97 protein-coding genes, 1 tRNA gene, 20 pseudogenes and 1 other annotated feature are annotated in these 109,699 nt (G+C 48.6%); of the genes and pseudogenes, 12 read left to right on the top strand and 106 right to left on the bottom strand.

The genetic code is table 11. The annotated features are described in order from the left end of the window. From DXA97_RS11290 to DXA97_RS11275, 4 genes and pseudogenes are all read right to left on the bottom strand, one after another. Positions 1-144: transposase (locus DXA97_RS11290; protein ID WP_182436867.1), on the bottom strand; the 144-nt coding region annotated here is incomplete at its 3' end. A gap of 122 nt (positions 145-266) precedes the next feature. Then, a pseudogene (locus tag DXA97_RS11285) lies at positions 267-521 on the bottom strand (GTP pyrophosphokinase family protein); the annotation flags it as partial. Between the two features lie 9 nt (positions 522-530). Next, positions 531-845: a hypothetical protein gene (locus DXA97_RS11280; RefSeq protein ID WP_347561565.1), complete on the bottom strand. Its 315-nt coding sequence runs from the start codon at positions 843-845 to the stop codon at positions 531-533. Between the two features lie 98 nt (positions 846-943). Continuing rightward, positions 944-2,197 carry an ATP-binding protein gene (locus DXA97_RS11275; RefSeq protein ID WP_008400146.1) on the bottom strand — a complete coding sequence of 418 codons (1,254 nt, stop codon included), beginning with the start codon at positions 2,195-2,197 and terminating at the stop codon, positions 944-946. Between the two features lie 331 nt (positions 2,198-2,528). On the opposite strand from DXA97_RS11275, the gene DXA97_RS11270 reads away from it, so the two are divergent. Continuing rightward, a complete protein-coding gene (locus DXA97_RS11270) occupies positions 2,529-2,753 on the top strand; it encodes a LysR family transcriptional regulator (RefSeq protein ID WP_118720126.1) in 225 nt (74 codons plus the stop codon). Positions 2,754-2,788: 35 nt separating this feature from the next. Here the strand turns inward: DXA97_RS11270 and DXA97_RS11265 are convergent. From DXA97_RS11265 to DXA97_RS11155, 23 genes and pseudogenes are all read right to left on the bottom strand, one after another. Continuing rightward, positions 2,789-2,905: pseudogene (locus tag DXA97_RS11265) on the bottom strand (DUF2992 family protein); the annotation flags it as partial. 11 nt (positions 2,906-2,916) lie between these two features. Next, complete coding sequence (locus DXA97_RS11260; RefSeq protein ID WP_347561564.1) at positions 2,917-4,080, bottom strand: DUF3048 domain-containing protein; 1,164 nt, start codon at positions 4,078-4,080, stop codon at positions 2,917-2,919. Further along, the gene (gene ybeY, locus DXA97_RS11255) at positions 4,077-4,574 is read right to left on the bottom strand and encodes an rRNA maturation RNase YbeY (RefSeq protein WP_118532552.1); all 498 of its coding nucleotides are present in this window, start codon (positions 4,572-4,574) and stop codon (positions 4,077-4,079) included. The genes DXA97_RS11260 and ybeY overlap by 4 nt, the downstream gene beginning before the upstream one ends. Before the next feature lie 101 nt (positions 4,575-4,675). Then, positions 4,676-5,694: pseudogene (locus DXA97_RS11250) on the bottom strand (PhoH family protein). A 65-nt stretch (positions 5,695-5,759) separates the two neighbouring features. Continuing rightward, positions 5,760-6,904 (bottom strand): annotated as a pseudogene (locus DXA97_RS11245) (sporulation protein YqfD). A gap of 161 nt (positions 6,905-7,065) precedes the next feature. After that, a complete protein-coding gene (locus tag DXA97_RS11235) occupies positions 7,066-7,335 on the bottom strand; it encodes a YabP/YqfC family sporulation protein (RefSeq protein WP_118720120.1) in 270 nt (89 codons plus the stop codon). An 87-nt stretch (positions 7,336-7,422) separates the two neighbouring features. Then, positions 7,423-7,599, bottom strand: a complete 177-nt coding sequence (gene rpsU / locus DXA97_RS11230) for a 30S ribosomal protein S21 (protein WP_005539624.1) — start codon at positions 7,597-7,599, stop codon at positions 7,423-7,425. A 225-nt stretch (positions 7,600-7,824) separates the two neighbouring features. Then, positions 7,825-10,433 (bottom strand): annotated as a pseudogene (alaS, locus tag DXA97_RS11225) (alanine--tRNA ligase). 106 nt (positions 10,434-10,539) lie between these two features. Next, on the bottom strand, positions 10,540-10,665 hold the full coding sequence (locus tag DXA97_RS21580; RefSeq protein ID WP_279221163.1) for a hypothetical protein: 126 nt from the start codon (positions 10,663-10,665) through the stop codon (positions 10,540-10,542). Positions 10,666-10,829: 164 nt separating this feature from the next. Then, positions 10,830-11,747 (bottom strand): lysozyme inhibitor LprI family protein, encoded by a 918-nt coding sequence (locus DXA97_RS11220; protein ID WP_118720118.1) that lies wholly within the window; start codon positions 11,745-11,747, stop codon positions 10,830-10,832. Positions 11,748-11,960: 213 nt separating this feature from the next. Further along, a complete protein-coding gene (gene rnhA, locus DXA97_RS11215) occupies positions 11,961-12,443 on the bottom strand; it encodes a ribonuclease HI (protein ID WP_118720116.1) in 483 nt (160 codons plus the stop codon). A 13-nt stretch (positions 12,444-12,456) separates the two neighbouring features. Continuing rightward, positions 12,457-14,057: pseudogene (locus DXA97_RS11210) on the bottom strand (MBL fold metallo-hydrolase). A 51-nt stretch (positions 14,058-14,108) separates the two neighbouring features. Further along, positions 14,109-15,584, bottom strand: coding sequence for a stage IV sporulation protein A (gene spoIVA / locus DXA97_RS11205; protein ID WP_118720114.1), 1,476 nt, complete (start codon positions 15,582-15,584; stop codon positions 14,109-14,111). A gap of 169 nt (positions 15,585-15,753) precedes the next feature. Next, positions 15,754-16,988 (bottom strand): annotated as a pseudogene (locus DXA97_RS11200) (6-phosphofructokinase). Between the two features lie 196 nt (positions 16,989-17,184). After that, positions 17,185-17,895, bottom strand: coding sequence for an ABC transporter ATP-binding protein (locus DXA97_RS11195; protein ID WP_118720112.1), 711 nt, complete (start codon positions 17,893-17,895; stop codon positions 17,185-17,187). Between the two features lie 12 nt (positions 17,896-17,907). Beyond that, positions 17,908-18,666 (bottom strand): ABC transporter ATP-binding protein, encoded by a 759-nt coding sequence (locus tag DXA97_RS11190; protein ID WP_118720110.1) that lies wholly within the window; start codon positions 18,664-18,666, stop codon positions 17,908-17,910. A 1-nt stretch (position 18,667) separates the two neighbouring features. After that, entirely contained in the window at positions 18,668-19,729 is a 1,062-nt protein-coding gene (locus tag DXA97_RS11185) for a branched-chain amino acid ABC transporter permease (protein WP_118705847.1), read from the bottom strand. Positions 19,730-19,738: 9 nt separating this feature from the next. Further along, a complete protein-coding gene (locus DXA97_RS11180) occupies positions 19,739-20,620 on the bottom strand; it encodes a branched-chain amino acid ABC transporter permease (RefSeq protein ID WP_118720108.1) in 882 nt (293 codons plus the stop codon). 339 nt (positions 20,621-20,959) lie between these two features. Next, positions 20,960-22,174, bottom strand: coding sequence for an ABC transporter substrate-binding protein (locus DXA97_RS11175; protein ID WP_118720106.1), 1,215 nt, complete (start codon positions 22,172-22,174; stop codon positions 20,960-20,962). 162 nt (positions 22,175-22,336) lie between these two features. Continuing rightward, on the bottom strand, positions 22,337-23,341 hold the full coding sequence (locus DXA97_RS11170; RefSeq protein WP_118540746.1) for an NAD(P)H-dependent glycerol-3-phosphate dehydrogenase: 1,005 nt from the start codon (positions 23,339-23,341) through the stop codon (positions 22,337-22,339). A 2-nt stretch (positions 23,342-23,343) separates the two neighbouring features. Next, positions 23,344-23,982 (bottom strand): glycerol-3-phosphate 1-O-acyltransferase PlsY, encoded by a 639-nt coding sequence (plsY, locus tag DXA97_RS11165; protein WP_118720104.1) that lies wholly within the window; start codon positions 23,980-23,982, stop codon positions 23,344-23,346. Then, positions 23,983-25,310 (bottom strand): annotated as a pseudogene (gene der / locus DXA97_RS11160) (ribosome biogenesis GTPase Der). Further along, positions 25,303-26,679 (bottom strand): DUF512 domain-containing protein, encoded by a 1,377-nt coding sequence (locus DXA97_RS11155; protein WP_118720102.1) that lies wholly within the window; start codon positions 26,677-26,679, stop codon positions 25,303-25,305. The pseudogene der and the gene DXA97_RS11155 overlap by 8 nt, the downstream one beginning before the upstream one ends. Before the next feature lie 271 nt (positions 26,680-26,950). Between DXA97_RS11155 and DXA97_RS11150 the strand changes: the two are divergent. Then, positions 26,951-28,158 (top strand): annotated as a pseudogene (locus DXA97_RS11150) (ribose-phosphate pyrophosphokinase). A 153-nt stretch (positions 28,159-28,311) separates the two neighbouring features. Here the strand turns inward: DXA97_RS11150 and pgeF are convergent. The 6 genes and pseudogenes from pgeF to rplS form a co-directional block, all read right to left on the bottom strand. Beyond that, positions 28,312-29,175 carry a peptidoglycan editing factor PgeF gene (pgeF, locus tag DXA97_RS11145; protein ID WP_118720138.1) on the bottom strand — a complete coding sequence of 288 codons (864 nt, stop codon included), beginning with the start codon at positions 29,173-29,175 and terminating at the stop codon, positions 28,312-28,314. Positions 29,176-29,201: 26 nt separating this feature from the next. Next, positions 29,202-29,558: a YraN family protein gene (locus DXA97_RS11140; RefSeq protein ID WP_118705676.1), complete on the bottom strand. Its 357-nt coding sequence runs from the start codon at positions 29,556-29,558 to the stop codon at positions 29,202-29,204. A 26-nt stretch (positions 29,559-29,584) separates the two neighbouring features. Beyond that, a pseudogene (locus DXA97_RS11135) lies at positions 29,585-30,228 on the bottom strand (ribonuclease HII). A 2-nt stretch (positions 30,229-30,230) separates the two neighbouring features. Next, positions 30,231-31,091 (bottom strand): ribosome biogenesis GTPase YlqF, encoded by an 861-nt coding sequence (ylqF, locus tag DXA97_RS11130; protein WP_118705672.1) that lies wholly within the window; start codon positions 31,089-31,091, stop codon positions 30,231-30,233. 147 nt (positions 31,092-31,238) lie between these two features. Next, complete coding sequence (gene lepB / locus DXA97_RS11125) at positions 31,239-31,784, bottom strand: signal peptidase I (protein WP_118720100.1); 546 nt, start codon at positions 31,782-31,784, stop codon at positions 31,239-31,241. A 157-nt stretch (positions 31,785-31,941) separates the two neighbouring features. After that, the gene (gene rplS / locus DXA97_RS11120; protein WP_118532592.1) at positions 31,942-32,289 is read right to left on the bottom strand and encodes a 50S ribosomal protein L19; all 348 of its coding nucleotides are present in this window, start codon (positions 32,287-32,289) and stop codon (positions 31,942-31,944) included. Positions 32,290-32,577: 288 nt separating this feature from the next. Between rplS and DXA97_RS11115 the strand changes: the two genes are divergently transcribed. After that, positions 32,578-34,167 (top strand): potassium/proton antiporter, encoded by a 1,590-nt coding sequence (locus tag DXA97_RS11115; RefSeq protein WP_118720098.1) that lies wholly within the window; start codon positions 32,578-32,580, stop codon positions 34,165-34,167. A 1-nt stretch (position 34,168) separates the two neighbouring features. Here the strand turns inward: DXA97_RS11115 and trmD are convergent, their stop codons facing one another. The 18 genes and pseudogenes from trmD to pta all read right to left on the bottom strand — a co-directional run bounded on the left by trmD (position 34,169) and on the right by pta (position 51,371). Then, positions 34,169-34,921 carry a tRNA (guanosine(37)-N1)-methyltransferase TrmD gene (trmD, locus tag DXA97_RS11110; RefSeq protein WP_118705666.1) on the bottom strand — a complete coding sequence of 251 codons (753 nt, stop codon included), beginning with the start codon at positions 34,919-34,921 and terminating at the stop codon, positions 34,169-34,171. Positions 34,922-34,947: 26 nt separating this feature from the next. Further along, entirely contained in the window at positions 34,948-35,460 is a 513-nt protein-coding gene (gene rimM / locus DXA97_RS11105; protein WP_118541211.1) for a ribosome maturation factor RimM, read from the bottom strand. 65 nt (positions 35,461-35,525) lie between these two features. Continuing rightward, positions 35,526-35,753 carry a KH domain-containing protein gene (locus DXA97_RS11100; RefSeq protein ID WP_118532606.1) on the bottom strand — a complete coding sequence of 76 codons (228 nt, stop codon included), beginning with the start codon at positions 35,751-35,753 and terminating at the stop codon, positions 35,526-35,528. Between the two features lie 17 nt (positions 35,754-35,770). Beyond that, the gene (gene rpsP / locus DXA97_RS11095) at positions 35,771-36,013 is read right to left on the bottom strand and encodes a 30S ribosomal protein S16 (protein WP_118532608.1); all 243 of its coding nucleotides are present in this window, start codon (positions 36,011-36,013) and stop codon (positions 35,771-35,773) included. A gap of 87 nt (positions 36,014-36,100) precedes the next feature. Beyond that, positions 36,101-37,460, bottom strand: a pseudogene (gene ffh / locus DXA97_RS11090) (signal recognition particle protein). A gap of 42 nt (positions 37,461-37,502) precedes the next feature. Next, entirely contained in the window at positions 37,503-37,844 is a 342-nt protein-coding gene (gene ylxM, locus DXA97_RS11085) for a YlxM family DNA-binding protein (protein WP_118540770.1), read from the bottom strand. Between the two features lie 86 nt (positions 37,845-37,930). After that, positions 37,931-38,566 carry an endonuclease III gene (nth, locus tag DXA97_RS11080; protein ID WP_118541213.1) on the bottom strand — a complete coding sequence of 212 codons (636 nt, stop codon included), beginning with the start codon at positions 38,564-38,566 and terminating at the stop codon, positions 37,931-37,933. A gap of 68 nt (positions 38,567-38,634) precedes the next feature. Then, a pseudogene (locus tag DXA97_RS11075) lies at positions 38,635-39,647 on the bottom strand (chloride channel protein). A gap of 265 nt (positions 39,648-39,912) precedes the next feature. Continuing rightward, positions 39,913-41,175, bottom strand: a complete 1,263-nt coding sequence (gene ilvA / locus DXA97_RS11070; protein ID WP_118720096.1) for a threonine ammonia-lyase — start codon at positions 41,173-41,175, stop codon at positions 39,913-39,915. Between the two features lie 90 nt (positions 41,176-41,265). Continuing rightward, the gene (gene ftsY, locus DXA97_RS11065) at positions 41,266-42,204 is read right to left on the bottom strand and encodes a signal recognition particle-docking protein FtsY (RefSeq protein ID WP_118540776.1); all 939 of its coding nucleotides are present in this window, start codon (positions 42,202-42,204) and stop codon (positions 41,266-41,268) included. 109 nt (positions 42,205-42,313) lie between these two features. Continuing rightward, the gene (gene smc / locus DXA97_RS11060; RefSeq protein ID WP_118720094.1) at positions 42,314-45,874 is read right to left on the bottom strand and encodes a chromosome segregation protein SMC; all 3,561 of its coding nucleotides are present in this window, start codon (positions 45,872-45,874) and stop codon (positions 42,314-42,316) included. Next, positions 45,865-46,560, bottom strand: a complete 696-nt coding sequence (gene rnc / locus DXA97_RS11055; protein ID WP_118540780.1) for a ribonuclease III — start codon at positions 46,558-46,560, stop codon at positions 45,865-45,867. Before rnc ends, smc begins: the two co-directional genes overlap by 10 nt. A gap of 132 nt (positions 46,561-46,692) precedes the next feature. Next, a complete protein-coding gene (acpP, locus tag DXA97_RS11050; RefSeq protein ID WP_118540782.1) occupies positions 46,693-46,923 on the bottom strand; it encodes an acyl carrier protein in 231 nt (76 codons plus the stop codon). A gap of 100 nt (positions 46,924-47,023) precedes the next feature. Next, complete coding sequence (gene plsX / locus DXA97_RS11045; protein ID WP_118540784.1) at positions 47,024-48,049, bottom strand: phosphate acyltransferase PlsX; 1,026 nt, start codon at positions 48,047-48,049, stop codon at positions 47,024-47,026. Between the two features lie 294 nt (positions 48,050-48,343). Beyond that, positions 48,344-48,526, bottom strand: a complete 183-nt coding sequence (rpmF, locus tag DXA97_RS11035) for a 50S ribosomal protein L32 (RefSeq protein WP_118540788.1) — start codon at positions 48,524-48,526, stop codon at positions 48,344-48,346. Positions 48,527-48,529: 3 nt separating this feature from the next. After that, the gene (locus DXA97_RS11030; protein ID WP_118720092.1) at positions 48,530-49,057 is read right to left on the bottom strand and encodes a DUF177 domain-containing protein; all 528 of its coding nucleotides are present in this window, start codon (positions 49,055-49,057) and stop codon (positions 48,530-48,532) included. Positions 49,058-49,142: 85 nt separating this feature from the next. Then, on the bottom strand, positions 49,143-50,342 hold the full coding sequence (locus DXA97_RS11025) for an acetate kinase (protein WP_118720090.1): 1,200 nt from the start codon (positions 50,340-50,342) through the stop codon (positions 49,143-49,145). A gap of 33 nt (positions 50,343-50,375) precedes the next feature. Beyond that, complete coding sequence (pta, locus tag DXA97_RS11020) at positions 50,376-51,371, bottom strand: phosphate acetyltransferase (RefSeq protein ID WP_118540793.1); 996 nt, start codon at positions 51,369-51,371, stop codon at positions 50,376-50,378. 240 nt (positions 51,372-51,611) lie between these two features. On the opposite strand from pta, the gene DXA97_RS11010 reads away from it, so the two are divergent. Further along, positions 51,612-52,901, top strand: coding sequence for a nucleotidyltransferase (locus DXA97_RS11010; protein WP_182436866.1), 1,290 nt, complete (start codon positions 51,612-51,614; stop codon positions 52,899-52,901). A 65-nt stretch (positions 52,902-52,966) separates the two neighbouring features. Here DXA97_RS11010 and DXA97_RS11005 read toward each other — a convergent pair whose 3' ends face one another. The 9 genes and pseudogenes from DXA97_RS11005 to DXA97_RS10965 all read right to left on the bottom strand — a co-directional run bounded on the left by DXA97_RS11005 (position 52,967) and on the right by DXA97_RS10965 (position 61,763). Beyond that, the gene (locus DXA97_RS11005) at positions 52,967-54,301 is read right to left on the bottom strand and encodes an SAM-dependent methyltransferase (RefSeq protein ID WP_118720086.1); all 1,335 of its coding nucleotides are present in this window, start codon (positions 54,299-54,301) and stop codon (positions 52,967-52,969) included. Between the two features lie 83 nt (positions 54,302-54,384). Further along, positions 54,385-55,749: a PFL family protein gene (locus DXA97_RS11000; protein WP_118540799.1), complete on the bottom strand. Its 1,365-nt coding sequence runs from the start codon at positions 55,747-55,749 to the stop codon at positions 54,385-54,387. A gap of 76 nt (positions 55,750-55,825) precedes the next feature. After that, positions 55,826-56,097 (bottom strand): annotated as a pseudogene (locus DXA97_RS10995) (ACT domain-containing protein). A 36-nt stretch (positions 56,098-56,133) separates the two neighbouring features. Next, positions 56,134-56,931 carry an MBL fold metallo-hydrolase gene (locus tag DXA97_RS10990; RefSeq protein ID WP_118720084.1) on the bottom strand — a complete coding sequence of 266 codons (798 nt, stop codon included), beginning with the start codon at positions 56,929-56,931 and terminating at the stop codon, positions 56,134-56,136. A gap of 12 nt (positions 56,932-56,943) precedes the next feature. Next, positions 56,944-57,567 (bottom strand): dephospho-CoA kinase, encoded by a 624-nt coding sequence (gene coaE, locus DXA97_RS10985; protein ID WP_118720082.1) that lies wholly within the window; start codon positions 57,565-57,567, stop codon positions 56,944-56,946. 1 nt (position 57,568) lies between these two features. Beyond that, positions 57,569-58,033, bottom strand: a complete 465-nt coding sequence (locus DXA97_RS10980) for an SseB family protein (RefSeq protein WP_118720080.1) — start codon at positions 58,031-58,033, stop codon at positions 57,569-57,571. Between the two features lie 238 nt (positions 58,034-58,271). Next, positions 58,272-58,697 carry a chromate transporter gene (locus DXA97_RS10975; protein WP_118720078.1) on the bottom strand — a complete coding sequence of 142 codons (426 nt, stop codon included), beginning with the start codon at positions 58,695-58,697 and terminating at the stop codon, positions 58,272-58,274. Next, positions 58,666-61,314, bottom strand: a complete 2,649-nt coding sequence (gene polA, locus DXA97_RS10970) for a DNA polymerase I (RefSeq protein WP_118720076.1) — start codon at positions 61,312-61,314, stop codon at positions 58,666-58,668. Before polA ends, DXA97_RS10975 begins: the two co-directional genes overlap by 32 nt. Positions 61,315-61,421: 107 nt before the next feature. Then, positions 61,422-61,763, bottom strand: coding sequence for a zf-HC2 domain-containing protein (locus tag DXA97_RS10965; protein WP_118720074.1), 342 nt, complete (start codon positions 61,761-61,763; stop codon positions 61,422-61,424). A gap of 320 nt (positions 61,764-62,083) precedes the next feature. On the opposite strand from DXA97_RS10965, the pseudogene DXA97_RS10960 reads away from it, so the two are divergent. The 4 genes and pseudogenes from DXA97_RS10960 (at position 62,084) to upp (ending at position 65,178) form a co-directional block, all read left to right on the top strand. Continuing rightward, positions 62,084-63,278, top strand: a pseudogene (locus DXA97_RS10960) (LL-diaminopimelate aminotransferase). Positions 63,279-63,397: 119 nt separating this feature from the next. Continuing rightward, a tRNA-Leu gene (locus DXA97_RS10955) sits at positions 63,398-63,480 on the top strand. Between the two features lie 176 nt (positions 63,481-63,656). Continuing rightward, positions 63,657-64,631, top strand: a complete 975-nt coding sequence (locus DXA97_RS10950) for a hypothetical protein (RefSeq protein ID WP_118720072.1) — start codon at positions 63,657-63,659, stop codon at positions 64,629-64,631. Next, positions 64,549-65,178 carry a uracil phosphoribosyltransferase gene (gene upp / locus DXA97_RS10945; RefSeq protein ID WP_118720070.1) on the top strand — a complete coding sequence of 210 codons (630 nt, stop codon included), beginning with the start codon at positions 64,549-64,551 and terminating at the stop codon, positions 65,176-65,178. The genes DXA97_RS10950 and upp overlap by 83 nt, the downstream gene beginning before the upstream one ends. A gap of 82 nt (positions 65,179-65,260) precedes the next feature. On the opposite strand, the pseudogene DXA97_RS10940 reads toward upp, so the two are convergent. The 16 genes and pseudogenes from DXA97_RS10940 to DXA97_RS10860 form a co-directional block, all read right to left on the bottom strand. Further along, positions 65,261-65,931 (bottom strand): annotated as a pseudogene (locus DXA97_RS10940) (UDP-N-acetylglucosamine pyrophosphorylase). A gap of 36 nt (positions 65,932-65,967) precedes the next feature. Beyond that, positions 65,968-68,019 (bottom strand): DNA topoisomerase, encoded by a 2,052-nt coding sequence (locus DXA97_RS10935; protein ID WP_118720068.1) that lies wholly within the window; start codon positions 68,017-68,019, stop codon positions 65,968-65,970. 139 nt (positions 68,020-68,158) lie between these two features. Then, on the bottom strand, positions 68,159-69,010 hold the full coding sequence (locus tag DXA97_RS10930) for a tyrosine recombinase (RefSeq protein ID WP_118720066.1): 852 nt from the start codon (positions 69,008-69,010) through the stop codon (positions 68,159-68,161). 235 nt (positions 69,011-69,245) lie between these two features. Continuing rightward, on the bottom strand, positions 69,246-69,824 hold the full coding sequence (locus DXA97_RS10925; protein ID WP_118720064.1) for a hypothetical protein: 579 nt from the start codon (positions 69,822-69,824) through the stop codon (positions 69,246-69,248). A gap of 74 nt (positions 69,825-69,898) precedes the next feature. After that, positions 69,899-70,483 (bottom strand): NUDIX hydrolase, encoded by a 585-nt coding sequence (locus DXA97_RS10920; protein WP_118720134.1) that lies wholly within the window; start codon positions 70,481-70,483, stop codon positions 69,899-69,901. Positions 70,484-70,646: 163 nt separating this feature from the next. Continuing rightward, positions 70,647-71,444 carry a pyrroline-5-carboxylate reductase gene (gene proC, locus DXA97_RS10910; RefSeq protein WP_118720060.1) on the bottom strand — a complete coding sequence of 266 codons (798 nt, stop codon included), beginning with the start codon at positions 71,442-71,444 and terminating at the stop codon, positions 70,647-70,649. A gap of 108 nt (positions 71,445-71,552) precedes the next feature. Further along, positions 71,553-73,244 carry a DEAD/DEAH box helicase gene (locus tag DXA97_RS10905; RefSeq protein ID WP_118720058.1) on the bottom strand — a complete coding sequence of 564 codons (1,692 nt, stop codon included), beginning with the start codon at positions 73,242-73,244 and terminating at the stop codon, positions 71,553-71,555. 237 nt (positions 73,245-73,481) lie between these two features. Beyond that, entirely contained in the window at positions 73,482-74,414 is a 933-nt protein-coding gene (locus tag DXA97_RS10900; RefSeq protein ID WP_118720056.1) for a L,D-transpeptidase family protein, read from the bottom strand. Between the two features lie 30 nt (positions 74,415-74,444). Beyond that, on the bottom strand, positions 74,445-75,137 hold the full coding sequence (locus DXA97_RS10895; RefSeq protein WP_118540845.1) for a response regulator transcription factor: 693 nt from the start codon (positions 75,135-75,137) through the stop codon (positions 74,445-74,447). Next, a pseudogene (locus tag DXA97_RS10890) lies at positions 75,112-76,134 on the bottom strand (HAMP domain-containing sensor histidine kinase); the annotation flags it as partial. The gene DXA97_RS10895 and the pseudogene DXA97_RS10890, both read right to left, overlap by 26 nt. Positions 76,135-76,372: 238 nt before the next feature. Then, the gene (locus DXA97_RS10885) at positions 76,373-77,146 is read right to left on the bottom strand and encodes an ATP-binding cassette domain-containing protein (RefSeq protein ID WP_118720052.1); all 774 of its coding nucleotides are present in this window, start codon (positions 77,144-77,146) and stop codon (positions 76,373-76,375) included. After that, positions 77,139-78,023: an ABC transporter permease gene (locus DXA97_RS10880; protein WP_118720050.1), complete on the bottom strand. Its 885-nt coding sequence runs from the start codon at positions 78,021-78,023 to the stop codon at positions 77,139-77,141. The genes DXA97_RS10885 and DXA97_RS10880 overlap by 8 nt, the downstream gene beginning before the upstream one ends. A gap of 84 nt (positions 78,024-78,107) precedes the next feature. After that, entirely contained in the window at positions 78,108-79,199 is a 1,092-nt protein-coding gene (locus DXA97_RS10875; protein WP_118720048.1) for an ABC transporter substrate-binding protein, read from the bottom strand. 168 nt (positions 79,200-79,367) lie between these two features. Further along, positions 79,368-79,630, bottom strand: a binding site (T-box leader). A 144-nt stretch (positions 79,631-79,774) separates the two neighbouring features. Further along, positions 79,775-81,847: an ATP-dependent DNA helicase RecG gene (recG, locus tag DXA97_RS10870; RefSeq protein WP_118720132.1), complete on the bottom strand. Its 2,073-nt coding sequence runs from the start codon at positions 81,845-81,847 to the stop codon at positions 79,775-79,777. A gap of 31 nt (positions 81,848-81,878) precedes the next feature. Further along, positions 81,879-83,576, bottom strand: a complete 1,698-nt coding sequence (locus tag DXA97_RS10865; protein WP_118720046.1) for a DAK2 domain-containing protein — start codon at positions 83,574-83,576, stop codon at positions 81,879-81,881. 13 nt (positions 83,577-83,589) lie between these two features. Then, positions 83,590-83,946 (bottom strand): Asp23/Gls24 family envelope stress response protein, encoded by a 357-nt coding sequence (locus tag DXA97_RS10860; protein WP_118540859.1) that lies wholly within the window; start codon positions 83,944-83,946, stop codon positions 83,590-83,592. Positions 83,947-84,224: 278 nt separating this feature from the next. On the opposite strand from DXA97_RS10860, the gene rpmB reads away from it, so the two are divergent. After that, complete coding sequence (gene rpmB, locus DXA97_RS10855; RefSeq protein WP_118533668.1) at positions 84,225-84,410, top strand: 50S ribosomal protein L28; 186 nt, start codon at positions 84,225-84,227, stop codon at positions 84,408-84,410. A gap of 147 nt (positions 84,411-84,557) precedes the next feature. On the opposite strand, the gene DXA97_RS20170 is transcribed toward rpmB, so the two are convergent. The 13 genes and pseudogenes from DXA97_RS20170 to DXA97_RS10795 all read right to left on the bottom strand — a co-directional run bounded on the left by DXA97_RS20170 (position 84,558) and on the right by DXA97_RS10795 (position 94,234). Further along, positions 84,558-84,695, bottom strand: coding sequence for a hypothetical protein (locus DXA97_RS20170; protein ID WP_182436865.1), 138 nt, complete (start codon positions 84,693-84,695; stop codon positions 84,558-84,560). Between the two features lie 164 nt (positions 84,696-84,859). Continuing rightward, a pseudogene (locus tag DXA97_RS10850) lies at positions 84,860-85,305 on the bottom strand (GerW family sporulation protein). Positions 85,306-85,341: 36 nt separating this feature from the next. Beyond that, the gene (locus DXA97_RS10845) at positions 85,342-86,355 is read right to left on the bottom strand and encodes a DUF2953 domain-containing protein (RefSeq protein WP_118720044.1); all 1,014 of its coding nucleotides are present in this window, start codon (positions 86,353-86,355) and stop codon (positions 85,342-85,344) included. 67 nt (positions 86,356-86,422) lie between these two features. After that, on the bottom strand, positions 86,423-86,674 hold the full coding sequence (locus tag DXA97_RS10840; protein ID WP_347561562.1) for a hypothetical protein: 252 nt from the start codon (positions 86,672-86,674) through the stop codon (positions 86,423-86,425). A gap of 20 nt (positions 86,675-86,694) precedes the next feature. Further along, positions 86,695-87,941, bottom strand: a pseudogene (locus tag DXA97_RS10835) (competence/damage-inducible protein A). Next, positions 87,942-88,484: a CDP-diacylglycerol--glycerol-3-phosphate 3-phosphatidyltransferase gene (pgsA, locus tag DXA97_RS10830; RefSeq protein ID WP_118540867.1), complete on the bottom strand. Its 543-nt coding sequence runs from the start codon at positions 88,482-88,484 to the stop codon at positions 87,942-87,944. Further along, positions 88,468-89,808 carry a 30S ribosomal protein S12 methylthiotransferase RimO gene (rimO, locus tag DXA97_RS10825; protein WP_118708637.1) on the bottom strand — a complete coding sequence of 447 codons (1,341 nt, stop codon included), beginning with the start codon at positions 89,806-89,808 and terminating at the stop codon, positions 88,468-88,470. Before rimO ends, pgsA begins: the two co-directional genes overlap by 17 nt. A 153-nt stretch (positions 89,809-89,961) precedes the next feature. Then, the gene (gene rpoZ / locus DXA97_RS10820) at positions 89,962-90,363 is read right to left on the bottom strand and encodes a DNA-directed RNA polymerase subunit omega (RefSeq protein ID WP_347561561.1); all 402 of its coding nucleotides are present in this window, start codon (positions 90,361-90,363) and stop codon (positions 89,962-89,964) included. A gap of 3 nt (positions 90,364-90,366) precedes the next feature. Continuing rightward, positions 90,367-90,990, bottom strand: coding sequence for a guanylate kinase (gene gmk / locus DXA97_RS10815; protein WP_118540873.1), 624 nt, complete (start codon positions 90,988-90,990; stop codon positions 90,367-90,369). An 89-nt stretch (positions 90,991-91,079) separates the two neighbouring features. Then, positions 91,080-91,958 carry a YicC/YloC family endoribonuclease gene (locus tag DXA97_RS10810; RefSeq protein WP_118720042.1) on the bottom strand — a complete coding sequence of 293 codons (879 nt, stop codon included), beginning with the start codon at positions 91,956-91,958 and terminating at the stop codon, positions 91,080-91,082. A 241-nt stretch (positions 91,959-92,199) separates the two neighbouring features. Then, positions 92,200-92,505, bottom strand: coding sequence for a DUF4491 family protein (locus tag DXA97_RS10805; RefSeq protein WP_118540877.1), 306 nt, complete (start codon positions 92,503-92,505; stop codon positions 92,200-92,202). 72 nt (positions 92,506-92,577) lie between these two features. Then, complete coding sequence (locus DXA97_RS10800; protein WP_118720040.1) at positions 92,578-93,471, bottom strand: cation:dicarboxylase symporter family transporter; 894 nt, start codon at positions 93,469-93,471, stop codon at positions 92,578-92,580. A gap of 100 nt (positions 93,472-93,571) precedes the next feature. Beyond that, on the bottom strand, positions 93,572-94,234 hold the full coding sequence (locus tag DXA97_RS10795; RefSeq protein WP_118720038.1) for a cupin domain-containing protein: 663 nt from the start codon (positions 94,232-94,234) through the stop codon (positions 93,572-93,574). A 319-nt stretch (positions 94,235-94,553) separates the two neighbouring features. Here DXA97_RS10795 and DXA97_RS10790 point away from each other — a divergent pair, with 319 nt between their 5' ends. Both DXA97_RS10790 and DXA97_RS10785 read left to right on the top strand, forming a co-directional pair. After that, the gene (locus DXA97_RS10790) at positions 94,554-96,299 is read left to right on the top strand and encodes an NFACT RNA binding domain-containing protein (protein WP_118720036.1); all 1,746 of its coding nucleotides are present in this window, start codon (positions 94,554-94,556) and stop codon (positions 96,297-96,299) included. A gap of 41 nt (positions 96,300-96,340) precedes the next feature. Beyond that, entirely contained in the window at positions 96,341-96,826 is a 486-nt protein-coding gene (locus DXA97_RS10785; protein WP_118720034.1) for an HD domain-containing protein, read from the top strand. A gap of 150 nt (positions 96,827-96,976) precedes the next feature. Here the strand turns inward: DXA97_RS10785 and DXA97_RS10780 are convergent. From DXA97_RS10780 to DXA97_RS10750, 7 genes and pseudogenes are all read right to left on the bottom strand, one after another. Then, positions 96,977-97,554 (bottom strand): annotated as a pseudogene (locus DXA97_RS10780) (NUDIX hydrolase). A 16-nt stretch (positions 97,555-97,570) separates the two neighbouring features. Continuing rightward, positions 97,571-98,506 (bottom strand): DUF1848 domain-containing protein, encoded by a 936-nt coding sequence (locus tag DXA97_RS10775; protein WP_118720032.1) that lies wholly within the window; start codon positions 98,504-98,506, stop codon positions 97,571-97,573. 159 nt (positions 98,507-98,665) lie between these two features. Then, positions 98,666-99,073, bottom strand: a complete 408-nt coding sequence (locus tag DXA97_RS10770; RefSeq protein ID WP_118720030.1) for a hypothetical protein — start codon at positions 99,071-99,073, stop codon at positions 98,666-98,668. A 99-nt stretch (positions 99,074-99,172) separates the two neighbouring features. Beyond that, the gene (locus DXA97_RS10765) at positions 99,173-99,802 is read right to left on the bottom strand and encodes a hypothetical protein (RefSeq protein WP_118720028.1); all 630 of its coding nucleotides are present in this window, start codon (positions 99,800-99,802) and stop codon (positions 99,173-99,175) included. 5 nt (positions 99,803-99,807) lie between these two features. Further along, on the bottom strand, positions 99,808-100,419 hold the full coding sequence (locus DXA97_RS10760) for a sugar O-acetyltransferase (protein WP_118720026.1): 612 nt from the start codon (positions 100,417-100,419) through the stop codon (positions 99,808-99,810). After that, positions 100,379-101,119, bottom strand: coding sequence for a chloramphenicol acetyltransferase (locus tag DXA97_RS10755; RefSeq protein ID WP_118720024.1), 741 nt, complete (start codon positions 101,117-101,119; stop codon positions 100,379-100,381). The genes DXA97_RS10760 and DXA97_RS10755 overlap by 41 nt, the downstream gene beginning before the upstream one ends. Positions 101,120-101,147: 28 nt before the next feature. Continuing rightward, a complete protein-coding gene (locus tag DXA97_RS10750) occupies positions 101,148-101,477 on the bottom strand; it encodes a helix-turn-helix domain-containing protein (RefSeq protein WP_118720130.1) in 330 nt (109 codons plus the stop codon). Positions 101,478-101,650: 173 nt separating this feature from the next. Between DXA97_RS10750 and DXA97_RS10745 the strand changes: the two genes are divergently transcribed. Continuing rightward, a complete protein-coding gene (locus DXA97_RS10745) occupies positions 101,651-102,184 on the top strand; it encodes a flavin reductase family protein (protein WP_118720022.1) in 534 nt (177 codons plus the stop codon). Between the two features lie 57 nt (positions 102,185-102,241). Here the strand turns inward: DXA97_RS10745 and DXA97_RS10740 are convergent, their stop codons facing one another. The 10 genes and pseudogenes from DXA97_RS10740 to DXA97_RS10700 form a co-directional block, all read right to left on the bottom strand. Then, positions 102,242-103,639 (bottom strand): AAA family ATPase, encoded by a 1,398-nt coding sequence (locus tag DXA97_RS10740; RefSeq protein ID WP_118720020.1) that lies wholly within the window; start codon positions 103,637-103,639, stop codon positions 102,242-102,244. A 104-nt stretch (positions 103,640-103,743) separates the two neighbouring features. Beyond that, the gene (locus tag DXA97_RS10735) at positions 103,744-104,655 is read right to left on the bottom strand and encodes a hypothetical protein (protein ID WP_118707916.1); all 912 of its coding nucleotides are present in this window, start codon (positions 104,653-104,655) and stop codon (positions 103,744-103,746) included. Between the two features lie 41 nt (positions 104,656-104,696). Further along, the gene (locus tag DXA97_RS10730; protein WP_118720018.1) at positions 104,697-105,134 is read right to left on the bottom strand and encodes a phenylalanine--tRNA ligase beta subunit-related protein; all 438 of its coding nucleotides are present in this window, start codon (positions 105,132-105,134) and stop codon (positions 104,697-104,699) included. Between the two features lie 29 nt (positions 105,135-105,163). Next, the gene (locus tag DXA97_RS10725) at positions 105,164-105,655 is read right to left on the bottom strand and encodes an NUDIX domain-containing protein (RefSeq protein WP_118720016.1); all 492 of its coding nucleotides are present in this window, start codon (positions 105,653-105,655) and stop codon (positions 105,164-105,166) included. Positions 105,656-105,721: 66 nt separating this feature from the next. Then, on the bottom strand, positions 105,722-105,817 hold the full coding sequence (locus DXA97_RS20930) for a hypothetical protein (protein ID WP_243032182.1): 96 nt from the start codon (positions 105,815-105,817) through the stop codon (positions 105,722-105,724). Further along, complete coding sequence (locus tag DXA97_RS20925) at positions 105,814-106,005, bottom strand: hypothetical protein (protein ID WP_243107632.1); 192 nt, start codon at positions 106,003-106,005, stop codon at positions 105,814-105,816. Before DXA97_RS20925 ends, DXA97_RS20930 begins: the two co-directional genes overlap by 4 nt. A gap of 13 nt (positions 106,006-106,018) precedes the next feature. Continuing rightward, entirely contained in the window at positions 106,019-106,519 is a 501-nt protein-coding gene (locus DXA97_RS10715; RefSeq protein WP_347561560.1) for a YbaK/EbsC family protein, read from the bottom strand. Positions 106,520-106,582: 63 nt separating this feature from the next. Next, positions 106,583-106,996, bottom strand: a complete 414-nt coding sequence (locus DXA97_RS10710) for an EamA family transporter (protein ID WP_118540916.1) — start codon at positions 106,994-106,996, stop codon at positions 106,583-106,585. A 90-nt stretch (positions 106,997-107,086) separates the two neighbouring features. Then, positions 107,087-108,374: pseudogene (gene serS, locus DXA97_RS10705) on the bottom strand (serine--tRNA ligase). A 149-nt stretch (positions 108,375-108,523) separates the two neighbouring features. Beyond that, positions 108,524-109,609: a BMP family ABC transporter substrate-binding protein gene (locus DXA97_RS10700; RefSeq protein ID WP_118720012.1), complete on the bottom strand. Its 1,086-nt coding sequence runs from the start codon at positions 109,607-109,609 to the stop codon at positions 108,524-108,526. Between the last annotated feature and the right edge of the window lie 90 nt (positions 109,610-109,699).

Below are 109,699 nucleotides of genomic sequence, written 5' to 3'. Positions count from 1 at the left end.
ATCGGATGCTATTTTCTGAACCAGTTCTTTTAGATAAGTCTCAATCTCTGCCGATAAAATCTTCCTGCGATATTTCACAGACCACACCACATGGTAGTTGATATTGTATACACAAGTTCTTGAATGTATTAATTTTTCTTTCATACACATAGTATACTATCATACAGAAGGAAACGCAAGCAAAATCGAACAAACTTTCGATTTTACTTGCGTTTCAGACGCTTTCATCTCGGCAATTGAATAACCGAGGATTCCCGCTTGTTATCCTAAATTTCGTGTAACATACCAATTTTGTCTTTTATTCTCTGCATTTCATTATCTGCTTCAATGATAGCTCTTGCAGAATGAAGTAATTCTTCACTTATCTCATCATAGCCAGGCATTTCTTCAATTCCTTTTTTATAGCGAAGTTGATGTTCCAATGTTGCCCAGAAATCCATACCATTGGTTCGAATCTGTAATTCTACACGCATAGGTGTTTTACCCTTAGCAAAAAATACTGGTATTTCAACAATCATATTTTTCCCAGATTATTTCTCCATCAGTTTTTCAAACCAGGTATCCATAGCTAGGATGAATTGACTTACGTCTGGCAATTCTTGCAGCATTTCGTTTAGGGTTTTGTGCTTCACATATTTCTGCACATACACCCAACAGGCAACGCTACTGGCTTCTGATACAATGTCAGCTATGGTTTTGCGCATAAGCTCTTCAAATTCAGCAATTTTTTCTTTCGGAACAACATCATACAGTGTTGGTGCCTGATGACTTATTTTTACTCCATTTTCATTTGCATCTTTAAGCAGATTCTTAACTTTTTCTCTTGAATTCTCCGGTACTTTCATGTACTCCCACATAAATGCTACCACATCGGCTGGCCTTATTTATATCATTTCACTCTTTTTTGAAATAGAACAACACCACAGCAACAACTCAAATCGACTTAAAATTCCAGACTATTCGCATTCAGCAAGAAATACTTCATTCCCATGATGACAAAACCTTCATCATTTCTCCAAGGCTTTTTGCTGCCATTTACAATGACGATCTTCTTGAAAGAGTCCGGGATATTACGCAGAGAATTGAACTCCTGCGTCTGTTTTTCTTCCGAAGTCATGTCATATGCAACCTGGATATAGTATCTCTGGTTTCCTTGATTCACCACAAAGTCAACCTCCAACTGCTTGCGAACACGTTTGCCCTCTTTATCCTTATCGAAGATATCCACGACACCCACATCAACATTGTAGCCACGGATCAACAGCTCGTTATAAACAATGTTCTCCATGATATGAGTAGGCTCCTGCTGTCTGAAATTCAGACGTGCATTTCTCAGTCCCAGATCCGTAAAGTAGTATTTCAGATTTGCACCGATATACTTTCTGCCCTTAATATCGTATCGGCTTGCCTTGGAAATCAAAAAGGCATCTGTCAAATAGTCGATATGCTTGGAGATGGTTTTATTAGCATAAGTCATCTGGCGCTCACTGGCAAAGGTATTGGCAATCTTTGAAGGGTTGGTCGGTGCGCCGATTGCAGATGCAAGCACATCAACCAGAATCCCAATCTCATCCACGTTCTGAATCTTATTTCTTTCAATAACATCCTTCAGATAGACATTTGCAAAGATGTTCTTCAGATAGTCCGCTTTCTGTCGTTCGCTCTGGAAACTTACGATCTGCGGCAATCCTCCGTAGATCATGTAGTCATCCCATGCATCATCATAATCGCCGTCATAGACAGAATAAAACTCTGCAAAGGAGAGAGGGTAGATTCTAATCTCATCACCTCTGCCACGGAATTCGGTCACAATGTCGCTGGACAGGAACTTGGAATTACTTCCGGTGACATACACATCAATATTGCTCATGCGGAGCAGGCTGTTCAGCACTTCCTCAAATTGTGACATAAACTGCACTTCATCAAGAAGCAGATAGTATTTGCCATCGTCTTTCATGGCATCTTTGATGTACTTGAAACACACTTTAGGATCTCTTAGTTCCTCATTTTCAATACCGTCCAATGCAATCTCAATAATATGATCAACATCAACGCCGTTCTCCAGTAAGTATCTCTTAAAGATGGTAAACAGCAAAAAGGATTTGCCACATCTACGAATGCCGGTAATCACCTTTATCATTCCATTATCTTTTCGCAGGGTCAGCTGCTGTAGGTAAGCGTCTCTTTTAATCTCCATCGTTACGCTCCCCCTTTCCGTGCATCTGCACACTTTTTAGTAATGAGATTCTATCACAGAACGACGTGATTTTCAATATGTATTCCCATTTTATGTGCATCTACACACTTTTATGTAATGTTGATAAATATATTTTCAGATTTTTTTGATTGCAGTGTCTATAATCGACTACTCCAATCGTTATTATAGGTAAACAACAAAAAGAAGATGGTTTCGATGTTTCATTAAATATGTTCGTTAGTCTTTTACGTTGTATGAATGAAAAGGACGGAAACGGATTCCCTTAACTGATCCTGAAGTAAATGTTACCTATCACCTGATTAGTTCCGCTATGCTATTTAGACAGATTGAATATTTTCAGGCTATCATTGAAACAGGGAACTTTTATCAGGCTGCTGAAAAATGTAATGTTTCCCAATCAGCTATTTCCCAACAGATAAAAAAGCTGGAACAGGAGCTTGGGGTAAAACTTCTTGACAGACATAACCGGACCTTCTCACTGACACCAGCAGGAGAACACTTTTACAGAAAAAGTCTCATTATACCCGACTGTTAAGGTAAGCATCATAGTTGGAAGTCATGAAGAGTTATATATTTCAAACTGGCATAATATTTTTGAATATATTCCTGCACCTCATAATCTTTTGGTTCTGCACCAAAAGTCACCTTTGCTACAGACAACTTACCGTCCTCGATACGCTCAACAAGTGATTATACTTTCATTCAATCTTCGCCGGCTGCATATCGTTCGTAGTGCAGATGCAGATCCAGGTCTTGCCCGGGTTTAAGGTAATCTCGTTGCCGGAAGCATCGTAGTAATGGCTCACACCAAACTCCCCGTCTTTTTCACAGGTGATGTCTTCCACTTTGCCATTGGAAATATAATACCCCCAGGTATCGGCCTGCACGTTGATGTTGCGGTACTCTGTCGATGCGTAATAAGCCGCCGGGCAATACTGGATGATAATGTTTTTCACCGCGATCTGCCCTTCGTCTCCCATATGCGGACCACCGTACTGGAACCGGTAATACAAACCATCATCCTCATGGTATTCAAACCACGGATTGTTTAATTTGTAGCCGGGCGTTACCTTATAGGCATCGCGCACATCGGCTCCATGCATAACTGCTTCCGTTCCTTCTTTTGCAAACCGGAAATGCCCGTCATAGTCTGCGTCGTATTCCTGGCTGTATCCCAGCTTTTCGATCGCACGCTGGATCCCGGCAAAGCTTGCATAGGCATTGTGCGGAGATTTTTTATCTTTGGATCGGAAATATGCGGTACTTCCCTGTCCTTCGATTCCATTGATGTTATCAATGAATTTTAAATATGGCTTTGCAAAGGTACTCTGGCCAAAATGCGCATAGATTGCATCAAATTCTCTTGCAAAATATACATAATAAGTACGGCAGCTGCGCACTGAACCGATCCGGGTCAGGTCATCATAATTTTCCATGATCGCCAGATAACGGTTCATGGTTGCCTCAACCGGAGCCTCATAAACCACCCCGGCCCGGTTGATGCCATACTGCGGCAAAGCCGCCTTGTCATTGCTCATCATGATTGCCAGCGGACGCCGGTTTCCCTGGGATACCGGCACCATTTCCCCAGTCAGATAACTGCGGATCATGCCATCCTTTTCGACTCTTGGCTCCTGCTCATCCGGATCAGCCAGATCGGTCTCCTGCACAGGCGCTTCAGTTTCCGGTGCCTCGGTTTCAATCTCGATTGGCTTTGTCTCCGGTTCCGGCACTGCCGATTCTACGGATATCTTATTCTCTGCTTCTTTTGCCTGACAGCCGGTCAGTGCCACAGCCCCCACCGTGAGACACCACGCTGCCATAACCCCTAACGCATACTTCTTCCCCTTGTTTTTTCTCATCTATGATAGCCCTCTCCTGCCAGTATTTCCCGTTGTCTGGTTTCCATGACTTCCCGCTCTGCATCTTCCATGTGGTCATAACCACACAGATGAAGCATGCTGTGCGCGATCAGAAAAGCAAGTTCGCGCTCCCTGGAATGGCCATATTTTTCTGCCTGCTCGATCACCTTTTCCACCGAAACAATGATGTCACCCAGGATCAGCTCTCCGGTCTCCGGATTAAAATAATCCTCCACTGCTTCCTCCACATGGCTGAAATCGGATTCTTTCTCAAAATCGATCATTGGGAAAGAAAGGACATCCGTCGGACGGTCGATCTGGCGGTAATCGCGGTTGATTTCCTGAATTGCGTCATTGTCCGTCAGGATCAGGTTTACTTCTGCCTCGTAAGGGCATTTCTCATAATCCAGCGCCGCCGGGATGATGTCGTTTGCCACCTTTTCATAGTCCACATCCAGGGGCTTGTCTGTCTCATATTCGATATTAATGGTCATGGTATCTTCCGCCTTTCTGACCGGCACACCAAGTCTTCCGGTCCTGTTTTATCGAAACGATTCTGTGTCGTCACCGCACGTTTTGCATCGCAGCTTTGTTTCTATTTATGATATTTGAAATCCCTCAGCCGGTGCGTTTTCTCCTTTGCAGGCTGTTTTGGCGTGGTTTTCTTTTCGTAATCGTCGTAAGCCTGTACGATCTTCTGAACCAGCGGATGACGTACTACATCATTGCTGGTCAGGTTGCAGAAACCGATATCGTCAATCTTTCCAAGCACCTTCATGGCAACGTCAAGACCGGATACTGCGCCGCTTGGCAGATCCTTCTGGGTCTTATCACCGGTGATGATGACCTTGGAACCAAAGCCGATTCGGGTTAAGAACATCTTCATCTGCGCAGGTGTCGTATTCTGCGCCTCATCCAGGATGATATAGGCATTGTCCAGGGTACGGCCTCTCATGTACGCAAGCGGTGCCACCTCGATCAGTCCCTTCTCCTGGTTATGCAAAAAGCTCTCTGCACCCATGATCTGGTACAGGGCATCGTAGAGCGGGCGCAGGTACGGGTCGATCTTGCTCTGTAAGTCACCCGGCAAAATCCAAGCTTCTCGCCTGCCTCAATGGCCGGACGCGTCAAAATGATACGGTTTACATCGCCATTTTTAAAGGCGGAGATCGCCATGGCCATGGCAAGGTAAGTTTTACCGGTTCCGGCAGGTCCGATGCCGAATACGATCATTTTCTTGCGGATGGTATCCACATACTGCTTCTGTCCTACGGTTTTCGGTTTTACCGGCTTTCCGTTGATGGTCCGGCAGATGATATCTTTATCGATCTCCAGGATCGCATCGTCTGACTCGGTAAAGCAAAGAGATAATGCATAGTCTACATTCTGCTCGGTAATGGCATTGCCGCGCTTTGACAGCTCAACCAGATTGTTGAACACGCTCTTTGCCCGGTGGATCATCAGTTCCGGTCCGATCAGCTTGATGGCACCATCTCTTGCCACGATCGTCACATGCAGCGTCCGCTCAATCTTTTTTAAATAGCCGTCAAACTGGCCGCATACATTTTTCTCATGCTCTGCCGGGATATCAATTATTGTCTCAATTACACTCATTCTGTCTTATTTGCTCCTTACTGTATCATACGAAATTTTCAGTTCAGAAAATTTCTACCTGTGAACTATTCTAGCTTTTGACCGGTCCCGGCAGGCTCCTCCACAGTCATGCTTCCGCAGATGGTCCAGCCGGTACTGTTATCTAATATTTTAACATCATTTTCGATTATTTGTACCCCTTTTTGTATAAAATCTTGTAATTTCCTTTCATGAACTGCTTTTGTTAAGGCATCTAGCTCTGTTTTCGTACGTTTCCGCTCCACAACTTCATATTCCCTGGCCGTGATTATCTCCGTCCAGACTGGCAGATAAAAGTCCTCAAACAAGACCAGCTGCTTTCCGGCACGCGTAACTTCCCACAGCTTCTTCTTTTGTACAGGGAGCATGGCAAGAAGATCTATTCTGCCTATGCGCAGCCGGAATCCGGTCTGTTTTTTTCCTGTAAAGCTTTGGATCTGTTCAAAACGAGGTACGTTTTCGCGGTAGCTTTCCTGTGTCTGCAGCAGGATATCTGCATCTGCACGCACAAACAGATTGCGCACCACCTCGCCGGAATCATCGGTAATCGGAACTATGCCCTCCACCAGAAGCTGTCCCGGTTTCACCTCATCTCCCGGCTGCACCGCTGCTTTTCCGGCCCTTACAATCATAGAAACGACTGTTCCTGCCTTTTCGGCCACCAGATTGCGCGGTGTCTCATCCTTTAATGGGATTTTTCCGGCTGTTTCATTTTCCCGGATCCGGATCTGCAGCCTGGTACCGGCTACATGGGCAGATACCCAGACAATCTGGGGACAACGGCTCCGAAGTTCCTCCTCGATCTGGTCACAGTCCACCTGGGACTTTCGCATTCCATAAATTACACCGATTTCCTGAAGCTCCCTGCTCAGAGTATCATTGGAAAAACGAAGGTTTCCGTCAAAGCTGATATTCCAGATAAACCGAGACATCACAAACAAAAGGAGAAAAAAGCCCGCGATGCCGGCTGCAAACAATTTTCGTTTCCGGTTCCGGTATAAAAAAAGGGCAGTCCCAGTTTTTCCTGAACACGGACCCGAACACCAGCCTTGCGCACAAACGGCCGGATCCGGAAAAAATCGGAAAGCAGCAGAAAAAACTGGTACTGTTCCTTTTCAAAGGTTAAATTCCACAACGAAATCCCATTTCCCCGGCACAGATTCAAAAAACGTTCCGGTGAGCCTCCTGTCATGCGTACCTTTACATATCCGGTGTAGCATTGTTTCAGCCACCGCACGCCGCATACCGCCTCCCGACTGTTCCAGACTCATCCCGTTCCCTTTTTTGTATCGCTTCCGCTTCGTCGCAGTTTTCTTTTTTCCAAAACAGGTGAGTCTCCCTGTCCTGCTCTTTTCAGTCACAAAATTCCATACTCTGGATCTGCCCGGATATTTTCATGGCATCCCGGTCGTAATATTCAATCCTCAATCGCTTCCCACAGATCTGAAGCCTGCAGTCTTTGCCTTTCAGGCGGATGCAGGAATCATCAAACCACAGGATCCCCCGGTAATTTTCCACGGTAACGCTGTATCTCCCGGAAAAAGACAACAAAATTTCCCCAAGGACCACATCTCCCGGAAGCTTCAAATGCTCTGTTGCAGCCTGTTTTGCCTGATCAAACACGGTATCGCTCCCAGTCTCTGTCTGCAAAGCCTTTGCAAATAAGATATGAAAAAATCCCTGGTCATAGACCAGGGATCAGAGAAATACTTAATTAAATTTGCGTTTTCTTGCAGCTTCAGACTTTTTCTTGCGTCTTACGCTTGGCTTCTCGTAATGCTCTCTCTTACGAATTTCCTGCTGAATACCAGCCTTTGCGCAGTTTCTTTTGAATCTGCGTAATGCGCTGTCCAGACTCTCGTTCTCTTTAACGATAACGTTTGACATAGCTCACACCTAACCTCCCTCCAGTTGTGTACTTGTGCATAATACAACTGTTTGGGTATTTTATAGCACTGGTATGATTATAGCACAAAATCTCTATTCGTCAACTGTTTTTTTAAGTTTTTTTGCAGATTTTCGTATTTTTTTGCAGGACAGCCGGAACACGCTGCTATTTACGCATCGCGCAAACAGTAACGTATCCCGGCTGTCTGTGTATTACAACATATTTTACTGGATCTGCTCTGCTGCAGTCTCGTAAGCCTTCTCAAGTGCAGCGTCCACACCGGCCGGGTTCTTACCGCCTGCCTGTGCCATGTTCGGACGTCCGCCGCCGCCACCGCCTACAAGTCCGGCAATGGCCTTGACTAAGTTGCCTGCATGAGCGCCCTTCTTCTGAGCCTCATCGGTTGCGGTTACCATCAGGTTAACCTTATCGCCCTGAACGGATGCCAGAACGATCACGCCCTCACCGAGCTTCTCTTTCAGCTGGTCACCCAGACCGCGCAGGCCGTTCATGTCAACATCTGCAACCTTTGCAGCCAGAACCTTCACGCCTTTGACATCGCGAACCTGGTTCATGACATCGCCTAACGCTTCATTTGCCAGTTTGCTCTTTAATTTCTCGTTCTCAGCGTGCAGTGCTTTCATCTCCTCCAGCATGGATTCGATCTTGCTCTTTAAATCAGCCGGGGTGGTCTTTGCTGCCTTCGCCGCCTCTGCTAACTCCTGCTCCATGTTCTCATAGTAGCGCATCAGACCGTCACCGGTCAGTGCTTCGATTCTGCGGACACCTGCTGCGATGCCTGCCTCAGAGAAGATCTTGAACGCATGAATCGTGCCAGTAGAAGCCACATGAGTACCGCCGCAAAGCTCCGTGGAGAAGTCGCCCATCTTAACCACACGGACCTTCTCACCATATTTTTCACCAAACAGTGCCATAGCACCGGTCTTCTTCGCTTCATCCAGACTCATCTCCTGAGTTACAACAGCCAGATTCTCCTGAATCTTTTCATTTACCAGATCTTCAACCTTTTTGATCTCCTCCGGAGTCATAGCGGAGAAATGGGTAAAGTCGAAACGGAGTCTGTCCGGGGTTACTAAGGAACCAGCCTGCTCTACATGATCGCCTAATACCGTACGCAGTGCCTTCTGTAACAGATGGGTTGCACTGTGGTTCTTCTCGGTAGAACGGCGGGAAGCCTCATTTACCTTTAAGGTAACGGTCTCGCCCACAGCCAGCATACCGCTGGTCATATGTCCCACATGGCCGATCTTTCCGCCCTGTAAGTGAATGGTATCTTCTACAACAAAGGTGCCATTGTTTGCTCCGGTGATCACGCCGGTATCGCCGCACTGACCGCCCATGGTTCCGTAGAACGGCGTCTCATCCACGATGATGGTTCCGCGCTGACCGTCGGTTAAAGCTTCCACGATCTCGGTATCGGTCGTCAGAACCGTGATCTTGGACTCATGCTGCAGTCTGTCGTAGCCAACGAACTTGGAAGTGATCTCAGCCGGGATAGACTGGTATACGGTAACATCTGCACCCATGTAGTTGGTTGTCTTACGTGCTTTTCTTGCTTTCTCACGCTGCTTTTTCATCGCTGCCTGGAAGCCGTCCTCGTCTACCGTCAGGTTCTTCTCTTCCAGGATCTCGATGGTTAAGTCTAACGGGAATCCGTAGGTATCGTACAGCTTGAATGCATTCTCGCCGGAAAGTACGGTCTCGTTCTTTGCGGACATCTCGCTCTCCATATCTGCAAGGATTGCAAGACCCTGGTCGATAGTCTTGTTGAACTTTTCTTCCTCTTCTGCAAGAACCTTTAAGATCATAGCCTTCTTCTCTTCCAGCTCCGGATAACCATCCTTGGAAAGCTCGATGACCGTCTTGGAAAGCTCCGGCATGAATCTGCCTCAATGCCAAGCAGACGTCCATGACGTGCCGCACGGCGGATCAGACGGCGCAGAACATAGCCACGGCCCTCGTTGGACGGCATGATGCCGTCGGAGATCATGAAAGTACAGGACTTCACATGGTCAGCGATGATACGCAGGGAAACATCTTTCTTATAGTCTACCTGATACTCGGTGTGTGCCAGGGCACAAACCTCATCCAGAAGTGCCTTGTTGGTATCTACGGTGAACAGGGAATCTACATCCTGAACAACCACGGCCAGACGCTCCAGACCCATACCGGTATCAATATTCTTCTGCTTTAACTCGGTATAGTTGCCATGTCCGTCGTTCTCGAACTGGGTGAATACGTTGTTCCATACCTCGATGTAACGGTCGCACTCACAGCCTACGGTACAGCCCGGCTTACCACAGCCGTACTTCTCACCACGGTCATAGTAGATTTCGGAACACGGACCGCACGGACCAGCGCCATGCTCCCAGAAGTTGTCCTCTTTGCCGAAGCGGAAGATTTTCTCTGCCGGAACGCCGATCTCCTTATTCCAGATGTTGAATGCCTCGTCATCGTCCAGGTATACAGACGGATACAGACGGTCTTTTTCCAGTCCTACAACCTCAGTTAAGAACTCCCAGGACCAGTGGATTGCCTCGTCCTTAAAATAATCGCCGAATGAGAAGTTGCCCAGCATCTCAAAGAAGGTGCCGTGGCGTGCAGTCTTACCGATGTTCTCGATATCACCGGTACGGATACACTTCTGGCAGGTGGTCACACGTCTTCTTGGCGGGATCTCCTGTCCGGTGAAATAAGGCTTTAACGGTGCCATACCGGAGTTGATGAGGAGCAGACTGTTGTCGTTGTGCGGCACCAGGGAAAAGCTCTTCATTGCCAGATGTCCCTTGCTCTCAAAGAATTCCAGGAACATTCTTCTCAGTTCATTTACTCCATACTTCTTCACTTTACTACTTCCTCCGTATTATCACTGTTTGCTGTATAGAACAGGAAACAGCTGGATTTTGCCAGACCGCCCTTTATGCGCGGTCTGCATCTTTCTTGTCTCTGAACTTCTTGCCGCAGATAATGCCCGCGTACGCGAGTGCTGCAAAGATAACGGCTTTTACGGTATATCCAATCAGACTTGTTGCGATTGCTGCCATAGTAAATTCCTCCTTATGTTCAGAAAAATATCAATTCATCTTTGTATCTTACCATAGGAAAAGACAATTATCAAGACCTAAACAGGCAGGAACACATGGTTCCTGCCTGCTTTCATGGATTGCGGATTGCAAATCGGCAGCATGCCAATCCTGCATTCTCACATCTATTCCTTTTTCCCGTCCAAAATGGTTTCGTAGCGCTCTGCAAGTTCATAGACCCGCTCCCTTGTGATGTCCCGCAGGGAACGGATATATTCCAGTTCTTCCAATGCACTGCCATTCTGTCTTTTTGAGTTTGATACCGCGGTACTCTCCCGGTCTCGCACCCAGCTGCGCTGTTCTGCGAAAAACGAGTTTTTTTCCTCGCCGGAGAGCTGCTGTTCCAGCACTTCCAGAATCCCCTGAAGCTTATTTTCCCAGATTTTCCGTTCCGAGTCAGCTGCTGCCTTCATGGCATTGGCACTTCCTTCCGCAGCTGCCTCACGCCGGCTCTGTGCCTGCTCGTCCAGTTTGGCGAGTTGGGACATAATCCCGCTTTTTTCTGCCTGTGCAGTCTCTGATGGATACATGGACTCATCCATTGCCTGTGCCTGTACTGCAGCCCCGGCTTCCGGTGATCTCTGCACTTCGGATGATGGTGCCGCTTTAAGAAGCGGCTGCGACTCTGATGCCCCGGCATTGCCTGCTGCTATCTGTGCTTCTTCTGTTTGCCCTACACCAGTCCATGCCTGACCGCTTTTTGTCTGCCCAGCACCAGCCGGCATCTGTCCGGATTCTATCCGCCCAGCACCAGCCAACGCCTGCCCGGATTCTGTTTGTCCAGCATTTGCCTGTCCTGCGGCAGTCACAGGTTGCCCGGATTCTGTCTGCCCTGTGCCAGTGAGTGTCTGTCCCGCATCAGCCAGTGCCTGTGCCACAGCTTCTTCTGCTATGGTCGTTGTTTCTGATTCATTGCTTCCTTCTGAGAGTTCCGAAACATATTCGTTCCCACCAGCTGCCAAATGTCGGACGGAATAATTCGTTACGCCAATCCCAGCCACGCAGATCACTGCAATGGCTACCCAGATTCCTTTTAATTTCATAAATTTCTTCAATCCTGTCTGTGGTATGATTCTGTCTGTTCCATATAAATACACTGCCTGCACCGGTCAGAGATCCGGTACCGGCTGTTTATTGCTGAACTTAACATACCACAAACAGGACGAAATGAAAATATAAGTTCAAAAGAAGTAAAAAATCGTAAGAAAGCCTTAACAGTTACCGCTTCCACAACAAATCAGCGGCTTCCCGCGCTTCTATGCGTCCAGTCCTTCATCCACCAGAAGATCCGTTCCGTCTGCTGCCGTTGTAGCCAGCTGGTCGCACCGCTCATTCTGCGGGTGCCCGGCATGTCCCTTCACCCAGATAAAGTTCACACGGTGCGGTGCCTTCGCCTTTAATAAGCGTTCCCAGAGGTCAATATTCTTCACGGGACCGCTCTTTCCGCGCTTCCAGTTGTTCTTCACCCAGTTGTCGATCCAGCGCTGGTTGAAGGCATCCGTCAGATATTTGGAATCTGAATACAGATCTACCTCACAGGGACGGTTTAATGCCTCCAGAGCCACGATCGCCGCCATCAGCTCCATCCGGTTGTTGGTGGTCTTTTTGTAGCCGGCAGACAATTCCCGCTCGTGGAGCACGCCCTTGCTGTCCGTAAAATGCAGCACGGCTCCGTAGCCGCCCGGTCCGTCTGGGTTGCCTCTCGCAGAACCATCTGTGTAAATCTGTACTTTTGACATAATCTAATTTCTCCTATCTGTCCCATTTATCGCATAATGCATTGATCTGGTCTGCGAATTTTCCCAGATCCTTGTTGGCTCCGCCCTCGTTGCGGCGGATGACGCCCATCAGGCGCTCGCCTGCAGCCAGAAGTCTCGCAAAGACTCCGCTCGCTTTCTTCGCCGGTGCGCTCTTGGCCGGGATCGGGATTCCGGCAGTCTCGCGTACCCAGACGCCTTTGATCAGATCAATTCCGCACCAGAATACGGTGCCTTGGCCGGCACGCCGGTCTTTTCGGTTAAAAGCTCTGCAAAGCGGTCGCAGACCTCGTCGTTGCCATGAACCACGAAAAACTGCTGCGGCTTCTTCTCAAATGCCAGGGCCCAGGCCAAAAGCCCGTTCTGGTCCGCATGACCGCTGATATCGTGAAGCACCTCAATGTGTGCCTCCACATCGATACTCTCACCAAAAAGCTTTACTTCCTTGCTTCCATCCACCAGTGCCCTTCCGATAGTACCCACTGCCTGGTAACCGGCAAAGATCACCGTACATTCCTTGCGCCACAAATTGTGTTTTAAATGGTGGCGGATACGGCCTGCATCGCACATACCGGAAGCAGAGATGATAACCTTTGGTTTGGCATCGAAGTTGATGTTAATGGATTCGTCGCTGGTTACGGAAAGCTTTAAGCCCGGGAACGAGATCGGGTTGATGCCCTCCTCAACCAGTTCCTTTGTTTCCTCATCGTAGCACTCCACCTGGTTTTCCTTGAATACGTGGGTGGCCTCCACGGCCAGCGGGCTATCGACATAAACTTCAAAATTATCGTGTCCATGGATCAGATGCTGGGATTTGATCTGACGGAAATAGTAAAGCAGCTCCTGGGTACGACCTACCGCAAAAGCAGGAATCACCACATTTCCGCCGCGGTCCAGTGTTTCCTGGACGATCCGCACCAGCTCCGAAATATGGTCTTTTCCTTTCTGGTGGAACCGGTCCCCGTAGGTGGACTCCATCACCGCATAATCTGCTTCCGCTGTGTAGATCGGATCACGGACCAGCGGTTTGTTGAAGTTGCCGATATCACCGGAAAAGACAATCTTCTTCTCCACACCGTCTTCCTTCATCCAGATCTCGATCGAAGCAGATCCAAGAAGGTGGCCGATATCCGTAAACCGGATGGAAACCTCATCGTTGACTTCCACGATTTCCCCATAATGATAGCCTTCAAAATGCTCCAAAACGCCCAGCGCATCGTTCATCTCATATAACGGCGGGACCTCCGGGCGTCCGGCACGTCTTGCCTTCCGGTTCTTCCACTCCGCATCCATCTCCTGAATGTGCGCACTGTCCTTTAACATGATGTTGCACAGGTCACAGGTCGCATTGGTTGCAATGACCCTGCCTTTAAATCCTCTCGCATAAATGTAAGGCAGCATACCTACATGGTCAATATGCGAATGGGTCAGAAGCACAAACTGGATATCCGACCACGGCACCGGCGGTTCTACATTTTCATAAATGTTGACACCCTGCTCCATACCACAGTCAACCAGGAATTTTGTTGTTCCCACTTCCAGATAATGACAGCTGCCTGTTACCTCATGTGCTGCTCCGCTGAAAACTAGTCTCATATAGCACCCTCCTTTTGTATCTATGTGCTCTCGGAGTCCGAGGGTACATGTTTAAATGATGATACAGATCAGGCCTCCGTTGCTGTCGTTGATGATCTTCTGGAGCGCATCCTGAAGCTTTGCCTGACACTCCTCTGTCATCTGGTTCACTTTAGCCTGAATCCCATCTTCTACAATCTGTTCTATGGATTTTCCAAATATATTTGTCTCCCAGATCCCGTTTTCTTCCCGGTTTGCATTTTCCTTCATATATGCGATCAGATCCTGCGCCTGCTGCTCGCTCCCCACAATGGGCGCGATCTCCGTCTGGATCTGGGCGCGAATCAGGTTGATGGACGGCGCTTCGGCTTTCATCTTGACACCGTAACGGTTTCCGTGACGGATCACCGCCGGTTCATCCAAAACAATCTCTGACCGCTCCGGTGTCACCACGCCATAGCCCCTTGCCCGCACCTGTTCCAGCGCGTTCTGGATCTTATCGTACTCCGTGCGCTTCGCTGCCAGCTCTTTTAGCTGCTGCATCAGCTGGTATTCATCTGCGATCTGGAGTCCGGAAAAATCACTGAGGATCCGATAATAATAGCCTTCATCAAACAGCATCCTCACCTGGACTCTGCCGTCAGACAGTTCCATGCGCCCGGTCTCCATACCGCTTACCGCCTCTGCTTCTTCATCCTTCCAGGACGCTTTTAAATCCTTCATCCGGCGGATGTGGCTCATGGCGTTTTTCGCCGCTTTTACCGCCTGCTGCTTTAACCAGTGGGAAGATGGCAGGATTTCCAGCCACTTCGGGATCTGGAAATCCACCTCCGTCACCGGAAATTCAAACAGGATCTGCTTTAAGATCTGGTAAATATCCGTGGTTTTTAACTGCTCGCAGTTGACTGGCATGACACAGACCTCATACTGTGCTTCCATATCCTTTGCAAGCGTTCTTGTTTCCTCTGAATACGGGCGGCTGGAGTTTAAAAGTACCAGAAACGGCTTTCCGATCTCTTTTAATTCCCGGATTGCCGTTTCTTCTGGTTTTATGTAGGCTTCCCGTTCCAGTTCGCCAAACGAGCCATCGGTCGTGATCACGAGACCGATCGTGGAATGATCGCGGATGACCTTCCGCGTTCCGATCTCTGCTGCCATGGTAAACGGAATGCTCTCCTCAAACCACGGGGTCTTCACCAGGCGCTCTTTCTCGTTTTCCATGTGTCCGCTGGCGCCCTCAGTCATAAAGCCTACACAGTCCACCAGACGGACACGGACCTGGGTGTCTTCCCCAAGATCGATCTTAGCTGCTTCCTTGGGCACAAATTTCGGTTCTGTCGTCATGATCGTTTTTCCCGCCGCACTCTGCGGCAGTTCATCCCGCGTGCGGTTTTTCTGGTGTTCATCGGTGATTCCCGGTAAAACCATCTGCTCCATAAACCGCTTGATAAACGTTGATTTTCCGGTCCGCACCGGTCCGACCACGCCAAGATAGATTTCGCCGCCGGTCCTGGCCTGGATATCCCGGTATACACTGTACTGATCCATATAGACACTCCCCCGCCAAAAACAGATTTATTTGTTGCTGCAAACAGTAACATTTTTGCTGTTATTAACACTATATGCAGGAGTGTCTGGGAATCATGCGCTTTTATCGCGGAAACTTGCATCCGGAAACTATGTACTTTGCCGCAGAAACTTACGTTCCAGACATAAACTACCGCTTTCCCATGTAAAGATGGCGCGGAATTCCGTCTACCATAACCGACGGGGAATCGCCCTGGATCAGCGGTCTGACATAATCGATAAATTCTTCGGTCACATAAGTACCATCCTTGGTGATCCATTCTCTCGGGACCATCTTTTCACCATTGGCGATCTTATGGACATCGTAAATACCGGTTGCACACTGGTACGGGTCGTCCGAAACGCGGTCGATGACTACCATCTTTCCGGAATCGCCCTCATCTGCCGCCTTCACTGCGGCACCGCCTACCATAAAGGCTTCGTTTACATCAACGCGGGATGCCAGGTGGGCTGCGCTTCGCTGCAGGGTTGAAAATTCGACCGCACGGGTCTTGCAGCCAAGCTCTGCATGGATCACATTCGACAGATAGGTGGCCGTTCCCGCCAGCTGCTTGTGTCCGAAAGCATCCACATAATCGGATGCGCTTCCAAGCTCACTGACATAGCGTCCGTCTTTGATGCGGATTCCCTCGGAAACCGCCACAACCACGACGTCTTTCTTCTCCAGAAGCTTTTTTACCCTTCCGGTAAACTTTTCAATATCGAACGTCAGCTCCGGCAGATAGATCAGGTCCGGTCCGTCGCAGTCCTCGCCGCGCGAGAGCGCTGCAGCTCCGGTCAGCCAGCCTGCATTGCGGCCCATGATTTCGATAATGATCACCTGTTTCTTTTTATAGGAAAAGCCAAGTCCATCCCGAATGACTTCCTTGGTGGAGGTTGCAATGTACTTCGCCGCACTTCCGTAACCCGGAGTGTGATCTGTCAGCGCCAGATCGTTGTCGATGGTTTTCGGAACACCGACAAACTTCTGGGACTGCCCGGTTAAGATTGCGTAATCCGAAAGCTTCTTGATGGTATCCATGGAATCATTTCCGCCGATATAGATAAAACATTCGATATTCAGTTTGTTTAAGATTTCAAAAATCTTCACGTAGATTTCCTGATTCTCATGGATATCCGGCAGCTTGTAACGGCACGTTCCCAAAAATGCAGATGGTGTGCGCTTTAAGATTTCCACGTCCAGATCACTGCGGATATATTTGGACAGATCCACATACTGCTCATCCATCAGCCCTGAATGCCGAAAAGCATTCCATATACCTTTTTTGCACCGCGGTCGATCGCCGTGCGGTAAACACCTGCAAGACTGGAATTGATGACGGCAGTCGGCCCTCCGGACTGTCCAACGATTACATTGCCCTTCATAGTAAACCCTCCTTATCAAATTTTCCCCAATGCTATGTAATGCAATAATACCACAAAAAGGAGCGAAAAGTCTAGGACTTTCCACTCCTTTTTCTATTATTTTCAGACAGTTTATAATTTTGAAACAAATTCTCTTTTTTTGTCAAATTACCTCGTCTGTTTCACTTTTTGTTGCGTTTCGCACAATCTTTTACTTTTACTCGCTTAAGTATGCCTTCTTGACGGAATCGTCGTTCATCAGGTCTTTGGCATCTCCGCTGAGCGCAATCTTACCGGTTTCCAGAACATATGCGCGGCTCGCAATGGAAAGCGCTTTCTTCGCGTTCTGCTCAACCAGAAGTACCGTCACACCGTCTGCGTTGATCTTCTGGATGATATCGAAGATTTCATTTACATAGAGCGGGGACAGACCCATGGACGGCTCGTCCATAACGATCAGCTTCGGATGGGACATCAGCGCACGGCCCATAGCCAGCATCTGCTGCTCACCACCGGACAGGGTTCCTGCCATCTGGTTTTTACGCTCTTCCAGACGCGGGAAACGCTCGTAAATCATCTTCAGGGTTTCTTCCATCTCGTTTTTGTCGTTTCTGGTATAAGCCCCCAGCTTTAAGTTCTGAAGTACGGAAAGCTCTGCAAATACACGGCGTCCCTCCGGCACATGGGCGATTCCCATGCCAACCAGTTTATAACCCGGAATCTTTGTAATATCCTGTCCCTCATAGGTAATGGTACCCGCCTTCGACGGGATCAGGCCGGTAATGGTCTGCAGGGTCGTTGTCTTTCCTGCACCATTTGCTCCGATCAGGGCGATGATTTCTCCCTGGTTTACCTCAAATGAGATTCCCTTGATTGCCTGGATCACACCGTAGTAGACTTCCAGGTCTTTTACCTCAAGTATTGCCATCGCTCCAACCTCCTACTCTCCAAGATAAGCCGTGATAACGCGCTTATCGTTCAGTACTTCTGATGTCTGGCCCTGGGTCAGAACCTGACCAAAGTTTAATACAGTCAGTTTCTCGCAGATGCCGGAAACCAGCTTCATGTCGTGCTCGATCAGAAGCACCGTCATATCGAAATGGTCGCGCACAAAGCGGATGGTATCCATCAGCTCTGCAGTCTCGTTCGGGTTCATGCCGGCAGCTGGCTCGTCCAGAAGAAGAAGCTTCGGATCCGTTGCGAGGGCACGCGCGATCTCCAGCTTTCTCTGCTTACCATAAGGAAGGTTGGATGCTTTATAATTACACTCCTTGTCCAGGTCAAACACCTTTAACAATTCCATGGCACGGACATTCATCTCTTTCTCTACCTTATAGTAACGTGGGAGACGAAAGATTCCTTCGATCGTGGAATACGGATGATGGTTGTGCAGTCCGACCTTTACGTTGTCCAGAACACTTAATTCCTTGAACAGACGGATGTTCTGGAAGGTTCTCGCGATTCCTGCCTGGTTGATCTCAATAGTATTCTTGCCGGTCAGCTCTTTTCCGTCCAGAAAAATAGAACCGTGATCTGCCTTATAGACACCGGTCAGCAGGTTGAAGACTGTGGTCTTACCTGCTCCGTTTGGTCCAATGAGGCCGTAAAGCTGTCCCTTTTCGATGGTCAGGCTGAAATTGTCGACTGCCTTTAAGCCACCGAATGAAATGCCGATATTTTTTACTTCCAGCATAGCCATATTATGCAGCCTCCTTTGCAGATTTCTTATGTTTAAACCGGTCCATAAATACGGAACGCATCTCGATTACTTTCGGGCTGGAGGTGAAGATCATCATAACGATCAGCACGATCGCATAGATCAGCATACGGTAATCGTTCAGTCCGCGTAAAAGCTCTGGAAGCATAGTCAAAATGAGCGCTGCGATCATGGAGCCGCGGATGTTGCCCAGTCCGCCCAGAACCACGAATACCAGGATCATGATGGACATGTTGTAGCCGAAGTTTTTCGGGGTTGCTGCCAGGGAGGATAAGTTATGTGCATATAACACACCTGCCACGCCAGCCAGTGCTGCTGAGATTGCAAATGCCATCAGCTTATATTTGGTGATATTGATTCCCACAGACTCTGCCGCAATGCGGTTGTCACGGATGGACATGATCGCACGGCCGGTACGGGAATTGATCAGGTTCAGTACGATAAACAGAGTCAAAAGTACCAGAATGATACCTACCGTGAAAGTTGCTGCCTTCGGGGTACCGGTAATACCCTGTGCACCCTTGATGATGACAACGCCATCTGCTCCCATGCCAAGGGAAGTGGTATCCTTGATGGAGAAATGGAATCCGTTGGAATCCAGTCCTACATACATTACGTTGATCAGGTTTTTAATGATCTCGCCAAACGCAAGCGTTACGATCGCAAGATAGTCACCCTTCAGACGCAGTACCGGAATACCGATGATAATTCCGAATACGCCAGCAACTGCTGCACCGATGATGAGTGCCAGGAAGAAACGCATGCCCACAGACGGGATCACATTTTCCATGCATTTTGTGAAAAATGCGCCGGTAAACGCACCGACACACATGAAGCCTGCATGTCCAAGGCTTAACTCACCCAGAATACCAACCGTTAAGTTTAACGATACAGCCAGGATCACATAAATACAAAGCGGAACCAGAAGTCCCTTTAACAAACTTGTCATATTTCCGGTCGCAGTTAAGATCTGCACCAGGATCCAGCAGGCGATCACAATTGCATAGGTGATGCCGTTCTGGACAAATATACTGTTCTTCTTCATTCCATTCACCTACACTTTCTCCGTAATCTTTTTGCCCAGGATTCCGGTAGGACGCACCAGAAGCACCACGATCAGCACAGCAAACACGATCGCATCGGAAAGCTGGGAAGAAATATATGCTTTGGAAAGGTTCTCGATCACGCCTAGCAGAACACCACCAATAAATGCGCCCGGAATCGAGCCGATTCCACCGAATACAGCTGCCACGAATGCCTTGATACCAGGCATGGAGCCAGTATAAGGAGTCAGGGACGGATATGCGGAGCAAAGCAGGGCACCTGCGACTGCTGCCAGCGCGGAGCCGATCGCAAAGGTGATCGCAATGGTGCTGTTGACGTTGATACCCATCAGCGTTGCAGCGCCGGTATCCTCAGATACCGCCAGCATAGCCTGACCAACCTTGGTCTTGTTGATAAAGGTTGTCAGCACCACCATAATGACAATACAGCTGATGATCGTAACCATGGTAACACCAGAAATAGACAACGCACCACCAGCCAGCTTTAAGCTTGGCACGTTCACAACGGATGTGAACTGACGCGCGTTGGAGCCAAAGATCAGCAGCGCCACGTTCTGCAGCAGATAGCTGACACCGATGGCTGTAATTAAGACCGCAAGGGAAGATGCGCCGCGCAGCGGTTTATAAGCCACACGTTCGATTACAACGCCAAGCACCGTGCAGGCGATGACTGCAACCAGCACGCCTGCAAGCGGCGGAAGTCCCAGGGTGCTGACCATGGTAAAGATCACAAAGCCACCAACCATAATAATATCACCATGAGCGAAATTCAGCATTCTCGCAATACCATAAACCATGGTATAACCCAGCGCAATGATCGCGTAGACACTGCCCAGGCTGATTCCATTGATCAAATAAGACAGAAAACTCATGTACCTACCACCTCTTTACTTTTTTCTATAAAATAAAACATAACTGGAATTATAACATAGTCATATTTGAAGTTCAAGCAGAAGTTCGCGAAGCTGCACCATTTGTCCGCAAGGCAAAGACAAACCTGCAAAGCGTCGCAGACGTGGACATACAAAAGAGGAATCCGAACTTCAACCAGTGAATATGTCATTTGTGGCTTTGCACTGCGCAAAAGCAAAAGAAAAGAGGACCGTCTGCTCAAGACGATCCCCTTTTGGATAGTACATTGTCATTCACACATATGTGCCAGGCAACGTGATTCCATTTTTTTGCACATTAACATTGCGGAAACCGCAAAATTACTGCATCTCGTACTCGCCGTTTACGATCTTAACAGCCTTCGGTGCCTTGTTCGGCTCGCCGTTTGCGTTCCAAACCATGCCTGTACCAGTCAGACCATCGATAGAGATCTCGGTCATAGCCGGCTTTAATGCATCACAGATATCGGAAGCGCTCATATCGGCGGTAACGCCAGCCTGCTCAACTGCTGCCTTGATTGCGTAAATTGCATCGTAGGAATCTGCAGCGAACTGGTTCGGCTCGATGCCGTAAGCTGCTACATAAGCCTCAGTGAATGCCTTACTGCTCTCCTCAGTGGTGGAGAACGGGGTTAAGAGCATCAGACCCTCTGCCAGGGAAGTATCGAAGTTCGTTACAGAAAGGATACCATCCATACCGTCACAGCCAAAGAAGATCGGAGCGAACTCTTTGTCGTGTGCCTGCTTTAAGATGATGGAAGCCTCCTGATAATAGATCGGAAGGAATACCAGCTCTGCGCCAGCGTCTTTTGCCTTGTCAAGCTGTACGGAGAAGTCGGTGTTGCTGTCTGCGGTAAATGCCTCGTCAGCTACGATCTCCAGACCCTGGTTTGCTGCCTCTGCAACAAATGCCTCACGGATACCAGAAGAATACTCGGTAGAGCTGTCGTAGATGATCGCGATCTTGGTAGCCAGCTTGTTCTCGCCAATGTACTTAGCGGAAGCAGTACCCTGATCCGGGTCAGCGAAGCATACGCGGAATGCGTTATCGGTTGCTACGCACTCAACTGCGGAACCGGACGGAGTGATCAGGAACATGTTGTCAGCCTCTGCCTCTGCACCTACAGCGATACACGGTTTGGAAGTGGTCGGACCGTCTAATACCTGCATACCCCAGTCTTTTAAGGTGTTATATGCGTTGATGGATTTCTCCGGATCGTTCTCGTCATCCTCAGCCTTGGTCTCGATCATCATACCGTTGATACCGCCAGCCTCGTTGATCTCCTTTGCTGCCAGCTCTGCGCCGTTTGCTACTGCATTACCGTAAGCTGCGCCTGCACCGGTTAACGGTCCGATGACACCAACTTTTAAGGTGCCGCCTTCTGCTGCTGCCTCAGTCTCTGCACCCTCTGCTGCTGCAGTGGTCTCAGCATCGCCTGCTGCCGCGGTAGTCTCTGCCGGCTTGCTGCCGCCACATGCTGCTAAAGATGCTGCCATCATAGCTGCCATACCAAAACTAAGCAGTTTTTTCTTCATAATATTTCCTCCTCTTAATGAAAACAGGCTTCCTGAACCTTCAGGAAGCCGTGCCCTTAAAGCTGAATTAATTATAGTAGTCCGAAAAACACTTGTCAAGAACTTTCTTGCGTTAAAGTGAAAACAAAGTGAAATATTGCGGGATTTCCGTTCAGAAAATTCCTACCACGGAATATTTTTACTTTCCACTGTTTTATCCCGCAGCATCAGGTCTGCCACTGCTTCTTTTGCGGATTTTCCATCAAAAAGCACTTCATTGACCGACTCGATGATCGGCATGGAAACCTGGTATTTACGTGCAAGGGCCAATCCCGCCTTTGCGGAATAGACGCCTTCAACCACCATCTGGACCTCATCCATGGCTTCCTTCATGGTATAGCCTTTTCCGATGAGGATACCGGCGCGGCGGTTGCGGCTGTGCATGCTGGCACAGGTTACAATCAGGTCGCCGATCCCGGTCAGACCGCCAAAGGTCTCTGCCTTTCCGCCCATCGCGATGCCGAGACGGCTGATCTCAGCCACACCGCGCGTAATGAGCGCTGCCTTGGTGTTGTCACCATAGCCAAGGCCGTCTGCGATTCCGGCTGCCAGGGCAATGACATTCTTTAATGCACCGCCAATCTCGATTCCCAGGATGTCCGGGCTGATATAGACACGGAATACCGGACTCATAAAGATATTCTGGATTTTTTCTGCCGTTTCACGGGTCTTTGCACCTGCCACACAGGTGGTCGGAAGGCCGCGGCTTACTTCCTCCGCATGGCTTGGTCCGGAAAGGACGGCCACATCCGCTCCCGGAAGTTCTTCTTCGAGAATGTCCGTCAGCGTCATCAGGGTTGCTTCCTCGATTCCCTTCGCCACATTGACCACAAGCTGTCCCTCTGCTAAAAACGGTTTCATCTTTTTTGCAGTCTCCCGCACATAGATGGAAGGAACCGCAGTCACCAGAAGATCTTTATCTTTCATAGCTGACGCTAAATCTGCCGTAAATTCCATGTCATCCGGAAGCACCAGGTCCGGAAGTGTTTTTAAGCCTCTGGTTTCTTTCAGGCTTTCCACCTCTTTTTCAAAAGCGGACCATACGGTTACCTGATGTCCGTTCGCAGAAAGCAGGGACGATAACGCGATACCCCAGCTTCCGGCTCCGATCACACCGATTCTTGCCATAGTCACGATTCCTTTCTGGCACCCAGCTTATTCTCTGTGCCGTTTAACAGTCGTTTGATGTTTGCGTGATGACGCCAGATTCCCATAACAGAAATCAGGCCTGCCAGCACATAAAATTCGGTCAAATGCGCCGCCACAATGCCAAAGTCACCGCGTGCGCCGCAGATTACCATACCGATAAAGAAACAGATCATCACCAGGATCGATCCTAAGGAAACATAGCGGGTGATGGCTACTGCCGCCGCAAATACCACCAGACAGACCAGCATAACCCGCCAGTCTGTAGAAGCCAGAAGCCCTGCGGATGCCGCAATGCCCTTTCCTCCTTTAAAGCCCATGTAAAACGGGAAATTGTGTCCCAGGATCACACCAAATCCGGTGTAAAGTAAGTATACATACAGCATTTCCGGCTGGCTGCGGAATAAAAGCCGGGTCAGCAGGCAGGCAACGATCATCTTGCCTGCATCGCCTAAAAATACGATCAGTCCCGCTTTTTTGCCCATCACACGGAGGACATTCGTGCTGCCGGAGTTTCCGCTTCCATAGTTGCGGATATCCATATGTTTGGATCGGCTGTAAAGATAACCGGTCTGAAACAGACCGAACACATAACCCATGATCAGACAGACTGCCCGTTCCATTTAGTTCTCCTTTCCATTTCTTTCACGGATCAGGAATTTTAGAGCGGTACCCTTAAATCCAAAGGATTCGCGGATCCGGTTTTCTAAGTATCTCACGTAGGAGAAATGCATCAGTTCTTTGTCGTTTACAAAGATTACGAAGGTCGGAGGCTTTACCGCTACCTGGGTCATGTAATAAAGCTTTAAGCGCTTGCCCTTGTCAGACGGCGGCTGCTGCATGGCAACGGCCTCGGTCATGATCTCGTTGAGCACACCGGTCGCAATACGCAGGGTCTGGTTCTCGCGGACCATATCGATCAGCTCGAACATCTTATTCATACGCTGTCCGGTCACTGCGGAAATGAATACCATCTCTGCATACTGCATGAAGGACAGGGTGTCCTTGATCTTTCTGGTAAATTCGTAGATGGTCTTGTCGTTCTTCTCGACTGCATCCCACTTGTTCACAGCCACGATGATGCCCTTGCCGCGGTCATGGGCAATACCGGCGATTTTCGCATCCTGCTCGGTCACACCCTCGGTCGCATCGATGACCAGAATGACCACATCGGCACGCTCTACGGCAGATACGGTACGGATGATGCTGTAGCGCTCCAAATCTTCCTTGATTTTGCTCTTGCGGCGGAGTCCTGCCGTATCGATGAAGATATACTCGGTTCCGTTGTAGACAACCTCGGTATCGACTGCGTCACGGGTTGTTCCTGCGATGTTGGAAACGATCACGCGGTTTTCGCCAAGCAGCTTATTAATAATAGAAGATTTTCCTACGTTCGGCTTTCCGATGATAGCTACACGCGGGCGCTCATCCTCTTCTTCCTCTAACTGGTCTAAGGTGAAGTGCTTGGATACTTCATCCAGCAGGTCACCGATTCCCAGACGGGAAGCTGCGGATACCGGGATCGGGTCACCGATTCCCAGGTTGTAGAACTCGTAGACATCGTTTCCAAATTTCTGGATGCTGTCTACTTTATTGACTGCTAAAACAACCGGCTTTCCGGATTTGCGGAGCATGTCTGCTACTTTGGAGTCGGAATCCTGCAGGCCCTGACGTACATCCACAATGAAGATGATGACGTCAGCAGTGTCGATCGCGATCTGTGCCTGCTCACGCATCTGCGCAAGAATGATGTCACGGCTGTCCGGCTCAATACCGCCGGTATCGACCAGGGTAAAGTTCATGTTCAGCCAGGTGCAGTCCGCATAGATTCTGTCTCTGGTTACTCCAGGGGTATCCTTTACGATGGAGATGGTCTCACCTGCCAGTACATTGAACAGGGTGGACTTTCCCACGTTCGGGCGCCTACAATGGCAACGATTGGTTTACTCATATGTGATCTCCTTTAATTCATAACCGTCATAAACGGTATCTTGTTCTTCTTCCAGGCCAAGAACGGCATCCACCAGATCCTGACCGCTTGATTTTACAATATTCACCGGGACTTGTAAAGCATTTTGCACATCCGTGCGGGTAAGGTCGTCGAGAAGTGTTTCCTCTCCACTTCGGAACATACAGATTGGAAGCAGCAGTCTCTCGCCCAGAGGCACCACAGAAAGCTGTTTTTCCAGATCCTGGCCGGTGATCAGTCCGGCTACCGTAATGCTCTCTCCAAAAAAGTCATTGCGGATTGCATACAGATTCACCTTTTTCTGCGGAAACTTCGCCTCGATCTTATCCAGCTGTTTACGCAGATACGGATAAGCCAGACGTCCGGTTGCAATGGACAATGTCTCTGGCTTTACCTGCAGTTTTTCCGGAAGTGCCTCCAGGGCTTCCGTTACTTCGCTGTCCAGAAGCCGCAGCATACCCACACCGTTTTCCAGCTGCGGGAAACCATCATACCGTTCTGTCTCCGGGAGTTCCCGCTCTGCCAGGATATAAAACTCATCGCTGGCATGGATAAAATGGATGCCATACTGCTCATACACGATCTTCTGCCACTTTTCAATAATGTCAATGGCACTCTCCGCATCTTCTTTTTCAAATGGCTTTAACGGATACAGTCCGTCCCGGTATTTGGAAAGTCCGACCGGCACGACCGAGGCACTCTGCATATATGGAAGATACTTTGTCATATCCCGGATGGTATGGTCGAGTTCTTCCCGGTCATTGACCCCCTTGCACAAAACGATCTGCCCGTTCATGGGAATCCCGGCTTCGCAGAGGCGGTCGATCTTCTTTAACGCGTCTCCCGCAAACCGGTTATGAAGCATCTCACAGCGCAGCTTTGGATTGGTCGTATGGACCGAAATGTTGATCGGTGCCAGTTTAAAATCAATGATACGCTGGATGTCGTGTTCCTTCATATTGGTCAGGGTCACATAGTTTCCCTGCAGGAACGAGAGGCGGGAGTCATCGTCCTTGAAATAAAGTGTTTCCCGCATGCCCGGCGGCATCTGGTCGATGAAACAGAAAATGCACTTGTTGCTGCAGGATTTGTAATCACTCATAAGGCCATTCTCAAAGGTAATGCCCAGATCCTGGTACTCATTTTCGATCTCCAGCTCCCACTGCTCTCCGTCTGCCTTTTCCACCAGCATGACCATGCTTTCACTGTCTACATAATATTCATAATCAAAGATATCTTCTACTTCATTTCCGTTGATCGTGAGCAGGCGGTCGCCCGGCTCTAACTCCAGCTCCTCTGCGATGGAACCCGGATCAACGGATTTTATCAGATGACCTTTTTGTTTCTTCATATAATATCCTTTCTGTATTGCACTCTTTTCATCATAACAAGATTCCTGTTCTTTGTCAAAGCTATCCGCACATGCTTTCTGATGATTTCTAATTGATTTCTAATAATTTCTCATGAAAACACCCGATTTCCATGTATTTTTTTATAAAATACCCGTGAACTCTTGACGCACTCCTTTTTTAAGGATATAAATAGGATGAATTCTGTTGCTGTCTGCATTCTGTATGCAGCAGCCAAAAACCACAATATTCTACCTGAAGGAGTATGTACCAATGGCTAACAACTATGTGTTTAATGACATTCTGCCGGTAGCGCCGTTAAAGCTCGCTGCCCTGGAAAGCTGTAAGAATCTGGCAACCAAGGTAAACGACCACATTGTTACCTTCCGCCGCAACGACACCGAGGAACTGCTTCGCCGCAAGCAGGACTTAAACTACCGCGGCTACGATGTCGATTCCTATCTTCTGGACTGCAAATGCCCGCGTTTTGGTTCCGGCGAGGCGAAAGCTGTCATCAATGAATCTGTCCGCGGCGTTGACCTTTTCGCCATGGTGGATGTCACCAACTACAGCATCCCGTACAGTGTCTGCGGTTACACCAACCATATGTCCCCGGATGATCATTTCCAGGATCTGAAACGACTGATCGGTGCTTCCGTTGCTACCGCACACCGCGTCAATGTTGTTATGCCATTTTTATATGAAGGCCGTCAGCACAAGCGCACCAAGCGTGAATCCTTAGACTGCGCTATGGCGCTCGAGGAGCTGATCTCCATGGGTGTCTCCAACATCATCACCTTTGACGCCCACGACCCGCGTGTCCAGAACGCGATCCCGCTTAGCGGCTTTGATAACTTCATGCCGACTTACCAGTTTGTAAAAGCCCTGTTCACCCACGACAAATCCTTAAAGATCGACAAAGACCATCTGATGATCATCAGCCGGATGAGGGTGCCATGAACCGTGCTGTTTACCTGGCTAACAATCTGGGCGTTGACATGGGCATGTTCTATAAGCGCCGTGACTATTCCAGAGTCATCGATGGCCGCAACCCGATCGTGGCTCACGAGTTCCTGGGTACTTCCGTAGAAGGCAAGACCGTTCTCATCATCGACGATATGATCGCATCCGGTGAGAGCATGCTGGATACCGCACGGGAATTAAAGGATCGCAAGGCAGAAAAAGTTATCATCTGCTGCACGTTTGGCCTGTTCACCAGCGGACTGGAGAAGTTTGACCAGTATTACCAGAACGGCTACATTGACTACGTCATCACCACCAACTTAAACTACCGCCCGAAAGAGCTGTTAGACCGCGAGTGGTACCTGGAAGCTGACATGAGCAAGTACCTTGCCGCCATCATCAACTCCTTCAACCATGACGTTTCCATCGGCGCTGCACTTTCCCCGACCGAGAAGATCCAGAAGCTGGTAAAGCGGTATCACAACGATGGCTACGATTACTTCCAAACGATCCAGTAAATTTACGTGGAATCGGATCCGCCCTGTCCGGTTTTTCCTCTGGAGCAGACTGGCAGACACCAAAATACTTTAAGCATGAAAAAAGAACTTTACACAGTATACCATCTGCTGTGTGAAGTTCTTTTTTTAGAAAATAGTAATGGTTCCTGGTGCTCACTCTTTGAGTACCAGAAAAGCTGCCAGGTTTCCCCGCTCCGTTCCCATGATCCGGTGGGAAAAGAGATGTTCCGGATTGCAGCGCGTGCAAATGTCCGTCGTGTGAATCTGGTCTTTTGGGATTCCTGCCTCGTTTAATATGATCTGGTTTGCCCGCCACAGATCCACCTGGTATTTTCCATTTTCTTTCCGGTAAAACAATTCTGCATGATATTTCTTTGCGAAGTTTCCTGCAAATTCCTCAGCCACCTCCGGTCCTACCTCAAAGCAGTCCTGGCAGATGCTTGGCCCGATGCATGCGACCACATCCACAGGATCCGTTCCGTACTCACGGTTCATGGCCTCCAGGGTCGCTTTTCCCATGCGGTGCACGGTTCCGCGCCAGCCGGAATGGGACAGGCCGATTGCCTTATGAACCGGGTCCACAAAGTACAGCGGGACACAGTCCGCATAAAACGTCACCAGCGTAATACCCGGAATGTTGGTGATCAGTCCGTCCATATCCTGGTAATCCCGCTCTTTCCCGATGCCTTTTCCTGCGTCTGCTTCTGTCACGGTCCGCACGTTTATCGTATGTGTCTGATAGGAAAGTACCATACGATCCACATCGGTACCCAGAATTGATGCCATGCGGCGGTAATTTTCCATCACATGCGCGGGGTCATCGTTTCTAGTGAAGCTAAAATTCATTGTGGAGAAAACACCCTCGCTGGCACCGCCATGACGGGTAGAAAAAGCATGACTCACCAGACCGGTTTCGTCCAGAGCAGGAAATGCCAGATAGGTGACGCCGTTTTTCTCACGGATTTCGATTTCTGGAGGGTTGCTGTTTTGCTTACGGATCCACGCTTGCTGTTCCATCTTCTCATCTCCTATATCGTATTCTTTCATTCAAATGCATCCCGGATCCAGCTAATCTGGTCTCCCAGAATACTCACAACATCAAAGCGGCATGGCATGTTTTCCCGGTAACGGCGACTGTACAGATAAAACTGCGCTGTATAGCGGATTTTCTGCTGTTTGGCATAACCAACTGCCTCTGCAGGCATTCCATTCCGGGCTGTTTTCCGGTACTTTACCTCAAAAAACACCAGATAACGCCCGTCCCGCCCAATCAGATCAATCTCTCCCTGACGGCAGCGGAAATTGTGTTCCAGAATCTTCACACCCTGACGCGTCAGATACTGTGCCGCCAGATTCTCCTTGATGGTTCCAGTCTCCCGTTTATTTTCTTTATTTTCCATTCAAGTTCCCCGGAATTTTTTCCTCACTACACAAAGTTTTTGATAAAGGTTCTTCTGTGAATCGGCGTCGGTCCGAATTCTTTCAGCGCCGCAATATGTGCTGCAGTTCCGTATCCCTTATGTTTGGCAAATCCATATTCCGGGAATAAGGTGTCGTACTCCAGCATCATATGGTCCCTGGTCACTTTGGCCAGGATGCTGGCTGCCGCAATGGAAACGCTCTTGGCGTCACCCTTGATGATCGGCACCTGATTGATCGCCACGCCTGGGATCGTCACGGCATCATTCAATAGCAGATCCGGCTGTACCGGAAGTGCGGCAATGGCCTGACGCATCGCCTCGTAGGTTGCCTGCAGAATGTTGATCTCATCGATCACATCCGGTCCCACAATGCCGACACTCCACGCAACGGCCTTTTCCTTGATTTCCTCAAACAACGCTTCCCTGCGCTTCTCAGAAAGCTTTTTGGAATCATTCAAAAACAGGATTTCACAATCCACCGGCAGAATTGCCGCACCGGCTACCACCGGACCTGCCAATGGTCCACGTCCTGCCTCATCGATCCCACAGATCGCGCTGCAGGCTGCATAAGTGTCCTCATACTCCCGCATCAGGCTAGGCGGGCACGCTCTGCCTCCAGCTTTTCTCCCTTTAATGTCCGAAGTGCCATGGTTACGCCTCCTCTGCCTTCTTCACCGGCGGGAACTCCAGGGTAATGCGTCCCAGTTTTCCGCTGCGGTAATCGTCAATTACCAGCGCTGCCGCACGGCTGTAATCCGGCTCGCCGCCCTTGGCCAGGCATCCGCGTACCTTGGCCACCTGGATCAGCAGGTTTTCGTCGGAAGATTCATCAATCTTATAACGGTCTTTTAAGACATCCGGATAATGTTTCTGAAGCAGTTTTAAAAGTTCCAGAGCCAGCTCATCTTTATTTAAGATTTCATCGTTGATGGAACCGATGAACGCCAGCAGCAGTCCCACTCTCTGATCCTCAAACTTCGGCCAGAGAATCCCAGGAGTGTCTAAAAGTTCCAGTGTCTTGTTCAAACGGATCCACTGGTTGCCTTTGGTCACACCAGGCTTATTTCCAGTCTTCGCGCAGGCTTTTCCGGCAAAGGAATTGATAAAGGTAGATTTTCCTACATTCGGGATTCCCACTACCATGGCACGGATCGGACGGTTCATGATACCTCTGCGGCGATCGCGTTCAATCTTCTCTTTGCACGCTTCCTGTACGACACCATGAATCTGTTTTAATCCTGCCCCGCTGCGGGAATTGATTTTCACCACATAGTAACCTTTTTCCTTAAACCATGCAGTCCAGGTCTCGTTGTAACGCTCGCTGGCCAGATCGGACTTATTTAAAAGGATCAGTCTTGCCTTGCCCTTTCCAAGTTCATCAATATCCGGATTGCGGCTGGCTAACGGCACACGGGCGTCCACCACTTCAATGATCAGGTCAATGAGTTTGATGTCTTCTTTCATGGCACGTTTTGCTTTGGTCATGTGCCCTGGATACCACTGTATATTCACGGATTTTCCTCCTGTATAATCTGTTTTCTATTCTGTTTCATATTCTGTGTGTCTCTGCTGTGTTCTTTTTTGCAGCTTTCCTGTTCCCGCACAAAGACAATTTCCATTTCCGTTTTTCCACTTTTTCAAACGGCATTCTGTTTTCCGTCAGGACCGGATCAGGCCGATCCGGATCAGCGGAAACAAACGCAGCCACACCTTTCCGATGATCTGGTCCTCCCGCACATTGCCGATGTTTGCGAAGCGGCTGTCTTCACTGCTGTCCGGGTTATCCCCGAGAAGAAAATATTCCTGTTCTTCCAATTTAACCGGTTTTTCTGCCAGTCCGGCAAGGGAAATCTTGCGGTCTTCCGGGAGTGCAACCTTTTCCTGGTTCACATAGAGTTCCCCATCTATGATCTGAATCTCGTCTCCCGGAATTCCGACCACGCGCTTTACATTCGTCTTCAGGTCTTCCCGCTCAAACACCACCACATCCATACGGTCCGGTTTTCCAATCTCGTAGGTCAGGCGGTTCATCAAAACAATGTCGCCGGAGCTTAAAAGCGGATGCATGGACTGGCCATTTACGGTAACCTGCGTTCCAAAAAATACCAGGCAGAACCAGGCAAACGCCAGCACGACTACCACATCCACGATCCAGCCACATATTTTCCGGATCAGATTCTGTTCTTCATTCTGATAAAAATCCACGTAACAGCTCCTTTACGATATGCGTGTAAAAAAATAGGAAGTTGCAAGCAACCTCCCCTTTTCCAATTACGCAAAGAAAAACCGGGTCTTTCTAGTTTTTCCATGCGTAACTACGCAGAAAGGGACAATTTTCATTGTCCCCCTCATCCACGCAAAATTATTTTACTAACTCTTTAACCTTAGCAGCTTTACCTACTCTGTCTCTTAAGTAGTTCAGTTTTGCACGTCTTACTTTACCTCTTCTAACAACCTCGATGTTGTCTACGAATGGGGAATGAACCGGCCAGGTCTTCTCAACGCCGATGCCGTTGGAGTTCTTACGAACGGTGAAAGTCTCTCTTGCGCCGCCGTTCTGTCTCTTGATTACGGTACCCTCAAATACCTGGATTCTCTCACGGTTACCCTCTTTGATCTTGTTGTAGACCTTAACGGTATCGCCTACGGAAAACTCCGGTACGGAAGCCTTTAACTGTGCTGCTTCAATGTTCTTAATAATTTCGTTCATTTGTGTGATCCTCCTTCATATGTTTGATGTTCTTTAATGCTTCTTCCGCAACAGAGGAACATCTCTTTTCTCGTCACAACAGTGTTATGATATCACATGGCCAGATAAATTGCAAGCACTATTTTTGCGAATTTAACGTGAATAAAGATACCGTTAAAAAGCAAGCACACATCCGAAAATGGTTTGACGAACTACTTTTTTCATCGCTATAATACCTTACATCTCTACTTATAAAAATAAACAACACGTAATGCAACTCTTTGCATTGCCGCTGGAAAGGAGCGCTTTATGAATCAGATCCTGCTGCTCACCGGAATTGTGATCGTAATCTGCATTTTATCCGGCCGTCTCATCGATAAACTGGGCGTCCCTTCCCTTCTTGCGTTTATCCTGTTGGGCATGTGCTTTGGAGTGGACGGTATCTTTAAAATATCCTTCGATGATTATCAGTTCAGTGAGCTGATCTGTTCCGTCAGCCTTATTTTCATCATGTTTTACGGCGGCTTCGGCAGCAACATCAAAGAGGCAAAGCCGGTCATTCCCCAGGCTATTCTGCTTTCCACAATAGGAGTTCTGCTCACAGCCGGAATTACAGGCCTGTTTATCCACCTGGCATTCAAACGCCCGCTTCTGGAAAGCTTTCTGGTGGCCTCTGTCATCGGCTCTACCGATGCTGCCTCTGTATTCAATATCCTGCGTTCCAAGAGCCTGAACTTAAAAGACAACACTGCTTCTCTCCTGGAAATTGAGTCGGGATCCAACGATCCTGTCTCCTATATGCTGACGGTGATCTTAACCTCCATCCTTACCGGGCATTCGGTCCACGTGCCATCCATGCTGTTTTTCCAGGTTGCATTCGGCATAGGCTGCGGCGTGTGCATTGGAAAACTCACTGCCCTTCTCTTAAATAAAGCAGAATTCGATATTGCCCAGGGCAAGACGATCCTTGTCTTTGCAGCAGCCATACTCGCCTACACCATTCCTGATCTGATCGGCGGGAACGGATATTTGAGCGTGTACCTGTGCGGGATCATTCTGGGGAATTCCTATCTTCCCCACAAGCGGGATATGGTGCGGTTTTTCGATGTTCTGACCGGCGTTGCGCAGATGATGATCTTTTTCCTGTTGGGACTGCTCGTCACACCAAGCCAGCTGCCGCAGGTGATCCTGCCCTCTTTTGTGATCATGGCATTCTTAACACTGATCGGACGTCCGTTATCTGCAGCGATACTTTTATCTGGTTTCAAATCTTCATTCGGGCAGATCGGATTGGTATCCTGGGCCGGCTTGCGGGGCGTCGCATCCATTGTGTTTGCCATCTATGTCGTTTTGCGCCAGGTGCCGCTCGGCTATAACCTGTTCAACCTGGTCTTTTGCATTGTGCTGTTATCGATTTCCATTCAGGGTACCCTTCTTCCCTGGATGTCAAAAAAGCTCCGCATGATCGATGAACACGCCGACGTGCGCCGTACCTTCAATGATTATCAGGAAGAAGAAAACATCAGCTTCGTGAAATTTCATCTGCTTTCCCAGCATCCCTACGTTGGGAAATGCTTAAAAGAAATCACGCTGCCGCCTAAGCTGCTCGTCGTGGTACTGATCCGCGGGAATGAAATTCTGGTTCCTAACGGAGACACCTGCTTAAAAGCCGGAGACCTCATGGTTGCGGCAGCAGAAGAATTCCGCGACCGGAAAAACATGACACTTCGGGAAATCACCGTAGACAAAAATCACAAATGGAATGGAAAATCCCTAAGTCACATTCCAATGCCGGAAGGGACTCTGGTCGTCATGGTTTCACGGCAAAAAGAAACGATGATACCCACAGGGAATACCATCGTGTATGAGGGAGATGTGCTGGTTTTGGCAAAATTCTAATTTAACAGGAAGGAGTTTCTTCCTTCTCCGCCATCAGCTCCGCCAGATACTGCCGCTCTTTCTTCGACAGATTTGCGTCTTCCAGAAGGTCTGGTCTGCGCTCTAAGGTCCGCTTAATGGACTGCTGCCGTCTCCAGGTCTCGATATTCTTGTGGTGTCCGGAAAGAAGCACCTCCGGCACGCGCATGCCCTCATAAACCTCCGGGCGGGTGTACTGCGGGTACTCTAACAGATTGTCGTGGAAGGACTCGATCTCTGCGGATACATCGTTGTTTAAGACACCCGGCACCAGGCGGGAGATGCAGTCGATCATGACCATGGCCGGAAGCTCACCGCCGGTCAGCACATAATCGCCCACGGACAGATAATCCGTTACGATCAGCTCCAGGGCGCGTTCGTCAATGCCTTCATAATGGCCGCATAAGAACACCAGGTCTTCTTCCTGCGCCAGTTCTTCCGCGATCTTCTGGTTGAAGGTCTGGCCCTGCGGGGTCATGTAAAGCACGCGCGGGCGCTTGCCGATGCGCTCGCACAGCGCCTCATAAGCATCGCAGACCGGTGCTGCCTGCATGACCATGCCAGCACCGCCGCCGTATGGGGTATCGTCCACATGACCGTGTTTTTCTTTCGTGTAATCCCGGATGTTGACCGCCTCAATGGAGAGCAGGCCTTTTCCGGCTGCCCGGCCGATGATGCTGGTGTTCAGACCATTTAGCACCATCTCCGGGAACAGGGTTAAAATATGATAATTCATCGTTCTGGTTTCCTCCTGTCTTTCCCTTACAGATCCAGAAGACCATCTAAAATGTGAACGGTAACAGTCTGGGTCTCCAGATTGACATCCAGAATGCACTGCGGAATGGCCGGGAACAGGTATTCCTTGCCTTCCAGGCTCTTGATCACGTAGACATCGTTCGCACCGGTCTGTAGGACATCGGTCAAGGTACCAAACTCCTCTCCCTCATCGGTCACGACCTTCAGACCGATCAGATCCGTGATAAAGTTCTCGTTCGGAGCCAGCTTGACTGCCTGGTCGCGGCGGATCAGCAGATCCTTGCCTTTGTATTTCTCAATGTCGTTGATATTATGAAACTCCTTGAACTTTAAGATGACCATATTTTTAAAGAACTTTACACTCTCGATGGATAATGTCATCTGCTCTCTTCCGGTATCAAGGATGACTGTTTTCAATTTTTTAAAACGATTCACATCGTCGGTTGTAGGGTACACTTTGACCTCACCGCGTACACCGTGGGTGGATGAGATCACACCAACTCTTAAGGTATCCTCCATCATTTTGTTCCTCCTATACAAAAAGAAAAACTGCCGCAGGAAAACCCGACGACAGTTTCTAATGGTTACTGTATATCTACAACAACCTTTTTTTCTTCTTTGGAAGCGGCTGCCTTGACAACGGAGCGGATTGCTTTCGCGATGCGTCCCTGTTTGCCAATCACCTTTCCCATATCAGATGGGGCAACCTTTAATTCAATAAAAGTGCCGCTTTCCTTTTCGGTCTCGGTAACAACCACCTCGTCCGGATTGTCAACTAATGCTTTTGCAATAACCTCAACCAGTTCTTTCATAGCGATCACCTCTCAGATTACTGAATACCAGCGGTCTTCAGAAGCTTTGCTACACGGTCGGTCGGCTGTGCGCCGTTTGCTAACCACTCCTTGGTAGCCTCCTCGTCAAACTTGATAACGCTCGGCTCCTGGTTCGGATCGTAAGTACCAACCTCAGCGATGAATCTGCCATCTCTTGGGGATCTGGAATCTGCAACGATGACTCTATAGAAAGGTTTCTTCTTAGCACCCATTCTTCTTAATCTCATCTTTACTGCCATGTCAATTTCACCTCCTTAAAATTATACTGTTCATTTATCAACAAATACAGAAATGCTCTGTACTGTCACCATGTAAGCTGCCTTAGATTAGAAAGGCATTTTCAGCTTTCCGAGCATACCGCCCAGTCCGCCGCGTCCACGCTTGCCGCCCATCATGCCAGGAGCTGCTTCATCATCTTTTTCATCTGATCAAACTGCTTGGCAATGCGGTTTACCTCGCTGATATCCACTCCTGCGCCCTTTGCGATACGCTGTTTGCGGGAAGGATTTAAGAGGCCCGGATTCGCGCGCTCTTCTTTTGTCATGGACAGGATGATGGCCTCCACGCGGTCCATGGACTTTTCGTCCACCTCCGGGATTCCGCCTTTCATCTGTGACATGCCCGGCATCATGCTCATGATACTGGTCAGTCCGCCCATTTTTTTGATCTGACGCATCTGGTCCAGGAAATCGTTGTAGTCAAACTCTGCTTTGCGCAGCTTCTGGCTCATTTCCTTTGCCTTTTCCTCGTCAACCTCCATCTCGCTTTCTCGATCAGGGTGAGGATATCTCCCATGCCCAGAATACGGGATGCCATGCGGTCCGGGTAAAACTGTTCCAGATCGGAAAGTTTTTCGCCCATACCTATATATAAAATCGGCTTTCCGGTTACGGCCCGGATGGAAAGGGCTGCACCGCCTCGGGTATCGCCATCCAGTTTGGTGAGGATGACTCCGTCGATACCGACTTTATCCTGGAAATTGGATGCTACATTGACTGCGTCCTGACCGGTCATGGCGTCTACTACCAAAATCGTCTGGTCTACGTTCACAGCCTCTTTGATGTTCTGAAGTTCCTCCATCATGCCTTCATCGACGTGAAGACGTCCGGCGGTATCTAAGATCACCACATTGTAGCCATTCTTTGCCGCGTGCTCCATAGCGGCCTTTGCAATGTTGACCGGGTTCTGATTCTCTCCCATGGAGAAGACCGGAACACCCTGTTTGTCTCCGTTGATCTGGAGCTGCTGGATTGCTGCCGGACGGTATACGTCACAGGCAACCAGAACCGGCTTGCGGCCCTTCGCCTTCAGCTTTCCTGCGATCTTCGCTGTCGTTGTCGTTTTACCTGCACCCTGAAGACCTGCCATCATGATGACGGTAATCTCATTGCCAGGCTTTAATGCGATTTCCGTTGTCTCGGAGCCCATGAGGCGGATCAGTTCTTCGTTAACGATCTTGATCACCATCTGGCCCGGCTGTAAGGAACCAAGCACTTCTTCGCCAACGGCGCGTTCCTGAACGGAGCTTATGAACTGTTTTACAACCTTGAAGCTTACGTCTGCCTCTAAGAGAGCCATTTTTACTTCCTTAAGAGCAGTCTTTACATCCGCTTCGCTTAAACGGCCTTTGCCGCGCAGGTTTTTAAACACGTTCTGCAGTTTATCGGATAAGCTTTCAAACGCCATAGGTAACCTCCTGTTCAGAACCGATCACGGCGTCTGCCGAAATCAAAGTTCCATGATGTCGTTGGAAATCTGTTCAATCTCGTCGATCAGATTTTCATCTTTTGTTTCTTTGAAAATCCGGGTCTTCTTATGGATTTCCTCTACCATGCGGCGTGTAGTCTGGAATTTGCTGATCAGATGCAGCTTTTCTTCATACGCGCTCAAGGTTTTGTCACAGCGCTTGATGAGGTCGTGAACTCCCTGACGGCTGATCCCGTTCTCTTCTGCGATCTCGCTCAAGGACATGTCATTGTATACCACATCCTCGTAGATGCTGCGCTGATGATCTGTGAGCAGTTCTCCATAAAAATCATAAAGTAAACTTTGTTTTACAATGCTTTCCATAACATCACCTTGGCTATCATACACGAAAGTGATGTTGCTGTCAAGTATTTTTTCTTGACACCGCAAAAAAATTTTCTATAACTTTTCTATACCCCGTTTTTCGGGCAGATGTCGTTTAAGCAGCACCGGTCGCAGTACGGCTTTGTGCGGGCCGTGCAGACCTCGCGTCCGTGCCACACCAGACGGTGGCAGAAATCGCTCCCCTCTTCCGGCGGAACCAGCTTCCAAAGTGCCATTTCTACTTTTTTTGGCTCTTTGATGCCGTCCACCAGTCCCATGCGGTTCACCAGGCGGATGCAGTGGGTATCGGTAACGATCGCCGGTTTGTGAAACACATCGCCCATAATGAGGTTGGCGCTCTTTCTTCCCACGCCCGGAAGCTTTAACAGCGCGTCAAAATCCTCCGGGACCTTTCCGCCGTACTCATCGCGCAGCATTTTCATGCAGGCGCTGATGTCGCGGGCTTTGCTCTTTCCCAGTCCGCACGGCTTTACGATCTCTTCGATCTCTTCCACCGGTGCGTCCGCGAGTGCGTTTACATCCGGAAATTTCTCGTAAAGAGCCGGAACGACTTTATTTACCCGCTCATCGGTACACTGTGCTGCCAGACGCACACTCACTAAAAGCTTCCACGCCTCTTCATAATCCAGCGTACAGTCTGCATCCGGGTAGGCTTCCTTCAGTCTTTGGATAATTTCCAGGGTCTTCTGTTTTTTTGTCATAGGATGAACCTCACTATTGCAGGAACAGGTGCCGGTATCGTTCCGATGCATACTGGCACCTGCAATATTTACTCGTTTGATTTTCGGTTAATGAATTCTGTCCGGATCTTGGAATAAACGAACTTCTGGCTGTGGTAGAGCCCATAATATCCAGACAGGGTAAAGCACACTGCCACGGCAATGGCATAATATGGCATTGCGGCAAATCCAAAAAGTTCAAATGCCATGAACATCGTGGACACCGGACAGTTTGTTACGCTTACGAACAGGCATGCCATTCCAACCGATGCGCACAGTCCGACCGGCAGTCCGGTCACCAGGCTCATCAAGTAGCCAAACGCGGCGCCGACCGTCAGCGTCGGCACGATCTCTCCGCCCTTAAAGCCTGCGCCAAGCGCTACTCCGGTAAACAGGATCTTCATCAAAAATGCATAAACCGGAATTCTTTCACCTTCAAATACCATTTCGATGATCTGAGCACCACTTCCGTTGTAAAGCCGCGCCGGAAACAGGAGGGTCAGGACAATAAAGATCGCGGATCCCGCCAGCACGCGGATATAGGGATTCGGAAAAACCTTCCGGTAAGCATGACCACACTGATGCAGGCTGACACAAAGGAAGATTCCGACACAGGCACACAAAATTCCGATGAGCACTGTCAGAAGCGCAGATGAGGCGCCAAACTCCGGCACCAGGCCGATCTCATAATGCTCCGGAGCCAGACCCAGGAATTTTGCCACTGACACACCGACAAACGCCGAAAAAACGCATGGAACCAGAGCCGCATAGTACATAACGCCAATGCTGATGACCTCCATGGCAAACACGGCTGCCGCAAGCGGAGTTCCGAAGATAGCGGAGAACCCGGCACTCATGCCGCACATAATGGCAATCTTTCTGTCCTTCTCATCCAGTCGAAAAGCCTTACCGATCAGGTTCCCAGGCTTCCGCCAAGCTGCAGTGCTGCTCCCTCCCGGCCGACGGAAGCCGTTGCCAGATGGCTCAGCAGAGTTGAAATAAAGATCAGCGGAGCAGTTGCCGGCGTAACCTCCTCTGTAGAGGAAATAGAATCCAGGACCATATCCGTACCGCGGTTTTTTTCTTCATGTGCAAACCGGTACAGCCATACGATCAGGAGTCCGACAAGCGGAAGCAGATACAACGTCCAGCTGTGGCTCTTCCAGAAAGCAGTTGCTTTCTGGATACCAAGGCCAAACAGGGTTCCGGCCAGACCGATCGTCACACCGGAAATTGCAGAAATAAAGGTCCATTTCAAAAAATAACGTATATTCTGACGGAGTGCCTGAATTGTCTCATTTGTATGTTCTGTCATAATCGTTCACCACTCAGTCGCTGTAGGTGCCCTTGGACTTCACCAGCTTCGGACGGTATCCGGCATCGTTTAATGCCTGCACGATACGGTTCTTATGATCGGTTCCCTCAGCCTCCAGGGTAATGCGCAGCTCTACAGCCGCATTGCGGTTGATGCTGATGAACTGGTTATGCTCCAGCTTGATGACATTGCCGCGCTGCTCTGCAAGCAGGGAAGAAACCTTTGCCAGCTCGCCTGGCTTGTCTGGAAGCAGAACGGATACGGTGAAGATACGGTCTCTCTGGATCAGGCCATGCTGTACTACAGAAGACATGGTGATGACATCCATGTTGCCGCCGCTCAAAATAGAAACGATCTTCTTTTTCTGTACGTTTAAGTGCTTCAGGGCTGCTACGGTTAAGAGGCCGGAGTTCTCGACGATCATTTTATGGTTCTCCACCATATCGAGGAAAGCTACGATCAGCTCGGAATCTTCCACGGTGATGATGTCATCCACATTTTTCTGGATGTACGGGAACAGCTTCTCGCCCGGGCGCTTCACAGCGGTACCGTCTGCGATGGTGTTTACGATCGGAAGGGTCAGGACATGGCCTGCCTTTAAGGACTCCTGCATGCAGTTTGCGCCAGCCGGCTCCACGCCGATGACTTTAATCTTCGGATTTAATAATTTTGCAAGGGTGGAAACACCGGTGCACAGACCGCCTCCGCCAATCGGAACCAGAATGTAATCTACGGTCGGCAGCTCCTTGATGATTTCCATGGCGATGGTTCCCTGTCCGGTTGCCACATCCAGGTCATTGAACGGATGCACGAAGGTGTAGCCGTGCTCTGCTGCCAGCTCGTAAGCGTGGTCGCATGCCTCATCGAACACATCTCCGTAAAGGACAACATCTGCGCCGTAGCTTCTGGTGCGGTTTACCTTCATAAGCGGTGTGGTGGTCGGCATCACAATGGTTGCCGGAATGCCAGCCAGCTTTGCTGCGTATGCAACACCCTGTGCATGGTTTCCTGCAGATGCGGTGATCAGGCCGCGCTGCTTCTCCTCCTCCGTAAGGGTGCTGATCTTGTAATATGCGCCGCGCACCTTATAAGCACCGGTATACTGCATGTTCTCCGGTTTGAAGTAAACCTTGTTTCCGGTTGCTGCGGAGAAATACTCACTGTAAACCAGTTTGGTCTCCTGGGTCACTTTCTTGACTTCCTCAGAAGCCTCCTCAAATTTTTCGAGGGTTAAGTCCTCTTCCTTCTGCTCTTCTAATACCTTTTCGTTTTCCACGTCTGTAATCTCCTTTTCGTCTGGTGTGGTATCAAAATCCTGTATTGCTTTTTTGTTTCTTATGGCAACGGTATTGCTTCCTGTTTGCGTTTAATCTTCTTTCTTTACATCAAACAGTGCTGTCACAAAATCCTGGGAATTGAACTTCTGGAGATCGTCGATCTTCTCGCCCACTCCCACGTATTTTACCGGGATGCCCAGTTCGGACTGGATCGCAACTGCAATGCCGCCCTTCGCTGTACCGTCCAATTTGGTCAGGATGATGCCGGTGATGTCCGCAACCTCCATAAACTGCTTTGCCTGGGCCATGGCATTCTGACCGGTAGTTCCGTCCAGCACGACCAGCGTCTCGCGGTATGCATCCGGGTATTCCTTGTCGATGATACGGTTGATCTTTTTTAACTCCTCCATCAGGTTCTTTTTGTTGTGAAGACGGCCTGCAGTGTCGCAGATCAGCACATCTGCCTGGCGGGACTTCGCCGCTGCAACGGCATCGTAAATGACGGCTGCCGGGTCAGAACCCTCCTGCTGGGCAATGATCTCTACGCCGGCGCGGTTTGCCCACTCCGTGAGCTGCTCGATCGCTGCCGCACGGAAGGTATCGGCTGCCGCAAGGATGACCTTCTTGCCCTCATCCTTTAACTGGCCTGCCAGCTTACCAACAGAGGTTGTCTTACCAACTCCATTGACACCAATGACCAGGACAACGGATTTGCGGTTTTCAAACTCGTAGGCATTCTCGCCCAAATCCATCTGCTCCCGGATGGAATCGATCAAAAGCTGCTTGCACTCTGCCGGTTCCTTGATGTGCTGCTCCTTTACCTTTTTTCTTAAATCATCCAGCACGGACATGGTGGTCTGGATTCCCAGATCGCCCATGATCAGGGTTTCCTCCAGCTCCTCATAGAAATCCTCATCAATGGCGGAAAAGCCACTGAAAATGGAATCCATGCCGGAAACGATATTCTCACGTGTTTTGTTTAAGCCTTCAACCAGACGGCTGAAAAAGCCCTTCTTCTTTTCTTCCACGCGCACTCCTCCTTGCTTCTTTTATATTCAGGAAACGAATCTTTCGATGTTTTTCCTTTTGCACATGTTCCTCGCATCCTTTTGCTTCGATACTTAGGAATATAGCCCCTTACGCATCCAGCTGATCTTCGATCAGATTGACCGACACCAGGGTTGACACGCCCTTTTCCTGCATGGTGATACCATACAGGCGGTCCGATGCCACCATGGTACCACGCCGGTGCGTAATGACAATAAACTGCGTGTTTTTCGTCAGTTTATGTAAGTAATTCGCATAGCGGTCTACGTTCGAGTCATCCAGCGCCGCCTCAATCTCATCTAACAGACAGAACGGGGACGGTTTTAAGTTCTGGATCGCAAACAGCAGTGAGATCGCCGTCAGCGCTTTCTCGCCACCGGATAACTGCATCATATTCTGCAGTTTCTTTCCCGGCGGCTGGGCAATGATCTGAATCCCCGCCTCCAGAATGTCCTCATCCTCCTGCAAGGACAAGGTTCCGTGTCCGCCGCCGAACAGTTCCTTGAATACCCGGTCAAATTCCTTGCGGATCTCCTGGAACTTTTCCTCAAACTGACGGCGCATGCCGGTATCCAGCTCTTCGATGATGCCCTGTAGCGTTGCCTCGGCCTCTACCAGGTCATCGTGCTGGGTTTTCATGAACTCATAGCGCTCCGAAATTTCTTTATAATCCTCGATCGCATTGACATTGACACTGCCAAGGGCACGGATCGAACTCTTCAATTCCTCAATGCGCTTTTTCACCTCAGAAAGAGAAACGGGCTCTGTGCTGCGAAGCTCCTTTGCCGCTCCCGGCGTCAGCTCGTATTCATTCCACAAATAGCTGATCTGGCTTTCCCGGCGCTCTTCCAGCTTTTCCCGCTGGCTCTGCAGACGGAACAGATCCTTATCCAGCCGCCCGATGCGTCCGGATAATTCCTCCCGCTGTCCAAAGAACGCTTTCTGTTTTCCGGTTTTTTCCTCTTTCAAGGCTGCCTGGACCTGAACCTGCTCTGCCAGCTTCTGCTTTTCTTCCTCCGTGTGAAGGATCAGTTCCTGCAGCTTTGCAATTTCCCGGTTCTTTTCCTCCACAACAGAACCGGAATCGGTATCGTGGGACAGAAGCTCTGCCTGCTCTTCCTGGAGAACCTTCATTTCCTGCTCCACGCGCGCGATATTTTCTTTTACGAAGTCCACGCGCTGCTTTAAGTTCGCCGTTTCCAGACGGATCGTCTCCAACGCCTTCGCTTTTTCTTCGCGGACCTTCTTTTGTTCTTCCAGCTTTGCAGTGACCGTTTCCATGCGGGCATTTTCCTGCTCGCTGTCTTTTTTCAGAAGCTCAGTTTCTACCGCCAGTTTCTTTCTGCCTGCCTCGATCTCACTGATCTGGCTTTCCAGTTGGCTGTTTTCCAGCGCCAGATCCTGATAGGATTCCCGGATTTCCTCCCGCTTATCCTCAAGCTGGTTCACATTCATCTGCCTGGTGTTTGCCTGGAGGGATACGGTATGGTGCTCTGTCTTTAAGCTTTCCAGTTCTTCCTTCTTCTGCGCAAAGAGTGCCTCATTCATGCCAAGCTCCTGCTGCAGCTTGTCCGAAGCCTTTAACGCCTTCTGGCATGCTGCTTCCAGTTCTTCCAGTTCTCTCTTTCGTCCCAGAAGATTGCTGGAATTCTTGAACGCACCACCTGTCATGGAACCGCCGGCGCTAAGAAGTTCACCTTCCAGCGTCACAATACGCAGGGTATATTTGAATTTCCTTGCCAGGGCAATGGCATGGTCGATGGTATCTGCCACAACCACGCGCCCCAGCAGATATTTCGCAAGGACCTGATACTCTTTTTCCACATGGACCAGTTCACTCGCCAGACCGATGACGCCCGGCTCTTTTAATGCCTCCGGCTTGGAAAATCCGCCATTCTGTCCGATACTGGTCAACGGCAGAAATGTCACGCGTCCATAGCGGTTCTTCTTTAAATACTCAATGAGCTGCTTGGCTGTCTGCTCGGAATCCGTTACCACATTCTGGATGCTTCCGCCTAGAGCCGTCTCGATCGCAGTCTCATACTTTTTCTCCGTCGTGATCAGGTCAGCCACAACGCCGCGGATGCCGCGCACCCGATCCCGGACCTCCATGACCCGGCGGATACTGCCGCCGTAACCCTCGTAGCGCTCTGCCAGGTTCTTTAACGACTCCAGCTTTGTATAAGCGGTCCGGTACTCCTGCTGTGTTTCATTTAAGGAACGAGTAATCCGGCGTACCTCCTCTTCGCACTGGGTAAGCTGACCCTCACACTCTGTCTGTGCCAGCTCCAGCTCTTCCAGGTGCGCCATGGTCTCAGACAGCTTTTTACGTTCTGTCTCAAGCTGTTCATCCTGCACGGATTCATCGCTCTTAAATTTTAAAAGCTTCTGGCATACCTCAGAGCGGCGCACCTGCACCTGCTCTAACATCGCCTCAAAACGCTGGTCCTTTGCATGGATCGAAGCACTCTCATTCATGCCGTTCATCACACGGGTTCTGGCATCCTCGATCTGCTGCTCCATGAGCATCATGGATTCATCGAGATTGCGAAGCCCGGTTTCCGCAGTCTCCTGTTGTTCCCTTCTGCTTTCCTCTGCCCCGGTGATGCCGGCATTATCCTCCTGATACTGCCGGATCTGCTTCTCTTTTTCCTCCAGGGAAGCCCCAATGGCTTCGATACGGGAGCGGATATGTTCCGCATTCATCTTTTCGGTATTGATCTGCTCTTTTAAGACGTTGATCTGACCCTCCAGATTTCCCTTTAACATCTGCGCCTGGCTTTCCTGGTTTCTCTGCTCCGTCAGCGCCTGGTCAAGTGCCGCAATCTCCTGCTCCAGCTGTTCATACGCTTCCTTCAGATGATCGGACTGCGCATTCGCATCCTCCAAGTCTCCGGAAACAATCTCTTCCTTTTTGCTGATTTCCTGAAGCTGCTTTCCATTTTCCTCAGACTCCAGTAAAAACAGGTTCACATCATACGTCTTTAACTCTTCTTTGAACGACAGATATTTTTTTGCCGTCTCGGACTGTCTCGCCAGAGGGCCGACCTGCTTTTCCAGTTCCGACAAAATATCGCTCACACGGACCAGATTCTGTTTTTCATCCTCCAGCTTTTTCTGGGCAATGACTTTGCGACGCTTAAATTTTACGATTCCCGCCGCCTCATCAAACAGCTCCCGGCGCTCCTCCGGCTTGCCGCTTAAGATTTTATCGATCTGGCCCTGTCCGATGATGGAATAGCCCTCCTTGCCGATACCGGTATCATAGAAAAGCTCACTGATGTCTTTCAGACGGCAGGTACTTCCGTTGATCTTGTACTCACTCTCACCGGAACGGTACAGACGTCTCGAAACCGTGACCTCATCATAGTCGATGGCAAGCTGGTGGTCGGAGTTATCCAGCGTGATAGCAACGTACGCGAACCCCTGCGGCTTGCGGATCTCCGTTCCGGCAAAGATGACATCCTGCATGGAACCGCCGCGCAGCTGCTTGGCCCGCTGTTCACCTAAAACCCAGCGCACCGCGTCCGCAACATTGCTCTTGCCGCTTCCGTTCGGTCCCACAATGCCGGTAATGCCGTTGTGGAACTCAAAGAGGATCTTATTGGCAAAGGATTTAAACCCCTGTATCTCAATGCTCTTTAAATACATGCTTTCCCTCTCAGTTTCAAAATGCCGTGGTAAGCGGCCACAGCCTCCGCGGCCTTTTTGGTCGGGCCGGTTCCGCGGCCAAGCTCCTCGCCGCCGGACAGAGCGCGCACCTCAAAGACCTTGTGATGATCCGGTCCCTCTTCACGCAAAATCTCGTATTCCAGATGTGCTCCTGCAGTGGCCTGGATCATCTCCTGCAGAATAGTCTTGCTATCGTAAAAGAGCTGCTTGTGCTCAATGTCATTCAGAATGAAACGGTGAATGAACTCTTTTGCATTAGCAAAACCACCATCCAGATAAATGGAACCAATCAGCGCCTCCATAGCATCGGAAACCACCGAATTGCGTTCTCTGCCGCCGGTTGCTTCCTCACCTTTTCCTAAGAGCAGATAGCTGCCCAGCTCCAGATCAGCCGCACAGTAAGCCAGCGTCGGCTCACAAACCAGGCTCGCACGGATCTTGGAAAGTTCTCCCTCCGGCTTCTCCGGGTACTTGTGATACAGAAAATCACTGGAAACCACTTCCAACACTGCATCTCCCAAAAACTCCAGCCGCTCATTGCAGACTGCCTTGTCCTTTTTATGCTCATTGGCATAGGAGCTGTGGGTCAGGGCACGGTGAAACAGGTTTTTGTCCTTGAAGGTGTAACCGCACCGCTGTTCCAGTTCGTTTAGATCGCGATTCATATTTCCTCCTTGTCTGATATTGCTGCTCCATGGCAACCACAATCTGCTGCGGTCCATGTCTTGCGCAAATTTATGGGAAAGGGGCGCGCAAGGAATGCACAGCCCCTTTCATCCTTCATTTTATTATATTAATTAATTCAGTGCGTTTTTAATCTGCTCGATCGCATCGGAAACGCTGACGATCTGCTCTGCAACCTCAGTCGGGATCTCGATGTCGAACTCTTCCTCGATACCCATGATGATCTGGAAGATATCCAGGGAATCTGCACCAAGATCCTCTACGAATGTGGTATCCATGGTAATCTCATCCGGCTCAATGTTTAATACCTCTGCAATGATGTTCTGTAACTTCTCAAACTCCATAATTCCTCTCCTAACTTTTCTTAATTTTTATTGTAACTGCCCGAAGCCCGGACTGTTTACTTACTGAATTTGTTTCTGTCATGACAGCGCTGCTTTATTTTTACGCTTCTGCATTTTTCTCGCTCTGTGCCTCGCGGTCCAGACATTCCTTGATCTTTTCGTTGATCTGCTGCTCTTTGAAGGTCACACACTGAATGATCGAATTGCAGACCTCGGTTGCCTTGGAGCTTCCGTGCGTCTTAACTACCAGACCTTTCAGTCCAAGCATCGGTGCACCGCCATACTGGCTTGCATCAAACGCTTTCAGAGTTTCCTTCAGCGCCGGTTTTACTAACAGCGCACCAATCTTGCTGCGCAGGCTGCTCATCATGCCCTTCTTAACCATAGAGATCAGCGCTGCTCCGGTCCCTTCATAAAGCTTTAAAATAACATTGCCCGTGAAGGCCTCGCAGACGATGACATCGGCTCCGCCATGCGGGATCTCCCGCGCCTCGATACTTCCGGTAAAGTTGATATCCTTGCACTCCTTTAAAAGCGGGAAGGTTTCCTTTACCAGGGCATTGCCCTTTTCCTCTTCTGCACCGATATTCACAATGCCAACTCTCGGCTTGCTAATACCTATTACATGCTCCATATAAATAGAACCCATACGTGCAAACTGAACCAGATGGGATGGTCTGGAATCAACGTTCGCGCCGCAGTCAAGCAACAGGGATACGCCCTTTTCCGTTGGGATCAGCGCACCAAACGGCGGACGCTCCACACCCTTGATACGGCCTACCAGCACCTGGCCGCCTACCAGAACGGCACCGGAACTGCCCGCTGATACAAACGCGTCTGCCTCTCCGTTCTTCACCAGGTTCATTCCAACAACAATGGAAGAATCCTTCTTTTTTCGAATTGCATTAACCGGCGGCTCCTCCGTCTCGATCACTTCCGAAGCCTGTACCAGAGTGATCTGCTCCTTCGGGTAGGTATGGGAAGCAAGTTCTTTTTTTACCGCTTCTTCCTGTCCGACCAAAAGAACATGAATGTCGCTTCGTTTATTGACAGCCTGAACGGCTCCTTTTACAATCTCGCCCGGGGCATTGTCACCGCCCATAGCATCCACAGCTACATGAATCATATGACTTCTCCTTTTTTCATCAGCTAAAAAACTGATTTCGTAATTAAATATACTAGATTCCATTCTATAAATCAATATGATTTTTCATTACTCTTCGCATGTGGATATATCAGTTATTTGTGATCCAGATAAGCTAACCGACCGCGGCTGCTGCGGTGCACCGGATCTGATTTTTGAAACCTTCCAATTCACATATCCCCATTTGAATTGGGTTACGATTGGGTTACAAACGCTTTAAAAATGAAAAAAGGACTGAACAAAACTGTTCAATCCTTGATTCTAAGCCATTTCTAATTAGTTCTCTACAGAAACGATCTCTTTCTTGTTGTAAGAACCACAAGCCTTGCAGACTCTGTGAGGCATCATCAGAGCGCCGCACTTGCTGCACTTTACTAAATTCATAGCGCTCATTTTCCAGTTAGCTCTACGTTTGTCACGTCTTGCTTTGGAAGATTTATTCTTTGGGCAGATAGACATGGTTTACACCTCCTTAAACTTTTGAAATAAATCCTGGATTACTGACATTCTTGGGTCAGGCGAACTCCGGTCACAGGAACATTCCGTGTGATTAAGATTCGCACCACATCTATTGCAAATTCCTTTGCAGTCTTCCCTGCATAATACCTTCATAGGCAGATTAAGCAATAGTTCGTTACTGAGCAACCGGTCTACATCCAGATTATAGCCGCTTACATAGGGCTGTTCATCGAGATCTTCTGTACGCTCGCTTTCGGTCTTTGTCATATCCAGTTCTTCGTCGAGTTCCAGTTCAAAAGGAATGTCGACTGGCTCCAAGCATCTGTCACATGGCATCTGCAGGGTTACCTGCGCGTTGCCGGTGAGAAGAAGCTTCTTATCACCAAGATTGTGGATATGCAGCTGAACCGGACTGCGGGATACGATGTCGTATGCATCCTTGCTGGTGCAAAGCTGGTTTATATCGATATCGCACGTATAGTCTTTCTCTTTTCCGTCTACGGAAAACAGCTCTGTCAAATTAATAAGCATATTAGTCTCCTAATACGCACCTGTGTAATTATACACAGGTGCGTCGGCTTTGTCAACAAATATTTTAATTTTTTCAAAAACCAAATTATGCCTCTACCAGTCTCTTGGTCTCTCTTGCGATTGCAAGCTCTTCGTTGGTCGGGATCAGCATTACTTTGACTTTGGAATCTGCTGCGGAAATAACAGCGTTCTTTCCTCTTACATCGTTAGCCTGGTCATCGATCTTCACGCCAAGGTAGCCTAAGTACTCGCAGATAGCCTTTCTGCCTGCCTTATCGTTCTCGCCAACACCTGCGGTGAATGCGATTGCATCTACGCCGTTCATTGCTGCGGTGTAAGCACCGATGTATTTTGCTACACGGTAAACGAATGCATCCAGAGCTACTGCTGCTAAGTGGTTGCCCTCTTCCCTTGCCTTCTCGATATCACGGAAGTCGCTGGAGATGCCGCCGCTCATGCCAAGTACACCAGACTTCTTGTTGAGGATGTTTAATACCTCGTTGACGTCCTTGCCCTCTTTGTTGCAGATGAACTGTACAACAGCCGGATCGATGTCACCACTTCTGGTACCCATGATCAGACCCTCAAGAGGAGTAAGACCCATACTGGTATCTACGCACTTGCCGCCGATGGAAGCAGATACGCTTGCGCCGTTTCCTAAGTGGCAAACGATAACCTTTGCATTCTTCGGATCCAGTCCGCCGAACTTGATAGCCTCGCCAGATACGAACATATGGCTGGTGCCGTGGAAACCGTAACGACGGATGCTGTATTTCTCATAGTACTCGTGCGGGATTGCGTACAGATAAGCCTTCTCCGGCATAGCCATACCAAATCCGGTATCCCATACTGCTACGTTTGGCTTGCCCGGCATAGCTGCCTCAGCTGCCTCGATACCCATTAAGTTAGCCGGGTTATGCAGCGGTCCAAGATCAAAGCACTCACGGATTACTTTCTTAACGTCATCGTTTACAACGATGGACTCGCTGTACTTGGTACCAGCGTGCAGTACGCGGTGACCGATTGCTGCGATCTCATCGGTGCTCTTGATTACACCGTGCTCGGCATCCTGAAGAGCTTCCATAACCATCTCGATTGCTACTGTGTGGGTCGGCATGTCTTTCTCTACGACATATTTGTCCTTGCCAGCCGGCTGATGGGTAAGCTTGGAGCCCTCGATACCGATTCTCTCGCACAGACCTTTTGCGATTACGCTCTCATCGGTCATGTCGATCAGCTGGTACTTTAAGGAAGAGCTTCCGCAGTTGATAACTAAAATCTTCATAATGTGATATTCTCCTATAATACTTAACTTAAATTACTGGTTCTGGCACTGTACTGCAGTGATTGCAACAACGCCTACGATATCGTCAGCAGAGCAGCCTCTGGACAGATCGTTAACCGGCTTTGCAATACCCTGGCACATCGGGCCATAAGCCTCTGCCTTGCCAAGTCTCTGAACCAGCTTGTAGCCGATGTTTCCTGCATCCAGATCCGGGAATACCAGAACGTTTGCATGACCTGCAACCTTGCTGTCTGGAGCTTTGGAAGCGCCAACTTCCGGAACGATTGCTGCATCAAGCTGAAGCTCGCCGTCCAGTGCAAGCTCCGGAGCCATCTCCTTAGCCAGCTTGGTAGCCTCTACAACTTTGTCAACATCTGCATGCTTTGCGGAACCCTTGGAAGAATGGGACAGCATAGCAACCTTCGGCTCCTCGCCGGTCAGCATCTTGAAGCTCTCTGCAGAAGATACTGCGATTGCTGCTAACTCTTCCGGATTCGGATTCTGGTTCAGACCACAGTCTGCAAATACGAAAGTACCGTTGCTGCCAAGATCGCAGTCCGGAACTTCCATTAAGAAGAATGCGGATACCAGCTTGGTGCCCGGTTTGGTCTTGATCACCTGCAGGCACGGACGAAGGGTGTTTGCGGTAGAGTGGCAAGCACCGGAAACCATACCGTCAGCATCGCCATTCTTGATCATAAGGCAGCCATAGTAAGCGTAATCGCTTAAGATGGTCTCTTTTGCTTTCTCAGGAGTCATGCCTTTGGACTTTCTCAGCTCAACGAACAGGTCGATATACTCCTGTGTCTTCTCGTAAGTCTGCGGATTGATGATCGTAGCACCGGATACATCCAGTCCCTCGCTGTGAGCGCCGATATCCTCCGGAGTACCGATGATAACAAGGTTTGCAAGACCCTCTTTCAGAATCTTCTCTGCAGCGACCCAGGTTCTGCGGTCCATGGACTCAGGCAGTACGATTGTTTTTTTATCTGCCTTTGCTTTGGCTTTGATTACATCAATAAATCCCATAATAATACCCCTTTCATGATTTAATGCATATAGTCTTATTATATACGGATTAAAAAGCAAAAGACAAGCTGTATTTTGTATTTTTTTGCACTTTTTGTAAAACAATGAAAGGGGATTTTTCCAAAGTCCTTCTCAAAAACCTGAATCTGCATCCGTTGCAGATCGGAGTGGCTTATGATATGATTGCTTGTATTAACCGGTAGAACAATTTCTCCATAAAACAGAAAGGATTCTGAAGTCATGTCCCCAATCAAAACAGCAGGCATCATTGCCGAATATAACCCATTCCACAACGGTCACCATTACCAGATCCAGGAGCTTCGCCGCCTGACCGGTGCAGACTATGTGGTCGTTGCCATGAGCGGGGATTTTGTCCAGCGGGGAGAACCTGCCATCTTTGATAAATATACCCGTACCCGCATGGCTTTATGCGGCGGCGCGGACTTAGTCGTGGAACTGCCGGTCCTGTTTGCCACCTCCAGTGCGGAGGATTTTTCTTCCTGCGGCGTGGCACTGTTGGAGAAGCTTGGTGTCGATCTGCTTTGTTTCGGAAGCGAATCCGGCGATTTAAAGAAACTGCAAAAAGCTGCAGAAATTCTGGTCAAGGAACCGGAAGCATGGAAAATACGTTTGAAAGAGCATCTGAAAAAAGGAGAAACTTACCCCACAGCCCGCAGTCTTGCCACAACCGAATACACCAAAGACCCAGAGCTTGCCGCGCTTCTTTCCTCCCCCAATAACATCCTCGCGATCGAGTATTTAAAGGCATTGAAGAAACGCAGCAGCCCGGTCACACCGGTCACCATACAGAGACAGGGTGCAGGATATCACGACACACGGCTGGAGCAGGAGGAATCATTTCGCAGCGTATCTGAAAATAAATTTTTCGCATCTGCCTCTGCCATCCGAAGCCTGATCCAGAACAACGGCTTTGATTCAGACGCCATCACAGAGAAACTCCGTTCCCAGATCCCTGCTACCACCCTCTCTGCCCTCATTTCCGAAGGCGCACTGGACACCCCGGTCTTTCCGGATGATCTGACAACGCTTTTGAATTTCCGTCTTCTCTCCCTGACGCAGGAACAAAAAGGGTTCAGTACGTTTTCAGATCTGTCCCCGGAGCTGGCTTCACGCCTCGCAAAGCAGACATTGCAGTTTGCTTCCTGCACAGAACGGATCGACCATTTAAAAACAAAAGGCTACACCTACACCCGTATCAGCCGGGCGCTGCTGCATCTGCTCCTTGGCATTACCAGCGAACAGGTTTTTCATGCACGCGCACTGGATTACGCGCCGTACGCCCGCATTCTGGGGTTCCAAAAGTCCTCTGCTTTGCTTCTGTCCCACCTGCGCGAAAAGAGCCAGATTCCGCTGATCACCAAAACTGCCGATGCTGGGAAGCTTCTCACACCGGATGCCCTGGACATTTTAGAAACGGACTTCTTTGCGTCCCATCTTTATCAGGCAATTCTGGCTGGCAAAGGGCGTCATATCCGCAACGAATACACAAAATCGGTGATCATCGTGTAAAATGAAAAATCCGTCGCAGTCCCATAACCGCAGCGGATTTTTCACTTTATTGTTATCGTTTATTTTTAGCTTTCATCAGCCTTTTCGTTCTTATCCTTGCCAAGAATTTGATACAACGTCGGCTCAATCTGCAAAAACTCCAGGATCTGCTGAATCTCCTTCTCATTGTGCTTTGGTTTTCCCTCATACACAGCCCGCAGAAGGATATTCTTCGGCGTGTGTTCCATATCGATAAATTCCAGGATCTGGGTACGGTAACCCTGCTGCTCTAACAGCTCGGCACGGAGTGCATCGGTATAAAGTGCAGCCATCCGCTCTTTGATGAGTCCGTAATGCAGCACCGGCTCCATCAGATCATTTTTCATCTGCTTATTCAGCTCATGCTGACAGCACGGCACCGACAGGATCACCTTTGCGCCCCAGCGCACGGCCTTCTCCAGTGCATAATCAGTTGCAGTGTCACACGCATGCAGGGTCACAACCATATCGACATGGTCCACTCCTTCATAGGAAGCAATGTCGCCGTGGTAAAACTTCAGATTGTCATACCCATAATGCTCTGCCAGCTTGCCGCAGTGGCTGATGACATCTTTTTTCAAATCCAGTCCGATGATGCGGATCGGATACCCCTTCATCTCATGCAGATAGTAATACATGGCAAAGGTCAGGTAGGACTTTCCGCATCCAAAATCGATGATGACATTTTCCCTGGTCTTATCCAGCTTTGGCAGGATATCCTCGATAAACTCCAGGAACCGGTTGATCTGGCGGAATTTATCATAACGGCTTTTTACGATCCTTCCGTCCTGCGTCTGCACGCCAAGATCGACCAAAAACGGTACAGGATGTCCCTCCGGGATCACATACCGTTTCTGGCGGTTGTGCTGCAGTTTTTCGAGCAGTTCGGACGGAAGGCTCGCAGCTGACGGCTTGGTCTTGGCATTTCCCGCTTTGGCCTTCCTCTCTTCTGGCTTGCCATTCGCCTCTCCGGCCTGTATCTTCTGTTCTCCGGACTGCAGCGCCGCCTTTTCTGCCTGCAGCTTTGTTTCTCCTGCCTGCATCTTTACCGGAGGATTCTTTCTGGTTTTCACAGTCATGGTGCCTTTTTTGCTGACCAGTACCGTAGCGCTTCCCAGTTCCGACAAAACTTCCGCCTGTTTAAAGGTGCCGGAAAGCATGTCGCTTAAATAGCTTTTCAGTTCTTGTGCACCCAGGTTTTTGTGAAATGCCTGGGTCTTCGTAAATTCTTCTGCCTGAAAGACCAGTGCGCCCCTTATGAGCATAGGGCGCACTTTTACTTTCTGCAGATGATCTTTTTCGGCCGGATTGCTTAAGACAAGCTGGTTCAGCCGTTCATTGATAAAATAGTCCAGCATGGACGTTAACGTTTCTTTTGCCATAATTTTAAATCATTCCATGTTTCTGCAGCCGGTGCTGCTCACACACAAGGTCAATCACCTGCAGTTATAGACAGGTTCTGTTATTAGTTCTTAAAGCTGTGGATCGGAGCCGGGATACGGCCACCGCGGGTTACAAATTTCTCGCAGGAATATTTGTTTACCGGCATAACCGGAGCATAGCCCAAAAGACCGCCAAACTCTACCGTATCGCCCACAGTCTTTCCGATGACCGGGATCAGGCGGACTGCAGTAGTCTTCTGGTTGATCATGCCGATGGCTGCTTCATCTGCAATAATTCCTGCAATGGTCGTTGCCGGGGTATCACCCGGAATCGCGATCATGTCAAGACCTACGGAGCAGACACAGGTCATCGCCTCCAGCTTTTCAATCGTTAAAGCACCTAAGGATACGGCATCGATCATGCCCTGGTCCTCACTGACCGGGATAAACGCACCGCTTAAGCCTCCCACATAGGAGGATGCCATGACACCGCCCTTTTTCACCTGGTCATTTAACATCGCCAGTGCTGCTGTGGTTCCCGGTGCGCCTACACGCTCCAGACCGATTTCCTCCAGGATTTCCGCAACGCTGTCACCAACCGCCGGGGTCGGAGCCAGGGAAAGGTCGATGATGCCAAACGGAACACCAAGACGCTTGGAAGCTTCCTGTGCAACCAGCTGTCCGACACGGGTAATCTTAAATGCCGTCTTTTTGATGGTCTCACAGAGCACTTCAAAGTTCTCGCCACGTGCCTTTTCCAGTGCTACCTTTACAACGCCAGGACCGCTGACGCCGACATTGATGATCGCGTCAGCCTCGGTCACACCGTGGAATGCGCCAGCCATGAACGGGTTATCGTCTGGCGCATTGCAGAATACGACCAGCTTTGCGCAGCCCAGGGAGTCATCTTCCCTGGTTGCCTCGGCCGTTTCTTTCACGATCTCGCCCATCAGGCGCACTGCATCCATGTTTAAACCGGTCTTGGTCGAGCCGACATTAATGGAGCTGCACACGCGCTCTGTCTGCGCCAGTGCCTGCGGAATGGATCGGATCAGGTTTTCCTCAGCCGGGGTCATACCTTTGGAAACCAGTGCAGAGTAGCCGCCGATAAAGTTGACGCCAACTTCTTTTGCCGCTTTATCCAGTGTTTTTGCAATGGTCACAAAATCCTCCGGCTTTTTGCAGGCGCAGCCGCCAACCAGAGCGATCGGTGTTACCGAGATGCGCTTATTTACGATCGGTACACCGAAATCCCGCGCAATCTCTTCTCCGGTAGAAACCAGATTTTTCGCGTAGGTGGTAATTTTCTTGTAGATTTTCTCATTCAGGGCCTGCAGATCATCGTCACAGCAGTCTAACAGGCTGATTCCCATGGTAATGGTCCGAACATCCAGTTTCTCATGCTCGATCATATTGTTGGTTTCGATTACTTCAAACATATTCAGCATGGCTGTATCCTCTTTTCTTCAGTCTTGGAATCACCGGGTGCCCAATTGACATCTATCCGGTACTGTCCGCATTTCGTTAAATACGGTGCATCTTGGTAAAGATTTCTTCGCGCTGGCACTTGATGCTACGCCGATCTCCTCACCGACTTTTTCCAGTTCTGAAGCGATCTCGTCAAAAGAGCCTGTTGCATGCTCCATGTCTGCGATCATCATCATGTTAAAGTAATCCTGTACGATCGTCTGGGAAATATCCAGAATGTTGACCTGCTTTTCTGCCAGATACGTACATACCTTTGCAATGATTCCTACGGTGTCTTTTCCTACAACTGTGATAATTACCTTGCTCATGTGGCTATCCTCCGTTTGTATAAAAGTTTTTATGATCTACAGATTGATAATCTGCGACATCTCATCGCGTTTTGCAACCTCGATTGGAAAATCCTTCGCCTTGTATGGAGTATCCCCCTGGTCAATCTCGAAGCGCACCGTCTCATAGGCGAGCGCCTCGTAATTGTTCTCTTTGCTCAAATGGCCAAGCAAAATATGTTTTAATTTATCATTCAGAATATAGTTTAAAAGCCTTCCCGCATTCTCATTGGACAGATGTCCATGATCCCCTAAAATACGGCGCTTTAAATAGTATGGATAAGGCCCTGTTTCCAGCATGTTCACATCGTGGTTGGCTTCTAAAAGAAGCGCATCCAGATCCTTTAAATGGTCGATGGTATACTGGTCAAAATGGCCGATATCGGTTGCCACCGCCACGCTTTTTTTCTCATGGCTCACCCGATAAGCTACCGGATTTGCCGCATCGTGGTGGATGGAAAACGGTTCCAGTGTCAGGTCACCGATCTCAAAATCTGCATCTGGCAGGACCGGATGCAGAAGTTCCTTCGGATATTCCCCTAATTTGGTATTGGCAGCTACCTCTTCGAGGGTTTCTTTGGTTCCGTAGATCGGCACATGATGCTTGCGCGCAAGCACCCCAAGTCCCTTAATGTGGTCGGAATGCTCATGCGTGATCACAACCCCGTTCAGTTCGGAGCCCTTCAGCCCGATTTCATTCAAGCCCTGCTCAATACGTTTGTTGCTGATTCCTGCATCAACCAGGATATGCGTGTTCTCGGAACCCACATAAATGCAGTTTCCGCTGCTGCCGCTGGCAATACTTACTAATCTCATTGGTATGTTTCCTTATCTTTCTGCCGTGGCACCTGGCGGCATCTGTTTTCCCTGTTGTTTGATCTGGTCAAGCATCTGACCGATCTGCTTTCTGGCAGCATCAATCGGACCACTGTTGTCGATCACAAAATCTGCCAGTTCTTCAAAACGGCTCCGGTCTGCCTGGTTTTTCATGATATCCAGGCATTTTTCCCGGGAATAACCGCGGTTTTCCATCAGACGCCGGATACGGACTTCGTCCTCCGTATCTACATATACGAGATACTGGCAGATGTCGCGGCTGCGCTCATCAAACAGCGCTGCCTCAACCACCACCAGATCCGCCTTGCTTTCCCGGATCCGGCATTTGATCTCATTCCAGGTCAGCGGATGGATCAGGGCATTCACCCGCTTTAAGGCTTCCGGATTTCCGAAGATCCGGTCCGCAAAGCGTTTCCGGTCCAGCGTGCCATCCGGACTTAAGATTTCGTTTCCAAATAGGCTTACCAGTCCGGTAAGTCCGGGCTGGCCGGGTTCTTCCAGTTCCCGCGCCACAAGATCTGCCTGGATCACCTGCGCGCCGTAATCTTCTGAAAACAGCCCAAGGATCCGGCTTTTTCCGGCTCCTACTCCGCCGGTGAGGCCAAGTACCATCATATTAGTTGCCCATCTTCTCTCTCATTTTGGTTTCATGCTGCTGCAGAAGGGATAACAGAAGCTGTTTGGAAATACTGATATTTTCGCCATACGGGTTGATAACAAAGCCCTTTAAGTCATTCACCTGGCGGATCAGGATGTTTCCGAAATCTTCCATGGTCATGATCAGAGCCTGGTCATGGCTGCCATCCTCGTTCCACTTGGAATACTCGTCCATGTCGGTAAATGCAAGATAATACTTCTCTCCTGCGGTATTCATGATGCTCTCAAAACGGATCCAGGTAGACGGACCCTTTTTCTCAGTCAGGACAGTCTGCTTCTGGATCGGGGAAAGCAGGCGTGCTTCCATCAGTGCTGCTGCCATATGGCTGCGGGTCAGGAAATCGTCATGCTTTAAAACCTCCTGAAGTGCTGCTACCAACTTTGGATTCTTAACGTTTTCAGAATTCTGATTCATTTTATTCATAGAAAAAACCTCTCTTAATTTTAATGGTCCTTTTATAATAACATTCTTGCGCTCGTCCTCGAGACTTCGTCTCTCATTCCTCGCCGTTCGCCATAAACGTGCGAGTGCGTTGCTGTCCACGCAAGCGTGCCCGGCAACGTACCCGCACGTTTATGGCTCTCTTGCGCTCGTCACATTATAGCATACTTTTTGGGAGTGTTCCATAACATTTTTCCCGCAAAGAAAAAAGACCGGCTGTTTACACAGCCGATCCCAGTAATCCATAAATAACTGCTCCGACAACTCCACTGCCTAAAATTGTCTGGATTGGTCCAAGCTTTTTCTTTTGCAGCAAGCACAGAAAAATCAGGGAAAGAATGACCGCAAGTACCATAGCTGCTACTGCCGGATGCAAGCCTTTTAAAACCCCTTTTACATATCTTAAGCTGCGGTATTTATCGTAAAGGATCGCAAGCAGGATTACAATCACCATGGCAGGGAAAACGTAAGAAAGTGTCGCGATCAGGGTTCCAGGAATCCCGACCGTTCTTGTTCCCACAAACGAGGCAATATTGATTCCAAGCGGTCCCGGTGTCATCTCGGCAATCGAAATGATATCGGTAAATTCTGTATCAGTCAGCCAGTGCTGCCCGTTATTTTGCATCCAGCCAGTTATTTCCTTCATGAGCTTCTACCTCAAGGGAAACCTTCAGGTCCGCCGCATGTTTCATTTTATCCGTCAAAATCTGTACCACCTGCTCCACTTCTTCCTGATGGGCTTCTACCAGAAGCTCATCGTGGACCTGCAGGACAATGCGGGAACGCAGATGCTTCTCCCGAAGTTCCCGGTCTACCGCGATCATCGCCAGTTTCATGATATCCGCGGCAGTTCCCTGGATTGGGGAATTCATGGCAACACGCTCCCCAAAGGAACGCTGCATGAAATTGCCGGATTTCAGTTCCGGGATTGGTCGTTTTCTTCCATACATGGTGGTGACATATCCCTGTTCTTTGCCAATTTTGACCTGGTCATCCAGAAATGTTTTCACGCCCGGATACGTTTCAAAATACTTGTTGATATATTCCAGCGCCTCTTTCCGGCTGATGCTTAAATCTTCGCTCAATCCAAACGCACTGATTCCATATACAATGCCAAAGTTTACTGCTTTCGCGTTGCGGCGCTGAAGCGGCGTTACCTCAGCAAGCGGTGTATGGAATACTTCGGAAGCCGTGATGGCATGGATGTCCTGGGCATCGCGGTAGGCGTTGATCAGACGTTCATCGCCCGACATGTGCGCCAGAATACGAAGTTCAATCTGGGAATAATCGGCATCCACAAACACATATCCATCTTCCGGCACAAATACTTTGCGGATGGCACGTCCAAGTTCCATACGGACCGGGATGTTCTGAAGGTTCGGCTCGGTGCTGCTGATGCGTCCCGTTGCAGTGATTGTCTGATTAAACTTCCCGTGGATCCGGCCGTCTTCCCGGATAAAACCAGCCAGCCCCTGCGCATAAGTCGAATTCAGCTTGGTGAGCTGACGGTATTCCAGGATTTTCTGTACCACCGGGTAATCCGGTGCCAGCTTTTCCAGCACATCTGCCGCTGTGGAATATCCGGTTTTTGTCTTCTTGCCATGCGGCAGCTGCATGCGCTCAAAAAGAATTTCCCCGAGCTGTTTTGGGGAATTGATATTAAATTTCTCCCCGGCCAGTTCATATACTTCCTGCTCCAGCGTGGCAATTTTTCCTTCCAGCTGCTCTCCGTATTGCTTTAGCTGTTCCTTGTCCACGCGGACACCGGCCTGTTCCATATGGTACAGACTGTAGATCAGCGGCATCTCCATCTCCCGGTAGAGCTTTAACATGCCCTCTTTTTCCAGGCGCTCTTTCAGAACGCCGGATGCCTTGTATGCCACATAAGCCATATAGCAGGCACAGGTCACTGCCTCCGGCAGTTCTTCCCCAAGCGCTGCTGCCAGTGTTTTCTTTCCAAGCAGGTCAGCCCTGGACGGCACCGTCATTCCCAGGTAATCTCTCGCAAGGTCATCGTACTCATACGTATCTTTTAACGGATTTAATAAGTAGCCTGCCACACCCATGTCCACAACCGCACTGCCATAATCCAGATTCAGATACGGAAGCTGGGATTTTAAATCCAGCACAGCTACCGGTTCCAAAGACGGATCCCGGTTTACGATCAATGTTTCCACATGATCACACAGATAATTTCCGGTTAAAAAGCCAGCTGCCGGAATGGCATAGATCTCCTCCTCACCCGTGCAGATGGCAAAACCTGCTACTCCGCTTTCGGAAAGGATCAGCTGGCATCCCACCTGTTTTGCAGTCAAAGTTTTTTCAAAAATCTGTTCTGCCCCGGATAGATCCTCTATACTCCAGAAATGCTCTTCGACCGAATTACCTCCCATCTCCTGTACATCGAACCTCGCCAGAATAGACTTAAACTCCAGACGCTTCATATACTGGTATGCTTCCGGCGTATACAGATTTTCCAGTTTTGCATCCTCATAATCAAAGGCAATTGGGCAGGTGATGCAGATCTCTGCCAGTTTTTTGCTCATGACCGCCATGTCAAAATGCTCTTCCAGTGCTTTTTTTGCACGCGGCGGCTTTACTTCTTCCAAATGCGCGTACGCATTCTCAATGCTTCCATATGCCACGATCAGATTCGTGGCGGTCTTTTCTCCGATTGAAGGTACACCCGGGATATTGTCGGAAGTATCACCCATAAGCGCTTTGACATCGATAAATTCAATCGGGGTTACCTGATACTCCCGTTTTACATCTTCCGGATAATAGTCATGAATCTCCGTGTTACCGCGGCTGGTCTTCGGAATCCGGATCTTGATATGCGCATCGGCCAGCTGTAAGAGATCACGGTCTCCCGATACCACGGAAATCTCCTCACCTTCTGCCTGGCAGCGCTTTGCCACAGTTCCCAGGATATCGTCGGCCTCATAACCGGCCATGGTCAGAATCGGAACTCCCATTGCCGTCAGTACCTCTTTCATCAGCGGAACCTGTTCTCTTAATTCCTCCGGCATCGGCTTTCTGGTGCCCTTGTAATCTGCATACATCTTATGGCGGAAGGTCGGCTCTTTTAAGTCAAAGGCCACTGCGAGATGGTCCGCTTTTTCCTCTTCCAATATCTTAAACATAATATTGAGGAACCCATACACCGCATTGGTATGAAGTCCCTCAGAATTTGTCAGCTCCGGCACACCGTAAAACGCACGGTTTAAAATGCTGTGCCCGTCTATTAAAACCAGTTTTCCCATGGATTTTCCCTTTCCCTAACATAGCGCCAACGCTGAAATATTTTCACAAAATTTCAGCTGCACAATTTGAATTTCTGTTACTGTACACTGCCAGCCAAAACAATGTTTTACCGTTGGATCCAGATTCGAAGCTGCATCAGTAAAATGACCAGGACAGAAGCTGCATTCAGCGTATTCGCCGCATAACAGATCACCTTTCTCAAGCGCGCGGTACGTACCGTAAGCCAGGCATTCTCCATGCTTTCTTCCAGCAGACCCGGAATGTCGTAAACCCCGGTTCCCTCATCCAGCTGCTTTAAGCCTACGGAAACCGTATAATAGATTTCCAGTTCTTCCCGGCAGGCCGGACAGCTTCTTACATGCTTCAAAAACTGCTCCAGCTGCGTCTCGTCGAGCTGATGGTTGATATAAGGCATGACCATTTTTTCTGCTTCCCTGCATGAATACATTCTGTCACCTCCTGCCATCGTTTTTGTTGTTCTTCCTTTGTGTGTTCTGCACGTTTTCGCCAGTCCATACTATTTCATGCATTGTTTCCGCATTCCACCATATTTTCTTCACTTTCGTTCCTGTGAATACATACCATCATACAATACTCCGCTTAATTTTTCAATTTCTTCCTCTGTTTATTTTCCGTCCGATTGACTTGATTTTTATTCTTTGTTAGAATTACTTTCATTATGAAGACCGGTTTGCCGCTGCTAATTGCGGATTGCCGTGCAGCAGTATGCCCCACATACGGCCGGTCATACGAAAGGAAGGTTCCCACATGCCTAAATTAAATGAACATTACCAGGATTTAAAAGAAAGCTATCTTTTCGCTGAAATTGCCCACCGGGTTGCCGCTTATGAGACAGCACATCCAGACAAAAAGATCATCCGCCTTGGTATCGGCGATGTCACGCTCCCGCTTGGAAGCCTTGCGATTGAAGGTCTCCACGAAGGAGTCGATGCCATGGCTTCTGCAGAAACCTTTAAAGGCTATGGCCCGGAACAGGGCTACGGATTCCTGCGCGATGCAATTTCTGCATACTATGCCCGCAACGGTGTTTCCGTCGATGCCGCTGATATCTTCATTTCCGATGGTGCCAAGAGTGACACCGGAATATTCCGAATTGTTCGACAACGACAACGTCATTCTGATCCCGGATCCGGTCTACCCGGTTTACGTAGATTCCAACATCATGAACGGAAAAAAAGTTACTTATTTATCCGGCAATGCAGAAAATAACTTTCTTCCGATGCCAGATCCGTCTGTTCATGCAGATATCATCTACCTCTGCTCCCCGAATAATCCGACCGGTGCTGTATACAATAAAGAGCAGTTAAAAGAATGGGTTGATTATGCCCTGGCTAACCATGCTGTCATCCTCTTCGACTCCGCATACGAGGCATTTATCTCCGACCCAGAGCTGCCGCGCAGCATCTACGCGATCGAAGGTGCAAAAAAATGTGCCATCGAATTCTGCTCCCTGTCCAAGACCGCAGGCTTTACCGGAACCCGCTGCGGTTACACCGTAGTTCCGAGAGAGCTTGTCTTCCCAGCTTCCGACGGAAAAGAGATGTCCCTGCATGCTATGTGGAACCGCAGACAGTCCACCAAGTTTAACGGTACTTCCTATATCATCCAGAAGGGTGCCGCTGCTGTCTTTACCGAAGAAGGCATGGCGCAGTGCCGCGAAAACATCGCATATTACCAGGAAAATGCGCTCATCATCGCAGATACCTTAAAGCGCAAAAAGATCCGCTTCTTTGGCGGCATCCATTCCCCATACATCTGGTTCGAATGTCCGGACGGCATGGAGTCCTGGCAGTTTTTTGACTACTTATTAGAGAATGCACAGGTAGTCGGAACCCCGGGAGCTGGCTTTGGCGAAAATGGCAAAAATTATTTCCGTCTGACCTCCTTCAACAACCATGAGAATACCATCGAAGCCATGAAGCGCTTTGAACATTTATTCTAACCTGCAAAGGCACAGAATCGTTTTTATTTATTTAAATTGTGTATCCAATAGCTACAAATTTTTTAAAAATCTCTTGCAAAGCTCTGGCACTTATGCTACAATATTCCTTGCGTAAGTAAGCCGGCGTGGCGGAATGGCAGACGCATCAGACTCAAAATCTGACGGGGGCGACCTCGTGCCGGTTCGAGTCCGGCTGCCGGCATCCTTGGCAGGGGCAAAGAGCTTTGAATGACTGATTCCAGTTGTTCAGGGCTCTTTCTTTTTTCCATTGTATATCTTCTTACGATATTCTTATTTCTTTTTTTCTCCTGTATTTCCTCCCCACTTTGCGTTATAATAGCTTGAGAGCTTCATCAAAAAAAAAGAAATGGAGAAATCATGATACCAAAGAAATTAAAATACACCATGACCATCACCCTGTTAGCACTTGGCACTGCATGCCTGGCTACCGGGTGCAAAAAGAAACACGATAAGATCGACCTGTCCGGCAATCAGGCTGCCGAATCCAGTGTACAGACTGCTCCTGCTGCCACCACTGTTTCCGGCGAAGGAAACAGTGAAAACAAGACAGGACAGGAAATCACGATTGAACCGGCAATTGAAAATGCCGCAGGCCAGTCTCATGGCACTTCCGCCGGTGGTTCGGCCACAGCCTCTTCCCTGTCAGTCAAAACAGAAACCTACCGGAACGGGAATGTTTCCGTTCAATACCCGGTCATTTCGGACTCCTCAGTAAAAGCAGAGATCAATGCGCATTTGAAAGAAAATGCGCTTTCCATCCTGAAAGCCTATGAGATCGATGAAACGAAAGACACGGTAACCATCACCTGCAAAGTTCTCTCTGCAACCAAAAACCGTATCACCGTCCGCTACGAGGGCGACTGTGCAGGTCCTGACAGCACGCATCCAACCGCTGTTTTCTATACTAATACCGTAAATCTGGCTTCTGGAGCTGATGTCAGACTTTCCCAGATAATCGATCCGGCAACTCTGGCTTCCTACGTTCTGTCCGATGACTGCACCTTCCCGGAGGCAAATGCCGAAACTGCAGCTGCCGCAAAAGAATTTCTTGCTTCCATGGACCAGGCCTATTATACCAATCTGTTCCAGCACGCAGATTTTCCATACAGTGACACATTCCCGGAATGCTTCAGCTATGAATTTGAAGGTTCTGTCTATGTTTCCCTTCCAGTTGCCCACGCGATCGGAGATATATCCTGGCGGCCTATACCCCAGAGAATAAATAAAAGAAAGACGAGGATTTTATCTTATGGAAAACGTAACCATCTTTACCCATCCGTTGATCCAGCACAAAATCTCTATTCTCCGGAACAAAAATACCGGAACCAATGAATTCCGTTCTCTCATTGAAGAAATTGCCATGCTCATGGGCTATGAAGCCCTGCGCGACCTTCCGACGGAAGATGTCGAAGTGGAAACTCCGATTGAAACCTGCATGACTCCTATGATCGCAGGAAAGAAACTGGCAATCGTTCCAATCCTCCGTGCCGGCCTTGGCATGATAAACGGCATTCTGGCACTGGTTCCGAGCGCAAAGGTCGGACATATCGGCCTTTACCGCGACGAAGAGACCCACGAGCCTCACGAATATTACTGCAAGCTTCCAACCCCGATCGACCAGAGAACCATTGTCGTAACCGACCCGATGCTTGCTACCGGTGGTTCTGCCGTTGCAGCTGTCGATTTCATCAAACAGCACGGTGGAAAGCATATCAAATTCATGGCGATCATCGCAGCTCCGGAAGGATTAAAACGCCTGCATGAAGCACATCCGGATATCCAGATCTACATTGGGCACTTAGACCGCTGCTTAAATGAAAACGCGTACATCTGTCCGGGTCTCGGCGATGCCGGAGACCGCATCTTCGGAACGAAATAAACAATTTGATTAACTTTAATAGGGCCGTGTGAGTTGCCTTTCGGCAACTCACACGGCCCTTGTCATATACTTAAATTGTTACTTACTGTCGTGCAGCAATCTCTCCCTGCTGCTTGTAGATGGAGTCTGCATCAACTGCGGTGCGGACACTAGAAAGCGGATATACGATCGTATTCTTTCCGATCACGGTTCCCGGGTTCAGCACAGAACCACATCCAACCTCTACGCCATCGCCGATCATGGCACCAAATTTCTTTAAGCCAGTATCGATATCGCCGTCTGCTGCATGAACCTTTACCAGAGCCTTGTCAGAGCGGACATTGGAGGTGATGGAGCCTGCGCCCATATGAGCCTTGTACCCCAAAATGGAATCACCCACATAGTTGTAATGCGGGACCTGCACGCCATCAAATAAAATTACATTTTTCAGCTCGGTGGAGTTTCCTACCACTGCGCCCTTACCAACGATCACTTTGCCACGGATAAATGCACAGTGACGTACCTCTGCCTCCGGTCCGATGATAGCCGGTGCGATGATGCCTGCGGTCGGTGCGATGTGGGCAGACTTGTGGATCCAGATTCCCTCTGCCGGGTTTGCGTATTCTTCCTTCGGCAGGGTTGCGCCCAGACGTTCTACAAAATCACCAATGTGAGCCAGGCTTCCCACGGGTAGGTAAACTGCTCTAACAGTTCCTTCGCCATGGTATTCTCCAGTGTATACAGGCTGCTAATCTTCATTTCTTCTTTTTTCATGACCATTTCCTCTTTTCTTTCATTTGAAATATATGTTTACTTCTTTTTGTAATTCTGCCCGGCTGCCTCAAAGTATTCCCGCAGCTGGTACTGGTTGTTTAAGTGTAAAACCCCATAGGTCCGGCCAGCCACAAAGCGCTCCAACTTTTCCATATATTCGTCCGGGGTAATGGAGCCCTCTGCTACGTAAGTCAGGCCCTTTTCCCAGCTGGCAGTCAGTTCCGGGTTTAAAAGCTGGCGGATGGATGCACCAACCACATCAAAAACCAGCTCTCCGAGAAGTGTCGGCGTGATGATCTGGGTTTTTCCGTTCAAGGTCAGGTATTTGATATTGACCAGCTTTTTCAGGATCTCTGCACGGGTCGCACTGGTTCCGATGCCGCTTCCTTTGATCTGTGCACGGAGATCTTCATCCTCAATGAGTTGTCCGGCATTTTCCATAGCAAGGATCATGGAACCGGAGGAATAGCGCTTTGGCGGGGATGTCTCCCCCTCCTTGATGGCAAAGCCATCTGCCGGAAGCGTCATCCCCTTCTTTAAGGATGCCAGCATGGCAATGAAGGCCGGGTTTTCCAGATCCTTTTTGTTGGTCTCCGATTCTTCCTTATCGTCCCCGTCCGCATCCGGAGTCTGCGCGGCAGGAGCGGATGTGTCGTCTATCTTTTTCCGCTTTGCTACTTCTGCTACCTTTAAATACCCCGGCTCTGTGAGTACCCGGAAGCTGGTGAAAAAATGTTCCTGTCCGCAGGCCAGCTCCAGGGCATATTTCTGGTAAACCGCTGCCGGATAAAAGATACTTAAAAATCTTCTTGCGATCACTTCATAAATTTTTAAAGACAACGGGGACAGGCTTCGCATGGCGCCAAAGCCCTGTCCGGTCGGGACGATCGCATAATGGTCTGTGATCTGCTTATCATTGACATAACGCGTCTTTGCAATTCCCTGATAGGCATTCTGCTCCAGAATTTCCTGGGCAAAAGCCTTTACCGGCTCAAAATTGCGTAATCCTCCGATATTTTTTGCGATTTCCTTTGCCACTGCAGTGGAAAGGACACGGGCATCGGTTCGTGGATACGTCACCAGCTTTTTCTCGTACAGCTCCTGCACAACCTTTAAGGTTTCATCCGGGCTGATCTTAAACATTTTAGAACAGTCATTCTGAAGCTCGGCGAGGTTATAAAGAAGCGGCGGGTTTTTTGTTTCCTTTTTCCGCTCCACCTTGCTTAGAACACCCACCAGTGGATCATTTTCTTTTAGCTGGCTGATGAGGCATTCCGCATCCTCCCGTTTTTTGAATCCATTTTCCTTATAAAGCTTCGGCGACTGGAAATAGCGGGAACCCTCCACACTTCTCCACTCTGCGTCAAACTTCATATCCTGGGACAGAAACGTGCCGATAACACGGTAGAATGGAGTTTTCACAAAGTCCCGTATTTCCCGTTCCCGGCGCACCACCATACCAAGTACACAGGTCATAACACGGCCAACCGAAAGCACGGTCCGGTCAGCTTTTAAGAAGGCCGAAATCGTGGGGCCATATTTTAAAGTCAGCAGACGGGAAAAATTAATTCCCATCAGATAATCTTCTTTCGCCCTGAGGTAGGCAGAAGCTGCCAGATTGTCGTATTCGCTCCAGTCCTTCGCCTCGCGGATGCCGCGCAGGATTTCCTCCTCTGTCTGGGAGTCGATCCAGACGCGCTTGCGTATTTTTCCTTTGACACCAGCCATCTGGTCTACCAGACGGTAAATATACTCTCCCTCACGTCCGGAGTCTGTGCAGATATAGATGGTGTCAATGTCCGGCCGGTTCAACAGGCGGCTGACAATGGAAAACTGCTTTGACACGCCATCGATCACCTGGTATTTAAACTCCTTTGGCAAAAATGGCAGCGTCTGCAGGCTCCATCGTTTGAGTGCCGGATCGTAAGCCTCCGGATAACTCATCGTAACCAGATGTCCCACACACCAGGTCACTACGGCAGTATCGGACTCGATGTAGCCGTCCGACCGTCTTGCAGAAATCTTTAACGCATCGGCAAACTGCTGTGCTACGCTGGGTTTTTCTGCGATATATAATGATTTTCCCATAAAATCAGGATTCCTTTCTATTTCAGTTGCCCTACAGGGGAACATGCCCGCTGATCAGCGGACGCGCCACTGGCACCTCCTCAATATGTAATGCAACAACAACAGGCGTACGCAGTCCGCGCCGCCTGTAACTTTTTTCTTAATGCTGTTTCTGGATATAATTCTGGTAAGCCAGCGTAGTTGCCAGATCTGCATGCCCGAGCATCGTCTGGACTGCCTGGATATCTGCACCACTGCTGATCAGATGTGCTGCAAAGGAATGACGCAGGGTATGCGGGGTGATATCCACCTGAATGCCAGCCTTATCGCCATAATATTTAACTATTTTCCAAAAGCCCTGTCTGGACATCTGCCTGCCGCTACAGTTTGTAAACAGCCAGACTGACTCATTTTCCTTTATCAGCTCCGGCCTTGCCTGGTCCAGATAGGTTTTCAGATACTGGTTCACCTTTTTACCGAAGGGGATCATGCGCTCCTTTTCCCCATCCCGGCAGATAAGAAAACCGACAGACAGATTGACATCCTGAAGCTTTAAGCCGATCAGCTCAGAAACACGGATCCCGGTAGCATAAAGAAGCTCCAGCATCGCCTTGTCGCGGATTTCCTTTGCACTGGTTCCATCCGGCTGTTCCAGAAAGCGGTTTACTTCTTCCACAGAAAGGATCAGCGGAATCTTTTTTTCGATTTTCGGTGTTTTCAGAAGCTCGGCCGGGTCTCTGTGGATGTTTCCCTCCATAAATTCGTAATGGAAGAATGCCTTTGTGGATGCCAGAATGCGGGAAATGGTTGTGGTTGCCTTTCCTTTTCTCTGCAGATAAGAAATATACGCATTCAAACTGGTCTTTGTCACCCTGGACGGCTCTTCAATTCCCTGACGTTCCAGATACTCTTTCAGCTGTCTTAAGTCTCTCTGGTAAGATACCACCGTATTTCTGGATGACTGTTTTACATCCTCAAGATAATGAATAAAAGCCTCAATCTCTGTCGTCATGTTCTTAAAACCCCAATTTTCCAAAAATGATGAATACCATTATATCCGCATTTTTCAATAAAATCAAACACATATTTCCATTATTTTTGCCCATTTTCCGATGATTGACATAAAAATACAACATGTTGGAGACAGCGTTTCTTTCCGCTCAACATGTTGTAAATTCAGAATTGTATTTTTTTAGAACAATTCATGGATGCACCAATACTCCATGCGTCCTAATGCTGTCAGACTCTCACAGGCATTTCAGAAGCAGCGGATTCACATAAAGCTCCAGCCAGATTCCTGCCGCCAAAAGAAACAGTGTAATACAGATAAGGCGGTCCTTTTGTACTGGCCGCTCGGATCCGCCAGCAAACAAAAGCAAAAACAGACAGGACAGGTAGGCAAGATCCTGCGGAAAACCTGCCACCAGAAACAGAACGCCACCCATGATCCCGCGGCCCCAGACAAAAAGGCTCAGATTGCTTCCTATATAAAAACCTGTCAGAATCCCCAGAAGCAGACTTCCTGTTTTCCGGAAGCGACACCGGGTTACTGCAAAAACAGCCGCCATCTCCAGGAAGCGGGCCACAAGCAGAAACACCCTGTCTGCCCGGCCTCGCAAGGACACACGGCTCCAGTAGTCTGCCATTTCTCCGTACAGCACCTCATAATTTACAATGTCTTTATAAAACACTCCGTTGCATAACAGCACGGCAAACAGCCATCCAGCAAAAACAGCTGCAGCAAGTGTTATTATAAAACGATCTGTCCGCATCAGCAGCACCACCATTTTTTGCAGCTTATCTGCTATAGGAAATCCCGGCTGCATCGTTTTTCTATCTTATGCAGCCGGAGGGAAAAAATATTCGCTTCTGTTCCTGCTTGTGTATCCAGCAAATCTTTTTACTTTCCGTATTTTGCTGCATACGCCATAATGGCTGCCACAGTCTTGGCATCCGTCATCTTGCCTGTATAGATCAGCTCCTGCAGATTCTCCAGCTTCCAGCGCTCTACATTGATCGATTCATCCTCATCCAGTTGCTGCTTCGACGGGATCAGGTTTCTTGCTACAAACACATCGATCGCCTCATCGCAAAATGCAACCGTTGTGTTTAAGCTCATCAGATATTCCAGCTTTTCACAACGGTAACCGGTCTCTTCTTCCAATTCCCGGTAAGCACACTCAATCTTTGGCTCGCCAGGAGCATCCAGCTTGCCTGCCGGAATCTCCAGAGTTTCGCGGTCCAGAGCATTACGGTACTGACGGACCATAAGAAGCCGTCCATCGTCCGCTACAGCAACTACAGCAGCCGCACCATCATGATGGATAAAGTCCCAGTGCGCCTCATGCCCATTCGCGATCACGGTATCTTCATAAATTTTCAGGATCGTACCTGTGTATTTGAGCTGTCGGTCTTTGCGGATGACCGGCTCAACCTTTCTCTGATTTTCTGACTGTTCTGTGCCCTGACTCTTTTTTTCCTCCATGCTCATACTGATTTCCTCCATTCCGTTTCGGCATCTGATTTCCTTTTCTGATTCTGTTTTCTTTTTCTGATTCTATTTTCTAGTTTCTTTTTTGATTCTGTTTTCAGCCTTTCCATGCCATTCTCCGGCAGGTCCTGCCATCGTTTTTCTTTTATCTTCCCGGTTACTGGATCCCCTTGCATTTTGCATAACAGGCATCGGTTGCCTTGATCAGGGCATTTCGAAGACCATATTCTTCCAGCGCAGCCACACCTGCAATGGTGGTACCACCCGGTGAGCATACCTTATCTTTTAACATTCCCGGATGTTCGCCCGTTTCCAGCACCATTTTCGCGCTGCCAAGCACCGTCTGGGCCACCAGCTTATATGCGTCAGCACGCGGAATCCCATACTTTACGGCACTGTCTGCCAGCGCCTCAATGAACATGTATACATAAGCCGGGGAGCTTCCGCTGGCACAGACCACGGCATCCATCAGTTTTTCATCCACAATCGTCATGCGCCCAAAGGAGGTAAACAGGGTCTCGATCATCTGCTGCTCCTCTTCAGAAAACAATGCTTTATCATAGCAGACTCCCGTCATGCCTTCCCCAACTAACGCCGGAGTGTTCGGCATGGCACGAACGATCCGGCACGCTTTTCCAAACCGTTCCTGGAGATTTGCGATAGAAATGCCCGGTGCGATTGAAATGATGATCTGATTTTCGGTAACCGCATTACGGATTTCCCCGATCACGGTATCGAACTGCTGCGGTTTTACCGCCAGGATCAGGCAGGTGCTTTCTTTTGCACAGCTTACGTTATCTGCTGCATAAGAAACTCCGGTTTCCGCAGAAACATGCTCCATATGCTCCTTGTTCCGCGCGGAAAAGATAAGCTGATCCGGCTCCACTGTCTTTAAAAGTCCCTTTAAGATTGCGTATCCCATGTTGCCCATACCGATAAATCCAAACTGCTTCATGTCCGTTCCTCCTGTCTGTTATCTCAATCTAATAATACCACAAAAGGCGCGTACTTTCCATACGCGCCTTTGCCAATATCCGGTTTCTATATTCTATACAAGAAATTTCTATCTGCCGTTTGCCGGCTCCATGTGAATGTTTTTTCCTTTGATGCGGGCATTCTTCATGCACTCCAGCACTTCCTCTGCGCAGTCCTGCGGAACTTCTACGAAGGTGTACTTGTCATACATATCGATGCTGCCTACCAGACGTCCGGAAATACCGGATTCGCCTGCAATGGCACCCAGAATGTCGCCCGGTTTTACTTTCTGATCCTTACCAATGTTGATAAACAGGCGGGCCATATCGGCATCCTGGTTCTTTCCTCTGCCGCCACGACTGTTTCTTCCATCTTTGCCTTTGCCATCTCTTCTGCCGCGTCCGTTTCCACGGTCACCGCGGTCACGTCTGGAATCCAGATCATCTAAGGATCTTGCCGGACGGTTATCGAAAATGATATCCTCATTTTCTTCGCCCATGTTCATACGCAGCAGTGCTGCAGCCAGCTCTAACGAGGTGTAATCCTCCTCCAGCAGCTTTTTCTCCAGAATATGGGAAATACGGCTTAAATCCATATCGGTCAGGACTTCCTTTGCCTGATCCAGGATCTTTTCTGCCTTAATCTCGGTGATATCATCCAGAGACGGGATTGCCTGCGGAATGATCTTGGTCTTGCAGTAACGCTGGATATCGCGCAGCTTATACACCTCGCGGCCTACCACAAAGTTAAACGCGATACCCTCACGGCCTGCACGTCCGGTACGTCCGATACGATGTACATAGTACTCGTCATCCTGCGGGATATCGTAGTTGAATACCGCCTCAACATCATCGACATCGATACCGCGGGCAGCCACATCGGTTGCAACCAGGATCTCGGTGCGTCCGTTGCGGAAACTGTTCATAACACGGTCACGCTGTACCTGCTTTAAGTCTCCATGCAGTCCCTCTGCAAAATAACCACGTCCCTGCAGCTCAGTCACCAGCTCATCGACCTGCTTCTTCGTATTGCAGAATGCTACGGAAAGCTTCGGAGCGTACATATCGAGCAGACGGCACATAACCTCAACTTTGGTCTTCGGTTTTACTTCATAATAATACTGGGTTACCTTCGGCACGGTAAGCTCCTTCTTTACCACCTTGACAATCTGCGGATCCTTCTGGAAATTCTCCGCGATCTTCTGGATGGCTGCCGGCATGGTAGCGGAAAACATGACCGTCTGGCGCTCCTCCGGAAGCTGGCTTAAGATGGTCTCCATGTCCTCTAAGAAGCCCATGTTCAGCATTTCATCTGCCTCATCCAGAACAACGGTATGTACCTGGTCAAATTTCACGGTCTTGCGGCGCATATGGTCCATCACACGGCCCGGAGTACCGATGATAATCTGGGTACCGTCTTTTAAACCGCGGATCTGACGCACGATATCCTGTCCTCCATAAATTGGAAGAATCTTGATTCCATGCATGTATTTTGCAAGATTACGGATCTCATCTGCCACCTGGATGGCAAGCTCACGGGTCGGGCAAAGGGCGATCGCCTGCAGTTTTTTCTTTTTCGGGTCGATCTTCTGCAGAAGCGGGATACCAAACGCAGCTGTCTTACCGGTTCCTGTCTGTGCCTGTCCGATGATATCGTGGCCTTCCATCTCTACCGGGATGGCTTTTGCCTGAATCGGGGAAGCCTCCTCAAATCCCATATCGGTCACTGCACGCAGGATGCGGTCGTCTAACTGTAACTCTTCAAATTTTACTGTTTCCATTCATTTTCCTCATTCTATTCTAATCTGTTTTCAAGGGAACACGCAGGTCAATTCCTGTGGGAGAATCCTGCGTTCTCAGGCATGCAACCACCTGCCTCCGACAGATTTTTGCATACGATTTCCATAAAAAAAGAAGATTCAGGATGGTTTCTGAATCTTCTTCAGCACAATTTTGTATTCTAACATACGGAAATTGGAATGTCAATTTTCTTTTCGCGTGCAATCTGGAAGTCTAATCTAGAAGTTTCCGTCCGGCGAAAGTCCCTGATTCACTCCGTATGTATTATAAATCTGCCCAAACGTTCCTTTCGGTGCCTGTGCAATGAACGATGCCCCACTGCCGTACTTTCCATAAAGCTGCATGATCTGCTTCATCTGCTCCCGGTCAATGGCCACACAGCCGGAGGTGTAATCCTTGAATTCTCCGGAGCAATGTAAAAACAAAGCGGAACCCTGGTTTTTGATTCCATTTGGATTAAAGCCTGCGTCAATGACATAATCATAATATCCGGCATAACCGGAGGTTCCGACCTGTTCGCCCTCTCTCGTACTTCCTTTTACCAGACGGTTGGAATCATCTTCCCATACATAGGAGGTATCCACCTGAATGTAGTCGGACGGAAAGCCTGCTTCCGTCTTTGCCTGGCCAAACGGCGTGTTCATTTTGAACACACCGATCGGCGTGGTTTTATCGCCGGACTGGCGGTGATTGCTCATTCCGTTCATGCCAAGATGACCGGTGGTCTCCACCCGTTTTTCCCAGTTCGCAGCTGTGCTGCTCCGCTCAAATGCATAGACATCGCAATTGGAAGCACCGGTTCCTTCCACGACGACCAGTACCCGGGCTTCTTCCGGGAGTACGAAGCGGGATACATCCGCCGTTCCTGCCATGACAGAAGCTGCTGCCTGCGCACCCACAGAAACAGAAGCTTCTACGGTCACTGCTTTTCTACCTGTCTCATTTTCCATCTGATTTCCTGCCTCCCCGCTTTCTTTTCCGCCCGGTGCGTCAAAACTTACCTGCACGGATTTCGTTGCTTCATGATCAGTCTGTTCTGCCATTTCCGAAGTCTGCATAGTGCCTGTTGCTGCGTTTGCTCCGCTTCCTGCCGTTAAAACCGGTGCAGACAAAATGGCTGCAGCCATATAAATTCCTGCATGGATTCCCATGTTTCTTCCTCCATCTGTACTTTATGTGCCTTATACTTTAAACCGATACCCGACGCCCCAGATCGTCTCAATATACTGCGGCTTCGCGGTATTGAACTCAATCTTCTCGCGGATCTTCTTAATGTGCACGGTCACCGTAGCAATGTCACCGATGGAATCCATATCCCAGATTTCCCGGAACAGCTCTTCCTTCGTATATACATGATTTGGATTCTGCGCAAGGAAGGTTAAAAGATCAAATTCTTTTGTAGTAAAGTTTTTCTCTTCTCCGTTCACCCAGACTCTGCGGGCGGTCTTATCGATCTTTAATCCACGGATCTCAATGATCTCATTTCCCGGGTTGCCACTTCCGATCAGGCGCTCATAGCGGGCCAGATGCGCCTTTACACGCGCTACCATCTCACTCGGGCTAAATGGCTTGGTCATGTAATCATCGGCTCCAAGTCCAAGTCCACGGATCTTGTCGATGTCGTCTTTTTTTGCGGAAATCATGATGATCGGCGTATTTTTCACCTGGCGGAACCGTCTGCAGATTTCAAATCCGTCCATGCCCGGAAGCATCAGATCCAGGATCAGAAGATCAAAATCTTCGTTTAAGGCACGCTCCAGTCCTACATCTCCCTGCTCCTCCAGTTCTACTTCAAATCCGCTTAACTCCAGATAGTCCTTCTCAAGTTCTGCGATGCTGGTTTCATCTTCAATGATCAGAATTCTGCTGCTCATTCTGTATTACCTCCTGATATTTTCTCAGCACAAAATGCATCTCTGTGCCGATTCCTTCTTTGCTGGTCGCCCAGATGCGGCCGCCATGATCTTCAATGATCTTTTTGACAATGGAAAGTCCGATCCCGCTTCCACCCTTGGACGAATTCCGGGATGAATCCGTGCGGTAAAACCGGTCGAAAATATACGGCAGATCCTTTGCCGCAATCCCCTTACCATTATCTTCGATTTCAACCTGGATAAAATCACCCACATCCTTGATGCGGATATTGATGATTCCCTTTGGTTTATCTAAATATTTCACCGAATTGCTGATGATGTTATTGATGACGCGCTTCATCTGCTCCGCATCCGCGATCACCTCTACGTCTTCATTTACATAGTTGAAATATCCCAGCTCAATCCCACGGGATTCCATATCCAGCCCGACTTCTTCCGCGCAATCACGAAAATAGCCATTTACATTGATCCGGGAAAAGGTGTACGGGATCTTATTGGTATCGATCTTGGAATAAAAGGTCAGCTCATCGATCAGACGGTCCATATCATTGGCCTTGTTGTAGATGGTCCGGATGTATTTGTCCAGCTTTTCCGGTGACGATGCCACACCATCTAAAATGCCTTCCACGTACCCCTTGATCGCCGTGATCGGCGTCTTCAGATCATGGGAAATGTTACTGATCAGCTCTTTATTTTCATTGTCATACTGGATTTTCTGCTCGGCACTCTCCTTTAACCGGATGCGCATCTCCTCAAAATCCTGGCAAAGCTCGCCAATTTCATCATCTTCCTCGATATCCAGGGTAAAGTCCAGATTGCCGTCCCGGATTTTCCGGGTCGCTTCCTGCAATTTACTTAACGGACGCAGGACAGAACGGTAAACCCAGATTGTCAGGGAACCGCAGATAAACATCAGCATGAGTACCGCTGTGATCATAAGCTGGGCGATCATACTCTTGACCTCCGGACCAAACTGATCCATCCGGTAAACCATGAAGATCCGTCCCACAGACAGCATCAGCCCCACAAACAAAATAGGCAGTACACTGAACGTGACAAATGCAATGGCAAGACGCGTTTTTAATTTCATAAAAATACACCTCTTTCTACTGGTATCAGTATACCATAAAGAGGTGTATTCCGTTTATAAAACTATTCTAAATTTTCCAACAATTATTTATGATCGTTTACGCAACGCATGGACCGCAACATTGCAGCTTCCACAACACATCCAGTTAGTTTCCGCATTCAATGCTGATCTCGTTAAACTTCTCCAGAATGTGATCGATCTGAATCTGTTTCTTTTCTTCTCCTGCCTTGTCGATGATCACATGTCCCTGATGCATCATCAGCAGGCGGTTGCCGTACTCAACCGCATAGCGCAGGTTGTGGGTGACCATGATGGTTGTCAGATGCTTTTCTTTTACGACCTTGTCTGTCAGTTCCATAATGATGTCTGCGGTTTTCGGATCCAGCGCTGCCGTGTGCTCATCCAAAATCAGAAACTCGATCGGTGTCATGGTGGACATTAAAAGTGCCATAGCCTGACGCTGGCCGCCGGAAAGCACTCCGACCTTCACATCCATCTTATCTTCCAGGCCAAGTCCCAGCATGTGGAGCTGTTCCCGGTAAAATTCAATGCGCTGGCGGTTCGTGCCGGGGCGTAAGTTAAACGGTTTTCCCTTGTTGTCAGCCAGTGCCATATTTTCCAGGATCGTCATGGACGGGCAGGTTCCCATTGCCGGGTTCTGGTACACACGGCCGATCCGTCTCTGCCGCTTAAACTCCGGCATATTGGTGATGTCCTGACCGCCGATCCTGATCTGACCATCATCCAATGGGATGCTGCCGCAGATCAGGTTCAGCATGGAAGTCTTGCCGGATCCATTGGAACCCACCACCGACACAAACTGTCCATCCTCGATGGAGAGGGAAAAATCATTGAAAAGGCACATCTCGTTGACCGTGCCCGCGTTATAGTATTTGTGGATATGGCTTAACTCAAGCATGTGCCTTTACCTTCCTTTCTTTCCGGTTGCTCGCAACCAGAATGATCAAAAATAGAACTGCCGTGATCAGCTTTAAATCCGACGCTGCCATGCCCAGGGCGATTGCCAGGGATACGCAGGCTTTGTACACGATAGAACCGAAAATAACTGCCGTCGTTGCTTTCACGCTACGGAAGCGCTTCAGCAACTTCGTACCGATGATCACACTCGCCAGGCCGATGACCATGGTTCCGGTACCGGTGCTGACCTCAAAAAAGCCTTTCTGCTGGCAGTATACACAACCAGCCAGGGCAACAAAGCCATTTGCAAGGGCCAGGCCAAGAATCTTGACCATTCCCTTATCTTTCGCAAGAGAAGTAACCAGCACCTCATTATCGCCGACCGCCCGGAGCAGATACCCGGCACGGGTTTTTAAAAACAGATCCAGTAAAACCTTGCAGACCAGAACGATCACAAACAGGATAATGCAGACCAGATACGGATCCAGTGCTTTCGGAACAACCGCTTCCAGAAATGCATTTTCAAAAATCGTTTCCTTGCTGAAGATCGGCAGGTTTGCCTTTCCCGCGATCCTTAAGTTGATGGAATACAGTGCCGTCATCATAATGATGCCTGAGAGAAGATCCCGCACCTTCAGCTTTACATGGATCAGGCCGGTGATGCATCCGGCTAAGAGTCCTGCCGCAAAGCTGATCAAAAGTGTAAGCACCGGATGCACGCCCTTTAGGATCAGCATCGCTGTGACAGCCGCTCCCATTGGGAAAGTTCCGTCCACAGACAGATCCGGAAAATCCAGGATTTTATAAGTAATGTATAAGCCGAGTGCCATGATCGCGTAGATCAGACCCTCCTCAATGACGCCAATGATGATAGACATGTGTTTCCTCCGAATTTCTAAACGCACAGGACGGGGCAGCCCTGCTTTGTGTGATGATGAGTCTGCCCCGTTATGTTCTGCATCCTAGTTTGTTGTGATTTCATCGAACAGTGCTGCCGCATTATCAGAAAGCTCTGCCGGAATGGTGATGCCAAGGTTTTCAGCCACCTTGTTGTTGCCGTAGAAAGCAGCCTCTTCAATGACTTCAAAGTTCATCTCGCTTGCTTTCTTCTCGCCCTTTAATACCTTTGCTGCCATCTTGCCGGTCTGCTCGCCAAGGCTGACGTAATCCAGTCCGACGGCTGCCAGACAGCCAATCTTAACCTGCTCGATCTCGCTTCCGAATACCGGGATGTTCTTCTTTGCAGCCTTATCCAGGATGACCGGAAGGGAGCTGACTACGGTGTTATCGGTTAAGTTGTTGATGCAGTCAACCTTCTCAACCAGTGCATCTGCTGCCAGCGGAATGTCTGCCGTGGAAGAAATGCCGCTCTCTACGATCTCAAAGCCATACTCCGGAGCTGCTTTCTTGTATTCCTCAATTGCGGAAACGGAATTGATCTCGCTGGTGCTGTACATGATACCGATGGTCTTTGCATCCGGAAGCATGGTGCGGATCATCTTTAACTGGCTCTCTACCGGAAGCTTATCGCTGGTACCGGTGATCTCACCAACCGGGGTTCCATCTGCATTGGCAAGCTCTGCCAGTACCGGATCCGTTACTGCGGTATAGATAACCGGGATGTCGGCATCTTTTGCTGCGCTGTATGCACTCTGCGCGATCGGGGTTGCAATGGCACAGATCAGGTCGGCTTTCTTGGAAATAAAGTTGTTCATGATCTGGCTTGCGGTTCCGCCGTCTGCCTGTGCGTTTTCATACAGGACAGTCAGGTTCTTACCCTCTACGATACCCTCATCTGCAAGGCCCTGTAAAAATCCGGTGCGGCAGTTATCCAGGGAACCATGCTCTGCGAACTGTCCGATACCTACGGTATACTCACCCTCTGCAACTTCCGGTGCCTCTGCTGCATCCTCACTGCTTTCCTCTGCTGCCTGTGTCGTGGTTTCTGCTGCCTTGGTATCTGCTGCAGTTGTCTCTGCGGTCTTGCTGCCGCATCCTGCCAGTGCCATCATTGCTGCCATTGCTGCTGCCATAACTTTCACACTTTTTCTCATAATCAAATCCTCCTTGCCTGTTCTGGTTTTTCATTGTTTTCTACAAGGACAACCCTTAGGCCGGATGCCTGTTCCTGCTAAGTGTTTTCCCGGATCGTATTTCCTGAAAGTTTCATAGGACGCACTTTCCGGAAAATAAAAAAGTCCCAAATACAGATTTCATTCTGTATTTGAGACGAATTCACTTAATCCGCGGTACCACTCAAATTGGTTTGCACCCACTCACCCGTATACTAACATATACGCCGCCAGGTAACGGTTGCGGTTTCCGTCAGTCCCTACTCCCATGTCTTACGAATGTTTTCGTTTTCCCTGGTTTCAGATCTGCCCTCGAAAGTCCATTCAGCAATCCCTTCCATACTGCAATCCCACCGCCTGCAGCTCTCTGTGATATCAGCGAAGTGCTTACTCCTCTTTCTCATCGGTTTGTCTTTGTTGGTACATATCATAATGCGCGAATTCGGATTTGTCAACTACTTTTTTCTGACAATATGGCGGCTCACAAAACGGTCAATATTTTCTAACGGTTGGGAGAGACTGTTGCAGGCTGGTTCCCGTCTACGCTACTGACTACGCTATAGATTTAGTTTGTCGTAGCTCTTACTCAGATAAATATCCAACCGTTCTTTCAGTGGCTGATATTCTTCGCTCTCCAGATTTGGATCCTGTTTCAGGATGTGATTCACTTCTTCGGATACTGTTTTTAATAAATTTGCATCCGTAAAGATATCCGCAATTTTAAATTCCATGTCACCGCTCTGACGCACGCCAAAAAAATCGCCGGGACCGCGCAGCTTTAGATCCTCGGAAGCGATATAAAAGCCGTCGTTGGAGCGGTTTAAAATATCCAGGCGTTCCTGCGTTCCGTCCTGGTCCGAGCAGTTGACCATGATACAGTAAGACTGGTGGGCACCCCGGCCCACGCGTCCGCGCAGCTGGTGAAGCTGTGCCAGTCCAAAACGTTCCGCATTTTCAATCATCATGACCGTTGCGTTTGGCACGTTCACACCGACCTCCACAACCGTGGTGGAAACCAGCACCTGAATCTCACCGGACGCAAACCGCTCCATGATCTGATTCTTTTCTTTGCCTTTCATTTTGCCGTGCAGATACTCTACGGTAATGCCAGCCGGAAGCTTTTCCCGCAAAATTTTTGTGTAATCTAGTACATTTTCCGCCTCGATCAGTTCGCTCTCCTCTACCATCGGACAGATCACATACGCCTGGCGTCCGGCTGCCACCTCGCGGGCAATAAACTTATAAGCTTTGTCACGGTAACCGGTATCTACCACACAGTTTTTAATGGGCAGACGCTCCGCAGGCATCTCATCGATGATGGAAATGTCCAGATCTCCATAAAGAATGATGGCAAGTGTCCGTGGAATCGGAGTCGCACTCATGACCAGCACATGAGGTGTCAGCTCCTGGTCCGTTTCACTTCCCTTGTTTCCCAAAGCTTCCCGCTGGCCCACACCAAACCGGTGCTGCTCGTCGGTAATGACCAGGGCAAGACGGTCGTAATGAACTTTCTCCTGGATCAGTGCATGGGTTCCCACGATGATATCCGCCTCATGAGACGCTATTTTCTCGTAGGCCAGACGTTTTTCCTTTGCCGTCATGGACCCGGTGACCAGAACCACCTGTTTCTCAATACCATACGTTTCAAACAGTTCCGTGATTGATTCGTAATGCTGCTTTGCCAGTACCTCAGTCGGTGCCATCATGGCTCCCTGGCATTCGTTCATGGCAGTCTCTAATAATGCCAGCACCGCCACAATGGTCTTGCCGGATCCCACATCGCCCTGCACCAGCCGGTTCATGACCAGACCGCTCTCCAGATCCTTCCTCACTTCCTCCAGCACTTTTTTCTGGGCGCCGGTCAGTTCATAAGGCAGGGATGCCAAAAGCCGGTCAACCTCAGACGATCTTGAGATGATATAGCGGCTCTTTAGATCCTGACGTTTTTCCTTTAACCGGCGCACCGAAAGCAGGAAGAACAAAAACTCATCAAACACCAGGCGCTTTCTGGCAAACAGCAATTCTTTTTTATCTGCCGGAAAATGAATATGCTCAATGGCATAATTATATTCCGCCAGTTCATAGCGGCTGCGAAGTTCTTCCGGAAGATACTCACGCTCCATCTGCCGCTGCAAAAGAGCCTGCTGCACCGCACGGGTGATTGCCTTATTGCCCAGCCCTTTTGTCTGTCCATACACCGGCTGCATGGAATGCATGACACCCCGGTACTGCTCCGGTGTGAACACTTCCGGCTGTTCCATGGTCAGCCGCCCGCTTTTTTTGACCACACGGCCACGGAATACCAGGATCTGACCCATCTGCAGGACATTATGCAGATACGCCATGTTATACCAGGTCAGCTGCAGGGTTCCCGTCATATCCCGCACATCCGTAATGATGACCTGAATATTTTTAAAACGGCGCACGGATGGTGTTTTCATCAACTGCCCAGATACCGCAAACACGCCTTTTTCCCGGAGATTTCCGATTGGAACCGGCTCTTCATAGGCATCATAAGCACGCGGATAGTCGTGCAAAAGTTCTTCTACTGTTTCTACACCCAGTTTGGAAAATAATTTTGCTGTTTTTTCTCCGATTCCCTTGAGACTTGTGATTGGCTGCTGATTCATCGTTTTTCCTTCTGGTTTTCCGTCGTTTTTACTACTCAACGGAAATCAGATAATAATAGATCGGCTGACCGCCCTCCTGAAGCTCAATCTCCACATCCGGGCAGCTTGCCTGAAGTTTTTCGATCAGAGCCTCTGCGTCCTCTGCAGTGACATCGCTTCCGTAGTAAACGGTCACCAGCTCAGAATCCTCATCCAGCATCGCCTTTAAGGTATCCCCGGTAGTCTTCTCCAGATCGGTACCGACCGCCAGCATGCCATGATCACCGATTCCCATGATGTCACCCTCGTGGATCTCCATATCATCGATCACGGTATTGCGTACGGCGTAGGTGATCTGACCGGTCTTCACACGCCCCATCTCCTCTACCATAGTCTCCAGGTTTTCCTCCGGAGTCTGGTCCGGGATGAAGTTGATGAGGGCAGTGATTCCCTGCGGAACCGTCTTGGACGGAACAACAATGATCTGCTTGTCCTCTACCAGATATTTTGCCTGCTCTGCAGCCAGAATGATGTTTTTATTATTCGGCAGAATATAAACCGTATCAGCATTCACATGCTCGATGGCATTCACCATGTCCTCGGTACTCGGGTTCATGGTCTGACCGCCCTCGATCAGATAATCTGCACCAATGCCTTTAAAGATCTCGCCCAGTCCTTCGCCTACGGATACGGCAATGAAACCATACGGTTTTCTCGGCTCGTCTTTTGCAGTCTCTTTCTGATCTTCCTCCGCTTTCTGCTCTGCTGCCTTGCGCTCAGCATCCTGGATGACACGCTCCTGGTGCTCCTCGCGCATGTTGTCGATCTTCATGCGGGAAAGGGAACCAAAGGTCAGTGCTTTCTGGATCGCAAGACCCGGATCGTTCGTGTGAACATGAACTTTTACGATATCATCGTCAGAAACGACTACGATGGAGTCACCAATGGATTCCAGATATGCCTTGAACTCATGCTCGCTGTTTTCGTCGTAATGTTTTTCCAGATTGATGATAAACTCCGTACAATAGCCATACTTAATGTGTGCGGTATCGATATCAGTTGCTGCTGCGCCTTTTGCCTCAGTCTGCACGTTCACAGCTGCCTTTGCGTCCGGAACGGTGATATCAACCTCTTTGCCGCTGACGCCATCAAATGCGCCCTTTAACACCTGCATCAGGCCCTGTCCGCCGGAATCCACCACGCCAGCCTGCTTTAATACCGGAAGCATCTCCGGAGTCTGGCTGAGTACATAGTCACCATGCTCGATGACCTTCTCACCAAATTCCAGAACATCTTCTGTCTCTTCTGCTACTTCCACAGCCTTATCTGCCATACCCTTGGCCACCGTAAGGATGGTACCCTCTTTCGGCTTCATAACTGCCTTATAGGCAGTTTCTGTTGCATGGACAAATGCCTGGGCCAGTGTTTTTACATCGACTACATCTTTTCCTTTGATCTCTTTGGTAAATCCACGGAACAGCTGGGATAAGATAACACCAGAGTTTCCTCTCGCACCACGCAGGGAACCGGAAGAAATCGCTTTTGCCAGGGAATCCATGGTCGGCTCCTGCACGGCTGCCACTTCCCTTGCGGCAGACATGATCGTCATGGTCATGTTGGTTCCGGTGTCACCGTCCGGTACCGGAAATACGTTTAACTCGTTGATCCACTCTTTTTTTGCTTCTAATCCCTTTGCTCCGGCTAAAAATGCCTTCTGCATCAGACGGGCGTCAATTACCTTTACACTCACCGTCAGGTCCTCCTTAATCGATAACTCGTACACCTTCTACATAAATGTTGATCTTGTCAACCTCCATGCCGGTGAATTCTTCTACTTTGTATTTTACGCTTGCGATCAGATTGTCAGATACTGCACAGATGCTGACACCATAAGCCACAATCACGTGGAAATCGATGGAAATATGGTTGTCCTTCACCTCTACGGTAATTCCGTGAGTCAGACTCTCGCGCTTTAACAGCTTAACCAGACCATCTTTCATGCTGACAGCTGCCATACCAACAATACCAAAACACTCTACCGCCGTCATGCCTGCATACATGGCGATCACATCGGAGCTAATCTGAATCTCGCCCAGTTTGTTGTTGATGCGTCCTTTCATAGAAACCCCTCCATATCTATCTGAATTTAGGTTACTGCTCACACATGCGTGGCCAGCAACATAGTTTTCTGGATGCCCGGATAAAAGGGCATAATTTAACTAATCAATCATACCATATATCTTTCCTGCTGTCCATGACGAGTTTTCTCGAAAACAAGAAACAAAAATATTTTCTCAAAAAAATGTAAAATTTCACTTGCCAAAACCATGACTTTCTGCTATCATACTTTATGTTGTGGTTCCTTACGGGACCAAGTACCGGTTAAGGAGGTGCAATCATGGCTAAATGTGCAATCTGTGAAAAGGCTGCTCACTTCGGAAATAACGTGAGCCACTCCCATAGAAGATCCAACGCGATCTGGAAAGCAAACGTTAAATCCGTTAAGGTTAAAGTTAATGGAGGAGCTAAGAAGATGTATGTATGTACTTCTTGCTTACGTTCTGGCTTAGTTGAAAGAGCATAATTGGAACTGAATGCAGAGGACATGTCGTTTGACATGTCCTCTTTTTCGTTACCCATTCTTATCCGCTTGTTTTCTTTTCATCTTTTCATCATCTTCTACACATGCATTTAACAAAAAACTGCTCTTTTTGCAATTTTCGTTTGCAGTCTAGCAGCAGAACAGATAATACCCCAACGTCAGACACCCAATGATAAAGATCAGGGTCGACAATGTCTCCGGAATGAACAAAAGAAGCGTCATTCCGATCCCAAAACAAAAAAGCATAAGCCCCAGAACACGCCTCATGGCAGCCTCCTGATATGATATGGCTGTCGTCTGCGCAGCCTCTATTCCTTATTAGTATATGCCAGATTCCATAAGGTATGAACCAGGGCTTATGATGTTGTCTTTTTCGCGATATTCCGCCAGATGATTTCATGCAGTACAGCGCAGCGTCTCCCGCCTGATTTCTAATCTGCCTGCACTTCGTTTTTGCTTTTTTCTTCCTGTGCAGGGACTTCCTGTGCAGCTGCCATCTCATTGGCCGTCTCCATCGCCTTTTCTGACACCTCCGGTGTCTCCTGTTTTCCGCCAACAAATTTATTTACAAAATCCGGTACCATGTCCAAAACCTTGGTCACCGCATCCTGCTGTTTGATGTTGACCAGCTTGGTCACACCGTTCTGGATCACAAGGACAGCACTTGGCTCATCTTGGCACTCATACCGCCTCCGCCATTGTGCTTGGCATTCTCCGCAAAAGAACCCGCTGCCATGCCGCAGGTCACATCCACCAGCGGCAAAATGATGGCATCGTCCACCTTTACGGCATCTCCCACCACCGTCTTGGTCGTCACAAACTGATCCATTCCCTTAAACAGGGCTTCTACTGTTGAAACAAATTGATTCTCAGCCATCGTATTGTCCTCCTTTTTGGAACGCGCGCTGACACCTTACGCCTCCCGCCATTTTTTTATCCATAAACGGATATTTTTATTCTGAAGCACCCGGAATATAAAAAGCAAAAGTGTCGCAAGCCGGATGCGCCCTTTCAGTTTCAGTTCTCCCTCCAGACAGGTTTCCAGGAAATCTGGAATCACCTGAACGCTTCGGCCATAGAGAGGATAAAACGGACTAATCCAGGTGAGAACCTGCCCGGTCCTATACGGATCTCCTAAGCCGAACCGAAGTTTTCCTGCCATCTTCTGCGGCGAAATATGCCGGATGATTCCAAAGATCTGTTTCTTTGCCAGCCGAAACGCCGCTTTGTTTTCTTCATCCTGAAGAAAGTGCCAGATAGTATCCCACTGTTGTTTTCCTTGTTTCAACTTTTTCGCAAGTCTTTTCAGTTTTTTGGGAATGCTGCAAATCCGTTTTTTCCAGCCAGTCCAGAAGCGGCGCAAACGTTCTGTCAGAATGGACAGACGAGACTTATGCTCTTTTGGTTTCTGTCCGGCTTGCGTTGTTTTCCCAGCATTTTCCGCAGATTGTGCCGTTTCGCTTTTCTTTGAGGCATCTGGCAGATCCGATTCCGGTTTTGCCACTTCTGCAGTCTCCATCCGTTCTTTCAGTTCCTGACCAGATTCACTTTTTTGTTCTTCCGAATTCCCATTCGCACAAGCCACGTTCTCTTCCAGAGCTTTTTCTGAATTTCCTTCTGGAATTTCAGGGGAATTTTTCTCCGGCGTTTCTCCCGCCGCTTTCCCGTCTGACTTTTCCCGTCCGGGATGAAACCAGAGGATCCGGAAATCCACATGCAGTTCTCCGTCATAGAAAGCTTTTAATGAAATGAGGTGAAAGAACCAGCTTACCGAAGCCTTGCCTTTGAAGGATTCATAACAGCTTCCCTCTGCCCGGTACCGCACCGGCACAAACAGCACGCTGAAGATGACCGCCAGAACCAGTCCCAGCACGATCAGGATCAGAATGCCGATCAGTTTTAAGATTCCCAGTACAATCGCTACCATACATCATTTCCTGTAAAGCGGGCAAAGGATGCCGCCGATACCTCTCCTGTTTTCTGATACAGATCATCTACCATCTGCGGACCACCTCCAGCGCTTCCCAGTATGTAACGGCAATGCCCAGGATCATGCGTTCTTTTTTCTTTTCTGCCGGAGTCAGAAGCATCACGGAAGGGTAGATGTCACAGAGATTCTCTCCATTTTGCGGGGATGTAATCACATAAACCTCCGGCTGCAGCTTTTCCTCCCGGATTCCCTGGATGATCGCATAGCGGTGCCGGCGTGCCTTCTTCCCCATGTATAAATGATCGTACCACTGCATAGCATCTCCCTCTTACACGATTACCGGTAATTATCGAGAATGGAACGGCGCAGAAGATCCAGTCCCTTTACAACGGCCTGTTCCCGGATCTTATCCCGGTTGCCCTTAAACTGGTATTTCTCGACGCTGACCTTGTCCTTCATATAGGTGGCAATGTAAACCAGACCGACCGGCTTTTCCTCGGTTCCGCCATCCGGACCAGCCAGACCAGTCACGGCTACGCAGGCATCGGAATCGGTTGCAAACACGCCGCCGGTTGCCATCTCCCGGCTGTCTGCTCGCTGACTGCGCCATATTTTTTGAGCGTGCTCTTGCTGACATCCAGGTATTTGCGTTTTGCTTTATTTGAATAAGTGATAAAGCCTTCGTTATACACCTCAGATGCGCCCGGCACATTGATGATGCGGCCTGCAAGCAGTCCACCGGTGCAGGACTCTGCAGTCGTTACGGTCAGCTCGTACTTCTTCAGTAATTTTACAACAGCCTGTTCCAGCGTTTCCTCTTCCTTGGTTGAGTAAACGCAATCGCCAAAACGGTTCTTGATCTCTTTTACAACTGGTTTTACCAGCTTCTTGGCCTCTTCCTCATTTGCAGCCTTTGCAGTAACGCGGATATGAACCTCTCCGGTCTTTGCGTAGGTTGCAATGGTCGGATTCTGCTGCTTATCGATCAGATCCAGCAGCTTATCCTCCACCTGGCTCTCGCCAACTCCGCAGATCTTCACCATCTGGGAACGGATCACCTCCGGCTGAAGCTTCTGCAGATATAGGAATACCTGATTCATAAACAGCGGGTACAGTTCATTCGGCGGTCCCGGAAGCAGGATCGCAGACTTGCCGTATTTCTCCAGGATCAGACCCGGAGCAGTTCCATTGTCATTGTCCAGGACAATGCATCCCGCCGGGATGATCGCCTGTTTCCAGTTATTCTCTGAAATGACTTTATAAATATTATTCTTGAAATATTCCTCGATCCGCTCTCTGGTGTGCGGATCCTCCACTAATGGAAATTCCATAACCTCCGCGCAGACCTCTTTAGTCAGGTCATCTTCCGTTGGTCCAAGGCCTCCGGTCAGGATGATGACATCCGAGCGCTTTAACGCAGTCCGGATCACCTCCGCCAGACGGTCATGGTTATCTCCCACCGTCACCTGATGGTACATGGTCAGGCCAAGAAGCGCACATTTTTCTGCCAGAAACTGGGTATTGGTATTTACAATGTTTCCAAGTAAAAGCTCTGTACCGACTGAAATCAGTTCCACTACCATTTAGATTGCCCCCTCTGTAAGCACTTTATGATTCTTTGCAATATAATCAACCAGCGACACGACAGTCAGCACCAGTGCAACCCAGGTGCAGATCACCGTTAAGAAATACAGGACCGGAAGATTCACGATCATCAAAATGACTGCGATCATCTGGAATGTGGTCTTAAACTTGCCCCAGTAGCTGGCAGCGATCACAATGCCCTGCTCTGCCGCGATCAGGCGGAACCCGCTGATGATAAATTCACGGCTGACGATGATGATGACCATCCACGCCGGAAGCTGTCCCAGTTCAATGAGACAGATCAGTGCAGAGCAGACCAGAAGCTTATCCGCTAACGGATCCATAAATTTTCCAAAGTTCGTAACAAGATTGTACTTGCGGGCAATTTTTCCGTCCAGCATATCTGTCAGACTCGCAACGATAAAAATCGCCGCTGCAAGATTGCGGAGCAAACGCACTTCCCCATGAAAGGCAAGAAGGCTGATCACAAAAAACGGGATCATGATCACCCGCATGACCGTCAGTTTATTCGGCAGATTCATCATATACCTCCCCGATCAGATCGTAATCGTTGGAACCAGTTACCTTCACCCGTACAAAATCGCCGGACATGAAAAGTTCACCACTGTTAACAAAGATATATCCATCTACATTCGGGGCATCCATGTAGGTTCTTCCCACATAAGCAGCTTCATCGGCTACCTTGCCCTCGATCATGACATCCAGGACACGTCCAACCATGGACTCAGACTTTTCAAAAGCGATCTCCTGCTGCAGCTCCATGATCTCGTCACGGCGCTCCTCTTTCACTTCCTCCGGGATCTGGTCCGGGAAGGTAGCTGCCGGAGTATCCTCTTCCGCAGAATAGGTAAATACACCCAGACGCTCAAACTCCATCTCATCGACAAATCGCATAACCTCTTCATGGTCTTCCTGGGTCTCACCCGGGAAACCAGCGATCATCGTGGTGCGGAGTGCGATATCCGGAACTGCCGCGCGAAGCTTTCCAATGATTTCGCGAAGCTGTGCCTGGTTGGTGCGGCGTCCCATGCGCTTTAAGATGCGGTCGCTCGCATGCTGGATCGGGACATCCAGGTAATGGCAGACCTTTTCTTCGGTGCGGATCGCCTCGATCAGCTCATCGGTGATCTCCTCCGGATAGCAGTACTGAATGCGGATCCAGTAGATGCCCGGAATCTCTGCCAGCTTGTGAAGCAGCTCCGGAAGCATTTTCTTTCCATAAAGATCAACACCGTAAAGAGTTGTCTCCTGAGCCACCAGGATCAGTTCCCGTACGCCCTGGTCAGCCAGCTGGTTTGCCTCTTTTAACAGACGTTCCATCGGCACACTGCGATAATTGCCGCGCAGGCTCGGGATGATGCAGTAAGTGCAGTGCTTGTCGCAGCCCTCTGCGATCTTTAAGAACGCATAATATCCGCCAGTCGTAATGACACGCTCGGTCTCAACCTCCGGAAGTGCGTTTAAATCGTGGAAACAGCTTATATGCTCTTCTCCGCCAAGTGCCTGCTTTAATACGTTTGAAATTTCATCGTAAGTAGAAGTACCAAGGATACCATCCACCTCCGGGATCTCATCGAGAATTTCCTGTTTGTAACGCTGCGCCATGCATCCCGTCACGATCAGTGCCTTGCACTTTCCAGTCTTTTTCAGCTCTGCCATCTCCAGAATGGTATTGACACTCTCTTCCTTCGCATCATTGATGAAGCAGCAGGTATTGACCACAATGATATCTGCCTCGTTTTCATCATCCGTGAAGGTATGGCCATCCCGGTTTAAAAGACCGAGCATCATCTCGGTATCGACCAGGTTTTTGTCACAGCCAAGGGAAACACATAATATTTTCATAAATTCATAACTCCTGTTTTTATGGAAAAAGCCATCTCCATGTGCGATGAGACGGCTTTCTCCTTTCTTTTTGTGTATTACGCGGCAAAATTCGTTTTCCGTTTTCTGCCATTGTTTCTGCTTTCCGGAGGAAAATGTCTCCAGACAAAATTCTTACTCTTCGGTATTTTCTGCAGCTTCTACTGCCTCTGCCGATGCAGCTTCTACTGCTTTTACCTCATCTTCATCCTCGTCGTTCTCACCAAGGATCTTTACCTTACCCTCGTAAAGCTCCTGCACAGCGATGGAAAGCGGCTTCTTGCCTGCGGATTTTGCGATCAGCGGCTCAGCGCCTCCGATGATCTGTCTTGCACGCTTGGAAGTTGCCAGCACGATAGAATAACGGCTCTGTACCACTGGCTGCTCGCCCGGCTCAACCTCGCTGTTACTGCATTGATCAAATCTGTATAAGATGGATGTAACATAATAAAACTCCTTTCTGGGGGATATCTTGTTTTCTTTTAAAATTTTTACCGGATAGAAACGGTAAAACTCTATGATAAAAACAGTTTTCACTGATTAAAACTGCTTTAAATCCTCTTTCATTTCTGCGATGAACTCCTGATTCTGGGAGGTTTTGTGACGCTGCGCCTGGATCAGCTCATGCATTTCCTTTACGCAGGTTTCCAGATCGTCATTTACCAGAATGTAATCGTAACGGTCCATGTACTCAGCTTCTTCCACGGCACGTTTTAAGCGGTTTTTAATCACCTCTTCGGTCTCAGTTCCGCGGCCGCGCAATCTGTGCTCCAGTTCCGCAGCACTTGGCGGAGTCACAAACAAAAGCAGAGTGTCCGGGAATTTCTCTTTGACTGCAAGCGCACCCTGGATTTCAATCTCCAAAATAACATTTTTACCGGCTTCCAGCTGCTCCATGACATAGCTCTTCGGGGTTCCGTAGTAGTTTCCCACATAGCAGGCATGTTCGATCAGCGCGTCTTCTGCGATCATCTGCTCAAACTGCTCTTTTGTCTTGAAGAAATACTCTCTGCCGTCCACTTCGCCCTCACGCGGTCCGCGTGTGGTCGCGGAAATGGATAAAGCATACTGGTCTGCATACCCTGAAAGCAGTGCTTTCATCAAAGTTCCTTTTCCTGCTCCCGAAAAGCCGGAAACAACCGCTAAAATTCCCTTACGGCTCATACTCAATCCTCGATTCTTATCTTATTCCATGATGGATGATACCAGATTGTTTCACACTGCATGCTCTCACAATCCTTTTGGTCCTGATATCATTCAATATTCTGAATCTGCTCTCTGACTTTTTCAATCTCTGTCTTTAAGGCGATTGCCTTGTCACAGATTTCCAGATCACTCGATTTGGAAAGTGTGGTATTAGCTTCACGGTTCATCTCCTGGGCGATAAAGTCCAGTTTTCTTCCCACGCTTCCGCCTGCTTCCAGTTCCTTTCTGGTCGCATCGATGTGGCTGTGAAGACGGACCATCTCCTCATCGACACAGATCTTGTCCGCGTAGATGGTAACCTCTGTTGCAATGCGTCCCTCATCAAGCGGGGTGCTGCCAAGAAGCTCCTTCACCTTGTCTTCCAGTTTCTGGCGGTACTCTGTTAAAATAACCGGAGAACGCTCCTCGATAAAAGCAACAAGGCTGCCCATGTAATCAAGTTTTCCAAGCAGGTCAGTCTTTAACTTTTCGCCTTCCTGAACACGGGAATCTACAAATTTCTTTGCAGCCTCCTCCACAGCCTCGGAAAGTTCCTGCCAGATCTTGTTCTCATCTTCCGCAACCTGATCCATAACCAGAACCTCCGGCATGTGGGCAAGTCCGGACACGGTGATGTCGTTTTTGATGCCAAACTGCTCTTCCATCTGTTTGAAGCAGTTCATATATTCTGCAGCAAGGGAACTGTTGTACTTTAAGCACATTTTCTCTTCTGTGTAGTCTTCGTAGTTGATAAATACATCCACTTTTCCACGCTGAATGTAAGTCTTCAGCAGATTGCGGATGCCTGCCTCAAAATAGTTGAACTTTTTCGGCAGCTTGATGCTTAAGTCAAGATAACGGTGGTTGACTGCCTTGATCTCTACGGAGATTTTATATTCCGCGGTAACGATCTCGCAGCGGCCAAATCCGGTCATGCTTTTTATCATGATGTGGTCTGCTCCTTTGCCATAGATAACTTACATTATAATTCAAATGGAAAAACAAGTCAACGGCTTCGCATTTCAAATTCGGAAATTCGTTTTGACATCCTTTTGACCGCACGGAACATCAAAAAATGCCTTCAAGCCAGATATCTGTTCCATATCTGGTCAGAAGACATTTTTCTTTTTTCCTGTTATGCTGCCAGGTTCAAAAACCTTTTTCCTATGATACTGATACCGGAATCTCTCAAAACGCATCGGTATCTTTCTGTTTCCGTTTCGGATTTGCCGGGAACCATCCTTTCTTCACCCGCTCCTCCTGCTCGAAAAGCTCCTTAATACTCCAGAGAAACGTCACGCCAAGTACTGCCACAATACTTCCTGCTGCTGTATTTGCAATCCGCAGAGAAAGTACCAGAAAAAAGATTCCAAGTATCAGAAAAACCGGCCATACCCGCTTACTGAAATAATATTCCGTCTTCACGACAACTCCGTGAAACGCTCCAATGATCAGAAATGTAAAAATTCCAACGAGCAATCCTCCGATATGCATGCTGACTTCCTCTTTCTTCCTAGTAATTGATTCATCTTACTAAAACAAAAATCCTATTTAGAATACCATACATCATTCCTGTTTTCCAGATAAATTTTGTTCCAACCAGTCTTTTCCGTACAGCAGTCTGGTAACCACCATGGAAGCTGCTGTATCTCCACTGGAGTTTACCAGTGTAGTTGCCGCATCGCACAGCTGTGACAGCATGATACAGATCGGTAACCCTTCTACCGGAAATCCAAACAGGGAAATGATCATGGTTTCCGCAATGGCTCCGCCTCCCGGTACGGAAGACATGGCTACGGAACTGCATACTGCCACAAAAAATGCAAATGCAATATCTGAAATTCCATTCAGTGGACGCTTAAACACATAGCACATTACCGTAATTTTGAAAATACTGCTCATGCAGGAACCATCCATATGGCAGGTTGCCCCCATCGGGATCACAACCGAGCTGACTTCCCGCGGAACTCCGATCCGGTCGCATGGCTCCATCTGCCCCGGAATCGCTGCTGCAGAACTTCTGGTTCCCAGTGCAGTTAAAGCCGGAGTCAGAATGTTTTTAAAATACGCTTTTCCCCCCTTCGTTCCACCTGCAAAAAACGTATACAGCGTAAAGAACACCAGCATATACAAAAACAACGTCGGGTAATACATGATGATCGCATGGAAATAGGTTCCCATAAGAGAAGATCCATAGGTACCGGTTAAATCTGCAAAATACGCAGCCAAACCAATCGGAGCTGCTTTCATCAGAATGCCGATCATTTTGTAAAATACGGATGCAATCTTAGTAAGACCTTCCGCAATTGGCTTTCCCTCATCCCCCATTGCGGAAACCGTACTTCCAAGAAATACCGCAAAGATGATCAGCGGGAGCGCATGACTTCTGGAGAGAAGATCCGGAAAGTCGCTTACGGTAAACATTCCAACGATATGATCTCCAAAATTGATTTCTGACATGGCAGCATCACTGCTGTTTCCCAGAACGCAAGTGCAATCTCAAGAATGGTCTTTTTCTGTTCTTCCAGAAGCGGAATTGCTTTTTGAAGCCGCATTTGTTTCACATAATCAGACAGCCGGAAGCCGAACCATTGCCGAAACTGTCCGCTGAGATATGTTTTGTTATATCCACATGTGTAGCCAGCTGGGTCAACGAAATGTTTTCCGTCAGATATTCCCGGATATAGGCATCGATCTGGGGCATATACTGATTCCTGTTTCCGCCTCCCACATCTGCTGCTTTTTCTGTTTCCAGCCGTCCGTGTCGCTCCAAAAGATCAACAAATAAAAGGCACGCCAGGGATTCTGCCATTTTATACCGGACAGGAGTTTGTTTTTTGAAACATTCATAGATGTCCACGATCCACTCCCGGTACCTCATAAGGCAGTCTGATGTTTCTGCCGGTATATAAATAGCCTGCGTTTCTGATGTACCGTAAACGCCCCACTCCGTAAGCACTCTGGGATGAAGTTTCAGACTGAGCGTCCGGTTTTCCGCTTCCCTGGAAATGATAGAATGTCCGCAATTGGAAGGAAAAAAGAGCATGTCACCAGCCTTTAAATGGTATGATTTCTGACTGGCAAAATATTCCAGTTCACCGGAAAGAACCGCCATAAGTTCCAATTCTTCATGCCACAGATAACGATAAGAACTGCCTTTTATTACGCTGAGCTGTATACGTGTCTGCCCATTCGTTTCATATTTGAAATCGTATTTTTCCATTATCCTTCCTCCATACTCACAAATATATCATAAATCCAGATTTTTGTATTTTTCGGATCTTTTCTTTCATTTTTTCGATTATATCATGCTGCCTGAAATACCTCAATTTGTAATTTTTCACCCCACTTCCACGTTCTTGTAAAGCTGGTGTTCCCGCATGCGTGCCCAGAAATTTGGGGTTCTGAATTGAAAATCTCTGTCTTTGAACGCTAACTTGTAAATTTCGTTTTCTTCCTGTATAATTGGAAGAATCGTAACTGCCCCTGTTTTCGGCACGGGGCAAGTTCCATTTTATATGGAAAGGAGTTTTATATTTAATATGGCATTTGATGGAATCGTAATTGCGAACCTGGTTCATGATATCCGCAACAAACTGGAGGGCGGCAAGATCAACAAGATCGCCCAGCCGGAAAAAGATGAGCTTTTGTTCACGGTAAAAAATAATAAGGAAACCCTGCGTCTCTCTATTTCCGCCAGTGCAAGTCTGCCGCTGGTCTATTTTACAGAGACGAACAAGCCAAGTCCCCTGACCGCACCGAACTTCTGCATGCTGCTGCGCAAGCACATCGGAACCGGCCGCATCGTTGAGGTCTCCCAGCCGGGACTGGAGCGTATCATCGAACTAAAGATTGAGCACTTAGATGAGCTTGGCGACCTTCAGCGAAAACGCCTCATCGTGGAACTGATGGGCAAGCACAGCAATATCATCTTCTGCAAGGAAGACGGCACGATCTTAGACAGCATCAAACACGTTTCTGCGCAGGTCAGCTCTGTGCGCGAGGTACTGCCGGGCCGGATGTATTTCATCCCGCACACTACAGATAAAGAAGACCCGCTTACCATCTCTGAGGAAAGCTTTGTCCGTGTGATCGGTTCTACCCCTGCTCCGGTGCAGAAAGCCTTGTACCAGAAGCTCACCGGCATCAGCCCGATCATCGGCACGGAAATCTGCCACATGGCTTCTGTGGACGGCGACCGCTCTGCTAACGAGCTGACTCCGGCAGAACTGACCCATTTGTACCACATGTTCACACTGCTGATGGACGATGTCAAAACCGGAACCTTCACGCCAAACATCATCTACCGCGGCGAGGAGCCGGTGGAATTTGCCTCTGTCCCGCTGACCTGCTACGAATCCGGTGATTACCAGGAAAAGAAGTTTGACTCGATCAGCCATCTGTTAGACTGCTACTATTCCGAGAAAAACGCCGTTACCCGCATCCGCCAGAAATCGGTCGATCTCCGTAAGATCGTCCAGACTGCATTGGAGCGAAACTACAAGAAATATGACCTGCAGGAAAAGCAGTTAAAGGATACGGAAAAGCGTGACAAATATAAGGTATACGGTGAACTGTTAAACACCTACGGATACGAATTAAAAGGCGGGGAAAAAGAACTGAAATGCCTGAATTACTACACCAATGAGGAAGTCAAAATTCCGTTGGACCCGCAGCTTTCCGCCCAGGAGAACTCCCAGAAATTCTTCGCCAAGTACAATAAATTAAAGCGTACTTACGAAGCGTTAAGCGACCTGACTTTGGAAACAAAACAGGAAATCGATCATCTGGAATCCATCAGCACGGCTCTGGATATCGCATTGAAAGAAGACGATCTGGTGCAGATCAAGGAAGAGCTGATGGAATTTGGCTTTGTGAAAAAACGCCCGTACGGAGCGAAAAAGCCGAAGATCACCAGCCGCCCGTACCACTACCGCTCCACCGACGGCTTCGATATTTATGTTGGAAAAAACAACTACCAGAATGAGGAAGTTACCTTCAAGATTGCAAACGGCAACGACTGGTGGTTTCACGCCAAAGGCATTCCGGGATCCCATGTTGTGGTCCGCACCGAGGGAAAAGAGCTGCCGGACCGCACCTTTGAAGAAGCTGCTGCACTGGCTGCCTGGTACTCCAAAGGCCGGGACAACGATAAGGTCGAGATCGACTATATCCAGCGAAAACACGTGAAAAAAGCCGCCGGAGGCGCTCCTGGATTTGTCATTTACCATACCAATTACTCCCTAATGGCAGAGCCGAAGCTGGTGCTGCCAGAAGTGACCGGATAAAAACAGTTGCCAAAACCAATTTACGAGGTGATCCGCACCACATGAAAACAGGAAATTCTTTATCCCCAAGACGGCAAAAGCTGCTGACCGACACCATCCGGGAGCTTGCGCACGAGGGAAGATTTTACGAAGAAAAAGCAGCCATGCAGCATGGCTGCATGACCATCTACCAGCATAGCATTCACGTTGCGTATGTCAGCCTCTTCCTCATGGAAAAATGGCACATTCCGCTGGATGAAATTTCCCTCGTAAAGGGCGCTCTGCTGCATGATTATTTTTTGTACGACTGGCACGAAAACGATGCATCGCACCGTCTCCACGGCTTTCATCATCCGAACACAGCGCTGCGAAATGCGCTTCGTGACTACAAGCTCAATAAGCGGGAGGAAAACATGATTGCACGCCACATGTTTCCGCTTACTCCCATTCCACCAGGATGCAGGGAAGCCTGGCTGGTCTGCCTGGCAGACAAATGGTGCGCTATGAAAGAAACCCTGCGCCCGGCTTTCCACAAACTGCTTCGCTGATAGCAAAGTCAAATCCCCATCTTTTTCATTTCTCAAAAGATGGGGTTTTCGTACGTCAATATTCCAGATAGGCACCTTTCATCGGGCTTGCCGCATGCTTGATGACTGCGCATTCCGGTGCAAGCTTTCTCATTTCCTGACTGATCAGTTTCATAGCGCTCCTCCTGTTTTCATCTTTTCCACAAGCTTCCCATATACATGTTCTACAAACCATGGCTCTGTGGATTTTTTCAGAGCTTCTCCTGGTGCAAACCATGCCACACCACTGTTCTCATCCGCCTTTACCGAAACAGCTTCTTCAGAATCTGCTTCCAGCAGATAGGTTACATTCAGGTGCAGATGGCTGGATACATAACGTCCCTTTTACGTTGTCCGTCTACCGTAAGGGACTCCAGGGAAAAGATTTCATCGGACACAGGGCGGACATTCGTGATTCCGGCTTCTTCCTTTACTTCCCGGACTGCAACGGCAAGCAGATCTGTCTCGCCATCTGCATGCCCGCCCAACCAGGACCAGGAGTTGTAAATATTGTGGTAGACCATCAGGACCTTATTCCGTTCTTTGTTCACCACCCAGGCCGAAGCCGTCATGTGCGCCACCGTATTTTCCCTTGAGAATGCATTTTCCTGTGTTTCAATCCAATTCAATATGAGCGCCTTATCCATCTCTTCCTGCTCATTGAAGGGTTGATATTTCTTTATTTTGCTAATCAATTCCTTTCGATCCATTCTTCAAACCTCTCCTCTACCATTCCAGTTTCAACTGCCGGTCGATCCAGCTTCTTTGTTCTGCCTCATGAATCATATCTCCCGGCATCGCATGTCCGATCAGAAACGGGGAGTTCGGATCATGTTTTTTCCTGTTTTCCCGTACCAGTGCCAGATTGGAATTGGCATAACAGTAACGGCACAGATGTGCACAGGTATCATAAGCTCCAATATCCGCGGTGATCATGCATCCGCAGTTCCGGTTTTTCAGGCTCTGATATTTCTTCGGCACATCCAGACTGGCATGCAACGCCGTCTCAAAGGTCTGGATCGTCATACAGCCCGAACAGTCAGCCCCATACGTTGTCAGTTCCGTTCCCTCAGCACAGGGTCTGACCGTCATTCCGTACTGCGCCGCAATCCGGATCAGTTCTTTTCCGATCGCGATCCGGTCTTTTTGGGGGACATTCCTGGCTTCCGGGAAATTCCGCTCTACTTTCCGGTAAAGATCAAGGAAGCTGATCACACAGGTTTTTGTGTAACCAGCCAGTGTCCTTGCCATCTTTTCGAATTCAGAGATATGCCATGCCACCGTGTGTTCCTCATCGAGAAAAACAGGATCGTACCGCCAGCCGATGCTGTCCACGCCCACGCATTCTGACAGTCGTTTGAAATCTTCCATCACGGCCTCTTTGCACGGTACATGCGGTTCAATGTCAGTTCCATAAGCCGTGATCGTTACAAACCAGTATTGCCCATATGGTTTTAATGCATCCATGTGCGGCAGCATCGGCGCCGGATTCTTTGTGCAGAACGCGATCAGATCGACCACATCCGGCGACAGGCTGTATCTTGTCACCTGGTTCTCGTTGTATGGGTTTCGTACCAGAACATATCCAGCGTTTAGCCGGTTGAGAAACCATTCGCTGTAAAATGCCGGAATGTCTGTTCTCATTCCAGTTTGTATAATCATAAGATGCCTCACAATTTCTCATATTTTTCAAACAAAATCTGGATATCCCGGATGCCGGACCACACGGAAAACAGCAGGATCCCGAATCCGCCTGTATATAACCGGCTCTGCAAACGGCGCATTTTCTGACCTGTATCCACGGCTTGTCACCTTCTTTTCTTAAGTATCCTGACTCAGGGTTTCTATCGTTCCAAAAATCATTTCTTTGTAATTGCCCTGCTTCACATCCGTAAGTTCATAATTCTTTTTTATCACACGGGAAAGTCCCCAGAAAGACTGCAGTTCTTCCTCATGAATCGCATTGTAAAACAGCGTATGGTTCGCTGGGGAACAGCCCTTCGACCAGGACGGGATACCGTCAAAATCCATTCTCGCCACGATCAGCTGCGGAGTTTCGCAGGTATCCGGGTCTACATTGATCTCCACTGCATAAACCGGCCCGTTGATCCAGCCATTTTCCATGACTGGCCCGTCTTCCTTTCTCTGGAATAACAGAATAAAGCTCCAATAGATCCAGCCCTCCCAGGTAAGATCAGAGCTGTAGCGCATGAAGCGCTCCATCGGCATGTAGTACCGTTCTTCATCCAGCTCTGCCCTGCATTTTTCATAAGCTTTTCAATACTTTTTAACGTCTGGAATACCACCAAAAACGCATTATGTATATTTTCACCCGAAGTCATAATACAACGTCTCCTCCACTTCCGTCTTGGACCATGTAAAGCCGTCAAAGGCCACAAATCCTTTTTCCGTAAGCAGCTGTTTCAAATCCCCGATCATCGTCTTTCCGTATGGGGTCACGACAGGTAGCTGGTCCAGACCAAGGAGAATATCCTGCCAGGAAAGATACGCAAGATGCACGTTCTGAAACACCGGCTTGGTGCAGTTTTCCGCATAAATCTGCTTCGCTTCTTCTGCATCTGCCACCAGAAGCAGGATCTTTTCCTTCTTCCTGCACCACTCATTCTGGAGCACCAACGCTTCTTTTTCCAACTGATCCTCTCCGGATAAACCGCTGCGGTATTTCACTTCAATCCCGATTCCAACATCGGAAAACGGGATAAATCCGTCAATCTCCACCAGCCCGTTTTCCGAACGTTTCCAGAATTCCAACGTAAATGCATCGTCTGTAAGCGTGTTCAAAATACGCATCACCTCAGGATCCCTGCTGACAGTATAATGCCGGAAAATCCACCCAAGGCCACGCTGAAAGGGCATATAACGCATGGTTCCGAAAAAATTCCCAGTCAGCTCATCTTCCAGAACGGAAACCGTCTTATGATATAGTTCTGCGATCACATTATTTAACTCCTTTTTTCATCCTTTGTTTTCCGGTCCCAGCAGGTTTTCCGGTCAGCTTCTGTAATCTTGCGAACAACTTTACATGGATTTCCAACCGCTACAGAATCACTTGGAATATCTTTGACCACAACGCTTCCGCCGCCGATCACAACGTTATCCCCAATGGTGACACCCGGCATGACCTGAACGCCCGATCCGATCCAGACATTGTTACCAACCGTGATCGGATACGCGTATTCCAGTCCCTGGTTACGGCGCTCCAGATCGATCGGATGCCCCGCCGTATAGAAGCCACAGTTCGGTGCGACAAATACATTATCCCCGAATGTAACTTTCGCGCAGTCCAGGATGACCATATTGTGGTTGGAATAAAAATTTTCGCCCAGCACAATGTTATAGCCATAATCACACCAGAACGGTGCTGTGATGCAGAAATTTTCGCCCATTTTTCCCAGAAGCTGAAGCAAAATCTCCCGCTGTTCTTCTTCCTGTGCCGGATGAAGCTGATTATACTGATGACACAGTTCCTTGGCATGGATACGTTCTGCCTTCAATGCTCCATCATAATTGGCATCATAAAGCATCTGATTTAACATTTTTTCTTTTTCGGTCATGTTTGTCTTCTCCTACCTGCATTCCAGTCATCTCGCTCTGCTTTTCCGCCGCTTCCTGCAGCCCGTCAAGTTCCTCCTGCAAATACTGGAAAAACAGTCCTGCATGATACCCATCTGCTACCGCATGTGCGATCAGAAGATTCACCGGCATCGTGATCTTGTCACCATTTTTTTCGTATTTTCCCATCGTAATGATCGGAAAAAATGCCGGGTCTGAACCGTTCGTTGTCCTGCTGCCGAGTGCAGTAAATGAGGTCCACGGCACACCGGAAATGCAGTAAAAGTTGGCTGGCTGTCCTGCCTTTGCCTTGATTCCTTTTTTGTCTTTATAAGTCTGCATATCCGTTATGATATCCCGGTAAAAGGTATCAAAATCACTGGAATAATCCGTCCAGCAATCGGAGAACGTTTTATCGTCCTCATGAAAAATCGTGTAGTTTGGAACCACCTGCTCCCAGACACAAAGGTGCCCATCTGCGTCCCGGAACATGCGGAAATTTTCAATCCGGTTCACTACTTTTGTGACCAGATAGATCAAAGATGCATAAAATTTATAGCCGCATGAATGGCAAAAATCAAGCAGATTCTTCACATCGATAAGCGCTGTCATGTTGCACTCAACCTTCAGTTTTTCCGTATAATACTGGTAATGTTCCCGGCGCGCCCAGGTTTCCATATCGATTTTTTGATACGAAGTCATGACTTGTATTCCCCCTATCTTAATTCATCTACAGGCGGTTTTTCGCGCCCCACACACAAAGCTGGTCCAACACCTTCATTAGCGACTTGCCCCGCTCCGAAAGAGAATATTCCACTTTCGGCGGGATCTGCGGATATTCCTTGCGCACGATCAGCTGGTCTGCTTCCAGCTCTTTTAAATTGCTGCTCAATGTCTTGTCTGTGATGTTTCCCAGATACCGCTTCATTTCATTAAAACGGACTGGTTCATATTCCATGAGACAGTACAGGATTACCATTTTGTGTTTGCCGCTGATCAGTGACATCGTGTAGCTAAAGCCGGTATCCGCAAAATTCGCATACTCAATATAACGTTCCATGCATCCCATCTTCACACTTCCTTTCAGGATAGTACCTGTCTTTCTTAACAGTACTTGTGTTTTTTACGTCGTCTGCTATCATTATAGGAGGATGACCATACGAAGTCAATCCATAAGAAGACTGGAGGGATTTTCATGAAAAAGATTTAGGAATCAAACCATATCTGTTTCCAATGCCGGTTCTGATGATCGCAACCTACGGCGAAAACGGCAGTGTTGATGTCATGAACATGGCATGGGGCGGCATCTGCGCAACGAACATGGTTTCTTTAAACATCGATGAAGATCATAAAACTTCTGAAAATATCAAAAAGCACGGTGCTTTTACCTTAAGCATCGCGGATATCCCGCACATCGAAGCGGCTGATTTCTTCGGCATTGCCAGCGGCAACAAAATGGAAGATAAATTTGAGCGCAGCGGTCTGACTTCTGTCAAGAGCGAAAAGGTCGACGCCCCTGTCGTTCAGGAATTCCCGCTCACCCTGGAATGCCGTGTTGTAGAAGACAAAATGGAAGTCTACGGGCACCATGTGATCGGCGAGATCGTCGGCGTTCTGGCCGATGAATCGGTCCTGGATGAAAAAGGAAATGTGGACCCGACCAAGTTAAATGCTTTCGTATTCGACCAGTTCCAGAGCGGCTACTATGCCATCGGGGAAAAGGTTGGCCAGGCATGGCAGATCGGTGCTCCGCTGATGAAGAAATAATCGAGAAATAGATTGAAAAAAGCCCGCTCAAAATTTGGCGGGCTTTTGCAATCCATTTTAATCCTTATACATTCTTTCAATCACACAAGTATGTGTCTTCGTATCTTTCTCATAATTAATCCCCACCAAAAGAAGATTTCCCTGATATTCTTTCAGTGCATCTACATAGTGTTTGTCTTTAATCTGGCTGATTGCACCTCTCGCGCTTTTATCCCATTTCAGTTCCATAACGATTGCCGGTTTATCCAGATTCCAAAGAGCCTTTAATAATTTTCTGGAAGACTCAACTGACGCTGTTACTTCAGCCCAGTCCATGGTACTGATTGCATTGATATATTCCTGGGAAACTTCTTTGTTAGGAATTGTAACCATTTTATCCGGCCAGTGATAGCTCAGATATCCCAAATGGATCAGCAATGTTAAAACATCATCTTTCCCTTGAAAATTCGTCATATCATTTGAAAATGTTCCCGTATTGATCTGGACTCGTTCTCCTGCAAGCATACGGATTACCGAATCCTTGAGTCCGTCAAAATTCATCTTAATATATACTTTTAATGCCTCATATGTTTCTGTTTGATTCCAGTAGTTATCGAACACGCCACTGAGCATCGCGTCTACTACCGATTTCGGACTATACATCGCGTACGAAATTTTTTCTTCGCCGTTCACTGCTACCAGTTCATATCCATCATACCAGGCTTGCGTTTCCTCAAAATCTCGATGAAATCTTTCACACAGTGACGTTACTTCTTTCTCTGTAAAGCCGAAATATTCAGCCATCTCCCTTGGATTCGGCATTGAATATTCCGTAAACATATTCAATGCCGAATGAGAACCATATTTTTTTATTGGGAGAATCCCTGTCATATAAGCCAGCGCCACATAGTCTTTATCTTTCAGCCATGCACGTAAAAAATCCAGATACTTTTTCTGTGCATCTTTATTCTGTTTATACTCACGGAACAGACAATCCCATTCATCGATCAAAATCACAAACGGACATTTCGTATAACGGAATACATCCTTCATAACCTGAATCAGGTTCTTTTCATCCCGAAATTGTATTTTGTGAAAGGTTTCTTTAAAATCCGAAACCAGATAATTTTTAAGCATCTCAAGCATCTCTTCCATGGTTTCTGACATGCTTAAAAATTCCTGCATATTAATCTTGATCACGTCATATTGATTCAGATGTTCTTTATATGATTTTTCTTTACTGATTGCAAGACTCTGAAACAATTCTTCTGTATCTTCATTTCGGTCATAGTACGCGGCAAGCATATTGGCTGCCATAGACTTGCCAAATCTTCTTGGACGGCTTACACAGATGTATTTCTGCTCTGTACAAAGAGCTTCATTCGTCCTTGCGATCAATTCGCTTTTGTCCACATATATTTTTGAACGAAGACTGCCGCGAAATGAAAAACTGCCCGGATTCAGATAACTTTCCATGCAAATTTCTCCCATCAAAAACGCTTTTATCTGAGTTCATTATACTTGATTCCATTCAGAATCACAAGACAGGAAGCCTTTGTCTCAGACTTTTATTCCAGGCATTATTTTTCCCCAGACCTCTTTCTCAGATCAGATATCGCAGTCATCTTTCTGCTCAGATCTACATTCACCAAAATCTTGATCAGCCAGACAAATACGACCAAGACCAGAAGTGGGATCACACAGGATGTGATCAACATGACTGCCACAGCCTCCACAAAACGGCTCAGGGAATGCTCTGCTTTCTGCAACAGCTCTTCTGTTGATAATGTTACATTTTCCACTGCACTCGTAACAGATTCTTTTGCACTGTTCAAGGCTCCCTTTGCCATTTCCCACAGATTACCGCTTCCTTCTTTTTGCTGCTTCTGTTCTGTTTTAGCATTTTGTTCAGGCTGGACTGCCGTTGTATCGGATTCTGACTGACTTTCCAGGATTTTCTGTGTTTTCCTGGCCTCGTCCAGCGTCAGATCGATCTGTGTATGATACGTATCATCAATCAGGTCTGCCAGCTTTACGCTGGATGGAACTACCAGGAAAATACAAATTCCAAATACCAAAAGTTTTCTGGCAAGACATCGGATACTGTCGTTTTCAAAGAATTTATTTCCGGCAAACAGCAAACAGGCCAATGGAATAAAAATGCGAAACGCAGCATATCCGGTAATTGTCACCAAATATTTTTCCAAAAATATCGCGCAAAGTACAATCATCAGATAACCGCTTAAATCTGCTATTTTTTCCGCAATGGGTGTTGCCACATCACCAGGCAGCAGCGTGATCAGCGCAGAAGTTGCTGTTGCAGCTACCGTGAGTTCAAGAACCGTATCCTTTTTTTCGTCCAGCGAGGAAATTACTTCTTTATGATGTTCCGGGGCAGAGGCATACTTTGCTGCTACAGTAAACGATAAAACCGCAATCAGCAGCCAGACTGCAACTATGATCCACTTCTTTTTCTCATAAGTAAACGGCATCTTTTTTCTCCTTATGTATCAGTTTGTTGTTTCCTTTCCAACTATAAATTCCATACTTCCACCTGACTGGCTTCTGCTTTGCGAAACACAATATCACCCTGCAGCTGTTCCAGATCATAAGAACCGACAGACAATCCGCTTTCCACGGAAATCAGGTTATTTACATCCACGACAGAATTCACATGGTACAGCTCGTCACCACGCCGCACTCTGCGCAGCAATGCCTCAGAAGAAACACGGTAACGCCCCGGATTGCGGCCAAATGCTTTGTAAGCGGCGCGACTTCCTCGCACGCCTGTAACCTCGCTCCACTCTTTTCCTTCGATATCATTTTTTACCGCTGGAAGGATTTCATGATCCAGATAATCCCAAAATACGTCCGAAGATGCTTTTACTTCTGCGGTAAAATGAAGACAGCCAAGACGGATCTCCGGGTAAACCGAAAGTAAGGCAGGATCTATGTTTATCGTTCTATTCATACGTGTCACCTCTTACGAAATTTTTTGATCTATCTTTCATCCAGATAGCTCTTCAAGAAATACTCGGCCAGACTATTTGGCCGGATATTGGTTCTTGCTTCTTCCGGTGGAAACCACTTGCACCGGTCCACCTCCTGATTGATGTGCAGTTCTTCAGCATTGTCCACATAGGCAGTAAAATTGCACATCAGCGTGTTGGATGGCTCAAAGAAGCTGGTCCGGTTAAATTTCATATGGGAAACGTGAAGTCCCGTCTCCTCTCTCACCTCACGCACAACTGCATCTTCCTCGGCTTCGCCGCGGTTCACATAACCAGCCACCAAAATGTAAGTTAGCTTTCCATACTGCTGGATCAGCAGGATTTTTCCGGTCTTTTCATCGGTAACGATCATGCTGACCGCCACGTTATACATCGGGAAACGGTACTGCTGGCACTTTGGACAATAGGGAACCATTCCCTCTCCTTCCAGTTCTTTTTCCATCAGCTCCGTTCCACATTCGTAACAATGTTTTTGAATCATGTCACACCTCTTTTTCTCACATCCATGCGTTCTCATGTGCTTTATCGTTATTCCACACCCAAATATTTAGAATCCCCATGGCAGATACGCTGCCACAACAGCGAGTATTACTGACGGCAGCATATTGGCCACACTCAGCTTCTTCCCCCAGATCAGGTTCACGCCGATACAAAAAATCCGTGCAGAACCAACCAGAAAACGCACACCCTTTTCCCATGGATGATGTCAAGACCGCAATGATGATAACCCCGCTCAATTCCGATCAGTTCCCCGATCACGGTCCCGATTGCCAGGCAAAGCACAAGCAGCATGGATTTGCCGCTGCTGATGATGGTTCCTAATCCTGTCATTGCTCCTCTTTCCTCACTCTTCCGCTTCTTTGCAAACATCCACCCAGTCGTTTGCACCAGCTACCTGTTCCAATTCCGGAATCGTCAGTTTTACCGCACTGTGGTCATTGCCTGCTGCCGGATAGACTACGTCAAACTGACGAAGGCTCTCATCCAGATACACTTCCACACCTTCCCTGATCCCAAACGGGCATACTCCGCCCGGCGCATGTCCCACATGCTGCTCTACTTCATCAAACGGGATCATCCTGGCCTTCACATGAAAGGTGTCCTTATATTTCCGGTTATCCACCTTTGCCGTTCCCTCTGTCAGGATCAGCACTGTTTTTTCTCCCTGCAAAAATGACATGGTCTTTGCGATCATGGCTGGCTGCACACCAAGTGCTTCTGCCGCCTCATGAACCGTTGCAGTGGAATCTTTTAATTCAATCACATGATCTAGAAAGCCTTTTGCCTCCAGATATGCTTTTGCTTTTTCCAGTGACATGACTGCTTCCTCCTGTGTTTCCATCATATATCTGACAATCCTGTTGCATTCACTCCAAACTGATTATGTTCCTATATCCTGTCCCCGCACCTACAGCACCATCAGCAGCGTTCCCGCTCCGATCAGGACACACCCGATCATGGATTTCATTGTAAAGGATTCGTGCAAAAAGACAAACGCAAGAACCAGAGTAATGATCACGCTCAGTTTATCAACCGGCACCACTTTGGATGCCTCCCCGATCTGCAGTGCCCGGTAATAACAAAGCCAGGACGCCCCGGTTGCAAGTCCGGAAAGAATCAAAAACAGCCAGCTCTTTTTGCTGATCTCGGAAATACCGCTCTGGGTATGTGTCAGAAAAACCATTCCCCATGCCATCACAACAACCACCATAGTCCGGATCGCTGTTGCAAGGTTGGAATTCACGCCATCAATGCCGACCTTCGCAAGAATGGATGTAAGTGCCGCAAATACTGCCGATAATAATGCGAATAAAAACCACATAACGCATTTCTCCTCATATGTTCAACTCCGAAAATAATATAATGAAAGCCGCCGCATATCCAACGTGCGGCGGCTTTCTGCCAATATATCTTATTTGTGCTTCGGTACCATAACTTCCATACCGCCCATATACGGCTGCAGCACCTCGGGATCTTGACAGTGCCGTCTGCCTGCAGGTTGTTCTCCAGAAATGCGATCAGCATACGCGGCGGAGCAACTACGGTGTTGTTTAAGGTATGAGCGAAGTACTTTCCGTCCGGTCCGTCTACGCGGATCTTTAAGCGGCGTGCCTGTGCGTCTCCTAAGTTGGAGCAGGAACCTACCTCGAAGTACTTCTTCTGACGCGGAGACCATGCCTCTACGTCACAGGATTTTACCTTTAAGTCTGCCAGATCACCAGAGCAGCACTCCAGGGTACGAACCGGGATGTCCATGGAACGGAACAGATCTACGGTGTTCTGCCATAATTTGTCGTACCACATCTTGGACTCATCCGGCTTGCAGACAACGATCATCTCCTGCTTCTCGAACTGGTGGATACGGTATACACCGCGCTCCTCAATGCCGTGGGCACCTTTCTCCTTACGGAGCATGGGGAATAGCTGGTTAAGGTCTTCGGAAGCTGGTCTTCCGGGGTAATGGTGTCGATGAACTTACCGATCATGGAGTGCTCACTGGTACCGATCAGGTACAGGTCCTCACCCTCGATCTTGTACATCATAGCATCCATCTCTGCGAAGGACATAACGCCGGTTACCACGTTGCTGCGGATCATGAACGGCGGGATGCAGTAAGTGAAGCCACGGTCGATCATGAAGTCACGAGCGTAGGAAATGACTGCGGAATGAAGTCTTGCGATATCGCCCATCAGGTAGTAGAAGCCGTTTCCTGCTACTTTACCTGCTGCGTCTAAGTCGATGCCGTCAAAGGTCTTCATGATGTCGGTATGATACGGAATCTCAAAATCCGGTACGAACGGATCACCGAATTTTTCGATCTCTACGTTCTGGCTGTCATCTTTACCGATCGGTACGCTCGGATCGATGATGTTCGGAATGGTCATCATGATCTTTAATACCTTTGCCTCCAGCTCAGTCTCCTGAGCCTCCAGCTCTGCCAGGCGTGCTGCGTTTGCTGCTACCTGAGCCTTAACCTCTTCTGCCTCTTCCTTCTTGCCCTGGCCCATTAACTGGCCGATCTGCTTGGAGAGCTTGTTGCGGGATGCACGAAGGCTGTCTGCCTCTGCCTTTGCTGCACGGTTCTTCGCATCCAGCTCGATCACCTCGTCCACCAGCGGAAGCTTCTCAAACTGGAACTTGTTTTCGATATTTTTCTTTACGATGTCCGGATTCTCACGGACAAACTTTAAATCTAACATCTCTTCCTCCTGTATACGTTTCTGTTTTCCCAACCGTAAAATACATACTCTGTACTTCCAATATGCCCGGAAAGCAAAAATGTAGTATAATCAAAATCGATTATACTACACTTTTTTCTGAATGGAAAGACTCTATTTTATTTTAGCACTTAGTCTAACTCGTAAACATCGCCGTATTTTGCTTCGAAGGATTCTTTATCAGCCGGTACTTCGATCTCGCTGCTGATGATCTTCTCTTTCACTTCGTTTACTGCCTCGATGACATCGTCTGCGATCAGATTCTGGCTCGGTGCGATATCTACACCGCCTGCTGCCAGGTCATAGGTGTGAACACTGCTCTCCAGGGTTCCGTTTACTAAAGACTCGATGGTATCAAATACAGCGTTGTCTACACGCTTCATAGCAGAGGTCAGGACGGTATCCGGGGAGATGCTGGACTGGTCGCTGTCTACGCCGATCGCATAAACACCAGCCTCGTGACAAGCCTCGATCACGCCAAGACCGGTTGCTGCTGCTGCGTGGAAGATGACATCTGCACCGTTGGTGATTGCAGTATTTGCCATGGTCTTACCAGTTGCTGCATCTGCAAAGGAGTTTGCGTTGAACTGCTGGATGGTTACATCCGGGTTCGCATCCAGGGCACCTGCACAGTAACCGTAACCAAACTGGTTCATGGTCTCGTTTGCCATACCTGCTACATAACCGATGTTGTTGGTCTTGGTGGTCTTACCTGCTACAAAACCAGCCAGGTAGGAAGCCTGCTCTGCGCGGAACATCAGGCAGGTAACGTTCGGAAGGTCGATGGTTGCGTCATCTACGATCGCAAACTTGATATCCGGGTTCTGCTCTGCTGCGGTTCTGGTTGCATCTGCAAGCATGTAACCGATGCTGATGATCAGGTCATACTCCTCATCTGCGAAGGTCTCCAGGTTCGGTGCGTAGTCTGCATCGGTGCTGGACTCTAAGTAGTTTACGGTTACGCCAAGCTCTTTTGCTGCACGCTCCATACCTTCCCATGCGGTCTGGTTGAAAGAACCATCGTTTACGCCGCCGACATCGGTAACCAGACCGATCTTTAAATCGGATGCGTCTACTGCTGCGGAACCGTTTTCTGCGGTGTTGCTGTCTGCTGCTTTGGTGTCTGCTGCACCGGTGCTGCTGTTAGAACCGCCGCATGCCACAAGAGACATGCACATTGCTGCTGCCATCATAAGAGCTGTAATTCTTCTTTTCATAATGTCCTCCAATATAATAAGCTGTAATTCTTCTTTTCATAATGTCCTCCAATATAATAATTTTCACGGTCTCAGAATAACCTTATAGTT

The sequence above is a fragment of the Clostridium sp. OF09-36 genome (genome assembly GCF_003481985.1).
Lineage (GTDB): Bacteria > Bacillota > Clostridia > Lachnospirales > Lachnospiraceae > Brotaphodocola.
Note: the sequence above shows the minus strand (reverse complement) of the source record. Positions and strands in the feature narration are given on the sequence as shown.

Coding starts and splice junctions, on each gene's coding strand:
- DXA97_RS11280 (WP_347561565.1), bottom strand. CDS start 845: ATGAAAGTACCGGAGAATTCAAGAGAAAAAGTTAAGAATCTGCTTAAA.
- DXA97_RS11275 (WP_008400146.1), bottom strand. CDS start 2,197: ATGGAGATTAAAAGAGACGCTTACCTACAGCAGCTGACCCTGCGAAAA.
- DXA97_RS11270 (WP_118720126.1), top strand. CDS start 2,529: ATGCTATTTAGACAGATTGAATATTTTCAGGCTATCATTGAAACAGGG.
- DXA97_RS11260 (WP_347561564.1), bottom strand. CDS start 4,080: ATGAGAAAAAACAAGGGGAAGAAGTATGCGTTAGGGGTTATGGCAGCG.
- ybeY (WP_118532552.1), bottom strand. CDS start 4,574: ATGACCATTAATATCGAATATGAGACAGACAAGCCCCTGGATGTGGAC.
- rpsU (WP_005539624.1), bottom strand. CDS start 7,599: ATGTCAAACGTTATCGTTAAAGAGAACGAGAGTCTGGACAGCGCATTA.
- DXA97_RS21580 (WP_279221163.1), bottom strand. CDS start 10,665: ATGGCAGCAATCGCAACAAGTCTGATTGGATATACCGTAAAAGCCGTT.
- DXA97_RS11220 (WP_118720118.1), bottom strand. CDS start 11,747: ATGAAATTAAAAGGAATCTGGGTAGCCATTGCAGTGATCTGCGTGGCT.
- rnhA (WP_118720116.1), bottom strand. CDS start 12,443: ATGTCAAAAGTACAGATTTACACAGATGGTTCTGCGAGAGGCAACCCA.
- spoIVA (WP_118720114.1), bottom strand. CDS start 15,584: ATGGATCAGTACAGTGTATACCGGGATATCCAGGCCAGGACCGGCGGC.
- DXA97_RS11195 (WP_118720112.1), bottom strand. CDS start 17,895: ATGGCAATACTTGAGGTAAAAGACCTGGAAGTCTACTACGGTGTGATC.
- DXA97_RS11190 (WP_118720110.1), bottom strand. CDS start 18,666: ATGGCTATGCTGGAAGTAAAAAATATCGGCATTTCATTCGGTGGCTTA.
- DXA97_RS11185 (WP_118705847.1), bottom strand. CDS start 19,729: ATGAAGAAGAACAGTATATTTGTCCAGAACGGCATCACCTATGCAATT.
- DXA97_RS11180 (WP_118720108.1), bottom strand. CDS start 20,620: ATGAGTTTTCTGTCTTATTTGATCAATGGAATCAGCCTGGGCAGTGTC.
- DXA97_RS11175 (WP_118720106.1), bottom strand. CDS start 22,174: ATGAAGAAAAAACTGCTTAGTTTTGGTATGGCAGCTATGATGGCAGCA.
- DXA97_RS11170 (WP_118540746.1), bottom strand. CDS start 23,341: ATGGCAAGAATCGGTGTGATCGGAGCCGGAAGCTGGGGTATCGCGTTA.
- plsY (WP_118720104.1), bottom strand. CDS start 23,982: ATGGAACGGGCAGTCTGTCTGATCATGGGTTATGTGTTCGGTCTGTTT.
- DXA97_RS11155 (WP_118720102.1), bottom strand. CDS start 26,679: ATGAAGAAACAAAAAGGTCATCTGATAAAATCCGTTGATCCGGGTTCC.
- pgeF (WP_118720138.1), bottom strand. CDS start 29,175: ATGGAACAGCAAGCGTGGATCCGTAAGCAAAACAGCAACCCTCCAGAA.
- DXA97_RS11140 (WP_118705676.1), bottom strand. CDS start 29,558: ATGGAAAATAAAGAAAATAAACGGGAGACTGGAACCATCAAGGAGAAT.
- rplS (WP_118532592.1), bottom strand. CDS start 32,289: ATGAACGAAATTATTAAGAACATTGAAGCAGCACAGTTAAAGGCTTCC.
- DXA97_RS11115 (WP_118720098.1), top strand. CDS start 32,578: ATGAATCAGATCCTGCTGCTCACCGGAATTGTGATCGTAATCTGCATT.
- trmD (WP_118705666.1), bottom strand. CDS start 34,921: ATGAATTATCATATTTTAACCCTGTTCCCGGAGATGGTGCTAAATGGT.
- rimM (WP_118541211.1), bottom strand. CDS start 35,460: ATGGAGGATACCTTAAGAGTTGGTGTGATCTCATCCACCCACGGTGTA.
- DXA97_RS11100 (WP_118532606.1), bottom strand. CDS start 35,753: ATGAAAGAACTGGTTGAGGTTATTGCAAAAGCATTAGTTGACAATCCG.
- rpsP (WP_118532608.1), bottom strand. CDS start 36,013: ATGGCAGTAAAGATGAGATTAAGAAGAATGGGTGCTAAGAAGAAACCT.
- ylxM (WP_118540770.1), bottom strand. CDS start 37,844: ATGGAAAGCATTGTAAAACAAAGTTTACTTTATGATTTTTATGGAGAA.
- nth (WP_118541213.1), bottom strand. CDS start 38,566: ATGACAAAAAAACAGAAGACCCTGGAAATTATCCAAAGACTGAAGGAA.
- smc (WP_118720094.1), bottom strand. CDS start 45,874: ATGTATTTAAAGAGCATTGAGATACAGGGGTTTAAATCCTTTGCCAAT.
- rnc (WP_118540780.1), bottom strand. CDS start 46,560: ATGAATCGCGATCTAAACGAACTGGAACAGCGGTGCGGTTACACCTTC.
- acpP (WP_118540782.1), bottom strand. CDS start 46,923: ATGGAGTTTGAGAAGTTACAGAACATCATTGCAGAGGTATTAAACATT.
- plsX (WP_118540784.1), bottom strand. CDS start 48,049: ATGATTCATGTAGCTGTGGATGCTATGGGCGGTGACAATGCCCCGGGC.
- rpmF (WP_118540788.1), bottom strand. CDS start 48,526: ATGTCTATCTGCCCAAAGAATAAATCTTCCAAAGCAAGACGTGACAAA.
- DXA97_RS11030 (WP_118720092.1), bottom strand. CDS start 49,057: ATGCTTATTAATTTGACAGAGCTGTTTTCCGTAGACGGAAAAGAGAAA.
- DXA97_RS11025 (WP_118720090.1), bottom strand. CDS start 50,342: ATGAAGATTTTAGTTATCAACTGCGGAAGCTCTTCCTTAAAGTACCAG.
- pta (WP_118540793.1), bottom strand. CDS start 51,371: ATGGGATTTATTGATGTAATCAAAGCCAAAGCAAAGGCAGATAAAAAA.
- DXA97_RS11010 (WP_182436866.1), top strand. CDS start 51,612: ATGTCCCCAATCAAAACAGCAGGCATCATTGCCGAATATAACCCATTC.
- DXA97_RS11005 (WP_118720086.1), bottom strand. CDS start 54,301: ATGGCAAAAGAAACGTTAACGTCCATGCTGGACTATTTTATCAATGAA.
- DXA97_RS11000 (WP_118540799.1), bottom strand. CDS start 55,749: ATGCTGAATATGTTTGAAGTAATCGAAACCAACAATATGATCGAGCAT.
- DXA97_RS10990 (WP_118720084.1), bottom strand. CDS start 56,931: ATGAGATTAGTAAGTATTGCCAGCGGCAGCAGCGGAAACTGCATTTAT.
- coaE (WP_118720082.1), bottom strand. CDS start 57,567: ATGATGGTACTTGGCCTCACCGGCGGAGTAGGAGCCGGAAAAAGCCGG.
- DXA97_RS10980 (WP_118720080.1), bottom strand. CDS start 58,033: ATGAATAAAATGAATCAGAATTCTGAAAACGTTAAGAATCCAAAGTTG.
- DXA97_RS10975 (WP_118720078.1), bottom strand. CDS start 58,697: ATGAAGGAAATAACTGGCTGGATGCAAAATAACGGGCAGCACTGGCTG.
- polA (WP_118720076.1), bottom strand. CDS start 61,314: ATGGGAAAACTGGTTTTAATAGACGGGCACAGCATTTTAAACCGTGCG.
- DXA97_RS10965 (WP_118720074.1), bottom strand. CDS start 61,763: ATGTATTCATGCAGGGAAGCAGAAAAAATGGTCATGCCTTATATCAAC.
- DXA97_RS10950 (WP_118720072.1), top strand. CDS start 63,657: ATGATACCAAAGAAATTAAAATACACCATGACCATCACCCTGTTAGCA.
- upp (WP_118720070.1), top strand. CDS start 64,549: ATGGAAAACGTAACCATCTTTACCCATCCGTTGATCCAGCACAAAATC.
- DXA97_RS10935 (WP_118720068.1), bottom strand. CDS start 68,019: ATGGGAAAATCATTATATATCGCAGAAAAACCCAGCGTAGCACAGCAG.
- DXA97_RS10930 (WP_118720066.1), bottom strand. CDS start 69,010: ATGACGACAGAGATTGAGGCTTTTATTCATTATCTTGAGGATGTAAAA.
- DXA97_RS10925 (WP_118720064.1), bottom strand. CDS start 69,824: ATGCAGCCGGGATTTCCTATAGCAGATAAGCTGCAAAAAATGGTGGTG.
- DXA97_RS10920 (WP_118720134.1), bottom strand. CDS start 70,483: ATGGAGGAAAAAAAGAGTCAGGGCACAGAACAGTCAGAAAATCAGAGA.
- proC (WP_118720060.1), bottom strand. CDS start 71,444: ATGAAGCAGTTTGGATTTATCGGTATGGGCAACATGGGATACGCAATC.
- DXA97_RS10905 (WP_118720058.1), bottom strand. CDS start 73,244: ATGGAAACAGTAAAATTTGAAGAGTTACAGTTAGACGACCGCATCCTG.
- DXA97_RS10900 (WP_118720056.1), bottom strand. CDS start 74,414: ATGGGAATCCATGCAGGAATTTATATGGCTGCAGCCATTTTGTCTGCA.
- DXA97_RS10895 (WP_118540845.1), bottom strand. CDS start 75,137: ATGAGCAGCAGAATTCTGATCATTGAAGATGAAACCAGCATCGCAGAA.
- DXA97_RS10885 (WP_118720052.1), bottom strand. CDS start 77,146: ATGCTTGAGTTAAGCCATATCCACAAATACTATAACGCGGGCACGGTC.
- DXA97_RS10880 (WP_118720050.1), bottom strand. CDS start 78,023: ATGTCTATCATCATTGGCGTCATTGAGGAGGGTCTGATCTACGCGATC.
- DXA97_RS10875 (WP_118720048.1), bottom strand. CDS start 79,199: ATGAGAAAAAGTGTGAAAGTTATGGCAGCAGCAATGGCAGCAATGATG.
- recG (WP_118720132.1), bottom strand. CDS start 81,847: ATGAATCAGCAGCCAATCACAAGTCTCAAGGGAATCGGAGAAAAAACA.
- DXA97_RS10860 (WP_118540859.1), bottom strand. CDS start 83,946: ATGAAAGGACGCATCAACAACAAACTGGGCGAGATTCAGATTAGCTCC.
- rpmB (WP_118533668.1), top strand. CDS start 84,225: ATGGCTAAATGTGCAATCTGTGAAAAGGCTGCTCACTTCGGAAATAAC.
- DXA97_RS20170 (WP_182436865.1), bottom strand. CDS start 84,695: ATGAGGCGTGTTCTGGGGCTTATGCTTTTTTGTTTTGGGATCGGAATG.
- DXA97_RS10845 (WP_118720044.1), bottom strand. CDS start 86,355: ATGGTAGCGATTGTACTGGGAATCTTAAAACTGATCGGCATTCTGATC.
- DXA97_RS10840 (WP_347561562.1), bottom strand. CDS start 86,674: ATGCAGTGGTACGATCATTTATACATGGGGAAGAAGGCACGCCGGCAC.
- pgsA (WP_118540867.1), bottom strand. CDS start 88,484: ATGAATCTGCCGAATAAACTGACGGTCATGCGGGTGATCATGATCCCG.
- rimO (WP_118708637.1), bottom strand. CDS start 89,808: ATGAAAATATTATGTGTTTCCCTTGGCTGTGACAAAAACCTGGTCGAT.
- gmk (WP_118540873.1), bottom strand. CDS start 90,990: ATGAGCCGTAAGGGAATTTTAGCGGTTGTTTCCGGCTTTTCGGGAGCA.
- DXA97_RS10810 (WP_118720042.1), bottom strand. CDS start 91,958: ATGATAAAAAGCATGACCGGATTTGGCCGCTGCGAGATCGTTACCGCG.
- DXA97_RS10805 (WP_118540877.1), bottom strand. CDS start 92,505: ATGCATATCGGAGGATTGCTCGTTGGAATTTTTACATTTCTGATCATT.
- DXA97_RS10800 (WP_118720040.1), bottom strand. CDS start 93,471: ATGTCAGAAATCAATTTTGGAGATCATATCGTTGGAATGTTTACCGTA.
- DXA97_RS10795 (WP_118720038.1), bottom strand. CDS start 94,234: ATGGAAAAATACGATTTCAAATATGAAACGAATGGGCAGACACGTATA.
- DXA97_RS10790 (WP_118720036.1), top strand. CDS start 94,554: ATGGCATTTGATGGAATCGTAATTGCGAACCTGGTTCATGATATCCGC.
- DXA97_RS10785 (WP_118720034.1), top strand. CDS start 96,341: ATGAAAACAGGAAATTCTTTATCCCCAAGACGGCAAAAGCTGCTGACC.
- DXA97_RS10775 (WP_118720032.1), bottom strand. CDS start 98,506: ATGATTATACAAACTGGAATGAGAACAGACATTCCGGCATTTTACAGC.
- DXA97_RS10770 (WP_118720030.1), bottom strand. CDS start 99,073: ATGCCGATGGAGCGCTTCATGCGCTACAGCTCTGATCTTACCTGGGAG.
- DXA97_RS10760 (WP_118720026.1), bottom strand. CDS start 100,419: ATGACCGAAAAAGAAAAAATGTTAAATCAGATGCTTTATGATGCCAAT.
- DXA97_RS10755 (WP_118720024.1), bottom strand. CDS start 101,119: ATGACTTCGTATCAAAAAATCGATATGGAAACCTGGGCGCGCCGGGAA.
- DXA97_RS10750 (WP_118720130.1), bottom strand. CDS start 101,477: ATGGAACGTTATATTGAGTATGCGAATTTTGCGGATACCGGCTTTAGC.
- DXA97_RS10745 (WP_118720022.1), top strand. CDS start 101,651: ATGCCGGTTCTGATGATCGCAACCTACGGCGAAAACGGCAGTGTTGAT.
- DXA97_RS10740 (WP_118720020.1), bottom strand. CDS start 103,639: ATGGAAAGTTATCTGAATCCGGGCAGTTTTTCATTTCGCGGCAGTCTT.
- DXA97_RS10735 (WP_118707916.1), bottom strand. CDS start 104,655: ATGCCGTTTACTTATGAGAAAAAGAAGTGGATCATAGTTGCAGTCTGG.
- DXA97_RS10730 (WP_118720018.1), bottom strand. CDS start 105,134: ATGAATAGAACGATAAACATAGATCCTGCCTTACTTTCGGTTTACCCG.
- DXA97_RS10725 (WP_118720016.1), bottom strand. CDS start 105,655: ATGATTCAAAAACATTGTTACGAATGTGGAACGGAGCTGATGGAAAAA.
- DXA97_RS20925 (WP_243107632.1), bottom strand. CDS start 106,005: ATGACAGGATTAGGAACCATCATCAGCAGCGGCAAATCCATGCTGCTT.
- DXA97_RS10715 (WP_347561560.1), bottom strand. CDS start 106,519: ATGATGGAAACACAGGAGGAAGCAGTCATGTCACTGGAAAAAGCAAAA.
- DXA97_RS10710 (WP_118540916.1), bottom strand. CDS start 106,996: ATGTGGTTTTTATTCGCATTATTATCGGCAGTATTTGCGGCACTTACA.
- DXA97_RS10700 (WP_118720012.1), bottom strand. CDS start 109,609: ATGAAAAGAAGAATTACAGCTCTTATGATGGCAGCAGCAATGTGCATG.